Source organism: Actinocatenispora comari, from assembly GCF_017312725.1.
GTDB lineage: Bacteria > Actinomycetota > Actinomycetes > Mycobacteriales > Micromonosporaceae > Actinocatenispora > Actinocatenispora comari.
In genome coordinates this window covers 1-110,926 of the sequence record NZ_BOPO01000055.1, presented here as the reverse complement: position 1 = coordinate 110,926, position 110,926 = coordinate 1, and the positions used below count along the sequence as shown (strand labels likewise).

The following is a 110,926-nucleotide window of genomic DNA, read 5'->3' as shown; positions in this document are numbered from 1 at the left end:
CGGAGTGGCTGCGGCCCGCCGTCGGCGGCCTGCTGCTGGGCGGCGTGCTGCTCGTCCTGCCGCAACTGTACGGAGTCGGCTATCCGGTGCTGTCCGGTGCGATCGACGGGCACTACGTGCTGTGGTTCCTGCTGATCCTCCTTGCCGGCAAGATGGTGGCGACCAGCCTGACCATCGCCGTCGGCGGCTCCGGCGGGGTGTTCGCGCCGTCGCTGTTTCTCGGCGCGATGCTGGGCACCGCGTTCGGTCAGCTGGCGCACGCCGGGCTGCCGGGCATCGTCGGCTCGGCCGGCGCGTACGGGATCGTCGGGATGGGGGCGGTGTTCGCCGCCACGGCCCGGGCACCGATCACCGCGGTGCTGATCATCTTCGAGCTGACCGGCGACTACTCGATCATCCTGCCGCTGATGACCGCGGTGGTGTTGGCCACGGCGCTGTCGAAGAAGCTGTCCCGGGACACGATCTACACGCTCAAGCTGCGGCGCCGGGGCATCGATCTGTTGCGGGGCAAGCCGGCCAGCCCGCTGGAGTCGATGCCGGTGTCCACCGCGATGCGGGCCATGCCACCACCGATCGGGGTGGACGCGACGCTGGACGCCGTGCTGGCACGGCTGACCGACACCCACGATGCGGTGGTGCCGGTGGTCGACGACGCGGGCCGCTACCGCGGCGTGTTGACCTCCCGGGACGCCGAGCGTGCCGCCACCGACAACGCCCTCGACGACAGCGCCGGCCGGCTCGCCGCGCTCCCGCCCGCACTGGCCGGTACGCAGAACCTCAGCAGCGCACTGGATCTGCTCAACGAGGCCGACGAGGACGGCCTGCCGGTACTGTCCGACGACGGTACCCGGATCGTCGGCTGGCTGACCCACCGCGACGTGCTCACCGCGTACCGGCAGACGGTGCGCGGCACCGCCGAACGCGCCCGCCCCGACCGCCCCGCGATCGGCGGATTCCGCGTGGTGACACTGGAGTTGACCGGCCCCGGCCCGTTGGTGGACTCCCGCATCGACCAGGTCGACTGGCCCCCGAACACGCGGGTGATGGCGTTGCGTCGCGACGGCCACGGCATGCCGGTCACCGCCGACACGACGCTGGCCCGGGGCGACCGACTCACCGTCCTGGTACCGCCCGAACATGCCGACAGCCTGACCGACCTGGCCACGGACCGCGCTTCGGCGTGACAGCGGCGTCCGCGGCGCACCGACCGACCCTGACCTCGTGGCGCGTCCCCACCGGCCATGACGGTTCGTCTCGGCACCGTCGTCCTCAGCGAGGTAGTTGGTACCCGCGGCGGACAAGGTTGTCGAACAGCCGTTGCGGCAGCAGGGTCCTCGCGCGCGGCACCCAGAAACTCCCGCTGCCGACGCCGTACCGGCCGCGTGGCCTGCTGGCCGAGGCGACCGAGACGATCCGTTCGGCGGCGGCGCGGGGGTCCCCGCCGCGCCGCATCGACTCGTGCAGGGTTCGGCGAGCGTTCTCGCGCGGCCCGTCGAAGTCACCGATCGTGGCCGGGGCGGGAGTGGAGGCCCGCAGGACGTCGGTGGTGAACGCGGCCGGCTCCACCAGGCTGACCGCGATGCCCAGGTGCCAGACCTCGTGCCGCAGCGCCTCGGAGTAGCGCGCCAGAGCCGCCTTGGACGCGGCGTAGAAACCCTCGCCCGGTTCGCCGATCCAGCCGGCGAGTGAGCCGATGTTGACGATGCGGCCGCGGCGACGTGCCCGCATACCCGGCAGTACCGCATGGGTGACGCGCACGGTGCCGAAGAAGTTGGTGTCCAACACCGCCTGCGCCGCAGCGAGATCGGTCTCCTCGGCGAAGCCTTCGCACATCACTCCGGCGTTGTTGACCAGCACGTCGATCCGCCCGCACCGGTCGACGACCGCGCCGACGCAGGCACGTACCGACTCCGCCGACCGCACGTCGAGCACCAGCATCTCCACGCCGTCCTCGTCCGGCCGGGATCGGCGTGAGGTACCGAACACGCGGGCGCCACGCCGCGCGAACAGCCGGGCCGTCGCCGCACCGATCCCTCCGGAGGCGCCAGTCACCAGCACGGTCGGAGCAGCGGGAACGGCCGACATCGCAGATCCTCTCGACGGCGCCTCGACCATATCGCCCTATCGCGTGCGACCACGGCACGTCGACGCTCGCCTTGCCCCACGGTCCGCTTCGGCCGCCACCTCACCCGTTTGCGCACCGTGGCGCGGGCGCGCTACTGTCAGGGCAGTCGTACAGGGCGATCGTACAGGTCGATCGCCCGGACGGGAGGGGCGATGGATGCGGCAGCGCGGGGGCGGGACGTACGGCAGCGATTGTTGGCCGCGGCGGTCGAGCTGATCCCGGAGCGGGGCTGGACCGCGGTGAGCACCCGGGTGCTGGCCGAGCGGGCCGGGGTCACACCCAGCGTGGTGCACTACCACTTCCCGTCGGTCGCGGCGCTGCTCGACGAGGCGGTGGTCGGGTTCATGCGGGGCGTGGTCGGCGGCATCGACGAGGTGCTCGCGGCTGCCGAGACCCCGGCCGCGGCGGTCGATGCGCTGGTCGGCTCGGTGACCCGCTACACCGGATCGGACCCGATGTCGCTGCTGGCGGTGGAGGCGTGCCTGGCCGCCACCCGCGACGAGCGACTCCGCGACCAGATCGCCGGCGTACTCGCCGAGTCCCGGCACCGGGTCGGTCGATGGCTCGCCGACCATGAGGTACCCGAGCCGGAGACGACCGCCGCGATGCTGCTCGCCGCGGTCGACGGGCTGCTGCTGCACCGCAGCCTGGCCGCCGGTCCGGACCCGGCCGCCACCGCGACCGTGCTGCGCCGGCTGCTCGGCGCCGATCCCAGCACGTCCGATGCCGTCGGGGAGGAAACTCGATGAAGGTCGTCGTCTGCGGTGCCGGCATCGCCGGCCTCGCACTGGCCAACCGGCTCGCCGCGCACGGCGCCGAGGTCGTCGTGCTGGAGCGCTCCGCCGCGCCCCGCCAGCAGGGCTACATGGTCGACTTCTTCGGCCCCGGCTACGACGCGCTGGAGGCGATGGGGCTGGTGCCCGCCGCCCGGCAGGTCGCCTACGAATTGGACGAGGCGGTGCTGCTCGACGAGGCCGGCAACCGGCGCGCGGCGCTGAACCCGAAGCAGTTCGCGAACGGCCCGCACCTGGACTTCATGCGCCCCGACCTGGAACGCGTGCTGCACGACAGCCTGCCGCCGGAGGTGTCGGTGCGCTACGGCGCCGGCCTGGTCGAGGTCGCCCACGACGAGGACGGGGTCACGGTCGCCTGCGCCGACGGCAGTACGGTCCACGCCGACCTGCTGGTCGGCGCCGATGGCATCCACTCGACGGTGCGCCGGCTGGTGTTCGGGCCGGAGGCCGGCTTCCTGCGCTATCTCGGGTACCAGACCGCGGCGTTCGTGTTCGACGCGCCCGACATCCATCGCGCCACCGCCGGCCGGTTCTGCCTGACCGACACGATCGGCCGGCAGATGGGCTTCTACGGCCTGCGCGACGGCCGCGTCGCCTCCTACGCGGTGCACCGCTCCCCCGATCCGACCCTGCCGGCGGACCCGCGCGCGGCGGTCCGCGAGATCTACCGGGGCCTGGGATGGGTGGTGCCCCAGGCGTTGCAGGCGTGCCCGCCGTCGGAACAGCTGTACTACGACCAGGTGGCCCAGATCGTCGTACCACGCTGGAGTCGCGGCCGGGTCGTGCTGGTCGGCGATGCCTGCTACGCCGTGTCCCTGCTCGCCGGGCTCGGCTCCTCGCTGGCCGTCGCCGGGGCGTACGTGCTCGCCGAGCAGCTGCACCGCACCGCGTCGATCCCCGACGCACTGGCCGGTTACGAACGGATCTGGCGTCCCCTGGCGGAGGAGAAGCAACAGACCGGTCGCAACGGCGCGCGCTGGTTCCTGCCCGAGACCCCGATGCAGCTGCGGCTGCGCCGCACCGCGCTGCGGTTCATGCGACTGCCGGTGGTCAACCGTTACGTCGCGGCCATCGTCGGCGGCAAGTCCACCGCGGTCATCAAGAACCTCACCGACGACACCGCCTCCGCCGCGCCGACGACGCGCTGACACCTCCGTGGGGTCGGTACCGGACCGAGCTCAGGTGCGTCGGCGGTAGGCGACGACCGCCGCCGGGGCGAAGACGGCGACCAGCCCGATCGACCACAGCAGCGACTCGACGACGGGTACCGCGGTGTCGCCACCGACGAGCAGGCCGCGGGACGCCGCCATGGTGTGCTCGATCGGGTTGACCCGTGCCCACGCCTGCAACCAGCCGGGCAGCGTGTCGACGGGCGCCACCATGTCGGTACCGAAGGCGAGAGGGAAGATGCTCAACGACACGATCGTCTGCACCAGCGTCGTTTCCCTGATGACCATCGCCAGCAGCACCCACACCCAGCTGAGCGCCATGCCGAAGGCGATGGTGACCCCGGCCGCGGCCAGCGCCGCCAGCGGGCTCGTCTGGACCCGGAAACCCATCAGGAACCCCACCACGAAGACCGTGGCAACGGCCACCAGGTAGCGCACCACATCCGCCAGCACGGAGCCGATCAGCGGGGCCGATCGCCCGATGGGCAGGCTCCGGAAGCGGTCGAAGATCCCCTTCTTGATGTCGATGGACAGGTTGACGCCGGTGGCGATCATCCCCGCCATGATCGCCGACAGCACCAGGATCGCCGGCAGCGTGCGCTGCAGGTACGCGTGCGTGGAGCCGCCGACGGCACCACCGAACATGTACACGAACACCACCAGGAACAGCACCGGCGCGAGCACCGCGTCACCGATGCTGACGGGGTTTCGCCTGATCTTGGCGAGGTTGCGCCGAGCCAGTGCCAGGCTGTGCCACAGCAGTGCGCCCCGCCGGGCGGGGATCGGCGGCGCACCCGCCCGTACGGGCGCCGTCGTCGTTGTCGTCACCGTGTCGCTCACGCCGCATCCTCCTTGCTGGTACCGGATTCGTCCGGCCGTTGCGCGCCGTGGCCGGTGAGCGCGAAGAACACCTCGTCCAGGCTCGGTAGCCGCAGCGCGAGTTCGGCCACGCCGATGCCGGCGGCCCGCAGCCGCCGCACCGTCTCGTCGAGTGCCCCGTCGCCGTCCACCTGGACCGTGGCCACGTCACGGCGTGGTGTCTCGGCCCGATGGCCGGCGACCGTTCCGAGGACGGTGATCACGTCCGCCAGGCGCGTCGGGTCGGCCGGGCGGACCTCGATGGTGTGCCCGCCGACCAGGGCCTTCAACTGCGCCGCGGTACCGTGCGCGATCACCCGCCCCTGGTCGATGACGACGATGTCGTCGGCCAACGCGTCGGCCTCCTCCAGGTACTGGGTGGTGAGCAGGACCGCACCGCCGTCCCGGGTCATCGCCCGGATCATGCGCCACACGTCGCCGCGTTTACCCGGATCCAGGCCGGTGGTCGGCTCGTCCAGATACACCACGGCGGGGTTGCCGATCATGCTGGCGGCCAGGTCGAGGCGGCGCCGCATCCCGCCGGAGAACGTCGCCACCTTCCTGCCCGCGACCTCGCCGAGACCGAACCGGGCCAGCAGCTGCCGGGCCCGGGGCCGGGCCTCCCGCCGACGCAGGTTGAGCAGCTGACCGATGAGTACGAGGTTCTCCAGTGCGGTGAGATCCTCGTCCACCGACGCGTACTGCCCGGTCAGTCCGATCAGTTCCCGCACCCGTGGCGCGTCGCGCACCACGTCGTGTCCCGCGACCGTCGCGCGCCCCTCGTCGGGCGCCAGCAGCGTCGCCAGAATGCGTACGGCCGTGGTCTTGCCCGCGCCGTTGGGGCCCAGCACGCCCAGCACCGAGCCCGGCGCGGCGGCCAGGTCGATCCCGGCGAGTGCCGTCGTCCGGCCGAACCGCTTCACCAGGCCCTCGGCCTCGAACACGTTGCCCATGACCATCCCTTCACCGATCCGTTTTCGCGGATCGGAACCAGCCGCGGTGGACACGTCCAGAGCAGCACCACCGGGCGCGCCGTGTCGATTACCTGCGAGGTAGTTGTCCGGCCTCGATCGAGGCGGCAACCTGGACCCATGACAGTCACGCCGCAGCCGGTCGGTCAGCTGGTTCGCCGATGGCGCGAGCACCGGCGCAGGTCGCAACTGGACGTCTCGACGGCGGCCGGGCTGTCGGCCCGGCATCTGAGCTTCATCGAGACCGGGCGAGCCACTCCCAGCCGCGACATGATCGAACGGCTCTGCGACGAGTTCGACGTACCACTGCGGGAACGCAACAGCTTCTACCTTGCCGCCGGATACGCACCGCCCTACGCCGAACGACCGCTTGCCGACCTCGGCATCGCCCGTACCGCGATCGAGGCCGTGCTGCGCGGCCACGAGCCGAACCCGGCCATGGCGATCAACGTTCGCTGGGATCTGCTGGCCGCCAACCGACCGATGCAGCGACTGCTCGAACGACTGGACCTCGCCCCACAGCACCCGGTCAACGTGCTGCGCGCGATGCTGCATCCCGACGGAATGGCCAAGCAGGTACGCAACTATGCGCAGTGGCGCGCCGACACGCTCCGGCGGGTGCGCCGCCAACTGGATCGCACCGGCGCCGAAGGCCTGGCCGAACTGCTCGACGAGCTCCGGTCCTACCCGCCGCCGCCGACGCCGCAACAGACCGAGCCCACCACGATCGCGCGCAACGACCTCGTCACCCCGGTCGTGCTGGCAACCGAGCACGGTGACCTGTCGCTGCACCACGCGCTGACCGTGTTCGGCGCCGCGCGCGACGTCACCCTCGACGAGATCGCGATCGAGACGTTCTTCCCCGCCGACGAGCAGAGCGCCGCGCTGCTGGCCGCATGGTGACGCAGCCGCGCATCGTCACTGCCGGCCCGGAACGCCGAACGCTACGCCGCCGGGCCGAAGCGATCGGCGAAGGCGGCCCGGTTGGCGGAGTCGGCGGACCGGTCCCAGACCGCGAAGACCACCCGCTCGAACGCGGCCGCGAAAGCACCGTCACCGGCCAACTGGGTGTGGAACGCGTCGGCGACCTCGTGCGGATCGTTGCGGAACACGCCACAGCCCCAGGCACCGAGCACCAGGGTGCGTGCGCCGTGGTGCGCGGCCACCGCCAGTACCCGGGCCGCGCGTCGCCGCAGGATCTGCGGGATCTCGTGCCGGGCAGCGGGATCGCGGCGCAGCAGCTCTCCGGCGTTGGGCGCCGGCGAGGTCAGGAACGACACCGGGTACGGCCGCGCCAGCAGCCGGCCGTCGGCACCGCGGACCACCGGGACGTCCGGCGACCAGATGACCCGGTCGCTGTAGCGCAGGTCGGTCGAGGCACGGTGCGCGGCGTAGTAGTCCGGCGCGGTCAGCAGGCAGGCGTACAGCAGCGCATGCCGGCACAGATCCTCCTCCTGCGCCTTGGCGCCGCCGAGGTAGCCGCCACCGGGGTTGCGGGCCGAGGCGAAGTTCAGCACGGCGATCCCGGTCGCGCCGTCCCGGTGCAGCCGGCCGGCGGCCTGCAGGCTACCCTCCCCGGTCACCTCGAACGCCGCCCGACGATCGGTCACCGGTCGTGGCCGTGCGATCGTCTCGTCGGGCGGATGGCTGACCGTACCGGCCATCGCCGCCGCCAGCGCCGGACCCACCTGCACCGTCGTACCGGCGTCGGTCGTGTACCGGCCGTCGGCGACGATCTGCTCGTTCGCCGCCGCGACGGCATGCAGTCTCCCACTCACGCCCACGCATGCTAGGCGACCAGAGCCAAGCCGCCCAACGGTTTCCGCTGTCGGCGCCGGCCGGTTTCGTCTGGGGGTCAGGCGGCGGCCGGCACGACGGCGAGGCCCGCGGCGGCGGCGTGCGGGTAGGCGTCGTCGACGTGCACCACCCGGTGACCGGCCGCCTCGAGCAGGCCGGCCGCGACGGCCGCGCGGTATCCGGAGCCGCAGTGCACCCAGATCGCGCCGGAGGGCAGCTCCGCCAACCGATCCGCGAGCTCCGGCAACGGTATGTGTACCGCGCCGTCGATGTGCTCGGCGCGCCACTCGTTGCCCAGCCGTACGTCGAGAACGACGTCGGGCGCGGGCAACCCGTCGGGTACCCGGCCGGCGCGGGCGGCGGCGAGATCGGCGAAGGTGGCCACCGGCAGCGCAGCGAGCCGCTCGACGTCGCCGCCGGCCCACTGCTCGGGCGTACCGGTGGCCGCGGCGGCCGGGCGGTCGACCCCGATGCGGGCCAGTTCGCGTTGCGCGGCGGCCACCTGCTCGCTCGACTCGCCGAGCAGGGTGAGCGGCCGGCCCGCGGGCAGCAGCCAGCCCAGCCAGGTCGCCATCGGTCCGTCGAGGCCGAAGCTGAGCGTGCCGGTCAGGTACCGCCGCAGGAACGCCGTCCGGGAGCGCAGGTCGACGACCCACTCGCCGTCGTCGATCCGGCGGCGCAGCTCGTCGGGATCGGCGCGACGGACCGGGGTCAGATCGATCGGCTCGGCGCCGGTGGCGTTGCGCACCCCCATGTGCGCGTAGTACGCGGGGTAGGCGTCGAGCCCGGCCAAGGTGGTGGCGACGAACTCGTCGGGCTCCAGCCGCAGCGCCGGGTTGGCGGTGCGTTCCTGGCCGATGGTCGAGGCGGTCGCGTCGGACTGGCTGGCGGAGCAGAAGCTGCCGAAGCCGTGCGTGGGCCACAGCTGCGCGCCGTCGGGCAGCAGGTCGGCCAGGCGGCGGGCGGAGTCGTACTGCTGGCGGGCGAGTGCCTCGGCATGCCGTTCACCGAGCAGGTCGGTGCGACCGGTGGTGCCGAACAGCAGCGAGCCACCGGTGAACACGCCGACCGGGCCGGCGGGCCCGGACACGACGTACGACAGGTGGTGGAAGGTGTGGCCCGGTGTGGCCACCGCGGACAGCCGCAGCCGGGGCGAGAGCGTGACCTCGTCGCCGTCGGCGACCGGCCTGCGGGCGAAGCCGACCTCGTCGGCGCCGGCCACCAGGTAGACCGCACCGGTGAGACGGGCCAGAGCCAGGCCACCGGACACGTAGTCGTTGTGCAGGTGGGTCTCGGCGACGTGGGTGATCCGCACGCCGAGCCGGCCGGCGAGCGTCAGGATCCGGTCGATGTCGCGCTGTGGGTCCACCACCAGCGCCACCTGCCCGTCGTGCGCGAGGTAGCTCCGGTCGCCCAGCGAGGAGGTCTCCACCACCTCGACGGCGATGCCGGCCGATCGGTCCACGGACGTCTCCTGCACCATTCCGACTCCTTCCAGATACCCCCGGGGGTATAGCCGAGGCACAGTGCGGCCGGGGCCACACCGGGTCGACCACCTTCGATCGGGACACAGCACGGTCAGGACAGCGCGAGGAACAACTTCTCCAGCTGCTCTTCACTCATCGGTGCCTCCTCGCCGCCGTCTCGCGCGACCTGGCACTGCCGCATCCCGGTGGCGACGATCTTGAACCCGGCCCGCCCCACGGCCCGGGACACCGCCGCCAGCTGGGTCAGCACGCGCTCGCAGTCGTCGCCGTTCTCGATCATGGCGATCACCCCGCCGAGCTGACCGTGCGCCCGCTTCAACCGTGTCACAGCCTCCGCCATCGCGCCGGCGTCCATCTCCATCTCGCCACCTCCGCTCCCGAACATACCCCCGGGGGTATCGGTGCGTCGCGTGAAGCGCCTCACCGACGACCTCCCGCGTACCGCCGCGTTCGCGTCACGGCAGGCCGACCCGGAGCCGGCCCGTCACCCGCGGTCCGCGCGCGTCAGCGCCCGCGCAGCCGAGCCCACAGCCCCCGCGGCGCCGGTTCGGCGGGCGTCTCGTCGTCATGGCCGGCGCACCGCTGATCCTGCGGCACCGCCTGCATCACCTGGTCGACGTGCTGGCCACAGCCGGCCCACGTCGTCTTGCCACACCGGCGACACTTCACCGCTCGACACATCCGACAACCTCCACCGGTCGGTCGTTCCTGATACCCCCTGGGGTATCCACTGCCACGCTCCACTCTATACCCCCAGGGGTATCACCCGCGCGTTTCTCCCGGCGGCGCCGCCGGCTTCGCTAGAGTCAGGGACGGTGTGCCGGGAAGTCTGGTCGGCGATGGTTGTCCGCTGCCCGGAAGAAGGTGCCCATGCACGCCGTCGAGCTGGCCGTCGAGCTCCCGCTGCTGCCGCGCTCCAGCAGCATCTCCGACACGTTCCGGCTGATCGCCGAGCACGACCTGCTGGCCGTGGTGATCATCGGCGACGACGGACGGGTGGAGGCGATCGCCTCCCCGGTCGACATCACCCGCCTGGTACTGCCCGGGTACGCGCTGGCGGACCTGTCGCTGGCCGGGCTGCTGGACGACTCCAGCCTCGAGGAGCTGTTCACCGAGGCCGACGCCCGCACCGTCGGGGCCGCGATCGACGCCGGCGACCTGGGCGTGCGTGGCGTCGTCGAGATCGACGCGGACGCCACCGTGCTGGAGACCGCCTGCCACATGGTCGCCAACAAGGCGCAGCTGGTGCGCCTGAGCGGGGACGGTACCCCGCGGTTCGTGTTCCTGTCGGCGGTGCTCGACGCGCTGCTCGCCGCCCGCGACGGCCGGGCGGGCCGGCCGTGAGTTGGCAGCTCGTCGCGGCCATCGCGGTGTTCGCGGCCGCCTACGTGCTGATCGCCACCGAGAAGCTGCCCCGGGCGACCGTCACCCTCACCGGCGCCGCGGTGATGGTGCTGATCGGCGCCACCGGCGGCGACGACGTGTTCTTCTCCGCCGACACCGGCATCGACTGGAACGTGCTGTTCCTGTTGCTGGGCATGATGATGGTGGTCGGCATCGCCCGGCAGTCCGGCATGTTCGAGTACCTCGCCGTCTGGTCGGCGAAGCTCGCCCGCGGACGCCCGTTCGCCATCCTGGCGATGTTCGCGGTCATCACCGCCGTCGCCTCGGCGTTCCTGGACAACGTCACCACGGTGCTGCTGATCGCCCCGGTCACCTTGCTGGTGTGCCAGCGCCTGGCGGTGACGCCGGTGCCGTACCTGATCACCGAGGTACTGGCGAGCAACATCGGCGGCACCGCCACGCTGATCGGCGACCCGCCCAACCTGATCGTGGGCAGCCGCGCCGGCCTCGGGTTCACCGACTTTCTGGTCGCGCTCGGCCCGATCATCGCGATCCTGCTGGTGGTACTGATCGGGCTGGCATGGCTGATGTTTCGCCGTCAGCTGCACTACGACCCGCAGCGCGCCACCCAGGTGATGGCGTTGCGGCAACGGGAAACCATTCGCGACGGGCGACTGCTGGTCGTCTCCCTGTCGGTGCTGGGCGCGATCCTGGTCGGCTTTCTCACCAGCCGGCTCACCGGTCTGCAGCCCGCGATGGTCGCGCTGATCGGCGCCGGGCTGCTGGTACTGATCACCCGGATGGAACCGGCCAAGATCTTCGCCGACGTGGAGTGGGAGACCCTGCTGTTCTTCGCCGGGCTGTTCGTGATGGTCGGAGCGCTGGTCAACCTCGGCGTGATCAAGGCGCTCGGCGCCGCGGCGGCCGGCGCGATCGACGGGCACTGGGCCCTCGGCGCGGTGGGACTGCTGATCGGCTCCGCCATCCTGTCCGGCGTGATCGACAACATCCCCTACGTCGCCACGCTCGCGCCGCTCACGCAGGACCTGGTCGATGCCGGCGGCTCGGCCGCGCAGCCGCTGTGGTGGGCGCTGACGCTCGGCGCCGACCTTGGCGGCAACGCCACCGCGATCGGCGCCAGTGCCAACGTCGTCCTGCTCGGGGTGGCCCGGCGCAACGGACACCCGATCAGCTTCTGGCAGTTCACCAGGTACGGCCTGATCACCACGGCGGTCACGATCGCTCTCAGCACCGCCTACCTGCTGCTTCGCTACTACGTCTGACGGCCCCGTCGATCCCGGGCGCTCGCCGACGAAGCGTCGCGAACGCCGCGGGCGAGCAGCGGTTACCGCGGACCGGAGTCGGCGCGGCGCGCCGCCCGCACGACCGCCAGGGCCGGGCGCCGGTTCTCCCCCTCCGGACACTGGGCCGCGGCTGGTGCGCCGACTGGACCGGTACGGACCGAGCCCGACGGTCGGCGCCGGCAGCCACCGACCGTCGGCGGACAGGGCTCGCCGGATGCCAGAGCCGGAACCACCGGCAGCGTCCCGCGGCCTCACGGACGGACGCTGATGATCGTCTTTCCCCGGTGGCGGTCGGTCGAGTTGAACGTGGACACCGCGTCGTCGAGGGTCGCCACGGTACCGATGTTCGTGCGCAGGCGCCCGTCCTGCACCCGCCGGACGATCTCGCCGAGTTGCGCGCGGTCGGCCTCGACCACGAAGTCGATGGCCAGGCCGTTGGCCGGCTGCGCCTCCACCGGCCCGACGACCGACACCAGCGTTCCACCCGGCCGTACCAGCCGCGCGGACCGCTTCTGCACGTCCCCGCCGATGACGTCGAACACCAGGTCGACCCCGCCGACCTCCTCCAGGGCGCCGCCGTCGAGGTCGACGAACTCCTGCGCCCCGAACTCGAGCACCTTCTGCCGGTCCGCGGCACGTCCGGTACCGATGACGTAGGCGCCGAACTCCCGGGCCAGCTGGGTCACCATGGTGCCGACCGCGCCGGCCGCGCCGTGCGCGAGGACCCGCTGCCCGGCCCGCAGCCGGCCATGGTCGAACAGTCCCTGCCAGGCGGTCAGCCCCGAGATCGGCAGGCTCGCGGCCGCCGCGAAGTCGACGTCACCGGGCAGCCCGGCGAGGTTGCGTGCCTCCATCGCCACGTACTGCGCCAGTGTGCCGTCGCGGTGCCAGTCCGCGAGGCCGAACACCCGCTGCCCCACCGACAACCCCGTCGTGCCGTACCCCAGGGAGGTGACCACGCCGGCCAGCTCGTGCCCGGGCACCGACGGGGTGCGGTCCCGACCGGCACGGTCGACCCAGGTCGACGGCCACTCCAGCTCGGTCGGGACGAACCCCGACGCGTGCACCTGCACGACCACGTCGTTGATCGCCGCTGCCGGCTCGGGCCGCTCGGCCAGCGTCATCCCGGCCGTACCCGCGGCCTCGTCGGTCACCACGATCGCCTTCATTCGGCACTCCCCACACCAGGGCCTCGCCGCGCGACGAGGCCGCCTCACCTCTGCCCCGCGACACCGCGGCTCCACCTCGCCACCTTGGACCATGAAGTCCAACCTCGATGACGACTCGCCGCGAATGTCGCTAGCTCCTTATCTTACTGGACTCTATAGTCCACTCTTGTCGCCGCCGAGTCCACTCGTCGACGTCGGCGGGCGAGCCGTCCACGATCTCGGCTGGGCGCGTCGCATCGACCAGCCCGGGCGCCGCGGGCGGCGACCGGATCGGTCCCGGTACGCATCGAGTCTCGCGCGAGCGGCACGGCGGCACCGCACGATCGGCTCAACCCGCCGACACGCTCTCCAGGTACGCGAGTGCCATGTCGAGCGAGGTGGCCATCGGCGTCACGTCGTGGGCGGTCTGGGCCAACAGGTACCCGCCCTGCAACGCACCCATCAGCCCGGTCGCGAGCCGCTCGACCGATGCGTCCGGAGGGAGCTCACCGGCGTCCCGCAGCCGGCGCAGCACGTCGGTCAGCAGCTCCTGCCACTCGGTGAACAGGTTCGCCAGCGCCTTGCGCGCCAGGTCGTCCTGGTCGGCGACCGCGGAGGCCAGCGCGCCGAGCGCGCACCCGTACGCGCCGTGCCGGAGCGCGTTGTTGCGCACCAACGCGTCCCGCCAGCGGCGCAGGCCACGCAGCGTCGAGACCCGGCCGAGGGCGTCGCGTTCCCGGTCGAGGACGCGCTCTCCGACGAGGTCGACGACGGCCCGCACGAGGGCGTCCTTGCCCTCGAAGTGGTGGTACAGCTGCGACTTGCTGACCCCGCTGGCCGCCAGCACGTCGTCGAGCGTGGTACCTCCGACGCCCTGGACGTACATCAGATCGGCTGCCGCGGCGACGATCCTGGCCCGCGTCCTCGCGCCGCGCGCCGTCAGGCGCCGGCCGTCCTGCGAGTCGCTGATCGTCACGTCCCCATGGTACTGACCGGCCCCCGCGCCCCGCTCGCGCGAATCGGCGCCGGCTCGCGGACGAGGTGGCCCGGGTCAGCGGGTACGGGACGGGGCCTGTGCGGGCCGATCGTCGGCGGCCGGCGTCTCGGGTTCCCAGCGCAGCAGGTCGCCCGGCTGGCAGTCGAACACCTCGCAGAGCGCGGCGAGCGTGGAGAACCGCACCGCCTTGGCCCGGCCGTTCTTGAGTACGGCCAGGTTGGCGGGCGTGATCCCGACGCGGTCGGCGAGCTCGCCCACGGACATCTTCCGCTTGGCCAGCAGCACGTCGATGTCGACGACGATCGGCATCAGATCACCTCGTCCAGCTCGGCCCGGAGCTGGCTCGCCTCCGCGTCTCGGTCGACGGCCTGGGCCAGCAGCATCCGCAGCAGCAGCACCAGCAGGGCGACGCCGAGGATGGCCAGCCCGATGCCGCCCATGATGACGGTGACGCCCGGGTCGGCGCGTTGACCGGGCGCGTTGAGGATGGTGACGGCGAACCACACGAGCGCGGCCGCCACGATCGCACCGATGACGATGTTCACGTACCGGAAGGCGGCGGGCGAGAACACCGTGCCGCGGCGCACCATCGCGACCAGCCGCCAGATGCAGACCAGTACGACCTGGACCGTCACCAGGCCGAGGATCGTGATCAGCCGCAGCGGGGTGAGCGGCAGCGATCCGCGCTCCGGGTCGGTGAACAACGCCCACACCATCAGCGCCTGCACGAGCACCGTGCCGGTGAACACCACCGCGAGCACGGCGCGAAGCGCGCCTACCGTCAGTCTGCCCACGATCGCCCCTCCCATCGAATCACGATGGAAATCTATCGAATATCGATAGCCGACGCAAGGCTGTGGCCGACCGTCGCCGCGGTTGACGCGGCGGCGTCCCGCGGTCAATATGACAGTCGATTCATTTTTCGGCCGAGGAGCGGACGTGACCGATCTCGGTGCCCAGCTGCGCCGGCGCGCGGGCCTCGGCGGCACCGCCGTGGTCTGCGGCGACCAGGCCGTGGGGTACCGGGAGCTGGACGCGCGGGCCGACGCCTGGGCCGCCGTCCTGGGCGAGCGGCTCCGGCCCGGGCAGCGCGTCGCGACCCTGTGCCGGGCCGGGATCGAGCAGATCGCCCTGCTGTACGGCTGCGCCCGCGCCGGCCTGCTGCTCGTGCCGCTGCCGTACCGGCTGCGTCCCGGCGAGCTCGCGGTGCTGCTCGACGACGCGGCGCCGGCGCTGCTGCTCACCGACCCGGCGCACCGGGAGGCGGCCGTGGCCGCCGTCGCGCTGGCCGCCCAGCGGATCCCCGTCGAGCCGCTGGCCACCCCGCCCGCGGCGGATCGCGTCGACGCCGCGGGCGATCCGGACGCGCCGGTGCTGCTGTGCTACACGTCCGGAAGCAGTGGCCGGCCGCGCGGGGTACCGCTGAGCAGCCGGATGTGCATCGCCACCGACGACGCGCTGGACGGTGTGGCCCGGTTGACCGCCGACGACGTCGTGCTGCAACTGCTGCCGCAGTACCACGTGGGCGGCTGGACGGTGCTGCCGCTGCTGGCGGTGGCCCGCGGCGCCACCCTGGTGCTGGAACCCGACTTCGACCCGGCCCGGGCCCTGCGGCTGATCGCCGCGCACCGGGTGAGCGTCACCATGGCGGTGCCGGCCATGTACCGGACGATGCTCGCCGCCGCGGCGGGCGCCGAGCTGTCCTCGCTGCGGCTGGCCATCTGCGGCGGCGGCGCCCTGCCCGGCGAACTGGCACGGTCCTGGTGGGAGCTGGGCGTACCGCTGTGCCAGGGCTACGGGTTGACCGAGGCCGGCCCGAACGTGCTGTGCGTGCCGCCGGCCGAGGTGCACTCCTCGGCGGGGTTCGCCGGCGTGCCCTATCCCGGCGTCGAGGTCGCGCTGGCCGGGGTGCCGGCCGGCCCGGGCCGCGGCGAGTTGCTGGTGCGTGGTGCCGGCACCTTCGCCGGCTACTGGCGGGGGCCGCGGCACCGCGGCTGGCTGCACACCGGCGACCTGGCCGAGCGCGACGAGCGCGGCTGGTACCGCATCGTCGGGCGGCTCGACGACCGGTACGTCTCCGGCGGCGAGAACGTGCACCCGGCCGAGGTGGAACGGGCGCTGCTGGCGCATCCCGCCGTCACCGACGCGGCGGTGGTCGGCGTGCCGGACAGGCGGTGGGGCGCGGTGGGTGTCGCCTTCGTGGTGGCGAGGAGCGCGCTGGAACCCGAGTCGGTACGCGACTGGTGCCGGCACCGGGTCGCCGGCTTCAAGGTACCGGCCCGGGTGCTGGTGGTGCCCGAGCTGCCGCGTACCGGAATCGGGAAGGTGCGCCGCGATGCGTTGCGGGACAGGGCGATGCGGGGGCAGCGATGACCGAGACCACGGCCGACCAGAGCCGGCGGCTGGGTGCCAAGGGCGCCCGCACCCGGCAACGCATCCTCGACGCGGCCGAGGCCGTCTTCGTCGAGTACGGGTACCACGACGCGTCGATCGTCAAGATCACCGAAACCGCGGGCGTGGCGCAGGGCACCTTCTACATCTACTTCCCGGGCAAGCACGAGCTGTTCGCCGAGCTGGTCGACGACCTCAACCGCCGGGTACGGCGGGCGATGGCGCAGGCGTCCGACGCGCACCGCACCCGGCTGGCGGCCGAGCGGGCCGGCTTCGCCGCGTACTTCGGTTTCGTCGGCGAGCATCCCGGCCTCTACCGGATCATGCGGCAGGCCGAGTTCGTCGCCCCGGAGCAACTGCGCCGCCACTACGACCGGATCGTGTCCGGGTACTCCTCGCGGCTGGCCGCGGCGATGGACACCGGCGAGATCCCGCGCGGCGACCCGGAACTGATGGCCTGGTCGCTGATGGGACTCGGCGAGATGGTCGGCATGCGCTGGGTGCTGTGGCAGCAGCACGAGGCGGTGCCGGACACGGTGCTCGCCGGTACCGGCGAGATCATCGCCCGGATCCTGGGCGTGCCGGAGCCGCCGGTACCGGACTGACCGGCTCGGCGGGGTCGCAGCGGCAGGAGACGAAGGGAGTGCAGAAGTGGGACACGAGACGAGCCTTGCCGGACGCACCGCGGTGGTGACCGGTGCCGCCTCCGGGATCGGCGCGGCATGCGCCCGGCGACTCGCCGACGACGGCGCGTCGCTGGTGTTGCTCGACCGGGACGAGCGGGTGATCGAGGCGGCGGACCAGCTCGGCGGGCGCGGCCTGGTGGTCGATCTGACCGACACCGCCGCACTGTCCACCATGGAGCTCGACGCCGACATCCTGGTCAACAACGCCGGCGTCCAGCACGTGTCGCCGATCGAGCAGTTCCCCCCGGAACGCTTCCACCAGATCCTCACGCTGATGGTCGAGGCGCCGTTCCTGCTGCTGCGGGCGGTACTGCCGGGCATGTACCAGCGCGGTTGGGGCCGGGTGGTGCACATCTCGTCGGTGCACGGGATGCGCGCATCGGCGTACAAGAGCGCCTACGTCGCGGCCAAGCACGCCACCGAGGGCCTGTCCAAGACGGTGGCGCTGGAGGGTGGGCCGCGCGGCGTCACCTCGAACACGGTGTGCCCCGCCTACGTGCGCACCCCGTTGGTGGAGGGGCAGATCGCCGCGCAGGCGGCCACCCACCAGATCCCGGAGGCGGAGGTGGTGGAGCGCATCATGCTCACCGAGCCGGCGATCAAGCGGCTGATCGAGCCGGCGGAGGTCGCCGCGGCGGTCAGCTACCTGTGCTCGCCGGACGCCTCGTTCGTCAACGGCAGCTCGCTGGTGCTCGACGGCGGCTGGAGCGCGCGATGAGGGTACCGGTGGCCGGCGGCGAGCTGACGGTGGGCGTCTGGGGCGACGGGCCGCGCACCGTCCTCGCGCTGCACGGCATCACGGCCAACCACCTGGCCTGGCAGCCGGTCGCCGACCGGTTGCCGCCCGGGGTACGGCTGGTCGCACCGGATCTGCGCGGCCGGGGCGACTCGCCGTTGCCCGGCCCGTACGGGATGGCCGCGCACGCCGCCGACGCCGTCGCCGTGCTCGACGCGCTGGAGGCAGCCACCGCCACGGTCGTCGGTCACTCGATGGGCGGGTTCGTGGCGCTGGTCCTCGCCGACCGCCACCCCGAACGGGTCGACCGGCTGCTGCTGGTCGACGGCGGCCCGCCGCTGCCGATGCCGCCCGGTGACACCGCCGACGAGCGCGTCGCCGCGGTGATCGGACCGGCCGCGGCCCGGCTGGCGATGACCTTCGCCGACGTGACCGAGCATCGTGACTTCTGGCGCCGGCACCCGGCGTTCACCGAATGGAACACCGACATCGAGTCGTACCTGGACTACGACCTGACCGGGCAGCCACCGCGGCTGCACAGCAAGGTCTCGGCCGAGGCGGTGCGCGCCGACTCGATCGACACCTTCGCCGGGCCGGCACTCGCCGACGCCTGGCGCCGGCTGCGACACCGACCCCTGCTGCTGCGCGCCGAGTACGGGATGCTCGGCGCGTTGCCGGCGCTCTACCCGGATCCGGCCGCGCTGGCCGACCGGCTCACCGTGCGCACCGTCGACGGTACGAACCACTACACGATCCTGCTCGGCGAGCGCGGCGCCGCCGCGGTGGCCGACTCGCTGCGGAGCTGACGGCCCGTCGGCTCCCCGAACCGGGAGGTGCAATGCGTCGCTTGTGGACAGTCGTGGTCGCCGCGCTGATCGGCGCGCTGCTGGTACCGACCGCGGCGCACGCCGCCGCGATCCCGTCCTACCTGACCATGGAGCAGCGCTACCCCAGCGTCGCGAACGGGTGGGACTCCGTGGAGCGCTACCTGGACAGCACGCCCGGTTTCACCCAGGAGGACTACCCGCCCGACGGCCGCGGCGACCAGGACGGGCAGCGCGTCACGTTCTTCGGTGGGGTCAAGCAACCGTTCTCCGGCCGGTTCCTGCTCTACTCCGCCCCCGGCGCCACCACCAACCCGAAGCCGGTACCGGTACTGCTGGTGCACGGCGCCAACGACAACCCGGACCGCGCCTGGGCCAACCCCGGGGAGTCGGGCGGGTTCGGCTGCGGCGCGGTGAGCTGCCCCGGCACCGGCATGATGCAGTACCTGTCGAACGCCGGGTACCGGGTGTTCGCCATCGGGTTCGCGCACAAGGAGGGCGACAACCTGATGCAGGCGCAGGAGGTCGGTGACGCGATCGCGATCATCAAGGCCAGGCTCGGTGTGTCCACAGTGGACCTCGTCGGCTGGAGCAAGGGCGAGCTGGCGGCCCGGATGTACGTCTCGTCGGTGCGGCCGAGCTGGGGCCGGCCGTACGCGGGCGACGTGCGCAAGCTGATCACCCTCGGCGGCCCGAACGCCGGGTACGACTACCCGTTCGCGCACGGCTGGTCGCACGACCTGTCGATCTGGCCGGAGTGCGGGGGCAGCATCAACTCGCCGGCCCCGCACACCTACATGACCTGTTACGGCGTCTACGCCTACCATCCGGAGTTCTCGTTCGTGCCGACCGGCGGCTACGACTGCTATCCGGGCCAGCGGCAGATGCTGGCCCGCTTCGACCAGACCTACGGCGTCGACCAGACCCAGCAGGACTGGTACACCACCTACTACGGCGGGCAGGGCTTCTACACCAAGGGACCGGGTATCCAGGCGGCGATCGACGCCGGCTCGCTGATCTCCCGCATCCAACAGGCCGGCGTACCCGCCTCGGTGTCCACCTACCTGCTCGCGGGTGGATCGCCCAGCGTCGTGGGCATCTTCAACGAGGACCGCGGACCCAGCGACGGCGTGGTGTTCGAGAGCAGCGCACTGGCCACCGCGGGCATCGCCACGGTGGCGGGCACGGCGCTGGTCGCCGGCGCCAACCACCTCGAACTCGGCTGGTACCCGGCGGTCGAGGCCCAGGTGGCCACCTGGCTCGCAGAGGGGAACTGAACCGATGACCACGCTACTGCCCGGCATCGTCGCCGAGCGCATCGAGACCGAACGCCTGCACGTCAACGTCCTGAGCGTCGAGTCGCGTACCGACGGGGCCCCGGTGCTGTTCGTGCACGGCAACGTGTCGTCCAGCCTGTTCTGGCAGGACACGATGCTCGCGCTGCCGGCCGGGCTGCGACCGCTGGCGATGGATCTGCGCGGGTTCGGCGACACCGATCCCGCGCCGGTCGACGCCACCCGCGGCCTGTCGGACTACGCCGACGACCTCGCCGCGCTGGTCGACGCGCTCGATCTGGCGCCGGTGCACCTGGTCGGCTGGAGCATGGGCGGCGGGGTGGTCCTGCGCCACCTGCTCGACGCGCCGGACCGCATCGCGTCGCTGACCCTGGTCGACCCCGTCTCCCCGTACGGGTTCGGCGGCACCCGCGGCACCAACGGGGAGTTGCTCGACCCGGGCGGGGCGGGCGCCGGCGGCGGGGCGGCGAACCCGGAGTTCGTCCGGCGCCTCGCCGAGGGCGACACCGGTTCGGGCTCGCCGCTGTCGCCCCGCGAGGTGCTGCTCGCCCAGTACGTCAAGCCGCCGTTCGTACCGCCGCACCTGGACATGCTCGTCGAGTCGATGCTGTCCACCCGCACCGGCGACGACCACTACCCCGGCGATTCCGCCCCGACCGACACCTGGCCCGGGATCCGGCCGGGCCAGCGCGGCGTGCTGAACACCATGGCGCCCAACCACTTCCGCATCGACGACCTGTCGTCGGTGCAGCCGAAGCCGCCGATCCTGTGGCTGCACGGCGCCGACGACGTGATCGTCTCGGACACCTCGCTGCACGATCTCGCCCATCTCGGCCAGCTCGGCGCGGTCCCCGGCTGGCCCGGCGCGGACGTCGCCCCGGCGCAGCCGATGGTGGCGCAGACCCGCGCCGTGCTCGACACGTACGGCAACTACCGGGAGGTCGTGATCCCCGACGCCGGGCACGGTCCGCACCTCGACCAGCCCGACGCCTTCCGTGCCGCCCTGCTCCCCCACCTGGGCGTTCCCTCCTGATCGGCTCGGCCGGGTGCCCGCCCCCTCGGGCACCCGGCCACGGCCCGATCCCGGCTGCCCGCGGCGCAGTCGAACGGACCCGGGCGGGCGTTCTGAGATAGAAATTTTTCTCAGGGTATTGAGGCTCGCGCCACTTTGTGAGAATAATTTCGAGCATGTCGGAGGCTGACGTGCTCGTCGAACTGCGCCGGGTCGCGCCCGAACTGCCCGCCGCGCTGCGGCGAGTCAGCGACGAGATCCTCGCCGACCCGGCCGGCAGCGCCCGTGGCACCATCGTCGACCTGGCCGAGCGCTGCGGTACCTCGGCGTCGGCGGTGACGCGGCTCGCCCGGCGCCTGGGCTTCGCCGGCTTCCCGGCGCTGCGGGTCGCGGTCGCCGCGTCCGCGTCGGTCGGCGGCGCCTGGGACGAACGGGTCCGCCGCGAGTTCACCAGCGACACCACGCTCGCCGAGGTGGCCGAGGGGCTGGCGGTCGCGCAGTCCCGGTCGGTACGGGAAACCGTGGCCGCGCTCGACCTGACCGCGCTGGACGCGGCGGCGACCGCGATCGCACGCGCCGGCCGGGTCGACGTGTTCGGCGTGGCCGGCAGCGCCATCATGGCCGCCGAACTGCGGATGCGACTGCACGGCATCGGCGTACCGGCGTGCGTGAGCGCCGACGTGCACGAGGGGCTCACCGCGGCCGCGTTGCAGTCGGCCGGCGACGTCACCGTCGGCGTGTCCCACCGGGGCAACACCCGGGAGACGCTCGATGTGCTGCGCCGGGCCCGCACTGGCGGCGCCAGCACCGTCGCGATCACCGGGTACCCACAGGCGCCGATCGGCGCGATCAGCGACCACGTCCTGACCACCGTGTCGCAACAGACCACGTTCCGGGACGGCCCGCTGGCCGCCCGGCACTCCGAACTGACCGTCGTCGAGCTGCTGTACGTCGCGGTCGCGCAACGGACCTACGACCGGTCCGTGCACGCCATGCACGCCACCGCCGAGGCGGTCCGAACGCACCTGGAGGGCGCATGACATCACCGAGAGCCGGGCTGCGCCGCCGCGCCGTCCTGGCCGGGGGCGTGGCCGCGGCCGGGCTGGCCGCGACGGCGCGGTCCGAGGTGGCCCACGCGGCCCCGCCTCCCGCCGTACCGGCCGGCGGCCCGGCGGTCAGCCCCGCCGATCTGCCGCTGACCGGCGGCAGCCAGTTCCCGATCGGCGTGTTCTGGCCGCCACCGCCGACCTTCACCACGCCGGAGCGCTACGCCGAGATCGCCGACGCCGGCTTCACCTTCCTGCTCAACGGCAACTACCTCTGGGACGCCACCGGCATCACCTACGCGCTGCGGCTCGCCGAGCAGGCCGGGCTCAAGATGCTGGTGACCGGCGACCCGCTCGAGGTCGTCACCGCCGGCAACTTCTGGATCGCCGGCGATCCGAGCGGCAACCGGCCACAGCTGTCGGTCGACGACGCGACCGTGGTGCTGCGCGCGGTGCTCAACACCTACCGGAAGTACCCGGCCTTCGCCGGCCTGGACCTGGTGGACGACCCGGCCGCGAACCGGTTCACCACCCTCGCCGCGCTGGTCGGGATCGTGCGTCGGCTCGCGCCGACCGTACTGCCCTACATCAACTTCCGCCGGCTCGGCCAACCGTGGGGTGCGTGGGGCACCCCCGGCATGGACGCGGCGACCTACACCACCTACGTGCAGCAGGCCGTCGACACGATCGGCCCCTCGGTGCTCAGCTACGACCGGTACCCGTTGAACGCCAACGGCACCGACGATCCGCTGTACTTCCAGAACTGGGCGATCGTGCGCGAGGCCGGGCTCAGGGCCAACCTGCCGACCTGGATCTACCTGCAGTCGGTGCAGTACGCCGGGCACCGGTTGCCGACCGCCGCGGAACTGGCCTGGCAGGCCAACGTCTCGCTCGCCTACGGCGCCAAGGGCGTCCAGTACTTCACCTACTGGACGCCGGATCCCAGTCGTGGCAGCGGTTTCGTCCCGGCGCAGGCGCTGATCACCGTGGCCGGACAACGCACCGACCTGTACGACGCGGCGAAGGCGTTCAACACCGGCTGGTTGCAGCCGGCCGGCAGCCAACTCAAGCCGCTGGTGTCGGAGTCGGTGGTGCACGCCAACGACACGCCGCTGCCGGCCGGTGCCACCGCCTTCACCCCCGACGACCTGCTGCGCCGGGCCAGCGGGGATGCCGTGGTGCTGGGCCGGTTCCGTCCCACCGACCCCGCGGACCGCACCCGGTGGCTGCTGGTCGCGAACCGGTCGCCGCGCGCCGCGGCCACGGCCCGGCTGGACCTGCACGCCGAGCGCGTCGCGCGGGTCGGCGCGTTCGACCCGGGCACGGGATCGTATGTGCCGCAGCCGAACCCGGCGATCGTCAACGTCACGCTGCGGCCCGGCGCCGCGGCTCTCTACCGGCTCGATCCACGCTGAGCGCGCAGTCCGGGGCCGCCGGGCCGCGCTGGTACCGGAACCTTGCGGTGTCGCCCCGACACCGCAAGGTTTCTCACCCCGCCCGCCCGGCGCACTCGCTCCGGCTCGGCCACCCCGCGGGCTCAGCGCGGCGGCGTGCCGCCCGGCGACTCGGCTGGCGTACCGACGATCGAGCGGTGCAGCGCGACCGGGTCGGCGATGCCGGGCAGCGCGGCCGCGGCGAGCCAGGCGGCGCCGGCCGCGCCACTTCCGGCGGTCAACACCCGCGGCGCCGGCTGGTGCGGCTGCGGCGACCAGGTGGCAAGGCGCCGGCGCAACTCGGCGCCGACCGGGGTGGCCGGGCCGATCACGCTGCCGGACAGCACCAGCGGGCCGCCCCCGTACGCCGCCGTGGCCAGCGTGAACAGGTGCCGGCCGGCGCGCGCCACGATGTCTCGCGCGACCGGGTCGCCGGCCTCGGCGGCGGTACTGACCAGCGACGCCAGCCGGGCGAGCCGGAGCGGGTGGGCGTGGTCGATCGCGGTGACGGTGCGTTCGGTCTCGCTGCCCGGGTTCGCCGGGTCGAGCGGCAGCTCGGCGGCGACCAGGTCGGTGAGGATGCCGGGATCCTGCAGGCCGTCGGTGACCAGCAGCCGGGCCCGGACCGCCTCGCGGCCGAGCCAGAACCCGGCACCCTCGTCGCCGAGCAGCCAGCCGTACCCGGCGAACGCGCGGGCGAGCCGGTGACCGGTGATGCGGCCGGCCGAGGTACCGGTGCCGGCGATCAGCAGCGTGCCGTCGGGCTCCGCGGTGCCCGCGGCGTAGGCGACCTCGACGTCGCTGACGACCTGCATCGGGCAGCGCAGGCCCAGCTCGTGCCAGGCGCGGCGGAACGTGTCGCCGACGGCGGGGACGGTGAGCACGTTGCCGCCGGCGACGCCGAGCACGCCCAGGCCCACCGCGGCGGGGTCGTGGTCGCCCAGCGCCGCGCGCACCGCCTCGCGCAACGCACCGGCCGCGTGCTCGGGTGCGTGCGCGAACGGGTTGCCGGGGCCGGCCGCCCCGGTGCCGAGCACGGCACCCGTCTCGGCGGCGAGCACCGCGCGGGTCGCGGTGCCGCCCATGTCCAGGCCGAGGGCCAGCCGCATCGGTGCTCCCGGGTCGAGCGGGTACGACAATCGTGCATGATACGTGTGGTGACTGACGAGAGTTGATCGAAGTACGGCACATTCGCGCCCTGGTCGTCACCGATGCGCGTTGTGTGCCGAGACGGCCGACCGGTACGGCGTCGCCGGCGCGGTGCCGGCGGCGCGAGCGAGAGTAAGGGTGAGGACCGAATGACGGTGGATGGTGCGGCCTACGCGGCTGCCGCCCGCACGGTGCTGGACCGGGTGATCGCCAGCCAGGCCGACGGCGTGGCGCAGGCGGCGGACCTGATCGCGGCGAGCCTGCGCGACGGCGGGGTGATCCAGGCGTTCGGCAGCGGACACTCCGAGGCGCTGGCGATGGAGATCGCCGGCCGGGCCGGCGGGCTGGTGCCGACCAACAAGCTGGCGCTGCGCGACGTGGTCGTGTTCGGTGGCGAACCGCCGGCGCTGTTGTCCGACCCGCTGCTGGAGCGCGACCCGACCATCGCCCACCGGGTCCTGGAACTGGCGAACATCCAGCCCAGCGACGTGTTCGTGATCGCCTCCAGCTCAGGCATCAACGGTTCCACGGTGGAACTCGCCCGTACCGTCAAGCAGCGCGGGCACCAGCTGATCGCGATCACCTCGCTGGACCACACGGCGAAGGCCGAGCCGCGGCACCCGTCCGGGCAGCGGCTGTCGGACGTGGCCGACGTGGTGCTCGACAACGGCGCCCCGTTCGGCGACGCGGTACTGCCGCTGCCCGGTGGCGGCGCGGTCGGGGCCGTGTCCTCGCTGACCGCGGCGATGCTGGCCCAGCTGATCACCACCGAGGTGGTGCGCCGCCTGCTCGACGCCGGCGAGACGCCGCCGATCTACCTGTCTGCGAACGTGCCCGGCGGCGACGAGCACAACCGGGCGCTGGAGGAGCGCTACGCCGGCCGGATCCGCCGCACCGCCTGAGCGACACGTCCACGGCCTCTGCCGGACACTGAACGGTATGAAGAAGATCCTGCTGATCATCCTGTGCTTCTTCCTGCCGTTCCTCGCGGTGCTGTTCCACGAGGGCCTCACCAGGCGGGTGCTGTGGGCGATCCTGTTCCAGCTCATCGGCCACATCCCGGGCGTCATCTACGGCATCTACGTCGTCACCTCGGAGCCGCGTGGCCGGCGCTGACCGGTATCCGGGCGCACCGCCCGGTCACCGACCTGCCGTACCTCGACGTCTGGCGTGATGATCACAGTGCGGCACGGTAATAGACTCCGGAGTCCTCGGCGCGGATGAGGAGTGCAGCGGTGCGGACGGACCCCACGGTGGACGTTGCCGGCGAGTTGCGGGCCATGACGCGGCAGGTCGAGGCGGTCGACGGCATCGAACGGATCCTCGACCGGCTCGGCCGGCGGCTGGACAGCATCGCGGTACTGGTCGCGCCGTCCGGGACGACCGTGCCGGGTGACCGGCCGGTCCCGGCGGCGCTCGCCGCCGACCTGCGCGCGGTGCGTACCGGCAGGGCCGGGGCGATCGCCGCCGACCTCGACGGCCGCCCGGTCTGCCTGGTCGCGCTCACCGGCCCGGCACCGCGCCCGGCCCTGGTCGTTCGCCGCGACACCGGGCGCGACTTCTCGCCGGACGAGCGGGCGCTGCTGGCCGATGCGAGCGTCCCGCTCGGCCTCGCCTGGCGGGAACGGCAGCTACGGGCCCGAGCGGCCCAGCTCGATCGGGTCGAGGCACGCAACCGCGAGGTCGTGCTGCACCAGCTGCAGGCCGGCCACATCGCGGACGCGCGCCACGCCGCGGCCGTGCTGGGGCCGGACCTGCCGGACCGGGTGCGCATCCACATCGTGGAGTCCGCGGACCCGCGGGTGACCGAGACGCTGAGTTGGTGCCGGGAGACCGCGCAGCGCTGGGCCTGGGTGGTGCGCTGTCCGGTCCACCGCCGCCACGTCGTGGTCATCGCGCATGCCGACGCCGACGCGCTGACCAACTCGTTGCGAGCCCGAGCCGTCGAGGAGGCCGCGTTCCACCTGGGCAGCAGCGAGGAGTTGGCGCTTCGCGACTGCGTCACCGGTTACACCCACGCGTTTCACGCGCTCTCGGTCGCCCGGCACCGACCCGAACGCCACGCCACCTTCCGCGGACACGGCGAACTGTCCGCCCTGCTCGCCGAGCTGGGCTCTGGCTGGGCGGCCCGCACGCTCGCCCCGCTGCTGTCGTACCGCTCCGCGCGGCCGCAGGATCCCGACGCCGGCGAGCTGGTGCACACCCTGGCCTCCTGGCTGACCTTTCACGGTCTCGCCACCCGCCAGTTGAAGGTGCATCGCAACACGCTGGCCGCCCGGCTACGGCTGATCGGATCGCTGCTGGACGCCGAGCTGGCCGAGGTGGCGACCCAGGCGCGGTTGCAGCTCGCGCTGCAGGTGGTCGGCACGCCGGGTGGTTCCGGCGCACCGCTGGAGCAGCTGCTGACCCGCCCCGAGGTACGTGATTGGGCGGCGCAGCAACGCGCACCGCTGCGTGGCGCCGATCCCCGGCTGGTCGACACCCTGCGCGCCTGGCTGGACAACCGGGCGCAGATCGGTGCGACCGCAACGGCTCTCGGCGTCTCGCCCTCCGGGGTACGCAAGCGGCTGGGCCGGGTCGAGCAGCTCGTCCAACGCTCGCTGCTCGACTCGCCGTCCGCCCGGTACGACCTGTGCCTGGCATTCGGCCTCACCGACCGGTGATGCGGCGACGGTTCACCGCAGACCGTGGTACTGCCCGGAGAACACCGGCGGCTTCGGCGGCTCGGCGTGCATCCGGGCCACCCGCTTCCTGATCACCGCGACGTAGCGGATCGTGAACACCATCGGTACGACGAAGTGGCCGACCTGGACGCCGATGACCAGCCCGCGGCCGGCACCGGCGGCGGCGCAGGCCGCGAGCAGCACGGCGCCGGCGGTGAAGCAGATCGCCCACACCGCCGTGATGATGACGTTGGTACGGACGAACAGCGGCTGACGCCAGACCTCCGGCGGCTCCTTCAGCTTCGCGATGCCCAGGGTGAACGGGTTGCGGATGAGCAGCGAGAACCAGGCGATGAGCCCCACCCACAGCGCCGACACCGCCGGCAGGTACGGATGCAGGGCGGTGCCGGGGTCGGCGAGCGCGAGGGTCGTCCCGGCGGCGAAGAACATCATCGATCCGATCTCGATGATCATCGCCGCGGCCGGCCGGCGTCGTGCCACCGCCGCGACGAAGATCGCCACCGAGATCGCCAGTGCGGCGAGCATCGACCACTGCCACCACACCGCGGGGATCACCGCGTAGAGGATCCAGGGTGAAAAGGCGATGGCGTACAACACGGGGACTCCCGGAGTGAAGAGCTTGTCGGACCTTGCAGCTGGATCCTGCTGCCGGCCGCCCGCCGGGACCAGTGCCGTCTCGCCCAGCGACGTCCACGTCCGCTGCGTGAACGGGCACGAGCACACCGGCGGCCGGGCGGGGACGATCGGGTACGGAACGGGTCGCGAACGGTGGGCGCGGCGCGGCCGGGACGCGCATAGTGGGGTGATGGGATCGGCGTTCCCGGTGCCGGAGTCTCCCGCCGCGCTCGCGGCGGCGCTGGCACGTACCGGTTACCTGGCCGACGACGGGCTCGCCACCGCCGGCTACCTGGCGATCCGGCTGGGCCGGCCGGTGTTCCTGGAGGGCGACGCCGGCGTCGGCAAGACCTCGTTCGCCACCGCGCTGGCCGAGGCGACCGGCGCGACCCCCATCCGGCTGCAGTGCTACGAGGGGCTGTCGGCCGCGCAGGCGCTGTACGACTGGGACTTCCCCCGCCAGCTGCTGCACCTGCAGGCGGTCCGGGCGGCCGGCCAGGACGCCGATCCGACGGCGCTGGAAGCCGAACTGTACGACCGGCGGTTCCTGCTGGCCCGCCCGCTGCTGGCGGCGCTGACCACCAGCCCGTGCGTGCTGCTGGTCGACGAGATCGACCGCGCCGACGACGAGTTCGAGGCGTACCTGCTGGAGGTGCTCGCCGACGCCGCGGTCACGGTGCCCGAACTCGGCCGCATCGTCGCCGAGCACCCGCCGGTCACGGTGCTGACCTCCAACCGCACCCGCGAGGTGCACGACGCGCTCAAGCGACGCTGCCTGTACCACTGGCTCGACCACCCCGACCTCGACCGGGAGATCGCGATCGTCCGGTCCCGGCTGCCCGAGGTCAGCGCCCGGCTGGCCGAGCAGGTGGCCGCCGCGACCGCCCGGATGCGCACGCTGGAGCTGCTCAAGCCGCCCGGCGTGGCGGAGGCGATCGACTGGGCCGCCGCCCTCGACACGCTCGGCGCGACCGAGCTGACCGCGGAGCTGGCGTCGGCGACGCTCGGCGCGGTGCTCAAGTACCGCGAGGACACCGAACGGGTGCGGGCCGCCGCGATCCTCGACCCCGGGACCGATCCGTGACCGGCGCGGACGGGACGGCGGTGCTGGTCGGGTTCGCGCGGGCGGCGCGGGAGGCGGGGGTGCCGGCCGAGGCGCAGCGCACCCAGGCCATGCTGGCCGCCGCCGACGCGCTCGGCCCGGCCGACCCGGCCGCGCTGTACTGGGCGGGGCGGCTGACCCTGTGCGCCGAGCCGGACGACCTGCCCCGCTACGACGCCGCGTTCGCCCGCTACTTCGGCGCCGCGGCGGCACCGCGGCGGGCCCGCACCCGCACCGGCCCGCCCCGCCGACCGTCCGTGGGCTTCGGCGCCGACGAGGCGGGCACCGACGCCGAGCCCACCGCCACCCTGACCGTACGGGTCTCGGCCAGCGCGGCGGAGACCCTGCGGCACCGCGACGTGGCCGCACTGACCGACACCGAACGCGCCGAGGTACGCCGGCTGATCGCGCTGCTGGCACCGGCGACCGCGCCGCGCCCGTCCCGCCGGTACCGGCCGGCGCCGCGGGGCGAGCTGGACCCGGCCGGCACGGTACGCGAGATGCTCCGTGCCGGCGGCGAACCGGTGCGGCTGGCCCGCCGTACCCGCCGGGTGCGCTCGCGCCGGCTGGTGCTGCTGATCGACGTGTCCGGTTCGATGGCCCCGTACTCCGACGCCCTGCTGCGGTTCGCGCACGCCGCGGTGCGCCGCCGGCCGACCCGGACCGAGGTGTTCACCGTCGGCACCCGGCTGACCCGCGTCACCCCGGCGCTGCGGGCCCGCGATCCGGACGTGGCGCTCACCCACGCGGGCCGGGCGATCCCGGACTGGCGCGGCGGTACCCGGCTGGGCGAGACGCTGCGCGCCTTCCTCGACCGGTGGGGCCAGCGCGGTACCGCCCGGCAGGCGGTCGTGGTGCTCGCCAGCGACGGCTGGGAGCGCGGCGACCCGGCGCTGCTCGGCGAGCAGCTGGCTCGGCTGTCCCGGCTGGCCTACCGGGTGGTGTGGGTCAACCCGCACGCCGGCCGGGTCGGGTACCAGCCGCTGACCGGCGGGATGGTCGCGGCGCTGCCGCACCTGGACGCGTTCGTGGCCGGGCACAGCCTGGCCGCGCTGACCGAGCTGGTCGGGGTGATCGGCGATGGATGACGTGCTCGCCGCGCTGCACGCGCGGTGGGCGGCTGGTGAGCCGGCCGGACTGGCCACCGTGGTCGCGACCTGGCACAGCGCGCCGCGCCAGCCCGGTGCGGCGATGCTCGTCGCCGCGGACGGTACGGTCACCGGCTCGGTGTCGGGTGGCTGCGTGGAGGGCGACCTGTACGAGGTGGCCGGCGAGGTCCGCGACACCGGCCGCGCGGTGCTGCGCCGGTACGGCGTCTCCGACGACGACGCGTTCGCCGTCGGCCTGACCTGCGGCGGCATTCTCGACATCTACGTCGAACGGGTCGATCGGCCCGCGTTCCCGGCACTGTCGGAGGTGACCGCCGCGATCGCCGACGGCCGGCCGGTCGCGGTCGCCACCGTCGTCGCGGACCGCTGCGCCGGTGCCGCCCTGCCGGACGACAGCCCCGGCGCGGCCACCGCGGTGGCCGCCGGCCTGGTCGGCCGCCGCCTGATCGTCTGGCCCGACCCCACCCCGGCGTCCGGCGAGCCGGCCGGCGGCAGCGCCCCGGTGGCGGACACCACGGCGGCCGTGGCCGGGGCCGGCTCCGTACGGGCGGATGCCGGGGGGCGGCTCGGCACGCTCGGGTCGGCGCGGCTGGACGACGCGGTGACCGACGACGCCCGGGGGCTGCTGGCCGCCGGGCACACCGGGACGCTGACCTACGGCCACGACGGGCAGCGACGCGGCGACGATCTGACCGTGTTCGTCGCGAGCCACGCGCCCCGACCCCGGATGATCGTTTTCGGCGCGATCGACTTCGCGGCGGCCGTGGCGCGTGCCGGTTCCTTCCTCGGCTACCGCGTGACGGTCTGCGACGCGCGCCCGGTGTTCGCCACCCGCGCCCGGTTCCCGCAGGCGGACGAGGTCGTGGTGGAGTGGCCGCACCGCTACCTCGCGGCCGAGGCGGCGGCCGGCCGGCTGGACGCCCGCACGGTGGTGTGCGTGCTGACCCACGACCCGAAGTTCGACGTCCCGGTACTCACCGAGGCGTTACGGCTGCCGCTGGCCTACGTCGGGGCGATGGGGTCCCGGCGCACCCACGACGACCGGCTCGCCCGGCTGCGCGAGGCGGGCCTGACCGACGTCGAGCTGGCCCGGCTCGCCTCCCCGATCGGCCTGGACATCGGCGCCCGTACGCCGGAGGAGACCGCGGTCAGCGTCGCCGCGGAGATCGTCTCCCGCCGCTGGCACGGCACCGGTTCCCCCCTCTCCGCCACCACCGGCCGCATCCACCACTGACGAAGCCGGGTCACTCGGTTGCGATGACTCGCCCACTGACCCGGCTGGCATCCCCAGGCGCGAACGATGCAGGCCAAACGGCTGGCCTGAATGGCCGGCCCTTGGCCTGCACCCAACTGAAAGAAGCTGTTAGTCAAGCGTCACAAGCTCGCCGTCTGGGAACTCGGCAATGACCTTCACACGCCCACCGAGCGCCCGAATGTATGCCTCAACGGTGCCGAGTTCGGTCCGGCTGAGTTCGCCGTTCTCCACTGCAGACACGCGCCGCTGCGTGACGCGCATCGACTCTGCGATGTCTTCCTGCCGAAGGCCGTGCGCTTTGCGAAGCTCGGACAGACGATACGCGAGTTGCTCAGCACGATACTGCTCAAAGTGCTGGGCGACCCGCTGCGGGTCGATCTGGCCAGTATCAACAGCCTGCTTACGGATATCACGCCAATTACGTGCCATCGCTCATCACCTCTCCTCGTCGTATCCGCCGACTTCCCATTTCGCGAACCTCTGTTCTGCAATGGGGATGTTTTCGTCGTACCACTTCTGCCACTGCCCCGCCTTGTCACCTGCGACGAGCAGGATCGCTTGTCGCCTGGTGTCGAAACAGAACAGGATCCGGATGGATCCGGGTCGCAGTTCTTTCAGGTTCGGTAGCGTGGATCCCGTTATCGTGTCCGCAGTCGGTCTCCCTAACATCGGGCCATGTTCTGCCAGTTGATCGATGGCGCCTGCGACACGTTCAGCGTCATCTTTGGGCAACTTGACGAACCAGTCGTCAACTTCGTCCACGAGGATCACTCCCACACCACGTGGCAAGTGTAGAACGTGTACGTTCTGCGGGCATCCTCCTGAAGGAGGAGGCCGCCGGCGGCGTCGGAGGTTCACGATGCGGTCTCCCCATGCCCACGGTTTGCGGATGGCCTACGGCCCAGCCAGCCCGGTGATCCCGCGCCGGCACCGCTGGGGAGCACTCGAAGCCACCACCAGGGGTACTCGCCTGGGTAACGCTGGCCGTCGCTCAGCGGCTGGCTGTTCGGTTCACCAGTCACTGGTCACTGGCGCGGGCAAGAGGACCGGGCGTCTGCCGCCAATGCGCAGCACGCTGCGTCAGCCGCTCGTTCGTCGGAACATGCATTCTGGTCGCGCCGCTCAGGCAGCAGCCGCCCTACTCCATGCCACAAGGAACATCCCGTGGTGTGCGACCGCTGTTCGGGCCGACCTTGCGCGATCGGGCGCTACGCGATCAACTGGATACGTACCGTCTGGAGGTAACCCCGACCGGCGCGGTGCGGGGTGCGATGAGGTCCGGTCAGGGCCTCGAGGCCGGCCGGCTCCGGCGGACGGCGACCGGAGCTGACCCGAAGTCGGGAGGGCCGATGACCCGGATCAGCGTGAGCGTCGACGGTACCGAAGCCGTCGACGAGATCGAACCGAGAACGCTGCTGGTGCAGTACCTGCGAGAGCAGCGAGGCCGCACCGGTACCCCGGTCGGCTGCGACACGAGCAACTGCGGCGCGTGCACCGTGCTGGTCGACGGCCGGGCGGTCAAGAGCTGCGCGCTGCTCGCGGTGCAGGCCGACGGCGCCGAGGTGACCACCATCCAGGGGCTCGCCAACGGCGAGCTGCACCCGATGCAGAAGGCGTTCCACGAGCACCACGCCCTGCAGTGCGGCTACTGCACGCCCGGCATGATCATGGCCGCCGTCGACCTGGTCGGCGAGGTCGCCGACCCGAGCGAGCAGCAGGTGCGCGAGGGGCTGGAAGGCAACCTCTGCCGGTGCACCGGGTACCAGAACATCGTGGCGGCGGTGCGGGACGCGGCGGCCGAGATGCGGGGTGCGTCATGAGCGAGCGGCAGCGAGCGAATCACGGGTACGGCCCGGCCGTGCCTCACGGCCGGCTGGGGCGAAGCGGAGGCCGGGCATGAGCACGACACAGGAGCAGGAGGTCGGCGCCGCCCGACGGCGCAAGGAGGACGCGCACCTGATCACCGGCCAGACGACCTGGACCGACAACATCCAGCTGCCCGGTACCGTGCACGCGGCGCTGCTGCGCAGCCCGATGGCGCACGCCCGGATCCGGGTCGACGTCTCGGCGGCCCGGGACGAGCCCGGCGTCGTCGCCGCCTACAGCGGCGCGGACCTGGCCGACGAGCTGGCCGGCCTGCCGTCCGCATGGCAGGTCACCCCGGACTGGGTGGCGCCCGAGCACAAGCCGCTGGCCGTCGACGAGGCCCGCTACGCGGGGGACGCGATCGCGGTGGTGGTCGCCGACACTCGGGCGCACGCGGTCGACGCGCTCGACGCCATCGAGGTCGACTACGAGCCGCTGCCGGTGGTACTCGACATGGAGCAGGCGATGGCCGACGGCTCGCCGCTGGTGCACACCGACGCCGGTACCAACGTGTGCTTCCGCTACGCCGACACGTTCGGCGACCTCGACGCGGCGTTCGCCGACGCCCCGGTACGCATCCGCCGCCGGTTCGTGCAGCAGCGGCTGGTGGCGTGCGCGATGGAGCCGCGGTCGGTGCTGGTGGCGCCGGTGCCGGCGGCCGGCGAGTACACCGTCTGGTCGTCGACGCAGATCCCGCACTTCGTCCGGCTGTTCCTGGCGATGCTCAGTGGGGTACCGGAGTCGCGGATCCGGGTGATCGCACCGGACGTCGGCGGCGGGTTCGGCTCGAAGCTGGACATCTACGCCGAGGAGCTGCTGGCGTTCACGCTGGCGAAGAAGCTGGGCCGGCCGGTGAAGTGGACCGAGACGCGCAGCGAGGCGTTCCAGGCGACCGTGCACGGCCGCGACCAGATCCAGGACCTGGAGCTCGCCGCCGACGCCGACGGCCGCATCCGCGGCCTGCGGGTCGACCTGCTCGCCGACATGGGTGCGTACCTGCAGCTGCTGACGCCGGCGATCCCGCTGCTGGGCCGGGCGATGTTCCCGGGCATCTACAAGATGGACGCGTACCGGTTCGGCTGCGTCGGCGTGTTCACCGACAAGACGCCGACCGACGCGTACCGGGGTGCCGGGCGGCCGGAGGCCACGTTCGCGATCGAGCGGATGCTCGACGAGCTGGCCGCCGAGCTGCATGTCGACCCGCTGGAGATGCGGCGGCGCAACTGGATCGGGCACGAGGAGTTCCCGTACACCCAGATCGCCGGGCTGACCTACGACTCGGGCAACTACGAGGCGGCGACGGCGCGGGCCACCGAGCTGTTCGACTACGACGGGCTGCGCGCCGAGCAGGCCCGCCGGCGCGAGGAGCACGACCCGGTGCAGCTGGGCATCGGGGTGTCCACCTACACCGAGATGTGCGGGCTCGCCCCGTCGCGCTGGCTCGGCGAGCGCGGCTACGCCGGCGGCGGCTGGGAGGCGGCCACGGTACGGGTGCTGCCGACCGGCAAGGTGGAGGCGGTGATCGGCACCAGCCCGCACGGGCAGGGCCACGTCACCACGTTCAGCCAGCTGGTCGCCGACACCCTGGGCGTACCGTTCGACGACGTCGAGGTGATCCACGGCGACACGGCGGCCGCGCCGGCCGGGCTCGACACGTACGGGTCGCGGTCGCTCGCGGTGGGCGGGGTCGCGGTGTGGCGGGCCGCGCAACGGGTGCTGGGCAAGGCGAAGACGCTCGCCGCGCACCTGCTGGAGGTGTCCGAGGACGACCTGGAGTTCTCCGGCGGCAACTTCGCGGTCCGCGGCACGCCCGGCGCGGCGAAGTCGATCCAGGAGGTCGCGTTCGCCGCGTTCGCCGCGCACTCGATGCCGGACGGGATGGAGCCGACCCTGTCGGCCGACTTCGTGCTGGAGCCGGACGACTTCTCCTTCCCGCACGGTACGCACCTGTGCGCGGTCGAGGTGGACACCGAGACCGGCCGGGTCGAGATCCGCAGCTACGTGGCGGTCGACGACGTCGGCAAGGTGGTCAACCCGATGATCGTCGAGGGCCAGGTGCACGGCGGGCTGGCGCAGGGCATCGCGCAGGCGCTGCACGAGGTCGCCCGGTACGACGCGGACGGCAACCTGACCACCGGCACGATGGTCGACTACACCCCGCCGACCGCGGCCGACCTGCCCTCGTTCGTGCTCGACCGCACCGAGACGCCGTCGACGACGAACCCGTTGGGGGTCAAGGGGGTCGGCGAGGCCGGCACGATCGCCTCCACCCCGGCGGTGGTCAACGCGGTGGTGGATGCGTTGCGGCCGTTCGGGGTGGTGGACGTACCGATGCCGTGCACGCCGGAGAACGTCTGGCGGGCGCTGCACGAGGCGCAGGGAGGTGCGGCATGATCCCGGTCGCGTTCGAGTACACCCGACCGTCCACAGTGGAGGACGCGGTGGCGGTGCTGGCCGCCGACCCGGACGCCAAGGTGCTCGCCGGCGGGCAGAGCCTGCTGCCGGTGCTGCGGCTGCGCCTGGCCGCGCCCAGCACCCTGGTCGACCTGCGCGACGTCGAGTCGCTGCACGGCGTCCGGGTCGCCGACGGCGAACTGGTCATCGGCGCGATGACCACGCACGCCGAGATCCTGCACGACCGGCGGGTCGCGGAGCACGCCCCGCTGATCGCCGCGGCCACCGCGACCGTCGGCGACCGGCAGGTGCGTCACCTGGGTACGTTCGGCGGTTCGCTGTCGCACGCCGACCCGGCCGGTGACCTGCCCGCGGTGGCGCTGGCGCTGTCGGCGACCATGGTCGCGGTCGGGCCGGGCGGCCGGCGGGAGATCCCCGCCGCCGACTTCTTCGTCGACTACCTGACCACCGCGCTGGCGCCGGACGAGATCCTCGCCGAGGTCCGCGTCCCGGACACCGCCGGGTGGGGCTACCGGTACGAGAAGTTCAGCCGGATGGCGCAGGCGTGGGCGGTCGTCGCCGTCGCCGCGCTGGTGCGCCGGGCCGACGGCGGTGTCGCCGACACCCGGGTCGCGCTGACCAGCATGGCCAGCCGGCCGGTGCGGGCGACCGCGGTCGAGCAGGCCCTCACCGGTACCGACGGGGACAGCGGCGCGATCACCGCCGCCGCCGGGCACGCCGACGAGGGCACCGAACCGCCGGACGACGTGAACGGCGCCGCCGACTACCGCGCCCACCTGGCCCGGGTGTTGACCCGCCGGGCCCTGACCGCCGCGGCCGGAGCGTGACGATGGAACTGACCAACACGTTCACCGTGCCGGCCCCGGTCGACGAGGCGTGGACCCGGCTGCTCGACCTGCCCGCGATCGCGCCGTGCCTGCCGGGCGCCACCCTGACCGGCGTCGACGGCGACGACTTCACCGGTACGGTCAAGGTCAAGCTGGGCCCGATCTCGTTGACGTACAAGGGGTCCGGGCACATCCGGGAGCGGGACGAGGCGGCGCACCGGGTGGTGGTGGAGGCATCCGGCCGGGAGACCCGGGGGCCGGGCACGGCCACCGCGACCATCACCGCCACGCTGGCGGCCGACGGCGACGGTACCCGCGTCGATGTGGCCACCGACCTGACCGTCACCGGCCGCCCGGCGCAGTTCGGCCGGGGCATGCTCGGCGACGTGAGCACCCGGCTGCTGGACCAGTTCGCGGACTGCCTCGGCAGGCAGTTGCGGCCGCCGGCGCCGCCGGAGGAGCCGGCGGCAACCGAGGCACCGGCCGGGACGCCGACCGCGGTCACCTCGCCGTCGCCCGAGACGACGACGGTGTCGGACGAGGCGACGCCGATCGACCTGCTCGAGGTCACCGGGGCGCAGGAACTGGTCCGCCGCGCCGCCGGCTACGCGCTGGCCTTCGCGGCCGGTGCGCTCGTCGCCACCGCCGTCTGCCGGCTGCGCCGCCGCGCCACCCGCTGACGCCGGTGCCGGCCCGGCCGCCCCGCGGCGACCGGGCCGGCACCGCGGAAGTCGGGCCGACCCGTACGCGTGCGCGCCGGCCGAACGCACCGACCGCGGCGGGGTTCCCGGGTTCCGCGGCTGGTGCCGACGGCGGACGGGCGCCTCGTCTGGTCAGGACAGGGCGACGAGGTCGCGGTAGCCGTCCTTCCAGAGGTCCTCCTCGGCGTCGGGGAGGAACAGCACCCGGTCGGGCCGCAACGCGTCGAGGGCACCCTCGTCGTGCGTGACCATCACGATCGCGCCGGGGTAGGAGCCGACGGCGGCCAGCACCTCGTCCCGGGAGGCGGGGTCGAGGTTGTTCGTCGGCTCGTCCAGCAACAGCACGTTGGCCCCGGAGTGGACCAGCCCCGCCAACGCCAGGCGGGTCTTCTCCCCGCCGGAGAGCACCCCGGCCGGCTTGTCCGCATCGTCGCCGGAGAACAGGAACGCGCCCAGTACCTGCCGGGCCTCGCCGTCGGTGAGGTGCGGCGCGGCGTCCGCAAGGTTCTGCCGGACGGTACGGGCCGGGTCGAGGGTGTCGTGCTCCTGCGCGAAGTAGCCCACGCGAAGCCCGTGCCCGGCGACCACCCGTCCGGAGTCCGGCCGGTCCACGCCGGCGAGGATGCGCAGCAGGGTGGTCTTGCCGGCGCCGTTGAGGCCCAGGACCACCATCCGGCTTCCCCGGTCCACCGCGAGATCGACGCCGTCGAGGACCCGGTGGCCGTCGTACGACCTGCTCAGCGAGACCGCGCCCAGCGGCATCCGGCCGCACGGCGCCGGTTCGGGCAGCCGGATCCGCGCGGTTCTCTCCCGGCGCCGCGCCGGCTCCAGCGCGGCGAGCATGCGGTCGGCGCGGCGGCTCATGCTGCGCGCCGTCACCGCGGTCGCCGACCGCGCCTTCATCCGGTCCGCCTGGGCGTGCAGGGACGCCGCCTTGCGCTCGGTGTTGGCCCGTTCCCGCTCGCGGCGCCGCGCGGCCGACTCCCGCTGGGCCAGGTACGTCGACCAGTCGGTGTTGTGGATGTCGATCGCCGCCCGGGTGGCGTCGAGGTGGAAGACCCGGTTCACGGTCTGAGCCAGCAGGCCGTCGTCGTGGCTGATGATCATCAGGCCGCCCTCGTGTGCCTGCAGGAACGTGCGCAACCAGCCGACCGAGTCGACGTCCAGGTGGTTGGTCGGCTCGTCCAGCAGCAGCACCCGGTCACGCCCGCCGAACAGGATCCGGGCCAGTTCCACCCGGCGCCGCTGGCCACCGGACAGGTGACCGAGCGGCCGGGCCAGCGTCGCCTCGGGCAGTCCGAGCCCGGCGGCGATGCGGGCCGCCTCCGACTCGGCGGCGTACCCGCCGCCGGCCTGGAAGGCCGTCTCCGCCCGCGCGTACGCGGACATCGCCCGCGCGAGCGCACCCGCATGGTCACCGGCCTCGGCCATCGCGGCCTCGGCCGCGCGCAGCCGGCGTACCGCCTGGTCCAGGCCCCGGGCCGACAGGATCCGATCCGTCACCGTGACGGTCGGATCGGCGGCGCGGGAATCCTGGGCGAGATGGCCGATCTGACCGGTACGGGTCAGCGACCCGGAAGCGGGCCGGACGCGCCCGGCCAGCGCGTTCAGCAGGGTGGTCTTGCCGGCTCCGTTCCGGCCGACCAGGCCGATGCGGTCGCCGGGCGAAACGGTGAAGGAGAGGTCGGACAGCAGCAGGCGGGCACCCACCCGCAGCTCGATATCGCGAACGGTGATCATGTTGATACGCCTCGAAAAGGAGAAAGGACACACTTCTAGCCCGGAAGTGGGTCCTCACCTAGGAAACACGAGGCGTAGCCATGCGCCGATCGTAGCCGCCGACTCCCGCACCGGCACTCGAGTTCCGGTCCGGCCCGCACCAGCCGCCCGATCCGGCCGGATCGGGCGACCTCGTCTCACGGTCGGGCGCGGCAGCGAGCGCGTGCCTCGCCACGTACCCGTCAGCGGGCGAACATGGTGGCCCAGGCGCGGATGCGGTGCTCGACCACCGTCCCGTCGCGGACGAACGGATCACCGGCGACGAACCGCCGGCGGCCCGCCGGCTGCGGCACACCGCCATCGTGCGCAGGTGTACGGTCTTGGCCCACGTCAACGGTTTCCCGGCGCCGGGAAACCGTAGCTGGTCCAGTTGTCCAGGACGCGTTGCTGGATCTCGGTGGGCCAGCCGTTCTCGAAGCTGCCCTTGACCGGTCGCTTCCCGACCGGGTACAGGTCGGCGAGCAGGCAGTTGTAGATCACCTTGCCGGCCATGAACGTGCGGGACTCCTCCGCGGTCAGATACACGGCGAGCTGGTCGCTGACCGCCGGCGGGTAGTGGAACTCCCCGCGCTCGACGTCCGGGTGCGACCGGGTGGCGAACGCCCACACCACCTGCGCGAGGTCGGTGATGTCGACGTCGTCCTCGACCAGCAGGATCTTCGGCGCGTTGACCGACGGCTTGCCGTGGAAGATGACCGCGGCGATGCGCTCGGCCAGCTCGTGCGAGCCCAGCCCGGTGGTCTCGTGCCAGTCCTGTCGCACCGCAAGGGTCAGCCAGTGCACCGCGGCCTCGAAGTTGTACCAGGCCGACGAGATCGGCAGGCCGGCCTCGCGCAGCAGGTACAGGATCTCGGCGGCGGAGGTGGTGCCGATGATGGTGTGGTCCTCCTCCACCGGCGGCCCGGCCGCGACGACCGGCTGGATCGCGCCGTCCCGGTAAGTGATCGCCGAGACGTGGAACACCGCCTTGGGGGACGCCTCGATGGCGTTGTAGCCGGGAAACTCGTTGAACGGGCCCTCCATCGCGGTCTCGTCCGGCAGCGCAACGTGGCCCTCGACCACGATCTCGGCGGTGGCCGGGACCAGCAGGTCGACCGTCTCGGCCGGTACGACCTCGATGCCCTCGCCGAACAGCGCGCCGAGGAAGTGCGACTCGTCCGCGCCTTCGGGCAGCGGCATCCCGCCGACCCACGGCAGGCCCGGCTCGACCCCGATGGCCAGCGCGATCGGCATCGGCTCGCCGCGCTCGATCCACTGCTGCCGGATGATGCCCAGGTGCTGCGGTGCCGGGATCAGGCACGCCAAGGTGTTGCGATCGGAGATCATCATCCGGTTGATCGACCAGTTGGTCCACGACCCGTCCGGCGTCCTGACGATGTTCATCCCGTAGGTCTGAATGTAGCGGCCGCCGTCGTTGCCGTGCACCAGCGGCGTCGGGAACGCGTACAGGTCGACGTCCGCGCCGAGCATGACGTTCTGCTTGCAGGCCGCCTGCTCCCTCGGTACCCGCACGGGCGGGATCCCCGGCCTGCCCCGCGCCGCGACCAGCGTCTCGACGATCTGCTGACCGGTGGCCGACGCCGGCAACCCGAGCGCCAGCGCGATCCGGGCGAACGGGAAGCCGGACGCCGACAGCGCGCCGGGAGCGCCGAGCAGCCGGAACCCGGTGTCGCCGTACCCGGTCAGGTTGGTGAACAGCGGCGCGGGCGCCTGCAGGTCGTAGCAGCGGCGCAGCACCGCTCCGGCCTCCAGGTTCCAGTCGACCTCCTGCTCGATCTGCTGCAGGTCACCGATCCTCGCCAGTTCGTCGACGAACTCGCGCAGGCTCTTGAGGTGCTTCATCAGCGGCGTTCCTCTCTCACTCGCCCCAGCGAGGCAGGTCGGGGACCTCGATCCCCAGCAGGTCCAAGGCTCGTCCGGCGGTGTGCTCGACCATCTCGTCGACGCTGCGCGGACGCAAGTAGAACGCGGGTACCGGTGGCATCACGATCGCGCCGGACTCGGTGACGGCGGTCATCGCGCGAAGATGCCCCAGCGTCAGCGGGGTCTCGCGCACCATCAGCACCAGCCGCCGGCGCTCCTTGAGCGTCACGTCCGCGGCCCGGGTCAGCAGGTTGTCTCCGTTGCCGTACGCGACCGCCGACAGGGTCCGGATCGAACACGGCGCCACGATCATCCCCGCGGTACGAAACGAGCCGGAGGCGATCGCCGCACCGATCTGCGCGGGCCGGTGGCTGACGTCGGCCATCGCGGCCAGGTCGGCGGCGGACAGCCCGGTCTCGTAAGCCCGGGTCTGCTGACCGGCGGGAGTGACCACCAGGTGGGTCTCCACTCCCGCCTTGCGGGCCAGCTCCAGCACGCGCAGCCCGTACCCGATGCCGGTCGCCCCGCTGATCCCGACGATCAGGCGACGCTTGCCCATCCACCGTCTCCCGCCCTGCCACCGGCGGGCGCCGCCGCCTGGCGGAAGTAGTCGTCGAGATGTCGTTGCCCGGCAGGCGGGGCGAGCACGTCGTGGGTGAGCACGGTGAGCGGGAACTCGGCGGTGCCGTGTACCCGCAACGGCGTCACCCGCCGCAGCACGGCCAGGCTCGCGGTCAGCAGCCACGCCGGGATGCGGGTGATGCGCGGATCCGTGCCCAGCGCGGCGAACGCCTCCCGGGCGATCCGTTCGTGGCTGAGCACGTCGGGGCCGCCGAGCTCGACCTCCGTGACGTCGGTGGTGAGCGCGTCGACGGCCGCCGCGGCGACATCGGCACCGTCGATGGGATTGATCCGGAAACCGCCGTTGCCGAAGACGTACACACGGCCCTTGCGGGCCATGCCGAGATAGGTGTCGAAGTCGGCGAAGAAACCGTTCGGGAACAGGATCGTGTGGGCGATCCCGGAGTCACGCAGCCGCTGTTCGAACGCGCGCTTGGCGCGGACCAGCGGCAACTTCTCCAGGGCGGGCGCGCGCACCACCGAGCAGTAGACGAACTTGCCCAGGCCGGCCCGTACGGCCTCGGCCAGCAGGTTCCGGTTGGCCCCGTAGTCGACGTCCCAGCAGGTCCGGCCGCCACCCTTGCCGACCAGCCCGACGGTACTGACGATCGCGTCGACGCCGTCGCAGCAGCCGGCGAGCGCGGCCGGATCGGTGGCGTCGGCGGTGAACACCTCGTCGACCGCGTTCCGGATCGGCGCCAGCTTCGCCGGATCGCGGGCCAGCGCCCGGACGTGGTGCCCGTGCCCCTTCAGCTCCCGGACGACGTGGGAGCCCAGATAGCCGGTCGAACCGGCGACGAAGACCTTCACCGCTGCCTCTCCTTCGGATAGTGGGACGGGTTCGGCAGGATGCTGCCGACGTCGCCGAAGCCGAACCGCAACAGCGGTGCGGCGGCGTCGCGCAGGACGAGCCGGGTGAGCACGCGCTGGGCGCGTCGGCCGGCGCGGGTGGCCGGCACGAGCCCACGGGTGAAGCGGCGGGCGCGCCGCTGCCGCTCCGCGACGTACGGCCGGACCCGCGCCTGGTAGGCGGCGAACGCGTCGGTGTGCGCGCCCGGGTGCGCGGCCAGCGCGGCGGCGAGCAGGTACCCGCCGGCCATGGCCACCGAGGCGCCCTGCGCGGAGCTGAGCGTCAGCGCGCCGCAGGCGTCGCCGATCAGCACCACCCGGCCGCGGTGCCAGGCCGGCAGCTCGATCTGGGTGAGCTCGTCCAGGAACAGCTCGGCCGGGGCGTGCGCGAGCAGCTCCGGGGTGTGCCAGCCGGCACCGCGGTAGGCCGCCCGCAGCCGGGCCACGCGCTCGGTGCGCGGGATGCTGCCGTGCCGCTGGGAGCGATAGAGAAACAGCGCCACCGAGGTGCCGACCGTGTCGGTCGGGTACAGCACCGTCTGGCGGCCGGGCTCGGTGTAGTGGGCGCGCACGTCGGTGCATCCGGCGACGTCCGGCACCGGGTAGCAGGCCATGCTGAAGCCCAGCCGGCGGGCCCAGCGCGGCTCGGGTCCGAAGGCGAGCGCGCGGGTGTGCGAGTGCACGCCGTCGGCGCCGACCACCACGTCGAAGCGCTCCCGCGTGCCGTCGGCGAAGGCGACCAGTACGTCGTCGTCGTTCTGCCGCAGCGTGCCGATGCTCTGCCGATGGCGGATCTCGACGGTGTCCTCGACGGTGGTGGCGAGCACCTCCTCGAGGGTGCTGTGCATCAGCCCGAGGTAGGGGCCGCGCAGCATCTTCTCCGCCAACGGCCGGTCCAGCCGGGCGGTGATCCGGTCAGCGGCGTCGACCAGGGCGACGGAGTCGACCCGCAACTGCCGGGCGGCGAGCCGGTCGAGGATGCCCATCCGGCCGGCGACGTCGTACCCGCTGCCGGACAGGTCGATGCCGTAGCCACCCTGCGGGCCGGGCGCGGCGCGCTCGACGACGACGGGCGTGTGGCCCGCCGCGCGCAGCCAGTAGGCGCAGGTCAGGCCGGCGACCCCGGCGCCGGAGACGAGCACCCTCACGGCCGGTCCCCGAGCAGGTCGCCGAGCGCGGTCAGCGCCTCGTCGACGGGCAGGGCGGTGTCCAGCAGGCGGTGCAGCAGCAGCCCGTCCACCAGCGCCACGATCACGGTGGCCGCGCCGGCGCGCCGCTCCGGCGACCAGGAGGGATGCAACTCGGCGAGCCGGGCACCGATCCGTTCCCGGGCCCGGCGCAGCTCCTGCCGCAGCACCTCGCCCAGCACCGGATCGCGCAGCGAGCCGGCCATGACCTCCACCGCGAGCCGCATCCGCTGGCCGTCGGCGGTCGTGGCCGGCACCAGCGCGCGGACCGTGTCCAGCGCCGCGGCCGGGTCCGGCGCCTCCACCAGCACGTCGACGACCGAACCGACGATCTCGTCACCGGCCCTGCGGGCGATGGCCTCGTGCAGGCCGGGCAGGCCGCCGAAGTGGTAGTGGATCAACCCGACGTTGGTGCCGGCCCGCTCGGCCACCGCTCGGGTGGTCACCGCGGGCCAACCGCCCTCGGCCAGCAGGGTGAAGCCCGCCTCGATCAACTGATCGCGGCGCCGGCGGCCGCGGCCCGAAGTTGGTCGATTGACTAAGTTGGTCACTCGACCAAGTTAGCGCACTCGATCCGGCCTGCCAAGCCGTCGCCCCGACCAGCCGGGCACGACCCCGACGCGTACCGCGAGGTTTAACCGAGCTTTTCCACTCGGCCATGGTGTGAGCAACATGACATTGTTAGTGTCGTTTGGTCATATTTTGTCTGGCTTACCGCTGCACGCCGCGGCAGCCCAGCGGGCTGCGCCGCAGCACGTGGTCGATCGAAGGAGGAACAAGCGATGGCGCTGTCCAAGCGGTGCGTGGGTGCGGCGGTACTGGCGGCCGGGCTGCTGTGCGCGGTGAGTCAGACCGCCACCGCCGCCCCTGCGACCGGCCCGGGCGAACCGGCTCCGCTCGCCACGTGTTCCCAGTCGTACCTGCCGTTGCCCGACCCGGCCTGCACCCCCGGCGCCAAGAACCCGGACGTCACGCAGTCGACGATCGACTCGACGATCTGCGTGTCGGGGTGGACCTCCACGATCCGGCCGCCGACCTCCTACACCAACCCGCTCAAGGAGCAGGGGATCGCCGACTACGGCTACTCCGACACGAGCATGTCCGACTACGAGGAGGACCACTTCCTGCCGCTGGAGCTCGGCGGAGATCCGCGCGCGCCGGAGAACCTGTGGCCCGAACCGCACGCCGGCGACGAGAACTCCTACTCCAAGGACAGCGTGGAGAACCGGCTGAAGAAGGCGGTGTGCGACGGCGAGGTCACGTTGAACGCCGCGCAGGACGCGATGCTGACCGACTGGACCACCGCGGAATCGGTACTGGGCCTCGGCTGAGCCGACGCCGCCGGCTCAGCCGCCGTCGCCGGTGCCCGCCCGGTCGAGGACGTCCTGGGTGAGCTGGGTGCGCTTGTCGAGGCCGAGCCGATGCAGCAGATCGGCCGCGTAGCCCTCCACGGTGCGTTCACTCAGGTGCAGCGCCTCGGCGACCTGCGCGTAGGTCAGGCCGCGAACCATCAGCCGGGCCACCTCCAGTTGCCGGCGGGTCAGCTTGCCGGTCGGGTGCTGCCGGGCCGGCCGGCGATCGTCGAGCGCGTAGTCGACCGCCTGGTGATGCCGACGGCGACCGTCGTCGAGCTGCCGCTCCAGCGTGCGCGGGTCGAGCACCGCACCGACGCGGGCCATGACGCGTTCGTGCAATTGCGCCAGTGGCCGGAGTCCGGCGATGCGCACGCCGATGAGCCGGCGCCGCTCCTCGGCCGCGGCGGCCAGCCACGCCGCCCGCTGCGCCTGGCGCTGGTCGGGCCGGTCGGGGTCGAGCGATTCGGTCACGATCGCCGCGGCCACCAGCAGCGACCAGGTCAGCCCCCACAGGTCGCCGATGCCGTCCTGCAGCAGCAGCGCCTGCCGGCACTGGTCGCGGGCGTCGGCCAGGTGGTGGTGGCCCAGCGCCGCCAGCGCGCGGACCCAGTGCGCCCAGGACACGTTCCACGGCGCCTGCGCGCCCTGCGCCACGCGCAGGTACTCCGCCGCCGCCGCCTCGGCGTCCGGCGCGGCGATGAAACCCTGCGCCATGGCCCACATCATCGTCGCCATCTGGTGATCGCCCCCGGTCTCGGGGGCGTCGAACGCGGTACGGGCGGCGTCGAGCAGCGGCACCGCGGCCGGGTCACCGTAGGCGAGGGCGAGCGCCCCGCCCTCGGCGAACAGCAGCGGCGGGGTGGGCTCCAGCTGCCACTGCTCGTGCAGCTTGTGGCTGGCGGCGATCAGCTCGAACGCGCGGTCGGGGAAGCCCTGGGTGACCGTGACCCACCCGTCGGTGGCCATCGTGGCGGCCAGCAGCACCGCTTCCTGCGGGCCGCCGACCGCGGGCTCGCCGGCCGGCGGCGGGCGGTGGAAGGCGCGGATGACCCGGTCGGCGATGTCGCGGACGTCGGACAGCCCACCGCACAGGAACGGGCTCCGGCTCCGGGTCAGGTCGCACACGATCGTGCAGGCACCCACCAGCTCACCGTCGGCGATGCGGTAGTCGACCGCGTTCGCGATGTGGTCGAGCTGGGCGTGCACGCCGTGCAGCACCTCGACCTCCGCCGGCCCCATCCAGTCGGCCACGGCCGCGGTCGTGAGCGAGGCGTAGTAGCTGCTGTGCGCGGCGCGGGCGGCGGGCAGCAGACCGGCGGCGGCGAGCTTCTCGGCGCCGTACTGGCGCTCGGTCTCCAGCAGGTAGAGCCGCGGGACCCGGTCGCGGCCGATTCCGGCGCTGAGGATCCGCTTGTCGCGCAGCCCCGCGACGGCCCGCGCGATCGCCGGGCGCGCCAGCCCGGTACCGGCGCACACCGCCACCAGCTCGTGCTGGGCGGCCGGGTTGCGGAACACCGAGATCCACTGCCAGACCTGCTGTTCGGCCGGGGTGCACAGGCTCCACGACCAGTCGTCGACGCGGCGCAGCGCGCTGTGTCGCCCGTCCGGTTCGGCCTCCGGCCGCAGGTCCACCACGGTGTGCCAGCGGTCGGCGGTCACCGCGTGGATCAGCACCGCCAGGCTGGTGGTGGCGAGCCAGGCGCTGGCCAACCGCAGCGCCAGCGGCAGCCGGTCCAGCGCCTCCACCAGCGTGGTGATCTGCTGGAGCTCGGCGCGCGCCTGCGGATCGGAGGCCGCCCCGGTACCGCCGGCGGCCAGTCGCGCTCCGCCCGCGCTGGCGTAGGCCAGGAACGCCTCGATCGCGTCGGTGGTCGACAGCGGCGCCAGGTCGACCACCTGTTCACCGGCCTCGTGCAGGTGCAGGGGTTGCCGGCTGGTGGCGAGGATCCGCAGCCCGGGCACCCCGGCCAGCAGCGCCGTGACCGCCTCGCGCACCGGCGCCGCGACGTGTTCGCAGTTGTCCAGCACCAGCAGGCTGCGGTGTTCGTCGAGGTAGTCGACGAGCACGTCGAGCCCGGACTGTTGGTTGAAGCTGCCGGTGGCCCGCCCGATGGCGGCGTAGATCTGCTGGACCGTGGTGGTGCCCAGCGGCGGCAACCCGGCCAGCTCCACCACGCAGGCGCCACCGGGCATCGAGGCCGCCACGGAGTTGGCGATGCGCACCGCCAGCCGGGTCTTCCCGACCCCGCCGGTCCCGGTGAGGGTGACCAGCGGGTTGCGGTCCAGCAGCGTCATGACACGCCGTTCCTCGGCGAGCCGCCCGACCAGCGGACCGTAGTCCAACGGCAACCGCGCGGAGCGGTCGTTCTCCGACACCGACAACCATCCGTTCCGTTACGCAACTCTCGGAATCACCATACGACGAAAGTGACGACTGTACGGGGACAAACCGGGTACCGGAAGGCGGAAAATACGGTACGCCGCGATACCGGAACCACGTACCTACCGGTACGGTGTTGCGACTCTCCCGTACATGTACGGATGCAGCCGGCGGAAGGCGCGGAGGAGACTCGAAACGCCCGAGCGATCGGGCGAGGTCGACTCGCAGACGTACCGGGGGTTGAGGTGTCGCACGCGGCCATCCGCGCCGCCGTGCAGCACAGCGGCCTCCCTGCGAGCGACCCGTACCGCTGGTCGCCAGCCGCTGCGCACCTCCGCGCGCCGGCTGGCGACCAACGATCTCGGGCAGTCCGCCCTCGGCCGTGGTGCTCTTCCCCGGCCTGCGCCGCGACGCCCCACTCCCCGCCGGCGACCAGCTCGGCACCCCGTCGCCGTCGTCGACCGGCCTTTGGGGCATACCGGCCTCGGCGATAGGTTCGTCCCCACCGTCCTTTGACTCGGGAAAGGGCCCCCCTCATGCCCAAGATCGCCATCGTCGGCGCCGGCCAGTGCGGGCTGACGCTCGCCGCCGGACTGCTGCGCACCGGCGACCACGAGGTCACCATCGTCTCCGCGCTGACCGCCGACCAGGTTCGCAGCCGGCGGCCCACCTCCACCCAGGTGATGTTCGAGCCCACCCTCGCCATCGAGCGCGACCGCGGCCTGGCTCTCTGGGACGACCAGACCCCCGCGATCGAGGCGCTGCACATGACGCTCGCGCCCACCCCGCAGACGCCCCGGCTGGACCTGGTCGGCCGGTTGCCGGCGCCGGCCCGGTCGGTCGACCAGCGGGTCAAGATGGCGCGACTGCTCGACGAGCTGGACCAGCACGTACGCACCCAGACCGTCACCGTCGACGACCTGGAGGGCTACCTGGACTCCGGGCGCTACGACCTGGTCGTGGTCGCGGCCGGCCGCGGTGAGCTCGCCGAGCTGTTCACCCGCATCCCGGAACGCTCCCCGTACACCACGCCGCAACGGAAACTGGCGGTCTGCTACGTGCGCGGCATGGCGCCCGACCCCGACGTCGACGTCGTCGACGGGCACTTCAACGTCGTACCGGGGGCCGGCGAGATCATCGTCATCCCCGCCCTGACCACCACCGGTACCTGCGACATCATCTTCGTCGAGGCCATCCCCGGTGGCCCGATGGACGTGTTCGACGCCGGCATGACCCCGCAGCAGCACCTCGCCGCGCTGCAGGACGTGCTGCGCACGAACGCGCCGTGGCTGGCCGAGCGCTGCACCGCGATCACCCCCACCGACCCGAACGCCAACCTCGTCGGCGCCTTCACCCCCACCGTGCGCAACCCGGTCGGGATCCTGCCGTCCGGTCGCGCCGTGCTCGGGCTGGCCGACGTGGTGCTGGCCAACGACCCGATCACCGCGCAGGGCTCCAACGCCGCCGCCCGCGCGGCCGCGTTCTGGGAGCAGGCCATCCGCGACCACGGCGACGGGCCGTTCGGCACCGACTGGATGCACGCCAACGCCGAACGGTTCTGGACCGAGATCGGCGAGACACCGACCCGCTGGACCAACGAGCTGATGCTGCCGCACCCGCCGGCGCCGCACGTCGCGCAGATCCTCGGCGCGGCAACCCAGTTCCCCGAGGTGGCCGACCGCATCGCCTACGGGTTCACCGACCCCGACGACCTCAACGACTGGTTCATGACCCCCGAGGCCGCGGAACGCTACCTCGGCGAGGTCGTCGCACGGCACCAGGCCGCCACCTCGTAGCCGGCGGCCCGATCGTGGCACCCGACGCCAGCCCGCAGCCCGGCGACCCGGTACCGACCGTCGGCATCCTCGGCGGTACCGGACGGCAGGGCCGCGGGCTGGCGTACCGGCTCGCCGTGGCCGGCCGTACCGTGCTGCTCGGCTCCCGCCGGGAAGAGCACGCCCGCGACCGGGCCGCGCGGCTGATGGCCATGCCCCGGGTCACCGGCACGATCCGCGGCACCAGCAACGCGCACGCCGCCTGCGCCGCGCTGGTGATCGCCGCGCTCCCCTACCCCGCGCATGCCGACACCCTGGGCGCGCTGCGCGACCAGCTGGCCGGCGCCACCCTGATCGACTGCACCAACCCGATCCGCCGTACCGCGGCCGGCATCGGCCTGATCAGCGTGCCGGCCGGCAGCGCGGCCGAGGAGGCCGCCGCGGTACTGCCCGGCACGCTGGTGGCCGCGGCGCTGCACCACGTCTCGTCCGCGAGCCTGATCAACCCGGCCAACGCCACGCTGACCGGAACCGTCCCGGTCTACAGCGACCACCCGGACGCGGTCGAGGCGGCGTGCACGCTGATCCGGCACCTCGGCGGGCTCCAGCCGTACCGGGCCGGGCCGCTGCGCGACGCCCGCGACGCCGAGAGCCGGGCCCCCGCACTGATCACCGCCGCGCTCGCGCCGGGACATCGCCAGGCACGCACCGACCCACCACGCGACCGGACGTCGTAGGCCGCACGACGGGTCGCCTGGCGCCACGCTCGGTGGAACCACGTTGCGGCAGTCGCGCACCGCGCCGGCGATGCCGCCGGTCAGTCGCGCATCGCGGTGTGGAACCGCTGCTGGTAGGTACGCGGTGGCACGCCGAGGTGTCGGACGAACGCGCGGCGGAGCGTCTCCGTACTGCCGAACCCGCTGCGCAGCGCGGTGTCGGTGACCGAGTGGCCGGAGTCGAGCAGGTCCCGGGCCGTGTCGAACCGGACCTGCTCGACGTAGCGGGCCGGGGTGGTGTCCAGCTCCTCCCGGAACAGCCGGGTCAGGTGGCGCGGGCTGAGGTGAGCCAGCACGGCGAGCCGGTCCAGCCGGTAGTCGCCCGCCGGGTCGGCGACGATGGTGTCGCGCAGCCGGCGCAGCGGCGAGGTACGCGGCAGCGCGGAGCGCAGCGACGGGGAGAACTGCGACTGTCCACCGGGCCGTTGCAGGAACACCACCAGGGACCGGGCGACGTCGCGGGCCATGCCCGGTCCGTGGTCGCGTTCCACCAGCGCGAGGGCGAGGTCGATCCCCGCGCTGACCCCGGCGGAGGAGAGCATCGGCCCGTCCTCGACGTAGATCGCATCCGGATCCACCTCGATCCCCGGGTACGCACGGGCGAGGGTCCGGGAGTGCTGCCAGTGCGTTGTGGCCCGCCGGCCGTCCAGCAGCCCGGCCGCGGCCAGGAGGAACGCACCGGTGCAGATCGAGGCGGTACGGGCGGCCCGTCCCGACAGCGTCCGTGCCGCGGCCACGAGAGCCGCACCGATCGGCCGGGTGGGCAGGTCGTCCCCGCCCGCCACCAGGACCGTGGACAGCGGCCCGCCGCCGGCCGCGGCCGCATCCACGCTGATCCGCATGCCGGTGGAGGACGTGACGTCGTTGCCGTCGGGCGAGTACAGGAGGTCGTAGTCGGCACCGAACCGGTTCGCCTCGCTGAACACCTCGCTGGGGCCCGCGACGTCGAGCAGCTTGACCCCGTCGAAGACCAGGATGCCGATCTCCACCGCGCCTCCCCGAGTCCGGATCCGTGCGATCCACGGCCGGTATCGCGGGGCGCGGACCCGGCCCGCCGGGCGAGGCTGGCCGTGCGGCCGAAAACCGCCGTCACCGTCGCCGAGCGTACCGACCGGTGCGCCGGGGCACGGTGCACCACGCGACGGCGTCCGGACGCCGGCCGTCGCCCGAGTACGGCGACGTCGCTCACCGAACAGGAGACAGCCATGCCCGACGAGCCGACCGCGGCCGGGATCGCGGTGCCCGACACGGCGCTCGCCCGCGACGCCACCGAGCTGGTCCGCGCGGCCACCGACGACCTGATCTACCACCACTCCCGGCGGGTCTACTGGTGGGGCGCCCTGCAGGGCCGCAACCGCGGGCTCAGCCACGATCCGGAGCTGCTGTACGTCGCGGCGATGTTCCACGATCTCGGGCTCGGCGCCGAACACCGGCACAGCGGCCGCCGGTTCGAGGTGGACGGCGCCGACGAGGCACGCCGCTTCCTGCGCCGGCACGCGGTACCGGAGGACAGCATCCGCCGGGTGTGGACCGCCATCGCGCTGCACACCACGCCCGGCATCCCCGAGTACATGGAGCCGGAGGTCGCCCTGGTCACCGCCGGCGTGGAGTACGACGTGCTCGGGATCGGCTACCACGACATCAGTGCCGCCGACCGGGCCGCGATCACCGCCCTGCACCCGCGCCCCGACTTCAAGCGGCGGATCCTCGCCGCCTTCACCGAGGGCATCGAGGCCAAGCCGGAGACCACGTTCGGCAACGTCAAGGCCGACGTGCTGGACCGGTTCGTACCCGGCTTCCGGCGCGGGAACTTCGTCGACGTCATCGAAGGCTCCGACTGGGCCGAGTAGCCGGTCGTGCGCCACGCTCAGCGAGCGTCCCCGGCGGGTCGGTCGGACGGTTCGTCGGTGATCCGGCCGATCGCGTCGGCCAGCTGTTCGCGGTGCTCGTCGAGGGCGTCGCGGGTGAGGCCGGCGCCGGCGGCCCGGGCGAGGCGGTCGGTCGCCACCCGCAGCACCGCACCGAGGGTGGCCGCGCGTACCTGCACGGCAAGGCTGTCGCGGTCCTCGCCGAGGCGCTCGGCCAGCACCTCGGCGAGGGTTGCTTCGGCGCGTTCCTGCAGCATCAGGTAGGTCGCCCGCAACGCCGGCTCGTACCGGGTCATCCGGACCACCTGCAGTACCGCGTCCACGTCGGACGCCGACGGCGCGCCGATCAGCGGGGTGTAGGTGGTACGCAGGTGCTCGGCCAGCGCGACGCCGCGCGGCCAGGCGCGAACGGCGGCCTGGAAGGCGTCGACCATGGTGGTCAGCAGCGGTTCGACGCAGCTGTCCTTGCTGCGGAACAGGCGCCACAGGGTGCGTTCGGAGATCCCGGCGGCCCGGGCGATCTGCTCGCCGGTGGTGGTGGCGACGCCGTGCTCGGCGAACAGGCGCACGGCGTGGCGCGAGACGTCCAGGCGCCGGCGTTGCCGTTGCCGGTCGCTGACCGGCGGCCGGCCCCGCCGCGGCGCCTCGCCTGCGCCGGTCACCCCGCTCACCTCCGTACCGGTCGGGTCGGCATCCCGCGATGAAAGCACGTGGCCGCCCGCGACACCGGCCGCACGGTTTGTTGTCGTACAGTGCCAATAAATAGTATGGTCGACTTGCCCGATATGACCGTCAGGAGCTGCCGATGAGCGTTGCCGCCGAACCCGTCCAGTTACCCCTTGCCCGGCCGAACGTGCTCGACCTCGCCCCCCTGTACGAGGTGTTGCGTCGCGAGGCGCCGATCGCCGCCGCCACCACCCCCGCCGGGGATCCGGCCTGGCTGGTCACCCGGTTCACCGAGGTCCGCGACCTGCTCGGCGACAAGCGGCTCGGACGCTCGCACCCGCACCCCGAGCAGGCGGCCCGGATCACCACCGCCGCCATCCAGAACGGCCCGTCGGGCAACTACGACACCGAGCAGGCCGACCACACCAGGATGCGGCGGCTGCTGACGCCCGCCTTCTCCGCCAAGCGGATGCGGCTGCTCGGCGACTACGTGCAGCGCCTCGTCGACGGGTACGTCGACCAGCTCGTCACCGACCACGCCGCCGCGCCCGACCGGGTGGTCGACCTGCGCGACGGCCTCGCCTTCCCGCTGCCGGTCTCGGTCATCTGCCGGCTGCTCGGCGCACCCGAGCAGGACCGCGAACGCTTCCACGGGCTGTCCGAACGGATGGCCAACTACGCCATCGGCGCCGACGCCGAGCGCGCCCGGGCCGAGTTCAGCGAGTACATGACCGGGCTGGTCGAGGCCAAGCGCGCCGAGCCCGGCGAGGACGTGATCTCCGATCTGGTCCGCGCGCAGAGCGCCGACGAGGCCTTCGACTACGCCGAGATGGTGCGGTTGTGCGTCGGGCTGCTGTTCGCCGGGCACGAGACCACCGTCAACCGAATCGGCCTCGGCACCCTGTTCCTGCTCACCCACCTCGACCAGTGGCAGGCGCTGACCGCCGACCCGGACGGGCGGGTCAACGCCACCGTAGAGGAGATCATGCGGCTCGGCGCACCCGGCGAGCTCGGCCTGCTGCGGTACGCGCACACCGACCTCGACGTCGCCGGCGTCACCATCCGGCGCGGCGACGCCGTGATCCTGTCGATCAACGCCGCCAACCGGGACGCCTCCGTCTACGCCGACGCGGAGACGTTCGACCCGGACCGCGCCGAGCGCAACCACCTCGGGTTCGGCCACGGCGCGCACTTCTGCATCGGCGCCAGCCTGGCCCGTACCGAGCTGCGCATCGTGTTCGCCACCCTGGCCCGCCGGCTGCCCGGGCTCCGGCTCGCCTGCACGCTCGACGAGCTGGAGGTCTCCCCCACCCTGACCGGCAGCCTCGCCGCGCTTCCGGTGACCTGGTGATCACCGGTACGGCCACGCCGCCTCACCCCACCCGCCGCATCGAGGAGAACGTCGTGAAAGTTTCCGTCGACCAGGACGCCTGCGTGTCATCCGGGCAGTGCGCGCTGACCGCCGACGACGTGTTCGACCAGCGGGACTCCGACGGAGTCGTGGAACTGCTGGACGCCAACCCGCCGCAGCAACGCCTGCGCGACGTGCAGTCCGCCGCCGCGGGCTGCCCCGCCATGGCCATCACCGTGCGGCCGTAACCGAGCTCGGCCGCCGGGCCCCTGCTCATGCGGAGCGGACCGGTTGCCTTGCCCTCCCTGCGATCGCCGACAGGCAAGGGGTGGCCCGGCCATGCGGCCGGGCCACCCCTTCGCTCGGGCGACAGAACGAAGGACAGCCCGAGGTGGAGAACGAACAGGGTGCCGGCGGCGGTCAGGACGGTGTTGACCTTCCTCAGCGGCATGATGCTCCGTCTTGGACGGCAGGGTTCACGGGCGGACGCGGCGCGGACGGCCGATGGCGTGCCAGCTGATGGATGCCGTGGACAGGATCGCCTTGGCCGGTGTCACGACCCGGCGCCGCCCGGGGTGAGGATTTCCATCAGATGCCCGTCGGGATCGCGGAAGTAGAGGCCGCGGCGACCTTCCGTCCGTTCGCTGTGATAGATCTGCCCCACCTCCTGGCAGGCGGGATCGCCGTAGTGGGTGACTCCACCGCGCCGGATACGGGACAGGGCGGCGTCGAACTCCTGCTCGCTGACCATGAACGCGTAATGATGTGGCTCGAAGTCGTCCAGCTGGTCGTAGTCCAGGCTGATCCCGTTGGCCAGCGTGACCGGCGTGAAGTGCGCCAGCGGCGGATCGACACTCAGGCCGAGGATCTCGGCCAAGAACTGCGCCGACGCTCGCGGGTCATGGGCAGGGGCGATGGTGTGATTCAGGTCCACGGACATGGGTTGTCTCCATCCATCGGGTCATTCGTGCGGGCCGGGCGGCCACGGTTGCCGGGTCAGGCGTCGAGCCGCTGGAAGATGTGCGGATACGACACGATGTCGGCCGGGAACTCGGCCGCAATGCGTTGGAACTGCGGGTTGCCGAGAGCGGCGGCGAGCGCCCGGGTCGATTCCCAGACCGCGACGTTCAGCAGCAGCCGGCTGCCCGCCGTTCCCTGATGCAGTTGCAGGGAGACGAATCCCGGCTGGCTCCGCATGAGCTCCGCCTGCCGCCGGAACAGGGCCAGGAACGATTCGGTCCGCTCCGTCGGTACGAGGAAGGTGTTGGCCAGCACGATGGGCCCGGTCTCCTCGGTGAGCTGGGCGAACATCGGCGTGTTCGGGTCCAGGCTGCGCAGCTCGGCCATCTTCGGTACGTCCTTTCGCGGTCGGGCGTCAAGGTTGCCAACGCATGTTGGCCAACGACTGTTGGCAACAGTAGAGCGACCATCCTCGGCTGTCAACACGTGATGGCCTACGCTTGTTTGCATGACCGGCAGCACCGAGCAGCAGCCCGCCCGCCGTTCCGACGCCACCCGCGCGACGATCCTCGACGCGGCCCGCGCGCGGTTCGCGGCGGACGGCTACGAGAAGGCGACCATCCGGGCCATCGCGCGCGACGCGGAAATCGACCCGTCGATGGTGATGCGGTACTACGGCAACAAGGCAGGTCTGTTCGCGGCGGCCGTCTCGATCGACCCCCGACTGCCCGCCCTGTCGTTCGACCAACGCGAGGAGATCGGCCGCACGCTGGTGCGCCACTTCCTCGCCCTGTGGGAGGAGAACGGCGAGCTCACCGCGCTGCTGCGGGTCGGCGCCACCGATCCGGAGGTCGCCGAGCGCACGCAGAGCGTGCTGCAGGACCAGTTGATCCCGCTGGCCCGCCGGGTCGGGCCCGAGCCGGAGCAGGCGCCGGTTCGGGCGGCGCTGTGCGCCTCGACCGTGCTCGGGCTCGCGCTGACGCGCTACGTACTGCGCTTCCCGGCGAGCGTGGCACTCGGCCGCGAGGAGATCGTGGAGTGGCTCGGCCCCACGATCCAGCGCTACCTCACCGCGCCCACGCCATGACGAACGAGCCGCGATGCCGGGCCCGCGTCGCGCCCTCTTGGCGGTCGCCCGACTCGTACTGACACCAGCCGGCCGCGACGCGATCCGCCGCGTCACCACCGACGGTGCGCGGCACGCGCGCCCGGTGCGGTACGTCACGGGGTCGGGAGGGTGACTCGGTGCGACGGAGTGTCGGCGGGGGGTCGTATCGTTCGGGGCGTTGTTGTACGGGGGCGGGTGGGGTCGTGGCCGGGAGAAGTGCCGAGCAGTTGCTGCACGAGTTCAGCAGCAACGCCGAGGCGGACGTGACGATGTCGTTGCTGCGCTCGGCCGACGCGCTGCTGCACCTGGCGTTGATGGCGGCGCATCTGGGTGACGGTCAGGTGGTGGACGGAGCGGCGCTGGCGACGGCGATCGACCGCGACCTGCCGCGGCTGGTCCGGTCGGCACCGTTGCCCGGCGACGGCCCCGGGCTGGCGTTCGCCGACGCCGACGCGCTGCTGACCCGGTGGACGAAGAAGGGCTGGGCGCACCGCACCGTCGATCCCGAGTCGCGCTCCGAGCGGTACCAGCTGACCGCCGGTGCGGCGCAGGCGGTGCGGCAGATGCGCAACCTGCGCCGGCACACCTCCACCGCGACCGAGTCGGCGCTGGCGATGGTGATGGCCGGCGTGCACCAGATCGCGACGGAGGCCGACCCCGACCTCGACTCGCGCCGGGCCGAGATCGACGAGCAGATCCGGGCGCTGCGCGCCAAGCGCGACGAGCTGGATCGCGGTGAGGTTCCCGCGGTGGCGCACGCCGAGCTGGTGGAACGGATCTCGACGCTGATGCATCTGGTCGAGCGGATCCCGGCCGACATCGCCCGGTACGGGGAACGCATGCAGGCCAACACGATGGCGCTGATCCGGCAGAGCCTGTCGGACGACGCGGAGGAGTTCGCCGAGTCGTTGCGGCGAATGTTCGAGGGCCACGACGTGATCGCCGAATCGCCCGAGGGGCAGGCGTTCCGGGCGTTCGCGACGCTGATCGGCACGCCCTCGCAGCGCTCCCGGCTGGAGACCGACATCGCCGACGTGCTGCTGCGCGTCGAGGGGCTGCCGGCGGAGGTGGCGGAGGCGCTCGACGGGTTCATCGACGCGATGTGGCAGCGGGTCCGCGAGGTCGAGCAGGCCCGCGCGATGGCGTTCCGGCGCATCAGCACGTTCGTGCGCGGCGGCGACATCGCGCACTACCGCAGCATGCGCACCCGGGTGGCGGAGGCACAGACCGCGGCGGCCGAGGCGTTCGCGGTGACCCACGGCGGCCGCGACATCGGCTTCGCCGTACCGATGAGCGGGGTCGACACCAGCTCGGTGGGGCGGCTGCGGCTGCGCGAGGGCCCGCCGGAGCGCCCCGACCCGCTGGTCGACGACGCCGGGTTCGCCATCGACCCGGCGAGCCTGATCGGCGCCGAGTCGATCGACTGGGCCGCGCTGCGGCGGGCGGTGAACGCGGCGATCGAGGCGCACCACGGCATCGCGACGCTGCCCGACGTGCTGGAGCTGCTGGCGCAGCCACGTACCGGCGACATCATCGGGCTGTGGTCGCTCGCGGCCCGGTTCGGCAAGGCCGACCTGCAGTCCCGGGTCACCGTGGTGGCGCACACCGCGCAGGGGTTGCGCCCGCTCACCCTGCCCTACCTGCTGTTCGGCGACCAGCTTCCCGACCCGGCCGAGCGCGGCGGCCCGCCCCGCCCGCGGCCCGGCCAGGGCAACCTGCTCACGGAGGTGCCGGCGCATGCCTGACGACCCCGAGGCCGTCGACCCGGCGCTGTTCGCCGAGACACCCGCGACGCCGCTGGACCCGACCGAGGTCTTCGACACCGAGCCGGCCGCCGCGCCGGTCGGCGCGCACCTGGAGCGCGACCACGAACCACGCTTCGACGGCGACACCAGCGCCCTGCCGCCCGAGGTGTGCTGGACGCTGCAGGAGCTGGTCGCCGCACCGCACCTGACCGACAAGGCGAAGAAGCACTGGGCGATCGTGCTGCAGTACGAGCAGGTGCTACGCAGCCGGCTCTCGGAGCTGGGGCTGCTGCTGGAGGTCAACCGGGAACACCGGTACGCGTTCACCCGGCAGGCCGACGACCCGAGCCCGCACGGCCGTACCATCCTGCGCACCCGCACGCTGAGCCTCGCCGCCAGTGCCCTGGCGCTGCACCTCTACCAGCAGTACCTGACCGCGCCGGACGACCCGGTGGTCTCGACCACCGACCTGATCGACCACATGTTCGCCTACAAGCGGGCCACCGACACCGACGCGGCCGCGTTCGACAAGAAGATCCGCACCGCGATCAAGTCGCTGGACGACGCGTCGATCATCCAGCCGATCCGGGGCACCGACCGGTACCTGATCCTGCCGGTGATCACCGCGATCCTGACCGCCGACCGGGTCGAGGCGCTGACCGACACCTACACCGCGATCGCCCGCGGCGACATCGGCGACACCGCCGAGGAGGACGACGATGAGTGAGCGCGCTCGTACCATCCACCTCGGGCAGGTGCGGCTGACCCGGCTGCAGGTGATCAACTGGGCCACCTTCACCGGCTACAAGGACTTCCCGATCGACGAGCGGGGCGTGCTGTTCACCGGCCCGTCCGGTTCCGGGAAGTCGTCGCTGATGGACGCGCACTCGCTGGTGCTGCTGCCCACCCACGACCAGCGGTTCAACGCCTCGGCCGACCTGAGCGCCCGCGGCGCCAAGCAGGCCACCCGCAGCGTCGCCGACTACGTGCGCGGCGCCTGGTCGCAGACCAACGACGCCAACGCCCAGGCCCGCACCCGGTACCTGCGCGGCGGCAAGCCGACCTGGTCGGCGGTGGCGGCCACCTACGACGACGGGCTGGGCACCGTCACCACGGCGGTGGTGGTCAAGTGGTTCACCGGCGCCGAGACCGACAACGCGTCGCTCAAGTCGCTGTTCCACCTGTACGAGGGGGCGTTCGAGCTCACCGCGCTGACCGGCTGGGCCGAGCGCGGCTTCGACACCCGCTGGCTGCGCGCCACGTTCGCCTGCACGCACTGCGACGGGCCGGTCAAGTTCTCCCGCGAGCTGTCCCGCCGCATCGGGCTCGGCAACTCCAGCATGGCGCTGTCGTTGCTGGGCAAGGCGAAGGCGATGAAGAACGTCGGCGACCTGAACCTGTTCATCCGGGAGAACATGCTCGACGAGCCGGAGACGTTCGCCGCCGCCACCGACATGCTGGACACCTTCACCCCGCTCAACGACGCGTACGAGACGGCCCGGCGCGCGCACGCCCAGGAGAAGGCGCTGCACGAGCTGCCGGACGCCTGGCAGCGCTACCAGCACTCCGAGCAGCGTCAGACGATGGCCGACGAGCTGCTCGGCGCCACGCTCGACCACTACGTGCGGGCCGTCCAGCTGCGGGCCGCGCAGACCGCGCTGGACGAGATCGACGCGACGATCGAGCGACTCGACGCCGAGCTGTCGGCGGCGAACACCCAGGTCGAGGAGGCGTCCGAGCGCTATCAGTCGCTGGAGGCGCAGCTGCGCCGGGACGGCTCGATCCTCGGCGAGCTGCAGACCCAACTGCGCGCCGCGCAGAGCGAAACGCAGGCCCGGCGGCGCGCGTACCAGAGCTTCACCGGTCTGGTCGACCAGCTGGACCAGCCGGCACCGACCAACCGGCAGGAGTTCGACGAGTTCCACACCCGGCTCGGCAGCCTGGTGTCCACCGCGGCCCGCGAACGCACCCAGCTCGCCGGCCGGCGACACGCGGTGTTCGCCGCCGCAGCGGCCGCCCGGAACCGGCACAAGGACAAGGCCGCCGAGCTGGCGGGGCTGCGCTCGGCGCGCTCGCTGATCCCGCCCCGGCAGCGCGAACGCCGCGAGCTGATCGCCCACGGAGCCGGCATTCCCGTCGACGACCTGGCGTTCGCCGCGGAGCTGATCGACGTCGCCGACGGCGAGGAGCGCTGGCGGCCGGCGGCCGAGAAGGTCCTCCGCGGCTTCGGGCTGCGCCTGCTCGTGCCGGCGCGCCACCAGCAGGCGGTGATGCGGTTCGTGGACGAGCACGACATGCGCGGCGTCGTCGAGTACAGCATCGTCAGCCCCGTCACCGCCGCGGCGGCGCGGCCGGCGGCGGACACGCTGGCCGGCAAGCTGACCGTCGACACCGACCACCCCAGCGGCGGCTGGCTGTCGAACCAGCTCGCCAAGCGGTTCCAGCACGTGTGCGTCGAGTCCGCCCGCAAGCTGGAGCCGCACCCGATCGCGGTCACCCCGCACGGCACCGTCAAACAGCCCGGCAACGTCTTCCGCAAGGACGACCGGCCCGAGCTGACCAGCCGCTCCTCGTACATCCTGGGCGCCAACACCGCCGCCAAGATCGCCGCGCTGGAAGACGAGCTGGCCACCCTCGACGAGCGCAGCCGCGCCGCACAGGCCGACGCCGACCAGCTGGACGGGCGGTGGACGGCGCTGGAGCGCATCGGCCGGTGCGGAGCCCAACTGGCCGACCACACCGACTGGGAGCAGCTCGACCACTGGACCGCCGGGCGGCAGGCCGACGAGCTGGCCGACCGGCTGGCCGAGGTCCGCGCCAACAACGCCAACCTGCAGCTGCTGGAGAAGCGCCGCGACGAGGCCAAGCAGCAGTGGGAGGACCTGGTCGACCAGCGCGCCACCCTCAAGACCCAGCTGTCCGGGCACAACACCCGGCAGCAGGCGCTGGTCGACGTCCTCGACGCCGAGCAGGACCGGCCGCACGAGCTCGACGACGCCGCCCGCGACTACCTCGACGAGGCGCTCGCCGCGACCGAGGTCGAACTCGACCCGGAGAACGTCGGCCCGACCAGGACGGCGTTGCGCCGCGAGCTGCAGAACCGGCGGGAGGCGGCCAACGCCGAACGCCTGCACGCCCGTACCCGGGTCAAGAGCGCGATCGACCGGTTCTGCGAGCAGTGGCCCGACTCCGCCCCGGACACCAGCGGCGACGTCGACGCCTGCGGCGCGGACTTCGCCGCACTGCACGCCGACATCCGGCAACGCAAGCTGCCCCAGGCGATGGACCGCTTCCAGCAGATGATCAGCGAAGACATGGTGCCGTCGATCAGCGTGCTGCAACGCGCCATCGAGAACGCCACCGACGACATCCGGCGGCGCGTCGACATGGTCAACAACGGGCTGCGCCGGGTCGAGTTCAACACCGGCCGGTACCTGCAGATCGCCTACAAGGCCGCCCGCTCCGCCGACATGCGCGACTTCCGCACCATGGTCGACACGCTGCTCAGCCAGGCACCCGCCGCCCGCGGCAACGCGAGCAGGCTGCTCGGCCAGTTCCAGCGGGTGCAGAAGCTGATGGCGCAGTTCACCGCCGACACCGCCGAAGCCCGAGCCTGGCGGCGCAACGTCCTCGACGTGCGCACCAGCTACGGCTTCTACGGCCAGGAGGTCGACGAGGCCGGCGAGATCCACTACACGTACCGCAACACCTCGTCCAACTCCGGCGGCGAGCAGGAGAAACTCGTCGCGTTCTGCCTGGCCGCCGCGCTCAGCTACAACCTGGCCGACCCGGACGGCGACGGGCTGCCCACGTTCGCGCCGCTGATGCTCGACGAGGCGTTCAGCAAGTCAGACGAGGAGTTCTCCCGGCAGGCGCTCGCCGCGTTCGACGACTTCGGCTTCCAGCTGGTGATCGCCGCACCGATCCGGATGGCCGGCATCCTCGAACCGTTCATCGGCCAGGCCATCCTGGTCGACAAGCGGCTGCTGCCGCACGGCGCCCAGTCCGACGCCGCCACCGCCACCTTCGGCGAGTTGATCACCCGCGCCGAACATCCCGACGAGACCCGCGCCACCGCCTGAGACTGGTACCGGCTACCGCAGCGGCCCACTCGGCGAGCGCCTCAGCCGGTCGCCCAGTCCACCCGGGCGCCGGCGATGCCGGCCCTTGTAATGAGCAGGACGCCGAATACTGCGTTTGTCGCTCATGCCACTGCGGATACCCGCACCCGCGGGGTCGCGAAACATGGCGAGGGCCGGCTCGCTCACCCGAAGCCACGGCCGGCGAGCAGCAGGGGCCGGCGGTTGAGCGCTGACCGCGCGGTCACGGCTCAGTAGAACTGCGACAGGCAGAACTCGTTGCCTTCGGGGTCGGTCATCACCACGACCACGCCCTCGTCGTAGTCGTGGCGTTCGCCGGTGTACCCGCCGCCGAGCGAGACGACCTGCGCGATCCCCGCGTCGATGTCGTCGACCAGCACGTCGAGATGCAGTCGTACCTTGCCCTGCTTCGGTTCGGTGACGGGCTGGAAGACCAGCCGAGGCTGCGCGTCGTCGACGTGTCCCAGATAGATCCAGCCCGGCATGGACGGACCCTGCGGTCGGTCGAGCAGCACGCTCCAGAAACTCGCCACCCGCCGCACGTCGAGGCAGTCGACCGTGACACCGACCCACCGGTTCGCCATCTCTCGCTCTCCTCCTGTCGTCCGGCCCGATCGTGCCGGCGCCGCCGTCCGGGTCACCGGTTGTCGCCGGCGCCGCCGAGGACGCCGCGGCGTTGCCGGCTGGCGAGCTTGGCCAGGTTGCCCGCGGCGACCTCGTCCAGCGACAGGTCAAGGTGGTCGGCGAGCACCGCCAGGTACCAGAGCACGTCGCCGAGTTCCTTGGCGATGTCGGCCCGGTCGATCCGCGCCTCGTCGCTGTCGGCGTCGCGGACCCACTTCTTGAACTTCTCCGCGACCTCCCCCGACTCCCCGACCAGCCCGAGCACCAGGTGCAGCAGCTCGTTCTTCTTGTCGCGGGGAGCCGCGGTACGCAGGGCGCCACGCTGGTACTCGTCCAGGTCCATGACCGCCCAGTATGGTCGACCGCCGCTCCCGCCAGCCAGTCGGATTCGGCTCAGACGCGCTGCCCGTGTGGCACCTCGGCCGGCAACGTTCGATGGTTCGGGAGGCGACGGATGCCCGGTACCGCCAGTGCGACTCCGACGAGGACGAGCACCGTGCCGGCCAGCACGACGAGGAGCTGCCGGTGCCCCGACACCGCGAGCAGCAGGGCGAGAAACGGCACGAGCCCCTGAACGAAGAACACCAACCCGACCGTCCGACCGACCACCTCGGCGGGTGCGTGCAGTTCGAGCACCGTCTCCGACAGCATCGCGAACACCATGCCGGTGGTCGACGCGACGGTCAGCGCGGTCGCCGACAGCCACCAGGCCGCCGAACCAGCGACCGCGGCCAGCGCCGGCACCACCCCCAGGCACACGAGCAGTGCCAGCCGCGCGGGCCGGCGTACCGGCATCCGGGTGAGCAGGCAGGCGACCCCGATCACCGCCAGCGGGACGGCGATCTGGCGCGGCAGGTCGGGACCGGCGTCGACGTGGAACCCGGCCGGCAGGTTCATCACCGCGTCGGGCGCGGCCGCGATCGCCGCCAGCACCCCGAGCCCGGTGACCAGCCCCCACATCCACCACCGCGGGCGCGTGCGGACACCGGGCTCGCGACCGGCGGTACGGCCGGGCTCGCGACCGGCGGTACGGCCGGGCTCGCCATCGGCGGTACGGCCGGGCTCGCCATCGGCGGTACGGCCCGCCTCGCCGCCGGCGCTACGAAACGGCTCGCCGCCGGCGCTACGGCCCGGCTCGGCGATCCGCTCGCCGTGCCGCCGGCGCCAGTGGACGAGCAGCGCCAGCACCGCTGCCGCGGCGCTGAGCAGGATGGCCGGGACCAGCAGTGCCGACCAGCCGAACGGAACCGCGATCAGCAACGGCCCCGACGTTCCCACGACGAACTTGGCCGCGACGGTCGCCGCCAGCAGCAGCGCGTTGGCCCGCAGCAGTCGCCGGTCGGGCACCAGTTGCTGGATCAGGCCGCTCGTCGCCGGGAGGAACAGCCCGACCCCGCTGCCGATCACCGCTGCCGCGCCGACGGCCACCACCGGCCGTGCGCCCCACGCGACCACCGCCACCCAGGCGATCGTCGCGCCGGCCGCACCGACGACGGTCACGACGCTGCGCGACCAGCGGTCGGCGAGTTGCCCGCCGACGAGGGCCAGCACCGCCTGCATCAGCGCCATCAGCATGATGGCCCCGCTGCTGACGACCAGCTGGTGCGGTAACCGCCCGAGACTCAGGCCGAGGACGCCGACCGGTACCGAGCTGACCAGTGCGGTGCGCGAGGCGACCACCAACGTCGCGGTCTGCACACGCCCAGCCATCACGCCATTGTGGCGCAGGCGTACTCGGCGGCACAGCGGTCAGTCGAGGCGGAAGATCTCCGGCAGCAGGCCCGGCCCGTCGTCGTCGACGCGTTGTTCCAGCAGCTCTGCCATCCGGTCCTGCCAGCGGGTGTTGACCTCGGTCGCGGCCATCGCCGCCAGCGCCGCCGCCGGGTCGTCGGCCTCGAAGTAGCCGAACGCCTGCCGGCCGGACAGGTGGATCGAGTAGTTGCGGAATCCCGCCTCCCGCAGGGCATCCCGCATCTCCGGCCACACCTCCCGGTGCGCCGCCAGGTACTGCTCGACCTTGTCCGGCCTGATCGTCAACACGAACGCGGCCCGCGCCATCTCCACACCTCCGTGCACGACGTCTTCGTCGTTCACCGGTTCCGGTACTTGAGAAGCCCTTCGATGCCGAGCAGGAACGTCTCGCCGATCGGCTTCGGGTCGGTCAGGCAGCCGGCGGCCATGGCGCCGTCGCGCAGCATGACGAAGTGCCGGGCGGCCGGTTCCGGGTCGGTCTCGCCGGTGGCGGCGAGCAGTTCGGTGACCGTGTCCAGGAACCACTGCCGGTGTCGGAGGACCGCCTGGTGCACCGGATGCGCCGGATCGGGGTACTCGGCGGCCGCGTTGAGGAACGCGCAGCCGCGGAACCCCTGGCTCTGGAGGTCGTCGGCGATGTGCCGGCCGACGGCTCGTACGACGTCGTCGGGTGCGGCGTCCGCCGCCCGAGCGGCGGCGGTGCGCGCCCGGATCGCCTCGTCGGCGGCGGTCAGGTACGCGACGACGAGGTCGTCCTTGCTCGCGAAGTGCCGGTACAGCGTGGCGCGGGTGACCTGCGCGACGGCGATGACGCGGTCGACGCCGACGGCGTGGATGCCCTCGGCGTAGAACAGCTCGGTCGCCGTGCGCAGCAGCCGGTCCCGTGCCTCCGACATGTACCTGCCTCCTTCGCGGTCCGCCGCTCCGAGCCTAGCAGATAGAACGGTCGGTCTTGACAACGTCGCGGGGCGGACGCATGCTGAGACGAGACCGATCGTTCTATCTCGCAGATCGATCCCGCATCGAGGGGGAAACATGTCCACATCCGTCGACACCGGCGCCCAGATCGACGTCACCAGCGGCACCAGAGGGCTGCGAAACCTCTATTACGTCCGGTTCGCGTTCGCCATCGTCTGGGCCGGGCTGATCGTGCTCGTCGCCGCGACGCTCAACCCGGCGAGCATCGGCCTGCTGGTCGTCTACCCGCTGTTCGACGCCGCCGCCGCGGTGATCGACTTCCGTACCTCGGGGACCGACCGGCCACGAGCCCCGCTGTACGTCAACATGGCGCTGAGCTTCCTCACCTTCCTCGGCCTGGCCGCCGCGGCCACCTCCGGCGTGCCGAGCGTGCTCGCGGTGTGGGGCGCGTGGGCGATCACCGCGGGCATCGTGCAGCTGGTCGTCGCGATCCTGCGGTACCGGCTCGGCGGCCAGTGGGCGATGATCCTCAGCGGCGCGATCTCGGTCGTCGCCGGCGCGAGCTTCCTGCTGCAGTCCGGTGGCAAGAGCTCGTCGCTGACCAACATCGCCGGGTACGCCACCCTGGGCGGCATCTTCTTCCTGGTCTCGGCGATCCGGCTGCACCGCCGCGCAACCAAGGAGAAGTGACATGACTATCCCAACCCCGGACACCGTGTACGACGTCGTGGTCATCGGCGCCGGCCCGACCGGCGAGAACGTCGCCGACCGCGCGGTGCAGGGCGGGCTGACCGCCGCGATCGTCGAACACGAGCTGGTCGGCGGCGAGTGCTCCTACTGGGCCTGCATGCCCACCAAGGCGCTGCTGCGAGACGCCGCCGCGCTCCGCGCCGCGCGTGACCTGCCCGCCGCGGGCAGGGCGGTGCGGGGCGAGCTCGACCCCGCCGCGGTGCTGGGCCGGCGCGACCGGTTCGCCGCGGACTGGAACGACGCCGGGCAGGTCGACTGGCTCGAACAGGCCGGCATCACCCTGCTGCGCGGCCACGGCCGGATCGTGGACACCCGGACGGTGGCGGTCACCGGCGCCGACGGCGCCACCACCGTCGCGCGGGCCCGGCACGCGGTCGTCGTCGCCACCGGCAGCAGCGCCCGGATCCCGGCCGTTCCAGGGCTCGCCGGCGTGGCGCCGTGGACGAGCCGGGACGCCGCCAGCGCCCATCACGTCCCGCAGCGGCTGGCGATCATCGGCGGCGGCGTGGTCGGAACCGAGATGGCCACCGCGTTCGGTGCGCTCGGCGCGCAGGTGACGCTGCTGTCCCGGACCCGGCTGCTGCCCGGCATGGAACCGTTCGCCGGCGAGCGGGTGGCCGACGCGCTGCGTACCGCCGGTGCCTCGGTACTGGTGGACACCGAGGTCGCCGCGGCCCGGCGAGACGACACCGGTACGGTGCGGCTCACCCTCGCCGACGGACGGATCGTCGCCGCCGACGAGGTGCTCGTGGCCACCGGGCGCACCGCGAACACCAAGGACCTCGGGCTCGACCTGCTCGGCCTGGTTCCGGGCGACTGGCTCGCGGTCGACGACGCGCTCGCCGTGCTCGGCCGCGACGGTACGCCGGCCGGGCCGGGCTGGCTCTACGCCGCCGGCGACGTGAACCACCGCGCGCTGCTCACCCACCAGGGCAAGTACCAGGCCCGCGCGCTGGGCGACGCGATCGCCGCCCGGGCCCGGGGCGACCGGCCCGACCTGGGTGCCTGGGGACGCCACGCGTCGACCGCCGACGAGCGGGCGGTCAGCCAGGTCGTGTTCAGCGACCCGGAGGTCGCCTCCGTCGGGCTGACCGCCGCTGCCGCATCCGGTGCCGGCATCCCGGTGCGGGTCGTCGACCACGACCTCGGCAGCGTCGCCGGCGCCGCGCTGCACGCCGACGGGTACGGCGGGCAGGCCCGGATGGTGATCGACGCGCGGCGCAACGTCCTGCTCGGCTTCACCGTGGTCGGGCCGGACGTCGCCGAACTGCTGCACGCCGCCACGATCGCGATCGTCGGCGAGGTGCCGCTCGACCGGCTCTGGCACGCGGTGCCCGCCTATCCGACCATCAGCGAGATCTGGCTCCGGCTGCTCGAAGCCGACGGCCGCGACCACCACTGACCCCGGCATCGGGGTTCCGCACAGACACCTGCCAACGAAGGGAAGCACATCATGGTGGATTCCGTGTACACCGCAGTCGCCACCTCGACCGGGGACGGCCGCGCGAACGGGCGCGCCGCCAGCAGCGACGGGCTGCTCGACGTCGCCCTCGCCATCCCCCGCGCCATGGGCGGCCCGGGCGGCGCGACCAACCCCGAGCAGTTGTTCGCCGCCGGCTGGTCCGCCTGCTTCCACTCGGCGCTGAAGGCGGTCGCCGCGAGCCGGAAGATCACCGTCACCGACTCGGCCGTCGTCGCCGAGATCGGCATCCACCCCACCGAGCAGGGCGGGTACACCCTCTCCGCGGCGCTGCACGCCGAGCTCGGCGGCATCGACCAGCCGACCGCCGACGCGCTCGTCGCCGCCGCGCACGAGGTCTGCCCGTACTCCAACGCCACCCGGGGCAACATCCCCGTCACCGTCGACGCGACCGTCGCCTGACCCCGCCCGCGGCGCCCTGACCCCGCCGGTACGGTGCGGTCGGGGCGCGGCGGGTGGCGTCGGCATCGCTTGTCCGGCAACCGATCCCGATGGTTCAGTGGCTCGACGGCGCGGCCGGGACGGGATCGGTCTCGAGGATCGCGAACAGCAGCGAGTCGTGCCACCGGCCGTGCAGGTGGACGTCCTGGCGGCGCAGGCCTTCCCGGGTCATGCCGATCTTCTCCAGGACGCGCCGCGACGCGAGGTTGTCCGGCCGGGTGAGGGCCTCCACCCGGTGTAGCCGCAGGGTGTCGAACGCGAACCGCAGCAGCAGGCCCGCTGCCTCGGTGGCGATGCCCTTGCCCCAGTGGTCGGGGTGCAGCAGGTAACCCAGCTCGGCGCAGCTCGGGTCGCCGTCGCGGAGATGGATGCCACCGGTACCGGCGAGCTGCCCGTCGACGGTGAGCGCGAGGCTGTAGTCGCGGCGATCGTCGAGCCGCTGACCGTCCTCGACGTAGCCGCTGATCAGCTGCCGGTGTCCCGCCAGCGTCGTCCCCTCCGGGGACTCGATGTAGGTGAAGATCTCCGGGACGGACTGCCAGCCGACGACGACCTCGGCGTCGTCGACGGTGATCTCGCGCCAGCCGGCCCGGCGGCCGTTGAGCTCGACAGGAAACATGACGTCATCATGGCGCCGATACGACGCCAACCCCATGCCCCTGTCTCGATGACGACATCGACGGCGTCCGGTCGACCCTCAGGCCGGCTCCACCACCAGGTGCCGCAGGTGCGCGTCGCCGTGCCGCCAGCCCGGTACCGAGACGGCGACGTAGCGGGCGGTGCCGGACAGGTCGGCCCGGCGCTGGCCGGCGCGCAGCCGGGCAACCTCGCGGTACGACAGGCCGTCGGTGCTGGTCGACACGGTGGCGGCGAGCGGGCGGCCGGACGTCCAGGTCAATTCGATGGCGCCGAGCGGCTGGTCGCTGCCCAGGTCGACCACCATCCGGCCGGCGCGACCCGGCGTCCACGCCGTCGCGTCGCTGCCGTCCACCGCGGCGACCGGGTCGGTCATGCCGGCCGGCAGCGGGCTGGTCGGGAACGTCACCCGACCCAGCGCCAGGTCGGCGATCGGGTACGCCGGGACCGACCGGAAGACCACGTCGGTGCGGTGCGCGCCGACCACGACGACCCGGTCGGCGCCGTGGCGGCTGCGCACCCGTACCGGGCCGGACGGCCCGTGCAGCCGCAGCCGCTGCGCGTCGAGCACCTCGACGACGAGCCCTGCCGGCAGCCGGTGTCCGCCGACCGGTTCGACGCCGAACCACGGCGCGAGCACCGCACCGCTGGCGGCGGGCAGCTCCGCGCGGTAGGCGGCACCGTGCACGGTCGTGGTCTGCGTACCGGCGAAGAGCGGCACCGCGTTGCCCTGCAACGGAATCGTCACGGTCCCGGTCAGCCGGGATCCGGTCAGGTTGAACAGGCTGAGGTACCCCTCGGCGAGGCTCGCGGCCAGCCCGTCGGCGTCGGTGGACGGCGCCGGGGCGGCCGCCGCCGTGCGGGTGGCGGCGGCATCCAGCCCGGGGCGCCCCTCCACCAGCAGCGGCGCGGCCGGGCCGTCGGCGAGCGTGATCACGTTGCCCTGCACGGTGATCGGGTGCTCGCTGCCGCGCACGACCAGTCCGGCGCGCCCGTCGACGTTCAGCCAGCCACCGGTGCTGGACAGGTCGGGATGCGGGTAGCTCGCCACGTCGGTCCAGCTCGCGCCGTCGGCCGACACCTGGATGCGGTAAGCACGGCCGGCCGCCGCCTCCCAGTCGATCCGCACCCGGTCGAAGCCGACCGTGCTGCCGAGATCGACCGCGAGCCAGCTGTCGGCGCGCGGTCGATCGGCCTTGGACACCGCCCAGCGGGTCGCGTCGTCGCCGTCCGTGGCGTACCCGGCGGCATGCCCGGTGTCGGCCGACGACGCGCTCGTCGCCCTGCCCTGCGCCAGGTTCGCGCCGGCGCCGTCCCGCACCGCGAACTCGATGATCGAGTACCCGTACCGGGGATCCGGGGTGACGCCGAGCATCCGCACCCAGCGCGCGCTCGTCCGGTCGAACGTGACGGTGTCGACCCGCGCCGCGCCGGACGAGTCGTCGTTCGCCGGCACGGTCACGCCGCCCTCGGCGGCGGTGTAGGTACGGTCCCCGTCGAGACCGGGCACGCCCGGCATGGTGAGGTTGTGGACCTCCAGGTGCCCCTCGCCGGCGGCGACACCGCTGGACGCGTACACCACCGAACCGCCGGGCAGCGAGGCGAACCCGGCGCGGCCGGTGTCGAAGCCGAGCACCACCGCGCTGGCGTCGAACCCGTCCCGTACCCGGGTGTAGGCGGCGACGGTGCGGCTGCGCACCGCGGCGCCGGTGGCGGGCAGGAACATCGGCGTCGGTCCACTCAGGACGAACAGCCAGTCGTCGTGCCCCGGCTGCCAGGCGAACTTGGCGAAGCCCGGCTTGCTGACCGCGCCCGCCCACGCCGCCGGCGACTGGTGCGCGACCAGACCCGGCCCGGTACCGAAGTCGAGGACGCCGGCCGCGTCGGCGAACACCTCGGCCGCCGACAGTGGCGCCACCGGGCCGCGTTCCCGGGCCCGCCACTCGTGCAACAGGTAGCTGATCGCCACCTCGGCGCGTGCCTCCGGCTCGTACTTGGGCTCGCCGGAGAACTTCGTGATCCGGTACTGCGGCGGATAGTCCTGGTAGGCGTCGAGCCGCGCGGCCAGCGCCTGCTCGGCCCACGCCGCCCGCCGGTCGCCCAGCACCTGCGCCAGGAACGCGATCGGGATGACGTCCCGGCCGTACAGGTGTTCCCGGTCGGCGACCATCGGCATCAGCGGCTCACCCGCGTCGCTCATCACCGCGAGGATGCTGCGCCACAACCGGTCCCCGTTCGGCTGCTCGGCCAGTACCGCCGGCATCGGTTGACCGGCGGTGATGAAGTGGATGCCGTTGCGGCCGGAGGTGCGCCACAGCTCGCACTGGTAGTGCGGTCCGAACGAGCCGTGGTTCTCCACCAGGAACGTGTCGTACAGGTTGTGCGCGGTGTTGCTGGACACCCGCGCGCCGTCGACGATCGCCGGGTTGGCGTGGTCGGCCGCCGGGTGGCCGGTCTCGTTGCGGCTCCACCGGTCGTACCAGTCGCGCCAGCCCGCCGCACTGGCCGCGTCCGGCGCCCAGGCCAGCGCGGGCGCGATGGACTGCGCGTAGACGCCCATCTCCTCCAGCTTGGTGTCGCCGACCCAGCCGCCGGACAACCCGTGCGGTGTCCACGATCCGGACAGCGGATCGTCGCCGCTGCCCAGCGAGACGGTGTAGTCGGCCTGCCGCCGGGCGATCAGGTCGAGGTCGGTCCGGGTCCGCGCGTCGAGCTCGTCCCACAGCAGCCGCCCGGCCAGCTGGAAGTAGAGCTGGAAGGTGGTGTCGAAGAACAGCGTCTTGCCCCACTCGGTGCCGCCGAGCAGCCGGTTCGACGCGGCGAAGTGCGACAGCGTGGCGACCGTGTGTTGCCGCAACGTCGCGGCATCGACACCGGCGAGCTCCGCGTCGTAACCGTCACGAGTCAGCAACACCGCATTGCCGAGCACGACCGCGAACGAGAAGTCCTTCGCGAGGTAGTGGCCGGCGCTCTCGTCCCACTGCGTTTCGGCCCACCGAGTGTGCCGGAGCAGTACCCGATGGTAGGTGCGCGCGACCTCGTCGGCGGCGAGCCGTCGCCGCGCGTCGGCGGTCGTGGCCGCGGCGCGATCCGGTGCAACGTAAGGCAATGCGGCGGCGAGCGCGCCGGCGGCGCCCGCCGCCTGCAGGAGTCCGCGACGACTCAGGCCGGGCTGCACGGTCGACGACTCGCCTGGCAACGTTGTCATGACCGGATCCTCACACATCCGGTACGCGCGGTCGACCCCGTGACGCTGCGCTGCGCCACCCGTCGGTCACCGAACGACGATGCCGCGAGTCCCCGATCGCCGCCGTACGTGGGCCGCGGGGTTGCGGTCAACATCGATGATGTGAGGCCACACCCTGCGGATGTAGTCTTTCCCGACTGTGTGGGTATGGCTGACCCGCAGGCCAACACACGGCGTCGACCAGGACGCCGTGGCTGACGGAGGAGAACTGCCAGCGTGACTACGATCCCGCCGACCGGGCCCGGTGGCCCGGGCGACCCCTACGACGGAGGAACGTCGCAACCCCCGTACGGGCAGGGCCCCGGTGGCCCCGGCATGCCCCCGCCGCCACCCGGCATGGGCGGCCAGCCCGCCGACACCAGCGGTAACGCGCTGAACATCATCGCGCTGGTCGCCGGCATCGTGTCGATCGTCCTCTGCTGCTTCTACGCCGGCATCTGGGGCGGCGTGCCCGCGATCATTCTCGGCGTGCTCGGCCGCAAGAAGGCCGACAACGGGCAGGCGACCAACAAGACCCTGGGCACCGTCGGCCTGATTCTCGGGATCATCGGTGCGGCGTACTTCGTCGTGCAGATCATCCTGGCGGTGTCCGGCGTCGGCCTGGACCTGATGAAGCAGGTGCAGGACCAGACCTGAGCAACTGCCGGGCGGGGAGCCGACTCCCCGCCCGGCGCGCTCCGAAGACCGGGCACGAGGCCCGAACCAGCACGGTTCGCCGACACCCGCTTGCGCGCGGGTCCATCATGGACACCAGGCGCCGCGGACCGGATCCGCCGCCACGTTCCTCTCACGTACGACCGTCTGGTAGTGAGGAAGAGGGCTCATGGCCGAGCAGCGGACCATCGTCATCACCGGGGCCAGCGACGGGATCGGCGCCGCCGCGGCCCGACAACTCACCGAACGCGGCGACGACGTGGTGCTCGTCGGCCGCTCACCGGACAAGACCAAGCGGATCGCCGACGAGCTCGGCCGCCCGTACCACCTGGCGGACTTCGTCGAGTTCGACCAGGTGCGGGCGCTCGCGCGGGAGCTGCTCGACGCGTACCCGCGGATCGACGTGCTGGCCAACAACGCCGGCGGCATCTACGGCCAGCAGACCACGACCGACGGCTTCGACTACACCCTGCAGATCAACCATCTCTCACCGTTCCTGCTCACCAGCCTGCTGCTGGAGCGGCTGATCGCCTCGAAGGCCGCGGTCATCCAGACGTCAAGCGCGATGGCCAAGGGCGGCCGGATCGACGTCGACGAGCTCGGCACCCTGCGCAAGCGCAGCGCGACCGGCGCCTACAGCGACACCAAGCTGGCCAACATCCTGTTCAGCAACGAACTGCACCGCCGCTACCACGAGCAGGGCCTGTCGGCGGCGGCGTTTCATCCCGGTGCGGTGGCGAGCAACTTCGGTTCCAGCGGCTCGGCGCTGGTGCGCCTCACGTACCAGTTGCCGGTGATGAAGCTGTTCCTGGTCGACGCGGACAAGGGCGGCGCCCGGCTGAGCTTCCTCGCCGGCGGCACTCCCGGCGAGACCTGGCAGTCCGGCGGGTACTACGAGAAGAGCCGGCCGGCCGGCCCGGTCAACCGCCAGGCCGCCGACCCGGAACTCGCCCGCGCCCTGTGGGACCGCTCCGAACAGCTGGTCTCCGCCGGCTGATCCCGGCCCGTTCCGTCCCGACCGGATCAGCCGCGGAAACCTCCCCTGGTGTACCGGTTCGGGCCTCGCGTCCGGTCCGCGGGCCACCACGTTGCAACAGGTGTTGCGTCGATGCAACACCTGTTGCACGATTGCCCGGATGAGTACGGACGAGAGCCGGGCGTGGCTGCTGATCGGCTACCGGGCGCCGGCCCAGCCGTCCACCGCACGCGTGTCCACCTGGCGGCGACTGCACCGGCTGGGCGCCGTGTACGTCGGCGCCTCGACCTGCCTGCTCCCGGCCGGCGCGGCCGACGACGCCACGCTGGCCGCGCTCGCCGCGGGCGTGACCGAGGCCGGTGGCAGCTTCGACACGTACCCGATCGACGCGATGAGCGTGCCGGCGCACCGGGCGCTGCTGGCCCGGGCGAACGCGGACCGGGACGCCGAGTACGCCGAGGTCGTCGAGCGCGCGGAGGCGCTGATCGCCGAGCTGGCCACCGAATCGGCGCGGGGCAAGTTCACCTTCGCCGAGGTGGAGGAGAACGAGGCCGACCTGGCCAAGCTGCGCCGCTGGCTGGCCGCCGTGGGCACCCGCGACCGGTACGGTGCGGCCGGCCGCGCCGCGGCCGAGCAGGCGGTGACCCGGGCCGCACGGCGACTGCGGGAGTTCACCGAACGGTCGGCCGGCGCCGACCACGAACCGGCCGGCACCGATGTGGACTGACCTGCTGATCGCCGCGGCCGGCCTGGTCGGCGGGCTGATCCTGCTGTGGCTGATCCTGGTCGCGTTTCTCGCCCTGGCCCGGCCGACCGGCGGGCTGCTCGGCGAGATGGTGCGCGTCCTGCCCGACCTGCTGCGGCTGGTGACCCGGCTGGCCCGCGACAGGTCCCTGCCCCGCGGCGTGCGGATCCGGTTGTGGCTGCTGCTGGGCTACCTCGCCCTGCCGATCGACCTGATCCCCGACTTCATCCCCGTGCTGGGCTACGCCGACGACGCCATCATCGTGGCGGTCGTGCTGCGTTCCACCATCCGCCGAGCCGGACCCGACGCGATCGCCCGGCACTGGCCCGGCACCCCCGACGGCCTCGCCGCCATCCACCGGCTCACCCGCACCGGGCTCGCACGGCGGCAACCCTGAGCGGTCCGGTGCCGTGCGCGCACCACCGTTGCGGGTCACGGTCCGGACGGGGTGACCAGGCCGGTCTCGTAGGCGGTGATGACCAGCTGGGCCCGGTCGCGGGCGGCGAGCTTCGTGAGCAGGCGTCCGACGTGCGTCTTGACGGTGGCCAGGCTGACGGTCAGGTGCGCGGCGATGTCCGGATTGGACAGTCCGCGGGCGATCAGGGCGAGCACCTCGCGTTCACGGTCGGTCAGCCCGGACAGCCGCGGCGAGAACGGCCGGGACGGCCGCGGCTGCCCGACGTACTGGGCGATCAGCCGCCGGGTGACGGTCGGGGCGAGCAGCGACTCGCCGGCGGCGACGACCCGGATACCGGCGAGCAGGTCGGCCGCGGACGTGTCCTTGAGCAGGAAGCCGGACGCGCCGGCACGCAGCGCCGCGTACACGTACTCGTCGTGGTCGAACGTGGTCAGGATCAGCACCCGCACGTCGGTCTGCGCGCAGATCCGTTGGGTGGCCTCGATTCCGGTCATGCGCGGCATCCGGACGTCCATCAGCACCACGTCCGGTCGCTCGGCCAGTGCCAGCCGCACCGCCTCGTCGCCGGTACCGGCCTCGCCGACGACCGCGAGGCCGTCCACGGCGTCGAGCAGCACCCGGAAGCTGTCTCGCAGCAGCGTCTGGTCGTCGGCGATCAGTACTCGGATCGGTTCGCTCACGGTCGTCCATCCTCCCCGACCGCCGGGTACGGAATCCGCGCCGCCACCCGGAATCCGCCGGCCGGGTGGGCCGCGGCGACGAGGGTGCCGTCGTAGGCGGCGACCCGCTCCCGCATCCCGCGCAGCCCGTGCCCGGCACCGCGCACCGCGTCCCGTGGCGGAGCACCGCGCCGGCCCTCGTCACTGATCTCGACGGTGACCGCGGTCGCATCGGCGACCACGGCCAGCCGGCAGCGGGTCGGCCCGGCGTGCCGGACCACGTTGGTCAGCGCCTCCTGCACGATCCGGTACACGGTCAGGCGTACCCCGTCCGGCGGCAGTTCCGGTCGCCGCAGCGTCACGGTCAGCTCGACCCCCGCCTGCCGGGCGCGATCCGCCAGCTCGCGCAGCTCCTCCTCGGTACCGGCGGGGGCCACGGTGTCCGCACCCTCGCGCAGCAGGCCGAGAACCCGTCGCAGCTCGGTGAGCGCCTCCCTGCTGGCCGTCTCGATCACGGCCAGCGCGTCCTGACTCTCCTGCGGCCGTGCCAGCGCCACATGGCGCGCCACGCTGGCCTTCACCGCGATCAGGGACAGGTCGTGGCCGATCACGTCGTGCATGTCCCGAGCGATGCGCAGCCGGTCCTCGGCGACCGCGTGCTCGGCCAGTTCGGTGCCGGCCCGCTCGGCCCGGGCCCGCCGGTACCCGACGTAGCGGCCGAGCGCCCACGGCGCGCACACCATCGTCGCGATCAGCACCGCCGAGCCCGAGCCGTGCCCGATCACGAGGACCGCGGCGACCGCCGCGACCACGATCGTGACCGCCGCGGCCGGGCGCGAGACCCGTACGCCCACCAGGTACTGGGTCAGGGCCACCGCCGCGTACGGCGCCGGCGCGGCCACCGTCGGTATCGCGCCGCTGCGCACGGCGAACAGGGCGGCGGCGAGCGCCACCCCCGCGGCCGGCAGCGGCCAGCGTCGCCGGACGGCGACCGGGGCACCCACCAGCACCGCGAGCGGCAGCCACGCACCGCCACCGGCGCCCAGGTCGACCATCGCGAAGCCGCTCACCGCGACCACGAGCAGCGCGGCCGCGGCGTCGGCCACGAGCCACCGCCGGCCACCCGTATCGACGATCATCCGTGCACGCTAACCCGAGCCGGGCCGGCCGGCGTCGGACCACGGTCTGACAGACCCTGCCCGTACCTGCGGCGACACCGTCATCCCGGCTCGGCGGGCACGAGGTCGGGCACCGGTCCGATGCGCCGCGAGGGTGCCGGCACCGACGCTGTGGGCATGACCAACCCGACCCGACGCTGGTACCACCGGTCCGTACCCAGCGACACGACCGACTTCCGGTTCCCGGGGCCATGGCTGTCCGGGCTGTCCCTGGCGGTGGCGCCGATCCTGCTGCTCGCCGGCACCCTGCTGCGGCTGGGCACGCCGTTCTTCTTCCCGCACCAGCTCGCCGGGTACGACCGCCACCCCGCGCTGATGTCCGCCGCGTACGCCACGTTCCTGGCCGGCGTCATCACCCTGTGGCCGGCGGTGCTGGCCGTCGCGGCGCGGGTCGGCGCCACCCGACCGCGCTGGGCCGCCGGCGGCGCCGCGCTGGTGCTGCTGGGGCTGTTCGCGCGCAGCTTCCACTACGGTGTCGACACGTTCGCGTTCAGCCTGGTCGACTCCGCCGGGGTGGGCGCGGCGACGAGCGCGGTCGCGCAGTACTACACCCATCCCGAGTACGTGGTCGCCAGCCTCGACGCGGGCATCATGGCCGGCTGGGTGGTGTTGGCCGCCGGCTGCTACCTGTCCCGGACGATGGGCGCGGTGCGCAGCGTCGCGCTGGCCCTGATGGCCGGGCTGATGATCGGCGTCCTCAAGGGCAGTACCGTCGCCTCGGTGGTCGAGGTCGCGGGGCTGGCCGTCGCGTTCGTACCGCTCGGGGTCCGTACCCTCGCCACCGCGCCGCGGCCGCGGCTCGTGGTGGCCGTCGCGGTCGTGCCGCTCGCCGTGTTCGCGGTGGTGTTCGGCCAGCTCGGGTAATCGAACCGAGCCCACTCGGGATCGAACCGAGCCCGCTCGGCACCGGCCCCGAGCGGGCTCGACGGGTACGCGACGCCGCGGAGTCACCGACCGCTCGTGGCGTCGCCGCCCGTACGGCTCGGCCTGCGGGCGAGGCGGCAGAGCGCCGGTGGAGCCGTCTGCCGTACCGGCTCAGCCGGCGTGCGGCGCGGCGGAGTCGTCGACCACGGCGAGGGCGTCGATCTCGATCCGGGCACCGGGCAGGACCAGGCCGACGACCTGGACCAGCGAGCTGGTGGGCAGCGGGCCGTCGCCGAGGAACTCGTCCCGGGCGGTACGCACCGCCGGCAGGTCGGCGAGGTCGGTGAGGAAGAACGTGAGCCGCAGCAGCTCGGGTGGTCGGGCGCCGGCCGCGGCGAGCGCGGTACCCAGGTTCGCGAACACCTGCCGGGCCTGTGCCAGGGCGTCCTCGGCCCCCACCAGGACGCCCTGCGGGTCGACCGGCAGCTGCCCGGACACCGCGACCAGCCGTCCGGCGCCGCGCGCGGCGTGACTGTAGCCGTTGGCGGGCGGCGTCCCGTCCGGCCGCTCGAAGAACTCGATCATCGTCATCCCTTCGGCACCGGGGCAGGTCAGACCCGGACCACGTACTTGCCCTGGCCGCGGCCCTCGGCGAGCAGCTGGTGCACCGCCGGCGCCGCGGCCAGGCCGTCCACCTCGGTGACCGGCAGGCCGAGCCGCCCGGCCGCCAGCAGGTCGAGGCAGCGGCCGATCGCGTCGGCGACCCGGTCCGGCGCGGTGCGGGACAGGGCGGAGATGGAGAAGCCGCCGACCGACACGTTGCCGCCCATCAGCCGGGGGATGTTCGGCAGCGCGGCGGGAGCGCCGCCGGTGGCGTTGCCGAACAGCACGATGCGGCCGCCGGGCGCGGCGAGCGCGAGGTCGTGGTCGAGTTCACCGGCACCGAGCGCGTCGAGTACCACGTCGACGCCGCCGCCGGCCGCGGCCCGCACCCGGTCCGGATAGCCGGCGTCGCGGGCGAACGCGGCATCGTAGCCGGCGGCGAGCGCGGCCGATTCCTTGCCGGCTCGTCCGACGGTGCCGATCAGCCGGCCGCCGCCGAGCACCGGTACCAGTTGCGCCACCGCGCTGCCGACGCCGCCGCTGGCCGAGTGCACCAGCACCCGCTCGCCGCCGCGGAACCGGGCCGCCTCGGTCAGCAGCAGGTACCCGGTGGCCAGCACCGCCGGGGTGGCGGCGGCGAGCGGTGCCGGCACCCCGGCGGGTACCGGCACCGTCAGCTCGGCGCGGGCCCGCGCGATGCTGGCGAGCCCGCCGGCGGTCAGGAACGCCGCGACCCGGGTACCGGCGGCGAGCCCGGTGACGCCCTCCCCCACCGCGCGCACCGTGCCGGCCACCTCGTCGCCGGGGTACGCCGGGAAGCTGTCCGCGTACGGCTGGTCGCCGCGTCGCAGCATCACGTCGACGAAGTTGATCCCGGCGTACTCGACGTCGATGGTGACCTCGCCCGGCCCCGGTGCCGGGTCGGGCAGCTCCGCGACCTGGCTGGTGTCCGGTCCGTCGGACGGTGCACCGATCACCAACGCGCGCATGGCCCCACCCTTCGATGTCCGTCGAAAGCAGACGCCACCCTACTACATAGTTCGACAATCGTCGAAAGAATCAGGGGACGAGGAGGACCGGGATCGGGGACAGCCGGGCGACGCGCTCCCCCGTGTTTCCCAGCAGCCCGGCGAGCAACCCGCCCTGGTGCCCGCCCACCACGATCAGATCGGCGTTGCTCGACGCGGCCACCTCCGACACGGTCACGGCGACCTCGGCCCGCATGGCCTCGACCACGTCGCCGTACGCGTCGACGCCGGCGCCGATCAGCTCCCCGACGGCCCGGTCCACCAGCTCGTGCGCCACCCCCTGCTCCTCCCGTACCAGGGTGGGTGCCGACGGGGTCATCCCCAGCGTGGACGGTTCGACGCAGTCGACCGCCCGCACGTGCAGGACCCGGACCCGCGCACCGGTGGTCGTGGCCAGCCCGGAGGCGTGCGCCAGCACCCGCGACGAGTCGTCCGCCCCGCTGAGCGCCACCACGATGTTTCGGTACATCACCAACCACTCCTCTCCTGCCGGCCGGCCCGGCCAGTCGGGTACAGCTACCGACCTCGACGCCTCGACGCGCCGGCCGGTGTCACTCGACGACGAACGTCGCGCTGGTACGCCGGCCGTACCGGGTCGATTCGGTGGACCACGTGTCGGCGAACGCGTCCAGGGTGATCTCGGTCAGCGCGCCGAGCTGCCCACCGCGATCGCGATGTGCCAGTACGGTGAGCCCGAGCTGGTGCGGCCGGCGCTCGACGAGCACCCGCACCTCGACCGCGCCCGCCTCGGCCGCGCCGTTGACCAGTTCACTGGCCGACAGGGCCGCCGGGGTACGCACCCATCGCGGCAGTTGCCAGTCGTGGCCGCAGGACTCGACGAGCGAACGCGCGTCGCGGGCCAGCCGCGGGCCCGGCACGAGCGTGGCGCTGCGCCGCAGTACCCGGGGCGGTTCGTCCAGCGCGGCAACGGCGTCGCGCATCGAGTCGGCGACCGGTACCCGTTCGGCCAGCACGGTTTCCTCGCACCACCGGGCCTGCTCGTCGTCGAGCCCGTACAGGCACAGCCGGCTGACCGGCCAGCCGCCGGCCCGTTCGTACGCGTGGCACAGCAGCGCCAGCGCCGCCGGGCTGGACGTGTGCAGCCGGCTGCAGTCGACCACCACCCGCGGATGGGCCATCAGGACGGCGCTGACAACCCGACGCACCTGCCGGTCGTCCGCTTCGTCGATCGATCCGGTGAGCCGAACCAGGTCGAAGCCGACGCCGTCGATCACCTCACAGCGCAACCCGTCGGTGTCCTGTGTGGACGATCCCGGCGACGCGGGCCGCGCCCCCGGTCCCGACGAGGTTTCGTCCGCAGCCAACGGTTGTCACCACCTTCGCCTCGGGTGCGGGCCGGCCGTGTCGGAGAACTCCCGGCACGTCACCCCTCCTTACCCGCGCAGGCCCCGGCGCAACCGTGCCCACCATCGCAGGCAGCCCGTGCCCGTACCCCCAGGGGGTACGGGCACGGGTGGCGGCGCGATCACCCAGCGGCGTTCACGCTGGCGGATCGAGCGTGGCGGCGAGCCAGGACAGCCAGGTCTCGGCGCGCTCCGGCGGCTGCGGCGCACCGTAGCGGTGCTCGCTGACCGCCACCGGGAGCCCGAGCGGAGTCCGGTCATGGAACCGGACGAGCGTGTCGGCGGTGCGCAGCCCGACGAAGTTCGCGCTGCGGTAGTCCACCGTACCGTCGACCTTCGACCCGTCCGGCAGCTCGATCGTCACCGGCGCACCGAGCGTCGGCGCACCGAGCGCGCGCAGCAGCCGCTCCCAGCCACCGGCGCCGGGCCCCGCCGCCTCCACGTAGGACGCCGGCTTCCCGCGGAAGTGCCGCAGGTAGGCAGCGAGCGTGTCCAGGTACATGTCCCAGCCGCTGCCGGTCATCCCCTCGTACTCGTCGCCCCAGTCGTCACCGAGGAATCCACTGTGGACGAACCGGAGCAGGCAGCTGCCGCCGTCCCGCGCCTCGATCAGGTACTCGAAGGCCTGCGTGCTGCCGTCCTCGGCCGCCGGTGTGCGGACCAGCAACCGGCGTGGCGGGTCGGCCTCGACGCCGGCCGCGTCCGGGTCGATCTCCATCGGCATGAACCAGGCTGTCAGGCCGTCCGTCGTCGAGATGGCCCGCCACACCTCCTCCGGCGTGGCCGGCAGCTCGATCTGTTTGCGCAGCGCGAATTCACGCCCCATCTCGCCCCTCCTCGGTGTGTCGCATGCTCGGGTGCAACGCCACCACGATCCGGTGCCGCCGGCCCCGCGTCGCGCTCTCGTCGTGGTACTTGGCCACCAGCCCGGCGACCGCGTCGGACAGCTCGGTGGCGAACCTCGCGCGATCCGCCGCGCTCGCGAACCGGACCTCCCCGTCGATGGTGAAGGTGGCGACCCGCCGGCCGGCCCGGGTGCCCGCGGTGAGGAGCGCGCCGACGTCCTGGACCAGCCGCGCGGCCACCGCGAGCAGCCACTGGGCGGACAGCCGATCGGGCGAGCGGGCCGGATCCGGCGCCACCGGCCCGGCCGCGGCCGGCGAGATCACGTACGCCTGGGCGCTGGCCCGCAGCACCCGCTCGGTCATGTTGCCCTTGCGGCGCTCCTCGACCAGCTCGACCAGGCCGTGCCGTTCCAGCCCGCGCAGGTGGTAGTTGACCTTCTGTCTGCTCAGCCCCAGCCGCGCCGCCAGCGTCGACGCGGAGGCCGGGCTCGCCAGCTCGTGCAGCAGGCGGGCGCGCACCGGGTCCAGCGTCGCCGCGGCGGCGGCGGGCTCGTCGATCACCCCGACATCCAACATGCCCACCACCGTGTCACCGACAACTTCTCTTGTCAAGGAGAGCATTGTTGTCGGTGGCGGCAGCACGGTCGGCGCCGACGCGGCTCCGGCGGTCAGCGCCGCCGCAGCGCACGCCGGTACGGATCGATGGCGGTCAGCGGCTCACGCCGACGGTTCGGCGCCGGGCTCGGCGTCGCGGTAGAAGCTCTCCCCGGCGTGCTCGGCGTCGGTGTAGACCTTGGTCGTGCCGTCCGGATAGGCGGCGAACGGCAGAATCATTCCGTCCGGGCACGGATGCAGGAACATCAGCGTCGGTCCGATCACCACGAACGAACGGGCCCGCGGGGTCGCGTGCTCGGTGCCGTGCTCGGAGCGCCAACCCCGCACCTGGTCCGCCGCACCGGGTTGCGCCGCGGCGCTGTGGACCTTCCCGATCAGGTCGTCGATCGCGAGCCGGTCCAGGATCTCGATCTGTAGGTTCGGTGGCTGCTGCACGTCGCGCTCCCGCCTTGCAACGGATGAACTGTCCGGTCCCGTTCCGCGCCAGGGCAACGGCAGCAGCTGTCGGGCTTCGGCCGATCGCCCGAACTCGACTATAGGCAGCCGGCCGGCGCGCCCCGACCGGTTCGGCGAAGCCGCGCGACCCGGCCGCCGTGGCGCCCGCCGAGATCGTCGCCCGCCCGACCAGGTCGGCGAAGAGGTGCGATCCGGCCGCCGAGGTCCGCGCCGGCTCCGCCGGCAGCCGTACCCGCCGACGGCTGGCGGAGCCGTGCCCGCGGCAGCTCCGTCGCCGGCCCCGGTGCGCGGTACCACCCGGCCGCGCCGGAGCGGCCCGTCGAGGATATCGGTAACGTCCATTCATACCGGGCTCTTGTGCCATTGACGACGTTAGCGTTAACGTCGCTGCGATCACCGACGAAAGGGGCAGGACGATGCACGGTGCTCGACGCGGCAGGCGGATCCGATGGCTGCTGGCGGCGCTGGCCGCACTCCCCGCGATCACGCTGGCCGGCCCGGCAGCGGCCGCGGCCCACTCCGACCGGGCACAGTGGGCGGACCGGGCCGAGGCCAGCTACCGGGCCCTGCAGAACCACCTCCACCTGGGCGACACCGGCCACCGGCTGTACGCGGAGAGCACGCCCGCGGCGCCCGGCGGCAACCCGTACTCGTACGTGTGGGAGTTCCGTGAGGCCACCCAGGCGACGCTGGAGCTGCGCGCGCTTCCCGGCAACCACCGGCGCTACGCCGACGACGTCGCGGACCGGTTCGCCGCGATCGGCCAGTACGCCGGCACCGACCCGGCGCATCCCGGGTACGACTCGTACCTGCCGGCACCGCTGGGCGGCGACGGCGACCTGTTCTACGACGACAACGCCGTGGTCGGGCTGTCGTTCGTCGACGCGTACCGCGGGGGCGGCGGCGCCGACGCGCTCGCCGGCGCGAAGCAGGCGTTCCGCACCGACCTGCGCGGCTGGGACACCGACACCAGCAAGGCCTGCCCGGGCGGCATGCACTGGGTCGAGGCGAGCTGGAACACCATCCGCGCGGCCAACGTGACCGGCTTGTTCGCCGAGCTGGCCGCGAACCTGTACGCGATCACCCGGGACGACATCTACCTCCAGTGGGCGACCCGTGCCTACCGGTGGAACCGGGACTGCCTGATGAGCTCGCCCGGCCTGTACCGCAACGACCTCGCCGACGACGGCAGCTACGACGACACGCTGTGGACCTACAACTCCGGCGCGATGATCGGCACCGCGAACGCGCTGTACCGGGCGACCGGCGACCGGCACTGGCGGTCCCTGGCACTGAGCGACGCGCGCGGCGCGATGGCGTACTGGACCACCGGCGACCGGCTCTACCAGCAGCCCGCGGTGTTCAACGCGTTCCTGTTCCGCGACCTGCTCCCGCTGCTGCCCGGCTACCGGTCCACTCTGGACAGTTACGCCACCCGGCTGTGGCAGGACAACCGGGATCCGGCCACCGGGCTGTTCCGGTTCCAGGCGTCCAACGGCGGCGCACCGGATCCGGCGCAGCCGGTCGGCACCCTCAACCAGTCCGCCGCGGTCCAGCTGTTCGCGCTGCTCGGTCGCGCCTGACGCACCGGCACGACGGGCCGGGCGCAACGGGGCGGGCGGCCCGGCGCGGCCGGATCAGCGCAGGCGGTAGAGGATCTCGCCGGCGTCGTGGACCACGAGCGTGCCGGGGTCGGCGGACCAGGCGGCCGGGTCGATGCCGGCCGGGTCGCGGTGGTTCAGGCCGAGCGAGCGGGTGGTGGCCTCGTCGATGCCGGTGGCCAGCGTGACGGTGATCCGGCACCGCTCGCCCTGCACCGGGTCGTAGCTGCCGGCGCCGCGCAGGTGCGTGGAGTGCGCCAGCACGCCCCACGGATGGTGCCGGTAGCGGTCCCACTGGGCGGTGAAGAACTCCCGGCAGTGGTAGCCGATCGCGCGGATCTCGGCGTCGTGGGTGTGGCTGACGGTGCGCACGTGCGGCGCGTACAGCACCACCTCGCCGCCGTCGGCGACCACCGGCTCCACCTTGTACATGCCCTTCGCGGCGGTCCACAGCTCGTCGTAGCGGGTCGAGATCAGCGACAGCACCCGTGGCACCGGCGCGCCCAGGTACCGCACGTGTGCCTGCGCGGCGACCTCGGCGGCGCTGGCCCAGGCGTCCTCGGTACTCCCGTAGGCGACCGAGTGCAGCGCGTCGCTGCCGGACTCGACCACCACGCACAGCGCCCGGCGGCGCGCCGGTACCAGCGCGGCGGCAGCGTCGATGACCGCGCGCACCGGCGTGGTCCCCCGGGTACCGATGATCTCGGCGCTGCCGATCAGCGCGCCGAGCCAGTGCGACAGGTCGATCACCTCCGGCCCGGCGATACCGGGGAACAGGTACTTGTTGCCGCCGGAGAAGCCGACCACCTCGTGCGGGAACACCGGCCCGACCACCAGCAGCGTGTCGTGCTCGACCGCGGCACGGTTCACGGTGACGTCGACGCCGGTCCGCAGCCGGCCGCCGGACAGCCGCGCGACGGTGGCGGCGGAGAGCCGACCCACGGTGGTCAGCTGCGCGGGATCCCACCACTCGTGGTTGCGCACCGCCATCCCCGGGTACCGGTCGGCGATACCGCCGGGCTTCGCCCCCACCAGCGCGGCCAGGTCCGGCTCGGCCAGGCCGGCGTGGGTACCGAGGGCGACCAGCACGGTGAGCCGGGCGACCCGGCCGGCCAGCGCGCCGTGCACCGCGTCGAGCAGCAGCGGCAGCGGGCAGCTGCGGGTGGCGTCGGGAACCAGCACGCACACCGAGCGGCCGGTGTGGTCGTCGGCGCCGAGCGCCTCGCGGACGAACGCGTCGACCCGTTCCGGCGCCAGCGTCTGTGCCGGCCCACCGATCGCCTCGGCCGTCATCGCACCTCCGGTCGTCCCGGCACCACGGTACCCAGGCCCGGGCCGCGCACCGCCCGGCCGGTGCGGCCGCTCACCGCGGTACCGCCGCGTGGCGACCGACGCGGCCGCTCACCGCGGTACCGCCGCGTGGCGACCGACCCGGCCGCTCACCGCGGTACCGCCGCGTGGCGACCGACCCGGCCGCGTTTCCGGGGCGCTAGGCGGCGGCCGGTGGGCGCCACATCGCCCACAGGGTCGGGCCGCCGTCGGGCACCACGATCTCGCGGGTGACCTCGAACCCGAACGAGCGGTAGTAGGGCACGTTCGCCTCGTTGCTCGACTCCAGGTACGCCGGCATCGCCTCGGCGTCGCACACCGCGAGCCGGGAGCGCAGCAGCCGGCCGCCGATGCCCTGCCGCTGCGCGGTCGGCTCGGTGCCCAGGTACGCCAGGTACCAGTGCGGTTCGTCGGGGTGCACGGCGTCGATCGCGCTGATCACCGCCTGCCCGGCCTCGACCCGACCCTGCATGGCGCGCAGCAGCGACGGCACCGCCCAGACCGTCCGCCACCACGGCGTGCGCCACCGGCCGGGCGGATCCCAGGTCGCCACGCCGAGCGGTCCGCCGGCGCCGGCGACCAGCTCGGTGGCGTGGTGGTGCAGGTGGAACCAGCGGATCATGGTGCCGAACATCCGCGGCAGGCCGGCCCGCAGCGTCGCCGCGTCGCCGAACATCCACCGCATCACCGGGTCCTCGTCGAACGCCCGGGCAAGGGTGGCCGCCGCGGCGTCCACCTCGCCTCGCCGTACCTGCCGCACGACGTGCTGCTCGGTCACCATGCCGGCCATCCTGCCAACCGACCGCCAGCGGCCTGCTCGGCGGTAAACAGTTAAGCAACCACTTGACTTTCTGCCGGCCGGCCGCAATAGTTAAGCATGTGCCTAACCAATCCGGTGCCGATCCGATCGGCCGCGTCTTCCAGGCCCTCGCCGACCCGACCCGCCGCGCCATCGTCGAACGGCTGGTACGGGGCCCGGCGACGGTCACGGCGCTGGCCGAGCCGCTGGCGATGTCGCTGCCCGCGGTGATCCAGCACCTGCAGGTGCTGGAGCGGGCGGGCGTGATCGTGACCGAGAAGGCCGGCCGGGTGCGCAGCTGCCGGCTCGAACCGACCGCACTGCGCACCGCCGAACGGTGGCTCGGCGACCAACGCACCCACGGGGAACGGCAACTCGACCGACTCGACGAGTACCTGAAGGAATGATGATCATGGACGTGACGCACTCGACGTTCACCCTCGAACGGCACTTCCCGGCGCCCGTCGCGCGGGTGTTCGCCGCCTGGGCGACGCCGGCAGCCCGGAAGCGCTGGATGGCCCAGGGCGCCGAACACTCCCAGGACTTCACGGTCGGCGGTCTGGAGACCGTCCAGGGCCACGACGGCGACGGGCGCCCGCTGACCTACACGGCCCGCTACGCCGACATCGCCCCCGACGAACGCATTCTCACCACCTCGACCATGCACACCGGCGACCAGCTGTCCACGGTGTCGGTCACCAGCGTCGAGTTCCACCCCGACGGCGCCGGCACCCGGGTGGTCCTGACCGAGCACGGCATGTACCTGCCCGGCCAGGAGCAGCCGCAGTGGCGCGAGCAGGGCACCGCGCAGCAACTCGACACCCTGGCGGCGGAGCTCGCCGCCGACGAGCCGAAGGAGAACTGATCATGGCGCACGTGGAGCACGTACTGGCCGTCGTCGCGGTGCGCGACATCGGCACCGCCCGGGCCTGGTACTCCAGGCTGTTCGGCCGCGAACCGGACAACGACCCGATGCCGAACCTGATCGAGTGGCAGGTCGTCCCGGGCGGCTGGGTGCAGGTCACCGAGGACGCCCGGCGCGCCGGGTACGGCCTGCTCAACCTCGCCGTGTCCGACCTCGACGAGGGCGTCCGCGAGCTGCGCGAGCTGGGCCTGGACCCGGGCGAGATCATCGAGGCCAACAAGGGCGTCCGGCTCTGCCCGCTGCCCGACCCCGATGGCAACTCGATCCAGCTGGTCGGCAACTTCCGCGAGGTGTACTGACCGCGCACCCGGGCGTGGACCCGGGGGAAACACGGGTACCCGCGACCCGATCCCGGGACACACTGGTACCGACCGCTCGGGCGTCGAGGTGAGGGGTGTGGAGAATGGTCACCCGTGGGTTTCACGGCCGCAGAAGCGCCGAGGCCGACCCCAGCCGGGTACCGCCGGGCCAGTACGTGACGCGTGACTTCCCGGTGCTGTCGGCCGGGCCGACGCCACGGCGGCTCGCGGCGGACTGGACGTTCACGATTCGCGGCGCGGTGGACGAACCGGTCGTCTGGAGCTTCTACGAGCTGCGGGCGCTGCCCGCCACGAGCATCACCACCGACATCCACTGCGTGACCAAGTGGTCGAAGCTGGACACGCACTGGCGCGGCGTCTCGCTCGACACGCTGCTGGCCGACATCGACACCAGCGCCGACTACGCGCTCGCGTTCTCCGACGGCGGGTACACCACGAACCTGCCGCTGGCCGACCTGACCGGCGGCCAGGCGATGATCGCCTACGAGTACGAGGGCGAGCCGCTCACCGCCGAGCACGGCGGCCCAGCCCGGTTGCTCGTCCCGCACCTGTACTTCTGGAAGAGCGCCAAGTGGGTGCGCGGCATCGAGCTGCGCGACGACGACCACCCCGGGTTCTGGGAGAACTACGGGTACCACAACTACGGAGACCCATGGAAAGAACAGCGCTACGCCGGCGACTGAGCTGGCAGCTCGCCACCGTGCGCGAGGTCGTCGTCGAGACCGACCGCACGCACAGCATCGGCCTCGACGTGCCCGACTGGCCCGGCCACCTGGCCGGCCAGCACGTCGACGTGCGGCTCACCGCCGACGACGGGTACCAGGCGCAGCGCAGCTACTCGATCGCCTCGGCGCCGAGCGACGGGCACCTGGTCCTCACCGTCGAGCGGCTCGACGACGGGGAGGTCTCGCCGTACCTGGTCGACGAGCTGCGGGTCGGTGACCCGATCGAGCTGCGCGGCCCGGTCGGCGGGTACTTCGTCTGGCGGGCCACCGATCCCGGTCCGGCGCTGCTGGTCGCCGGCGGCTCCGGCATCGTGCCGTTTCGCGCCGTGCTGCGCGAACACGGCGCCGCGATGAGCGCCGCGCCGCTGCGGCTGCTGTACTCGGCACGCTCGTACGACGAGGTCATCTACCGCGACGAGCTGCTGCGACTGGCCGCCCGGGACGGCATCGACGTGAGCATCACGCTGACCCGCGCGCAGCCGCCCGGCTGGCACGGGTACACCGGCCGGGTCGACACCGCGCTGCTGCGCCAGGTCAGCTGGCCGCCGCAGGAGCAACCGGCGGTGTACGTCTGCGGCCCGACCGGGTTCGTCGAGGCGACGGCGAACGCGCTGGTCGGGCTCGGCCACGACCCGGGCCGGATCCGCACCGAACGTTTCGGGGGAACGTCATGACCGACCGACTGGACGGCAACGCGATCGCCGGCACCCTGCAGGCGGTGTTCGGCACCGAGATGACCACCGCGACCGGCGTCTGCGGGCACTGCGGCGACCGCAACCGGCTCGGCGCGCTCGCGGTGTACCTGGCCGGACCGGGCACCGTCGCGCGCTGCCCGGGCTGCGACACCGTACTGCTGGTGCTGGTCGAGGTTCGCGGCGTCACCTGCGTCGACGCCCTCGGCTTCGCCGACCTGAACCCCGCCGCCTGACCCGCCCACCGGGGTCGCCAGCCCTGGGGCCGGACCGGTGGTCGGCACGGGTTCGAACCCGCCACCCGACCGCGAGCATGGAGGCCTCGGACCGATCGCGGACAGCGGGGAAGAGGAACGGACATGACCGAGGCGGCGGCAGGTGGGGCGAACGGGCCCGCGCAGGACAGCTACGACGTGATCGTGCTGGGCGCCGGCCCGGTCGGGCAGGTGTTGACCGAACGCGCCCGGGCGGCCGGGCTGAGCGTCGCGGTGGTGGAGCGCGAGCTGGTCGGCGGCGAGTGCTCGTACTGGGGGTGCGTGCCGAGCAAGGCGCTGCTGCGCCCGGTCCTCGCGGTCGCCGACGCGCAGCGGGTCGACGGCGCCCGGGAGGCGGTGACCGGCCGGGTGGCGCCGGCCGGCGTGTTCGCCCGCCGGGACCGCTACGTCACCGATTGGGACGACAGCGGGCAGGCCGACTGGGTCACCGACGGCCAGGGCGCCGTCCTGGTGCGCGGACACGGCCGGCTCGACGGGCCACGCCGGGTCTCGGTGGCCACCCCCGACGACCGGATCGTCCGGCTGGCCGCCCGGCACGCGGTGGTGCTCGCGACCGGCAGCTCCCCCGCGCTGCCCGACCTGCCCGGCATCGCCGAAGCCCGCCCGTGGACCAACCGGCAGGGCACCGACAGCGGTACCGTGCCGGGCCGGCTCGCGGTCGTCGGCGGCGGCCCGGTCGGCGTCGAGATGGCCACCGCCTGGAACGGGCTGGGCGCCACGGTCACGCTGGTGGTCCGCGAGTCCGGGCTGCTGCCCCGGATGGAACCGTTCGTCGGCGAACTGGTCGGGCAGGGCTTCAAGGAGTCCGGCGTCGAGGTGCGGCTCGGCGTCACGGTCACCGAGCTGAGCCGCCCCGGCGGTACCGGGCCGGTCCGGCTGGTACTCGACGACGGCAGCGAGCTCGAGGCCGACGAGGTGCTGCTGGCCACCGGCCGCAAGCCCAACACCGGCGACCTCGGGCTGCACACGGTCGGCCTGACCGCCGGCTCGTGGCCGGACGTGGACGACAGCTGCCGGGTGCGCGGCGTCGACGGCGACTGGCTCTACGCGGTGGGCGACCTCAACCATCGCGCGCTGCTGACCCACCAGGGCAAGTACCAGTCGCGCATCGCCGGCGCCGCGATCGCGGCCCGGGCCGCCGGAGCGCCGCTCGACGACGCACCGTGGGGTGCGCACGCGGCGACCGCCGACACCGCCGCCGTACCGCAGGCCGTGTTCACCGACCCGGAGGTCGGCGCGGTGGGGCTGTCGGCGGCGCAGGCGCAACGGGCCGGGTACCGGGTCCGCGCCGTGGACGTCGACCTGGGCCGCCAGGTGGTCGGCGCGCTGCTGTACGCCGACGGGTACCAGGGGCGGGCCCGGATGGTGGTCGACCTGGACACCGAGACGCTGCTGGGCGTCACGTTCGTCGGCCCGGGTGTCGCGGAGCTGCTGCACTCGGCGACGATCGCGGTCGCCGGTCAGGTGCCGATCGACCGGCTGTGGCACGCGGTGCCGTGCTTCCCCACCATCAGCGAGGTCTGGTTGCGGTTGCTGGAGGCCTACCGCGGCTGACGGCCGCGGGGCCGCCCCGCAACGAGAGGGAACGAAGGCGTGCGCGGCCGGCACGGCCGGGTGTCGATCAGACGTGCTCGACGGTGAAGCCGAGCCGGCCGAGCACCGTGACCGCACCGGCCCGGCCGCCCTCGAAGTCGCCGGAGGCCAGCCGTTCCCCGGTCGCGAACTCGTAGGCGACCCCGAGCATCGCCTTCGGCGGGTACGACCGGCCACGGTGCACCAGGGTGTAGGTGGTGGTCGGTGCGAACCCGTGCGCGGCGAAGAACCGCCGCGGCCCGAGCGTGTCGTACTCCGTCATCGCCCGCCGCACGTCGGCCGGGGTCACCCGGTCCCACGCGATCGATCGTGTCATCGTTGCCTCCCGAAAGGTCGGCGGCCGGTCAGGCCGCCGCGGAGTGCCGGAGGCGGCGGGACAGGAAGTCGCGGATCAGCTCCGCCGCCGGCCGGTCGCCGGCCTCGCGGTGGAACGACCGGTGGCCGTCGATGATCGCGTACCGATGATGGACGGCTGGCATCGCTCTCACCCCCGCTGGCTCGACCGCGGCGCCGGGACCGGCGCACCCCCACAGCCTGCGGCCGTCGCGGTACGGGTCGCGCCCGTACCGGCCACCGGTCGGCGCCCGGGCCGGGCCGGTACGCCGGGCCCGTGCGGTCAGCGGCGCAGCTGCCGCCGGGAGGTGACGCCCAGCTTCGCGAACGTCTTGCTCAGGTGCCATTCCACCGTGCGCGGGCTGATGAACAGCCGGGCCGCGATCTCCACATTGGACAGTCCGGCCCGGACCAGGCGGACGATCTGCACCTCCTGTGGCGTCAGGTCGGCGGCGTTCCCGCCGCTGCGCCTGCGTACCGTTTCGCCCGTACTGCCGAGCTCCCGTGCCGCGCGCGCCGCGAACGCCGTCATGCCCATGTCCCCGAACATCTCGTACGCACCGCGCAACTGCCGGCGCGCATCGGCGCGCCGGTTCTGCCGCCGCAGCCACTCCCCGTAGTGCAGCCGGGTGCGGGCCAGCTCACCGCGGATCGGCGTACCCGCCAACCGATCCACCGCGCTGCGGTAGTGCGGCTCGGGGTCCGTGGCGAGCAGCGCCTGACAGCGCGCCTCCAGCCCGAGCGCCCAGTCGGTACCGGCCGCCTGCGTCATCGTCCGCAACCGCGCCACCGCGTCGGCGGCCAGCTCGTTCCGACCGAGCCGGGCCGCCGCGGTGATCAGCTCGACCAGCGAGCACCAGGTCACCACGCCCAGGTCGGCGTCCGACTCCGCCGCCGGCAGTACCGCGGCCAGCGCCTCGTCGTGCCGGCACAGGCTGTTGTAGAGCACCGCCAGCGCCCACCCGCCGGCCGCCACACCGAGCCCCTCGCCGCGTTGGGTCGCCTCCTTGGTCGTGGCCGCCACCAGCTCCGCGGTGGCGTCCTCCGCGCCCCGCCAGGCCACGAGCAGCTGGGTCGCGTACGACGGCTCGTCCAGGCCGGTGCTGGCCCGCACCGCGTCGAACTCGTGCACCAGCCCGTCCGCGGCGGCCAGCTCGCCGGTGAACACCTGCACCACGATGCGCTGCGCCAGCGCGAGCGGCAGCGCGGTCAGCGTGCCCGACCGGCGCGCCCGCGCCACGAACGCGTCGGTGATCGTGTCGGCCGCCGCGTACTGCCACCCGTCCATCGCGCAGGTGGCGGCGAACCACAGCCACCGCAGCCCCGCCTCGTCCCCCGGCCCGGCCGCCAGCTGCGACAACGCCTCCCGCAGCAGCGGCGTACCGGCCGGGAAGCCGTCCCGGTAACGCACCGCGAGGCCGGTCAGCAGCAGGTCGCAGGCGTCGGCCGGGTCCGGTGCGGCCCGGGCCGCCAGCGCCTCTGCCGCGAGCTCGCGCAGCGTCGGTCCCGGCCCGCCGTCGCCGACGAACCAGCCCGCCTGCATCGCCTCCAGGTAGGTCTCCCGCGCCAGCCGCGGGTCCAGCGGCTGCAACCGGTTCGCCGCCCGCAGCAGCAGCCCCGGCGCCGCCACTCCGCGGTCGAGGGTGAAGCTGATCCGGGCCCGCAGCAGGTACGCGTGTGCCCGCGCCACCTCGTCCAGCGGGCCGGCCTCCGCGCGGGCCAGCAGCCGTACCGACCGCTCCGGCAGCCCTGCCTGGTACTCGGCCTCGGCGGCGGCGAGCAGCCGCTGCGCGCGCCGGGCCGGGTCCGGGGTCAGCTCCGACGCGCGTGCTAGGAACGCCGCCGCGGCCGCCGGGCCGCCCCGGGCCTGCGCCCGCGCCGCGCACCGCACCAGTTCCGCGGCGACCTCCTCGTCCTCACCGACGGTGGCCTGCGCGCGGTGCCACGCACGCCGATCCGGGTCGGTGGCCGAGTCGGTGACCTGCGCCAGCGCCTGCTGGACGCGGCGACGATCCGCCGCACCGGCGGCCCGGTACACCGCCGAGCGCAGCAGCGGATGGCGGAACGTCACCCGGGCACCGAACGTCACGAACTCCTCGGTCGCCGCCCGGGACGCGGGGTCGGTGTCCACGTCGACGCCCAGCCGGTCCAGCGCCCGCCACACCAGTACCGGATCGCCCACCGGCTCGGCCGCGGCGGTCAACAGGATCTGGCGTGCAGTCGGCGACAGGACCGCGATCTGGCGCCGGAAGCTCTCCTCGATCCGGCTCGGCAGCGGTACCGAGTCGAGCAGTCCGAACCCGCCGGCCAGCTCCGCCGGGGTGAACCCGCGGGGCAGTTCCAGCAGAGCCAGCGGGTTGCCCTGGCTCTCGGCGATGATGCGGTCCAGCACACCGCCGTCGACCGGGCCCGCGTGCGCCGACGCCAGCAGGGCCCGGGCCGCCGCCTCGGGCAGCCCGGTCACCAGCAGCTCGGGCAGCCCGGCCAGTTCCGGCGCCTCGGTACGGTCGCCGCCGTCGCGGACCGCGAACACCAGCGCCACCGACTCGGCCTGCAACCGCCGCGCGGCGAACCCGAGCACCTGAGCCGAGGACCGGTCCAGCCACTGCGCGTCGTCGATCACGCACAGCAACGGCCGTTCCCGGGCGGTCTCGGCAAACAGGCTCAACGCCGCCATACCCACCAGGAACGGATCCGGCGGGCGGCCGGTGTCCAACCCGAACGCGATGGTCAACGCGACGCGCTGCGGCTCCGGAATCCGGCGCAGGCCGTCCAGCAGCGGCACGCACACCTGGTGCAGACCGGCGAACGCGAAGCCGCTCTCGGCCTCGACACCGGCGGCCGGCACGATCCGGTGATCGCCGGCCCTGCCCCGCAGGTACCGGAGCAGCTCGGTCTTGCCGATGCCGGCCTCGCCGCGCAACACCAGGGCACGGCTCTCCCCCGCCCGCACGTCGTCGAGCAGTCGGTCGAGCGCCTGCGCCTCGGTACGTCGGTCGACCAGCACGCGACCCCTCCGCACCGGGTCCGTCCGCGTCGAGACCGCCGCGCCGGCGGTGCGGACGTTGATCGGGTAGCCACCGCGAAACATGTCGCCGTACACAAGCTACGCCCGCACCCGCCTGTACCGAACCCGCTTCACCGTGTTCCTCGGTCGGCGCGGCACCTCAGGCGTGCGCGTCCAGGTACTCGACGAGGCCGACCACGTCGGCCGGTACCAGCCGACCGATCGCGCCACTGGAGTACACCGACACGACGACCCGGCCGTCGCGGTCCAGGACGAACCCGGTCGACTGCAGGTAGACCGGGTCGGGGTTGACGAACGCACCGGTCGCGGCCGCCACCTCGGCGGCGTCGGCGCCGTACCCGACCGGGAACTCCAGCCCGTGCTTGGCGACCAGCTCCGCGGTCGTCGCCTCGTCGTCGACCGACAGCGCCACCACCCGGGCATCGACCGCCGCCAGCCTGTCCTTCGCCCGCTGGAACGACGCGAGCTGCGCGTTGCAGTACGGGCACCAGGAGCCGCGGTAGACCAGCACCACACCGTAGTGGCCGGCCACCTCGTCGGGCAGGGTGAGGCTGCGGCCGGCGGGCAGGTGCACGGTCAGGTCGGGGAACGTGTCACCAGGGTTCAGCAGGGCCATCGGGATCCTTCGCAACGAGCGGGACAGGGCGGTGGCCGGCGCCGAACGACGTGCAGGGCGTCCGGCGTTTCCTGCCGACCGACGCCGGCCACACTGGTGAGTGGCGGCACCGGCCCCCTTTCTTACCGCCGGGCGGTACGGTTCTTTCCCGGCTCCGCCCTTCCTTCCGGGCGGCACCCTTCTTCCGGGCGGCACCGTTCTCCCGGACGGCGCCGTTCTTCCGGGCGGCACCGTTCTCCCGGACGGTAGGCGTTCTCCCGGACGCAGGCGTTCTTCCGGGCGGCCACGATCGCCCGGTGGGGCCAGCGCCGGGGGGAGCCTCCTTACCGACCGGAAACGGCCGCCGGCCGCTCGACCCCGCCGCCGCCGGGGCGTGCCTATATTCGGTGCGTGGCATCCGCATCGACGTCCAAGCCGCCCGGGCCGGTGGCCGACGAGCAGACCCGGGAGTGGCTCGCCGACCTGCGGGGCGCGTCGTACGTCTCCGCCCAGGCGCGGCTGCACGCCCTGCTGCTCCGGGCGGCGCGGGCCGAGACCGGTCGCCGCGCCGGGCGGCTCCGACTGGCCGGCCCGGAGCTGGACGACATCGCCCACCAGGCCGCCGACGACGCGCTGGTGTCGATCTTGCGCAAGCTGCCCGAGTTTCGCGGCGAGAGCCGGTTCACCACCTGGGTGTACAAGTTCGTGGTGTTCGAGGTCGGGGCGAAGGTCTCCCGGCACTTCTGGGCCCGTGCCGCACAGCCGCTGGAGACCGAGCAGTGGGAGCGGCTGCCGGACCGGTTCGGCTTCTCCCCGGAACAGGCGGCCCAGTCGGCCGACCTGCTGGCCGCCGTCCGGGAGGCCGTCTCGACGGTACTGACCAGCCGGCAGCGCGACGCGTTCGTGGCGATCGTGGCCGACGGCATGCCACTGGACGCCTACGTGGCCGAGATCGGGTCGAACCGCAACGCGGTCTACAAGGCGGTCTTCGACGCGCGACGCAAGATCCGGGCCCACCTGGTCGCCCACGGCCACCTCGGTGAGGATGAAGCACGATGACGAAGCCCGACCCGACGACCGACGGACGCCAGGCGCTGCTGGCCTTCCTGACCACGCACGACGACGACGCCGGCTGCGGACGCACCCGCGAGGTGCTCGACGTGTACGCCGAGGAGATCCTCGCCGGTCTGGACCCCGCCGACCGGTGGCCTGGCGTCGCGGTACACCTGCGGGTCTGCGGCCCGTGCGCGGACGACCTGGCCGGCCTGCTCGCCCTGGCCTGACCGTCGCCTGGGTACGACGACGGGCCGCCCCGTTTCACCGGACGGCCCGTCGACCGCGGGCGATCAGCCCTGCCGGGCCTTCCAGCGGCGGTTGCGCTTGTTCAGCACGAAGATGCGGCCCCGCCGGCGCACCACGAAGGAGCCGTCCTTCGCCCGAAGCGCCCGAACCGAGTTGCGTACCTTCACGTTCGACACCCCCTCCGCCGCACGCAACGCCGCACCCGGCAGCGGAATTCCCGCTTCACCCGGCGTCGGCGACGTCCCGGATCCGCCCGGTGTCGGTACCGCCGAGCCCGGAGACGAGGACCCGCGCCGAGTGTGCCGGCGAGATCAGCTCGCCGGACCGGTACGACTCGGCGAACCGCTCGACCAGGCCACCACCGACCGATTCCGGGTCCTGCTCCCGGATCCAGCCCTGCATGGCGGTGTCGACCCGGCCCGGCCGGTACACGTTGACCGTGACTCCGGTACCCGCCAGTTCCGCGGCCAGGTTGAGGCTGTGCGCTTCCAATGCGCTCTTGGCCGCCACGTAGGTGTTGCCGCGCAGCATCGCCGCCGGCCGCGCGACGACGCCGGTGGACACGTTCACGATCCGGCCCCAGCCGGCCGCGCGCATCGACGCCAGGAACGCCGCCGCGAGCAGCATCGGTGCGATCGCGTTCACCCGGTACGAGCGGTCGACGTCGGCCGCGGTCAGCTGCTCGGTCGGGCCGATCGGGCCGACGACGCCGGCGTTGTTGATCAGTACGCCCACCGGCCCGAGGTCGCGTTCGATGCGGGCGCCCAGGTCGGCCACCGCGGGCAGCTCGGCCAGATCGGTCGGGTACGCGGCGGCCGACGCGCCGGCGGCCGTCAGCTCGTCGCGCACCGCGGTCAGCTCGCCGGCGCTGCGGGCCACCAGGGCCAGCCGGGCGCCGGACCGGGCCAGCTCCAGTGTGACGGCGCGCCCGATCCCGCGGCCCGCGCCGGTGACGACCGCGAGCCGGCCGGACAGCGGGCCGGTGTGTTCGGAAGTGTGCATGACCGTTCGTGTCGGTCGCCGGCTCCGGTCTTACCGGACTGCCCTCCCCGCACGCGGCCGGCCCGCGGAACCGGGCCGGCCGCGAGCGGCGGGGTCGGCCGCCCGCGCGGTCGATCCCGCCGGTGCGGTCGAGCCCGCCGTCCGCCGCCGATGCGGTCGAGCCCGCCGTCGGCTACCGATGCGGTCCACCCCGCCATCGGCCGCCGTATGCGGTCGAGCCCGCCGTCGGTGGCCGGCAGGGTCGACCCGGTACCGCGGTCAGGAGGCGACGATGCCCTCGCCACCGACCGCACCGGGTACGGTCACCGAGCCGATCCGGGTGAGCGCGCCGGTGGGGCCGACCCGGAACTCGTCGACCGTGCCCGTCCCCCCGGTCTGCACGTAGAGGAACCGGCCGTCGGAGCTGGCACTCGCGTCCACGGTGCCCGGGTCGGTGGGCACCGTCCCGGTCGCGGTGAGCCCGCCCCGCCCCGACCGGTACTGCGAGACCGTCGCGCTGCCCGCGTTCGACACGTACACCGAGCGCCCCGACCGGGTGATCCAGCAGGTCGCCTGCTGCCCGGTCGCGGTCCGCGACGCCAGCCGCAGCGAACCGGTGCGGCCGACGGTGAACGTGGCGACCGCGTTCGGGCCGGCCTCCGCCACCAGCAGCCGACCGGCGGGGTCGAACGTGACGGCGAACGGGACGTTGCCCGCGTCCGGTGTGGTCACGGCGCGACCCAACCCCAGTGGTGACACCGGAAACACCACGATCTGGTTGCCGTTGGCCTTGGTGGTCACCACCAGCTTCGTCCCGTCCGGAGTGAACGCGACCTGCCCCGGGGTGCTGGTGAACTCCGGCGTCTGGTCCGCGTCGAGGCCGAGGCCACGGTGCCAGCCCGGGACCCGTACCAGCCGGTCGCCGAGCCGCAGGAAGCCCTGCACCGAGCCACCGTCGCGCGCGTTCAGCACGTACACCATCGAGCCGTGCACGGCGACGCTGACCGGGAACGCCCCGCCGGAGCCGAGCACCTGGCTACGGTGCAACCGGTCGCCGCGCACACCGAAGACGCTGACGGTGTTGCTGCCGGCGTTGACCGCGAACAGCGTGTTGCCCGACCTGGCCAGCGCGCCCTGCGAGGCCAGGTGATCGATCTGCGAGCCACCGAGCACTCCCCCGCGCCCGCCGGTGGCGTACGTGCCGGCCCGGTGCAGCGTGCCGTCGGCGGCCCGGTCGTACGCCACCACGCTGTTCGCGTCCGGGTTGTCGGTCTGCACGAACACCGAGCCGCCGCGCTGCCCGTGCGCCTGTGCCGTGCCGGCGGTACCCAGTGCGGCGGCCGCGGCGGCCAAGGCCGCCCCCGCCACCAGAGTCTTCCTGGCCTTCACGATGTCTCCTCACCCGGTTCCGGTAGGTCGTTGGTTGGTGGCCGCCGACCGGGCCGTACTTACCGAATCCGGGAAAGTGTGTGGATCCGCACGCTGGTGCGGGACTCACAGATCGAGGACCAGATCGCCGTCCGGGGCCGCGCAGCACAGCAGCGCGGTACCCTGCTCCGGCGGTTCGAGCGGCGCCGGCCGGTAGCGCACCCCGCCGGACAGCAGCGCCGTCTGGCAGGTGTGGCACACCCCGGTACGGCACGACCAGCGGGTCGGCACGTCGCACGCCTCGGCGAACTCCAGCACGGTACGGAAGTCGTCCCGCCACTGCACGCTCAACCCGCTGCGCGCGAACGTGATCTGCGGCGCGGTACCGGCGGCGCCCGCCGGCGGATGGGGCGGCACGCCCGCGCTTCCCGTGATGCCGGGATTGATCGGCGCCAGCGCACCGAACAGCTCGGTGTGGATGTCCGCGTCGGCGACACCCAGCTCGGCCAGTGCCGCCCGCATGGCGGTCATGAACCCCTCCGGGCCGCACAGGTAGACGACGGTACCAGCGGGCAGGTCGAGGGCGGCCAGCGCCGCCCGGTCGATCCGCCCGGCCACCGCCGGCGCGGCCGGCGGCACGGCCGGATCCGTTGCGGTGTAATAGATTCGCTCGTGCCCGTGGGGCAGCTTGGCCAGCAGCTGGTGCGCCTCGGCCGCGAACGCGTGGTCGGCCGCCGTGCGCGCGGTGTGCAGCCACCAGATCTGCCGCTCGTCGCCGGCGGCGGCCAGCGCGTGCAGCATCGCCAGTACCGGGGTGGCACCGACGCCGGCGGACAGCAGCACCACCGACGCGGCCGGCCCGGCGAGGACGAACTCGCCCCGCGGCGCGGCCACGTCCAGGGTGTCGCCCACCCGCAGCCGGCTGTGCAGGTACCCGCTCACCGCGCCGTGCGGCTCGCGCTTGACGCTGATCCGGTAGTCGCGCTCGGACGCCGCGGACAGCGAGTAGTTGCGCACCGGTGCCGGGTCGCCCGCGCCCGGCACCCGCACCGTCAGGTACTGGCCGGGGCGCGGTAGCGGCAGCGGGCCGGCGCCGTCGGTGGCGCGCAGGTGGATGGAGGTGATGGTGGCGCTCTCCGGCACGATCCGGGCGATGCGCATCGGCCGGAAGCCGGGCCAGCCGGCGGGTTCGACGCCGATCGGCGGGGCGGCGGCCGGCGCCTCCAGCAGATCGCGGAACGACTGCCGCCAGCCGGGGCTCAGCGCGGGGATGTCGAGCGCGGCGCGCAGCGCCTCCGGGTCCCGGTCGGGCAGGTACAGCAGGGCGTCGGCGGCGGCGACGGTCAGCTCGTGCGGGCCGGTCCGGGTCCGCACGATCTCGTCGCCGGCCTGCACGTACCCCTCGGTGAGCACCCGCAGGTAGAACCCGGGCCGGTGGTGGGACACCAGCAGCGACGGCATCTCCGGTACGCCCAGCCGCAGGCCGACCCGGAAGCAGGTCACCCGCGGCTGGGTGACCTCGAACTCGGCCGACCCGATCCGGTACCGGTCGCCGATGTGCACCTGGTCGTCGGGCAGCCCATCGACGGTGAAGTTCTCCCCGAAGCGGCCGGGGTCCAGATCGTCGCGGTGAAGCTCGCGGCGCCAGTGGTCGTAGGACTGGCGCTGGTAGACCAGCACGGCGCGGATCTCTCCGCCGTGCCCGGCGAGATCGCCCTGGCCGTCGCCGTCCACGTTGAGCCGGCGGACCAGCCGGGGCCCCTCGACCGGGTGCTTGACGATGCCGGTGTGCACGGTGCGGCCCTGCCAGGCCACGTCGCGCGGCAGCCCGACGTTGACCGACAACAGCGTGGCCATCTCGCCCTCCTAGTTCGCCGCGGTCGACCGGCTGCGCTGGTAGTGCCGGCGGGCCTTCATCCGGTTGCCGCAGACCGCCATCGCACACCAGCGGGCCCGGTTCGGCTTGCTGTGGTCGAGCAGGAACAGCCGGCAGTCGGGGTTCGCGCACGGTCGCAGCCGGTCGGGATGCTCGACCCGCACCTGGTCCCAGGCAAGCACGGCGCGGGCCGCCGCGTGCCCGCCCGCGGGCAGTTCGGCGGTCCAGGCGACGCCGTCGCCGGCGATCGAGGGTCGATAGCTCGCACCGGTGAGGAAGCCGGCGAGCGTGCTCGCCGGTGCCGTGCCGCGCACCACCTGCTGCAGCGCGTCGCGTGCGGCGACCAGGTGGCGGCGCTCCGCCGCCGAGTCGGGCAGACCGTGCCGGGCCAGCCAGCCACCCGCGGCGGCCGGGTCGGCCAGCTCGTCGCGCACCGCGCCGTCGAGCACCGGGGTGGTGTTCAGCAGGTCCAGCAGCAGCGTCTCCGCGCCTGTCTCCGTCATCACCTCGACCTAACCCCTCCCAATTGCTTGACAGGTTACAGCGTAGCGTGCTCCACTCTAACCAGCAATAGCTATTTAACTGGTTAGCTGGTCGCGGATCGGCCGGGCGACGTCCCGGCGACCCGGCCACGGCGCGGACGGCTTGGGGGACGATCGATGCGAACGGCGACGCGGGGCCGCACCGCAGACGCGACACCGGGTACGACGGCGACCGAGGTACGCAGAACGGACACGGTCGGGATGCCGACGGCCGAGACCACGGCCGAAATGCCCTCAGCCGGGATGCCGATGGCCGAGCTGTCCACGGCCGCGACGCCGATGGCCGGGACCCCGATGGCCGGGATGCCGATGGCCCGGATGCCGGCGGTGGGGAGGGCAGCGGCCGGGACGCCCGCGGCCGGGATGGCGCGGACCGGTACGGCGATGGCGGGAACGGCGATGAGCGGAATGTCGATGGTGGCCGGCCGGCCCGGGCGGCTCGCCCGGCTGCGCGCCGGTGAGACGACCGGCGCCGCCGTGCTGGTGGCCGCGATCGTCGCCGCGCTGGTCTGGGCCAACGCCGCACCCGACAGCTACCAGGCGCTGTGGCACTGGCCGTTGACCGTCCGGATCGGCCCCGCCGTCGCCGCGCTCGACCTGCGGGGCTGGGTCGACAGCGGCCTGATGACGCTCTTCTTCCTGGTCGTCGGGTTGGAGGCGCGGCGCGAGATCGACCTGGGCGAGCTGCGCGACCACCGCCGGCTGATCGTGCCGCTGGCCGCCGGCCTCGCCGGGATGGCGCTGCCGGCGCTGATCTACCTCGCGATCACCGCCGCCGGGCCGGGCGCCGCCGGCTGGGGCGCCGCGATGTCCACCGACACCGCTCTCGCCCTGGGCGTGTTGACCGTGGTCGGGCGCGAGTTGCCGGCCCGGATCCGGACGTTCGTGCTGACCGTGTTCGTGGTCGACGACATCGTGGCGCTGGCGGTCATCGCGATCGCCTACAGCGGCCACGTCCGCCCCGCCGCCCTCGCCGTCGCGGCGGTCGCCTACCTCGGCGTGCTCGCCTGCCGGTACCTCGGCGACCGGCACCGGATGCCGGTGTTCGTGCTGCTCGGCGTGACCGTCTGGGGTGCGTTGCTGGCCAGCGGCGTGGACCCGGTCGTCGCCGGGCTCGCGATCGGGCTCGCCACCCCGGCGCACCTGCCCCGGCGAAGCGACCTGCAGCAGGCGACCCGGGCGGTACGGCTGTTCCGCGAGCAGCCCACCCCGCAGCTGGCGCGCACCGCCACGATGGGGTTGACCGCCACGCTGTCGGCGAACGACCGGCTGCAACACACCTTCCGTACCGCCACCGGGCTGCTCGTCGTGCCGCTGTTCGCGCTGGCCAACGCCGGCGTCCCGATCGACGCCGGGTCGCTGCGGCACGCGCTGACGGCACCGGTCACCATCGGTATCGTCGCCGCGTACCTGCTCGGCAAGCCGGTCGCCGTGCTCGGTACCTCCTGGCTGATCGCGCGGCGCAGCCACGGCGCGCTGCGGCCACCGGTCGGCTGGGCCGCGGTACTGGGCAGCGGCACCATCGCCGGCATCGGGTTCACCGTGTCGCTGCTGGTCGCCGGGCTCGCGTTCACCGGGCAGCAGCTGGCCGACGCGACCCTCGGCATCCTGCTCGCCGCCGCCGGCGCCAGCCTGAGCAGCCTGCTGGTGTACCGGCTCACCGCCGCGCTGCCGGAGGCGACCCGCACCCGGGCGCTGCTGGGCGGGCAGCAGGCGCCGCGCGATCTCGACACCCCGGTCGACACCGGCCGCGACCACGTCCGCGGGCCGGTCGACGCGGTCGTCACCGTCGTCGAGTACGGCGACTTCGAGTGCCCGTGGACCGAGATGGCCGCGCCCACCGCCCGGCAGCTGCTCGCCGAGCACACCGACATCCGGTACGTGTGGCGCCACCTGCCGCTGCCCGACGTGCACCCGCATGCCCAGCTCGCCGCCGAGGCGGCCGAGGCCGCCGGGGAGCAGGGCGCGTTCTGGGCCATGCACGACGCGCTGCTGGCCCACCAGACCCGGCTCGAACCCGGCGACCTGCTCGGCTACGCCGGCGACCTCGGGCTCGACGTCGACCGGTTCCACCGCGCGCTGCGGCAGCGCCGGTTCGCCGCCCGGGTCGAGCGCGACGTCGCCTCGGCCGACCGCAGCGGCGTCGCCGGTACGCCGACGTTCTTCATCAACGACCGCCGGCACGACGGGCCGCAGGATCCGGCCGCGCTGGCGGCGGCCATCGACGCCGCCCGGCGCAGCGCCACCGCGCTGCCCGCCGCGCCGGCGCACGCCCGCGGACGGCACGAGCTGGCCGCGGCCTGATCGCCCGGTACACCAACGAAACAGGGAGACATCATGGGACTGGCATGGCAACAGGCACCGCTGTCGGCACACCCGGTCGGGCGGTTCCTGGTCGCTCAACCGCTGCCCGAACCGCTGCTGTTCGCCGAGCCACTGCGCCGCCGGATGCGGGTCCGGTTCGGCGGCGAGTGGATCGCCGACAGCGAGGACGTGGTGCTGCTGCACGAGCCGGGCCGCTACCCGGTGGCGTTCTTCCCGCTGACCGACGTCGCCGACGGGGTGCTCACCCGCGAGGAGCGCAGCACCGAGCACCGGGTGCTCGGCACCACCGGCTGGTACACCGCGAAGGCCGGCACCGCCGAGACCAGACGCGCCGGGTACGGGTTCGTCGACCCGCCGGCGCACGCCGCGGTGCTGCGGGACCGGGTCGCGTTCGCCTGGCGGGCGATGGACGGTTTCTACGAGGAGGACGACCGCATCGTCGGCCACGCCGCCGATCCGTACCACCGGATCGACGTCCGGCACACCTCGCGGCACCTGGTGGTGCGCGACGGCGACCGGGTCGTCGCCGACACCACGCACCCGCTCGCGCTGTACGAGTCGGGCTTCGCACCGCGCTGGTACGTGCCGCGCGACGACGTCGACGAGTCGGCGCTGACCCCGGTCGACGGGCAGACCTTCTGCCCGTACAAGGGATTGGCGAGCTACTACGACATCGGCGAGCGGCGCCGGGCCGGCTGGTCGTACGTCGACGCGTGGCCCGAGGTCGGCGCGGTGGCCGGGTTCGTCTCGTTCGAAACCGACCTGGTCGAGGTCACGCTGGACGGCACCCGGCTCGAACTGGAGCCGGGTCAGGCCGTCGTCCCGCACGGCATCGACCGCGGCCTCGACGTCGACGAACTGCGCCGCACGCAGTGAGCGCCGGCGCCCGGCGCGGCGGCGAATCCGAGCACCACCGAACGAAGAGAGGCGGACGCACCGTGGACTACGCGATCGAGGCCGTGACGCTGCCGGTCGGCGACGTGGACCGGGCGGTGGCGTTCTACACCGACCGGGTCGGCTTCCGGCTCGACGTGGACTACCGGCCGAACGACCGGTTCCGCGTCGTGCAGCTCACCCCGCCCGGCTCGGCCTGCTCGATCCAGTTCGGCGTCGGGCTCACCGACGCGCTGCCGGGATCGACCCGGACCAGCTACCTCGTGGTCACCGACGTCGAGGCGGCGCGGGACGAGCTCGCGGCCCGCGGCGTACCGCTAGGTCCGTTGCGGCACAAGCGATCCGTGCCAGACTGGCAGGGCGACCACGAGCCCGGTGTGGACCCGGAGCGGCGCGACTACGCCAGTTTCGTCGACTTCGCCGACCCGGACGGCAACACCTGGACGATCCAGGAGCGCGGCCACCGGCCGTGAGGGGCGCCGCCGTTCCGGGTCGGTGCCGTCACGGGCGGGCCGTACGGGCGCCGAGCAGGGCGAGGGCGATGATGCCGGCGCCGAGCGCGGCGACGATCCACCACACCGCGTGCGCCGCGCCGGTGAACCCGGTACCGCCGGCGGCCAGCGCCGGCCCGACGAGCGCGCCGGACACCGCGACGCCCAGCGTGGTACCGGTCTGCCGGCCGGTGGAGGCGAGCGCGCCGGCCAGGCCGGCCATCGAACGCGGCATCCCGGCGATCGCGGTGTTGCTGATCGGCGGGTTCACCGTGCCCAGGAACACGCCGAACAGCAGGTACACCGCCAGTACCGCGAGCAGCGGCGTGCCGGGTCGCAGCCACAGGGACGCGACCCCGCCCAGCGCCAGCGCGCTGCCGGCGACCAGCAGCGGCGGTACCGGGCCGGAGCGGGCGACGACGCGGCCGGTCAGCGGCGAGATCACCAGTACCGGCGCCCCGACCGGCAGCAGGCACAACCCCGCGGCGACCGGCGACATCCCGCGCACGTCCTGCAGGTACTGGGTGGTCACGAACAGGAAGGCACCGAACCCGCAGAGCGCGAACACCGCGAGCACGATCGCGGAGCTGAACTGCACGCGGCGAAACAGCCGCAGGTCCAGCAGCGGGTCGGCCCGGCGCGGCTCGTACCGGACGATGCCGGCCACCGCGAGCGCCGCGACCACCAGCAGCCCGACGATCAGCGGCGAGCCCCAGCCCCGGGACCCCGACTCGATGATCGCGGTGACCACGCTGCCCAGCAGTACCACCATCAGCAGCTGACCGACCGGGTCGAACCGGCGCGCCCGCGGCGCCCGCGACTCCGGCAGGTAGCGTGCGGCGGCGAGAAGCGCGACGGCCACCACCGGGACGTTGAGCCAGAACACCGCGCGCCAGCCGAACGCGTCCACCAGGCCGCCGCCGAGGATCGGCCCCAGCGCGAGCCCCAGCCCGGACACCGAACCGAACACGCCGATGGCTCGGGCCCGCTCCGCCGCACCGGTGAACGTGTTCGCCACGATCGCCATCGCCACCGGGTTGAGCATGGTGCCGCCGACCGCCTGCACCGCCCGCGCCGCGACCAGCCAACCGGTCCCGGGCGCCAGCCCGCACAGCAGCGACCCGACCCCGAACACGGCCAGGCCGAGCTGGAACACCCGCCGCCGACCCACCCGGTCCGCGGTCGACCCGGCCAGCACCAGGAACCCGGCCAGGACCAGCGTGTACGCGTCGACGGTCCACTGCAGCCCGGCCTCGGTGGCGTGCAGATCGTGGCGGATCGCCGGAAGTGCGACGTTGACGACGGAGATGTCCATCACCACCACGACCATGCTGAGGCAGCAGATCGCGAGCACCAGGTACCGGCGGCGCCGGCTCAGCGTCGCCGGCCGGGCGGGGGACAACACGGGTGAACTCATGCCACCGACGCTAGGATTTAGAGCGTGCTCGAAGTCAAGCCGCAGTCGAAGTCCGGTTCGACACGCTCACCATCGACGACCCGGGACGACCGTTCGGACCACCCGGCTCGGCGCGAGGAGGCGTCGGAACACCCGCCCCGGCGCAAGAGGCCGCGCGAGCCGCTGCCGGCCGAGGGCGTGACGATCGCCGAGGCCGCTCGCCGCACCGGGGTGAGCGTGCACACGCTCCGCTACTACGAGCGGGCCGGGCTGGTCATCAGCGCGGTCGACCGCACCAGCGGCGGCCGTCGCCGGTACCGGGAACTCGACCTCAAGTGGGTCGTCATCTGCACCAAGCTGCGCGCCACCGGGATGCCGATCCGGGGCATCCGCCGGTACGCGGAGCTGGTCGCCGCCGGCCCCGGCAACGAGGCCGAGCGGCTCGCCCTGCTGGAGGCGCACCGCGCCGACGTGCGCGCCCGGCTCGCCGAGATCCAGGAGAACCTGACGCTCATCGACCACAAGATCGACGTCTACCGCGGCAGCCTCGCCGCCGGCGACGCCGACCAGCTCTGGGCCCCGACCGCCCGCTGAGCGTCGACCGGGCCGACCCGTACCGCCGGATCCGGGTGGCCGCCGCAACCACGACCGCCGATTCAGGGAGACCCCGTGCCCGATGCCGCAACCCACGACCAGGCCACACCCGAGGTGGTCGCCCGGATCCGCGAGAGTTTCGGCCGGCAGGGGCTGATGCGGCTGCTCGGCGCCGAACTCGTGCAGGTCGCGGCCGGTCGGGTGGGCATCAGCCTGGCGCGCCGCCCGGAGGTCAGCCAGCAGCACGGGTACGTGCACGCCGGGGCGACCAGCGCGATCGCCGACAGCGCCGGCGGGTACGCGGCGCTGACCATGCTGCCGGACACCGCGGAGGTGCTGACCGTCGAGTACAAGCTGAACCTGCTCGCCCCGGCCGCCGGTGACCGGCTGGAAGCCACCGGCGTCGTCGTCCGGTCCGGGCGGACGTTGAGCGTCTGCCAGCTGGAGGTGCACGCGGTGACCGCGGCCGCGCGCAAGCTGGTCGCCGTCGGCCAGCAGACCGTCATCGGTGTCCCCCGCGAGTCCTGAGACGCCCGGCAACCGCGCGGCGAGGCCGGCGCATCCCGACGCGGGACGGCGCCGCGGTCACGTGATCGTCGACACCGAGCCGGGCCGCCGCGCGGCGCCGCGGTCACGTGATCGTCGACACCGAGCCGGGCCGCCGCGCGGCGCCGCGGGTGAGGATGGCGGGACGAACCACGGCGGAGGGGGCCTGCTGATGAGCGCACGCACGACCGACGGGAGCGCCGGGGACGCCGACTACGGCGCGATCGGGGTGGCGTACGCGCGGTACCGCCGGCCTGAGCCGCGCATCACCGCCCTGATCGAGCAGGCGCTGGCCGGCGCCCGCACCGTGGTCAACGTCGGCGCCGGCGCCGGCTCGTACGAGTCGCCGCGCTTCGCGGTCACCCCGGTCGAGCCGTCCGCGTCGATGCGCGCGCAGCGTCCCGCGCACCTGCCCGAGGCGGTCGACGGGGTGGCCGAGCAGCTGCCGTTCGGCGACGACGCGTTCGACGCCGCGATGACCACCTTCAGCGTGCACCAGTGGCCCGATCCGGCCGCCGGGCTGCGCGAGATGCGCCGGGTCGCCCGCGGGCCGGTCGTCGTGCTGACCTGCGACCCGGACCGGGTCCGCGACTTCTGGCTGTACGAGTACGCGCCGGCGGTGCTCGACACCGAGGCCCGGCGCTACCCGGCGATCGACGACCTCGTCGGCATCCTGGGCGGCCGGGCCGACGTGCGGACGGTACCGATCCCGGCGGACTGCGTCGACGGCTTCAACGAGGCGTACTACGCGCGCCCGGAGATGCTGCTCGACCCCGCCGCCCGGCAGTCCTGTTCGGCCTGGAGCTTCGTCGAGCCCGCGCTGGCCGAGCAGTACACCGACCGGCTGCGCGCCGCGCTGGACTCCGGCGCCTGGGACCAGCGGCACGGCCGGCTCCGGCACCAGAGCGAGCTGCTCGGGTCCCTGGTGCTGATCCGCGCCCTGCCCTGACCCACGACCGCCGCCAGCACCGATCGGAGACGCCCGTGCCGAAACCTGCGGCCCGACAGCTCGATGCGCGGCTCGCCCGCGACGACGCGGTCGCGCAGGTGCTGGCGGCGCGCACCGACGACGAGCTGGTACGGCTGGTGCACGGCGCACGGCCGCTGGCGCACGGGATCGGCGGTACCTCGGCGCTGCTGGCGGTCGACGGCACGCCGGTGTTCGTCAAGCGGATCCCGCTCAGTGACCGGGAACGCCGCCCGGAGAACCTCGGATCCACGGCGAACCTGTTCGACCTGCCGCTGTGGTGCCAGTACGGCGTCGGCGGGCACCCGGGGTTCGGGGTGTGGCGGGAGGTGGCCGCGAACGCGATGACCACCGGCTGGGTGCGCGCGCGACGCACCGAGGCGTTCCCGTTGCTGTACCACTGGCGGATGCTGCCCGGCAGCCCACCGCTGACCGACGAACTCGCCGACGTCGACCGCGCCGTCGCGTACCTGCACGGTTCCCCAGCGGTGCGGCAACGGATCGAGGCGACCGCCGCGGCGTCGGCGAGCGTCGTGCTGTTCCTGGAGTACGTGCCGGACGGCCTGAACGACTGGCTGCTCGGCCGGCTCGCCGCGGGGCCGGCGGCGATCGCCGCGGCGGCCAGGATGGTGGAGCGGCGGCTGCGCGTCGATCTCGGCTTCCTCGACACCGCCGGGCTGCGGCACTTCGACGCGCACTTCGGCAACGTCCGCACCGACGGCGAGCGGCTCTACCTGGTGGATCTGGGCCTGGCGACCTCGGCCGGGTTCACGCTGTCCGCGGCCGAGGCGGCCTTCGTGGCGGCCCACCGCAACCACGACGTCGCCCACGCGCTGAGCCAGCTGATCAACTGGCTGGTCGGGCACGTGTGCGGGGTGCCGCTGCGCGCCGCCGACGGGACCCCCGCCCGCAACGACTACCTGCGCCGCTGCGCGGCCGGTACCCGGGTCGTCGACGCGCCGCCGGCGATCGCGGCGCTGATCGAGCGGAACGCGGCGGTCACGGTCGCGGTCAACGACTTCTACTGGGAACTGTTCGGCACCAGCCGCCGCACGCCGTACCCGGCGGCCCGGATCGACGCGGCCGTCGCGGCCCTCCCCCCGCTCGCCGAGCTGGTGGAGTCCACCGGATAGGCGGCCGGATCGGCCGGCCCGGTGGCACCGGCGGACTTCACCGCCGCGCCGCGCGGTTCAGACGGGTCGCGGCGCGCGGGCGAGCGGCCGCCGGAGGCGGCAATCTGGACATACATCACCTATCCGCGTATTGTACGGAAATCGTTTTCTCGCCGCCTGCCGAAGCGGCAGGTCGAACGGCACCGTGGAGGTCGCGATGACCGTACTGGCACCGCGCCGGCTCGCCGGCCTCGTCGTCGCCGTGGCGGCCTGCCTGGCGCTGGTCGGCAGCAGCACCACCGTGTCGGCCGCGCCGCACCGCGCCGGCGCGCCCCAGCACCCAGCGGCCGCCGCCACCCACCCGTCCGACGACCCCGCCGCCGCACCGGCGGCGACCGGGACCGAGCTGGGCACCGGTACCCAGCTGTACCCGCGGTTGATCCGGCTGGCGCACTCCGGCGACGCGAACGGGCAGCTGATCGCCTCCACCGTCTCGTTCGACCCGCAGGGGTACGGCGCGATCTGGCGCAGCACCGACGACGGCGCCAGCTTCGACCGGATCGGTCAGGTGCGCCATCCGGCCGCCGCGGGCGGCTTCTGCTGCACCAGCGTCTACGAACTGCCCAGCGCGGTCGGCACGATGCCGGCCGGCACGCTGCTGTGGTCCGGCTCGTTCGGCGCCGACGCCGGCGACAACCGGCGGATGTCCATCGACCTGTGGGCCAGCACCGACCACGGCGCCACCTGGTCGAAGGTCTCGACCGTACTGACCGCGCCGAACACCGGCGGCCTGTGGGAACCGGAGATGCACGTCGACGCCGAAGGGCAGCTGGCGCTCTACTACTCCGACGAGACCCAGCAGCCCACCCACAGCCAGGCGCTGATGGAGGTGTTCTCCGCCGACGGCATCACCTGGTCCACCCCCTATCCGGTGGTGTCGCTGGCCGACTCGGGCGCGCGGCCGGGCATGGCGGTGGTGCGCACGCTGCGCAACGGGACCCGGATCATGACCTACGAGATCTGCGGCTCCAGCTTCGCCTGCGACGTGTACTACCGGACCTCCGCCGACGGCGCCGACTGGGGCGACCCGGCCCAGCCCGGTACCCGCATCGTGGCCGACGACGGTACCCACTTCCGGCACACGCCCACCACCGCGATCGTCGACGACGGCTCCGCGACCGGGAAGATCGTGCTGGTCGGTCAGCTGTACGTGACCGCCGGCGGCGGGTCCGACGCCGGCAACGGCACCACCCTGCTGACCAACTCCGCCGGCGGCGCCGGGCCGTGGCACCGCATCGCGGCACCGGTGCAGGTGCCCACCGCGTACGACAACTACTGCCCGAACTACAGCTCCGCGCTCGCGCCGACCACCGACCAGACCCGGATCGTCGAGATCGCCACCGACTACGCCGGCACCACCTGCGAAGCCTTCCTCGCCACCGGCCCCCTGTGACGGTGTGGCGGCCGGGCCGATCGTGTGCAGATCCGGTGCAGGCCGCCGCCACCGCCGTCCGCACTGCCTACCGTGAGCCCGATGGACGTCTACGACGCGGTACGGACCCGGCAGTCGATCCGCCGCTTCACCGATCGGCCGGTGCCCCGAGCGGTGCTGCAACGAGTGCTCGGTGCTGCCGCGCAGGCGCCGTCGGGCAGCAACCTGCAACCGTGGTACAGCTGCGTGCTGTCCGGCGCGGCCCTGGCCGAGCTGACGAAACAGGTCGCCGCACGGGTGGCGGCCGGCGACCGAGGCGACGAGCCCGAGTTCCCCGTGTACCCCACCGAGATCACCCCACGCCAGCACGACCGCATGGCCGTACTGGGTGAGCGGCGGTACGGCGCGCTCGGGATCGACCGCGACGACGTACCGGCCCGGGCCCGCGCCCGGGCCCGGAACTGGGCCTGCTTCGGCGCCGGTACCGCACTGTTCTGCTACCTGGATCGCGCCGCCGCGCCGCCACAGTGGGCCGACGCCGGCATGTACCTGCAGACGGTGATGCTGCTGCTGCGGGCCGAGGGGCTGCACAGCTGCGCCCAGCTCGCCTGGGCGGAGTACCACCGCAGCGTCGCCGCGGTGGTCGCGCCGCCGCGCGAACGGCTGCTGTTCTGCGGACTGTCGATCGGCTCCGCCGACCCTGCCGTCACCCACCCGCGCATCCCCCGCGCACCGCTGGCGGAGACCGTCACCTTCCTGGAGTGACACCGGCACCGGCCCGAACGTTGCCCAGCCGCGGCACATCTAGTTGTTCTGGGTCATGACGTTGGTGACGCCTGCGTGCAGCCGTGAGGCTGGTGGGCGGTCTCCGATGGCGGTGTGTGCTCGATGGTAGTTGTAGTGAACGTTCCATACGTCGATGGCGGCGGCGCGTTCGGCTTCGCTGGACCACGCTCGGGTGTAGAGCAGTTCGTCGGCCAGGATGCGGTTGTAGCGTTCGACCTTGCCGTTGTGTCGGGGTGTGAACGGTCGGATGCGTTGGTGGCGGGCGCCGTGGCTGGCCACGATGCGGGTGAAGCGGTGCGCGCGGTAGTTGGCGCCGTTGTCGG

At 73.2% G+C, this 110,926-nt stretch carries 115 protein-coding genes (1 of these 115 cut by a window edge); 61 read left to right on the top strand and 54 right to left on the bottom strand.

The genetic code is table 11. The features are described from left to right. Positions 1–1,184, top strand: partial view of a chloride channel protein gene (locus NUM_RS16755; protein WP_207125796.1) — the 3' portion only. 859 nt of this gene lie to the left of the window's left edge; only the last 1,184 of its 2,043 coding nucleotides appear in the window; its start codon lies off the left edge, out of view; the stop codon is at positions 1,182–1,184. Between the two features lie 85 nt (positions 1,185–1,269). Here NUM_RS16755 and NUM_RS16750 read toward each other — a convergent pair whose 3' ends face one another. After that, positions 1,270–2,085: an SDR family NAD(P)-dependent oxidoreductase gene (locus tag NUM_RS16750; protein WP_207125795.1), complete on the bottom strand. Its 816-nt coding sequence runs from the start codon at positions 2,083–2,085 to the stop codon at positions 1,270–1,272. A 192-nt stretch (positions 2,086–2,277) separates the two neighbouring features. Here NUM_RS16750 and NUM_RS16745 point away from each other — a divergent pair, with 192 nt between their 5' ends. After that, positions 2,278–2,874, top strand: coding sequence for a TetR/AcrR family transcriptional regulator (locus NUM_RS16745; protein WP_207125794.1), 597 nt, complete (start codon positions 2,278–2,280; stop codon positions 2,872–2,874). Beyond that, positions 2,871–4,067, top strand: a complete 1,197-nt coding sequence (locus NUM_RS16740; RefSeq protein ID WP_207125793.1) for an FAD-dependent oxidoreductase — start codon at positions 2,871–2,873, stop codon at positions 4,065–4,067. The genes NUM_RS16745 and NUM_RS16740 overlap by 4 nt, the downstream gene beginning before the upstream one ends. A 30-nt stretch (positions 4,068–4,097) precedes the next feature. On the opposite strand, the gene NUM_RS16735 is transcribed toward NUM_RS16740, so the two are convergent. Together NUM_RS16735 and NUM_RS16730 are read right to left on the bottom strand one after the other, a co-directional pair. Next, complete coding sequence (locus NUM_RS16735) at positions 4,098–4,928, bottom strand: ABC transporter permease (RefSeq protein ID WP_225918633.1); 831 nt, start codon at positions 4,926–4,928, stop codon at positions 4,098–4,100. Continuing rightward, positions 4,925–5,899, bottom strand: coding sequence for an ATP-binding cassette domain-containing protein (locus NUM_RS16730; protein WP_207125792.1), 975 nt, complete (start codon positions 5,897–5,899; stop codon positions 4,925–4,927). Before NUM_RS16730 ends, NUM_RS16735 begins: the two co-directional genes overlap by 4 nt. Positions 5,900–6,037: 138 nt before the next feature. Between NUM_RS16730 and NUM_RS16725 the strand changes: the two genes are divergently transcribed. Further along, positions 6,038–6,820, top strand: a complete 783-nt coding sequence (locus NUM_RS16725; RefSeq protein ID WP_207125791.1) for a helix-turn-helix domain-containing protein — start codon at positions 6,038–6,040, stop codon at positions 6,818–6,820. Between the two features lie 41 nt (positions 6,821–6,861). On the opposite strand, the gene NUM_RS16720 is transcribed toward NUM_RS16725, so the two are convergent. The 3 genes from NUM_RS16720 to NUM_RS16710 form a co-directional block, all read right to left on the bottom strand. After that, complete coding sequence (locus NUM_RS16720) at positions 6,862–7,695, bottom strand: TIGR02452 family protein (protein ID WP_225918632.1); 834 nt, start codon at positions 7,693–7,695, stop codon at positions 6,862–6,864. Positions 7,696–7,772: 77 nt separating this feature from the next. Beyond that, a complete protein-coding gene (locus tag NUM_RS16715) occupies positions 7,773–9,197 on the bottom strand; it encodes an MBL fold metallo-hydrolase (protein ID WP_207125790.1) in 1,425 nt (474 codons plus the stop codon). A gap of 95 nt (positions 9,198–9,292) precedes the next feature. Beyond that, complete coding sequence (locus NUM_RS16710; RefSeq protein WP_207125789.1) at positions 9,293–9,562, bottom strand: metal-sensitive transcriptional regulator; 270 nt, start codon at positions 9,560–9,562, stop codon at positions 9,293–9,295. A 509-nt stretch (positions 9,563–10,071) separates the two neighbouring features. Here NUM_RS16710 and NUM_RS37220 point away from each other — a divergent pair. Together NUM_RS37220 and NUM_RS16705 are read left to right on the top strand one after the other, a co-directional pair. Further along, complete coding sequence (locus tag NUM_RS37220; protein ID WP_225918631.1) at positions 10,072–10,545, top strand: CBS domain-containing protein; 474 nt, start codon at positions 10,072–10,074, stop codon at positions 10,543–10,545. Continuing rightward, on the top strand, positions 10,542–11,828 hold the full coding sequence (locus NUM_RS16705; RefSeq protein ID WP_225918630.1) for an ArsB/NhaD family transporter: 1,287 nt from the start codon (positions 10,542–10,544) through the stop codon (positions 11,826–11,828). Before NUM_RS37220 ends, NUM_RS16705 begins: the two co-directional genes overlap by 4 nt. Before the next feature lie 272 nt (positions 11,829–12,100). On the opposite strand, the gene NUM_RS16700 is transcribed toward NUM_RS16705, so the two are convergent. The 4 genes from NUM_RS16700 to NUM_RS16685 form a co-directional block, all read right to left on the bottom strand. Then, entirely contained in the window at positions 12,101–13,018 is a 918-nt protein-coding gene (locus tag NUM_RS16700; protein WP_207125788.1) for an NADP-dependent oxidoreductase, read from the bottom strand. 328 nt (positions 13,019–13,346) lie between these two features. After that, positions 13,347–13,973, bottom strand: coding sequence for a TetR/AcrR family transcriptional regulator (locus tag NUM_RS16695; RefSeq protein WP_225918629.1), 627 nt, complete (start codon positions 13,971–13,973; stop codon positions 13,347–13,349). Positions 13,974–14,048: 75 nt separating this feature from the next. Continuing rightward, the gene (locus NUM_RS16690) at positions 14,049–14,303 is read right to left on the bottom strand and encodes a helix-turn-helix domain-containing protein (protein WP_207125787.1); all 255 of its coding nucleotides are present in this window, start codon (positions 14,301–14,303) and stop codon (positions 14,049–14,051) included. Then, positions 14,303–14,788, bottom strand: coding sequence for a DUF2975 domain-containing protein (locus tag NUM_RS16685; protein ID WP_207125786.1), 486 nt, complete (start codon positions 14,786–14,788; stop codon positions 14,303–14,305). Before NUM_RS16685 ends, NUM_RS16690 begins: the two co-directional genes overlap by 1 nt. Positions 14,789–14,933: 145 nt before the next feature. Between NUM_RS16685 and NUM_RS16680 the strand changes: the two genes are divergently transcribed. The 8 genes from NUM_RS16680 to NUM_RS16645 all read left to right on the top strand — a co-directional run bounded on the left by NUM_RS16680 (position 14,934) and on the right by NUM_RS16645 (position 23,399). Further along, positions 14,934–16,367, top strand: a complete 1,434-nt coding sequence (locus NUM_RS16680; RefSeq protein ID WP_207125785.1) for a class I adenylate-forming enzyme family protein — start codon at positions 14,934–14,936, stop codon at positions 16,365–16,367. Continuing rightward, the gene (locus NUM_RS16675; protein ID WP_207125784.1) at positions 16,364–16,990 is read left to right on the top strand and encodes a TetR/AcrR family transcriptional regulator; all 627 of its coding nucleotides are present in this window, start codon (positions 16,364–16,366) and stop codon (positions 16,988–16,990) included. The genes NUM_RS16680 and NUM_RS16675 overlap by 4 nt, the downstream gene beginning before the upstream one ends. A 46-nt stretch (positions 16,991–17,036) precedes the next feature. Next, entirely contained in the window at positions 17,037–17,789 is a 753-nt protein-coding gene (locus NUM_RS16670) for a 3-hydroxybutyrate dehydrogenase (RefSeq protein WP_207125783.1), read from the top strand. Further along, positions 17,786–18,613 carry an alpha/beta fold hydrolase gene (locus NUM_RS16665; RefSeq protein WP_207125782.1) on the top strand — a complete coding sequence of 276 codons (828 nt, stop codon included), beginning with the start codon at positions 17,786–17,788 and terminating at the stop codon, positions 18,611–18,613. The genes NUM_RS16670 and NUM_RS16665 overlap by 4 nt, the downstream gene beginning before the upstream one ends. Before the next feature lie 32 nt (positions 18,614–18,645). Next, positions 18,646–19,908, top strand: coding sequence for an esterase/lipase family protein (locus NUM_RS16660; protein WP_207125781.1), 1,263 nt, complete (start codon positions 18,646–18,648; stop codon positions 19,906–19,908). Between the two features lie 4 nt (positions 19,909–19,912). Then, positions 19,913–20,959: an alpha/beta fold hydrolase gene (locus NUM_RS16655; RefSeq protein ID WP_207125780.1), complete on the top strand. Its 1,047-nt coding sequence runs from the start codon at positions 19,913–19,915 to the stop codon at positions 20,957–20,959. Positions 20,960–21,114: 155 nt separating this feature from the next. Continuing rightward, positions 21,115–21,978, top strand: a complete 864-nt coding sequence (locus NUM_RS16650) for a MurR/RpiR family transcriptional regulator (protein ID WP_207125779.1) — start codon at positions 21,115–21,117, stop codon at positions 21,976–21,978. Then, positions 21,975–23,399: a hypothetical protein gene (locus NUM_RS16645; RefSeq protein WP_207125778.1), complete on the top strand. Its 1,425-nt coding sequence runs from the start codon at positions 21,975–21,977 to the stop codon at positions 23,397–23,399. Before NUM_RS16650 ends, NUM_RS16645 begins: the two co-directional genes overlap by 4 nt. Before the next feature lie 122 nt (positions 23,400–23,521). Here NUM_RS16645 and NUM_RS16640 read toward each other — a convergent pair whose 3' ends face one another. Then, entirely contained in the window at positions 23,522–24,556 is a 1,035-nt protein-coding gene (locus tag NUM_RS16640) for an N-acetylglucosamine kinase (RefSeq protein WP_207125777.1), read from the bottom strand. Positions 24,557–24,715: 159 nt separating this feature from the next. Here NUM_RS16640 and NUM_RS16635 point away from each other — a divergent pair, with 159 nt between their 5' ends. The 3 genes from NUM_RS16635 (at position 24,716) to NUM_RS16625 (ending at position 27,229) form a co-directional block, all read left to right on the top strand. Then, entirely contained in the window at positions 24,716–25,468 is a 753-nt protein-coding gene (locus NUM_RS16635; protein ID WP_207125776.1) for a sugar isomerase domain-containing protein, read from the top strand. 37 nt (positions 25,469–25,505) lie between these two features. Further along, on the top strand, positions 25,506–25,682 hold the full coding sequence (locus tag NUM_RS16630; RefSeq protein WP_207125775.1) for a YqaE/Pmp3 family membrane protein: 177 nt from the start codon (positions 25,506–25,508) through the stop codon (positions 25,680–25,682). Positions 25,683–25,801: 119 nt separating this feature from the next. After that, complete coding sequence (locus NUM_RS16625; RefSeq protein ID WP_207125774.1) at positions 25,802–27,229, top strand: helix-turn-helix domain-containing protein; 1,428 nt, start codon at positions 25,802–25,804, stop codon at positions 27,227–27,229. A 12-nt stretch (positions 27,230–27,241) separates the two neighbouring features. Here NUM_RS16625 and NUM_RS16620 read toward each other — a convergent pair whose 3' ends face one another. Beyond that, the gene (locus tag NUM_RS16620) at positions 27,242–27,847 is read right to left on the bottom strand and encodes a hypothetical protein (RefSeq protein ID WP_207125773.1); all 606 of its coding nucleotides are present in this window, start codon (positions 27,845–27,847) and stop codon (positions 27,242–27,244) included. A gap of 208 nt (positions 27,848–28,055) precedes the next feature. Between NUM_RS16620 and NUM_RS16615 the strand changes: the two genes are divergently transcribed. The 3 genes from NUM_RS16615 to NUM_RS16605 are packed head-to-tail and all read left to right on the top strand — an operon-like array spanning position 28,056 to position 31,310. Next, on the top strand, positions 28,056–28,949 hold the full coding sequence (locus tag NUM_RS16615) for an AAA family ATPase (RefSeq protein ID WP_207125772.1): 894 nt from the start codon (positions 28,056–28,058) through the stop codon (positions 28,947–28,949). Beyond that, a complete protein-coding gene (locus NUM_RS16610; protein WP_225918628.1) occupies positions 28,946–30,055 on the top strand; it encodes a vWA domain-containing protein in 1,110 nt (369 codons plus the stop codon). The genes NUM_RS16615 and NUM_RS16610 overlap by 4 nt, the downstream gene beginning before the upstream one ends. Then, positions 30,048–31,310, top strand: a complete 1,263-nt coding sequence (locus tag NUM_RS16605; protein WP_207125771.1) for an XdhC family protein — start codon at positions 30,048–30,050, stop codon at positions 31,308–31,310. The genes NUM_RS16610 and NUM_RS16605 overlap by 8 nt, the downstream gene beginning before the upstream one ends. A gap of 129 nt (positions 31,311–31,439) precedes the next feature. On the opposite strand, the gene NUM_RS16600 is transcribed toward NUM_RS16605, so the two are convergent. Both NUM_RS16600 and NUM_RS16595 read right to left on the bottom strand, forming a co-directional pair. Then, positions 31,440–31,760: a helix-turn-helix domain-containing protein gene (locus tag NUM_RS16600; protein ID WP_207125770.1), complete on the bottom strand. Its 321-nt coding sequence runs from the start codon at positions 31,758–31,760 to the stop codon at positions 31,440–31,442. 6 nt (positions 31,761–31,766) lie between these two features. Then, entirely contained in the window at positions 31,767–32,102 is a 336-nt protein-coding gene (locus NUM_RS16595; RefSeq protein WP_225918627.1) for a type II toxin-antitoxin system RelE/ParE family toxin, read from the bottom strand. Positions 32,103–32,680: 578 nt separating this feature from the next. Between NUM_RS16595 and NUM_RS16590 the strand changes: the two genes are divergently transcribed. The 4 genes from NUM_RS16590 (at position 32,681) to NUM_RS16575 (ending at position 37,119) form a co-directional block, all read left to right on the top strand. Further along, positions 32,681–33,151 carry a (2Fe-2S)-binding protein gene (locus NUM_RS16590; RefSeq protein WP_207125768.1) on the top strand — a complete coding sequence of 157 codons (471 nt, stop codon included), beginning with the start codon at positions 32,681–32,683 and terminating at the stop codon, positions 33,149–33,151. Between the two features lie 76 nt (positions 33,152–33,227). Further along, entirely contained in the window at positions 33,228–35,591 is a 2,364-nt protein-coding gene (locus NUM_RS16585; protein ID WP_207125767.1) for a xanthine dehydrogenase family protein molybdopterin-binding subunit, read from the top strand. After that, a complete protein-coding gene (locus NUM_RS16580) occupies positions 35,588–36,439 on the top strand; it encodes an FAD binding domain-containing protein (RefSeq protein ID WP_207125766.1) in 852 nt (283 codons plus the stop codon). The genes NUM_RS16585 and NUM_RS16580 overlap by 4 nt, the downstream gene beginning before the upstream one ends. 2 nt (positions 36,440–36,441) lie before the next feature. After that, complete coding sequence (locus tag NUM_RS16575; RefSeq protein ID WP_207125765.1) at positions 36,442–37,119, top strand: SRPBCC family protein; 678 nt, start codon at positions 36,442–36,444, stop codon at positions 37,117–37,119. A gap of 153 nt (positions 37,120–37,272) precedes the next feature. Here the strand turns inward: NUM_RS16575 and NUM_RS16570 are convergent, their stop codons facing one another. The 6 genes from NUM_RS16570 to NUM_RS16545 all read right to left on the bottom strand — a co-directional run bounded on the left by NUM_RS16570 (position 37,273) and on the right by NUM_RS16545 (position 43,990). Beyond that, positions 37,273–38,880, bottom strand: coding sequence for an ABC-F family ATP-binding cassette domain-containing protein (locus NUM_RS16570; RefSeq protein WP_207125764.1), 1,608 nt, complete (start codon positions 38,878–38,880; stop codon positions 37,273–37,275). Between the two features lie 369 nt (positions 38,881–39,249). Further along, entirely contained in the window at positions 39,250–40,761 is a 1,512-nt protein-coding gene (locus NUM_RS16565) for a UbiD family decarboxylase (protein ID WP_207125763.1), read from the bottom strand. Positions 40,762–40,777: 16 nt separating this feature from the next. After that, on the bottom strand, positions 40,778–41,341 hold the full coding sequence (locus tag NUM_RS16560; protein WP_207125762.1) for a UbiX family flavin prenyltransferase: 564 nt from the start codon (positions 41,339–41,341) through the stop codon (positions 40,778–40,780). Continuing rightward, entirely contained in the window at positions 41,323–42,213 is an 891-nt protein-coding gene (locus NUM_RS16555) for an SDR family oxidoreductase (protein ID WP_207125761.1), read from the bottom strand. The genes NUM_RS16560 and NUM_RS16555 overlap by 19 nt, the downstream gene beginning before the upstream one ends. Further along, a complete protein-coding gene (locus NUM_RS16550) occupies positions 42,210–43,400 on the bottom strand; it encodes an FAD-dependent monooxygenase (protein WP_207125760.1) in 1,191 nt (396 codons plus the stop codon). The genes NUM_RS16555 and NUM_RS16550 overlap by 4 nt, the downstream gene beginning before the upstream one ends. Beyond that, positions 43,397–43,990: a TetR/AcrR family transcriptional regulator gene (locus NUM_RS16545; RefSeq protein ID WP_207125759.1), complete on the bottom strand. Its 594-nt coding sequence runs from the start codon at positions 43,988–43,990 to the stop codon at positions 43,397–43,399. The genes NUM_RS16550 and NUM_RS16545 overlap by 4 nt, the downstream gene beginning before the upstream one ends. Positions 43,991–44,221: 231 nt before the next feature. Here NUM_RS16545 and NUM_RS16540 point away from each other — a divergent pair, with 231 nt between their 5' ends. Further along, on the top strand, positions 44,222–44,770 hold the full coding sequence (locus tag NUM_RS16540) for a hypothetical protein (RefSeq protein WP_207125758.1): 549 nt from the start codon (positions 44,222–44,224) through the stop codon (positions 44,768–44,770). A gap of 15 nt (positions 44,771–44,785) precedes the next feature. Here the strand turns inward: NUM_RS16540 and NUM_RS16535 are convergent, their stop codons facing one another. After that, a complete protein-coding gene (locus NUM_RS16535) occupies positions 44,786–47,170 on the bottom strand; it encodes an ATP-binding protein (protein ID WP_207125757.1) in 2,385 nt (794 codons plus the stop codon). Between the two features lie 540 nt (positions 47,171–47,710). Between NUM_RS16535 and NUM_RS16530 the strand changes: the two genes are divergently transcribed. Further along, positions 47,711–48,970 (top strand): styrene monooxygenase/indole monooxygenase family protein, encoded by a 1,260-nt coding sequence (locus tag NUM_RS16530; RefSeq protein ID WP_207125756.1) that lies wholly within the window; start codon positions 47,711–47,713, stop codon positions 48,968–48,970. A 14-nt stretch (positions 48,971–48,984) separates the two neighbouring features. Next, positions 48,985–49,686 carry an NAD(P)-binding domain-containing protein gene (locus tag NUM_RS16525; protein ID WP_207125755.1) on the top strand — a complete coding sequence of 234 codons (702 nt, stop codon included), beginning with the start codon at positions 48,985–48,987 and terminating at the stop codon, positions 49,684–49,686. 80 nt (positions 49,687–49,766) lie between these two features. Here NUM_RS16525 and NUM_RS16520 read toward each other — a convergent pair whose 3' ends face one another. Beyond that, a complete protein-coding gene (locus tag NUM_RS16520) occupies positions 49,767–50,714 on the bottom strand; it encodes a GlxA family transcriptional regulator (RefSeq protein WP_207125754.1) in 948 nt (315 codons plus the stop codon). Positions 50,715–50,930: 216 nt separating this feature from the next. On the opposite strand from NUM_RS16520, the gene NUM_RS16515 reads away from it, so the two are divergent. Continuing rightward, complete coding sequence (locus NUM_RS16515; protein ID WP_207125753.1) at positions 50,931–51,575, top strand: HD domain-containing protein; 645 nt, start codon at positions 50,931–50,933, stop codon at positions 51,573–51,575. A 17-nt stretch (positions 51,576–51,592) separates the two neighbouring features. Here the strand turns inward: NUM_RS16515 and NUM_RS16510 are convergent, their stop codons facing one another. Beyond that, positions 51,593–52,255, bottom strand: coding sequence for a TetR/AcrR family transcriptional regulator (locus NUM_RS16510; RefSeq protein ID WP_207125752.1), 663 nt, complete (start codon positions 52,253–52,255; stop codon positions 51,593–51,595). Positions 52,256–52,398: 143 nt separating this feature from the next. On the opposite strand from NUM_RS16510, the gene NUM_RS16505 reads away from it, so the two are divergent. Both NUM_RS16505 and NUM_RS16500 read left to right on the top strand, forming a co-directional pair. Further along, positions 52,399–53,610, top strand: a complete 1,212-nt coding sequence (locus NUM_RS16505; RefSeq protein ID WP_207125751.1) for a cytochrome P450 — start codon at positions 52,399–52,401, stop codon at positions 53,608–53,610. Positions 53,611–53,663: 53 nt separating this feature from the next. After that, entirely contained in the window at positions 53,664–53,858 is a 195-nt protein-coding gene (locus tag NUM_RS16500; protein ID WP_207125750.1) for a ferredoxin, read from the top strand. A 305-nt stretch (positions 53,859–54,163) separates the two neighbouring features. On the opposite strand, the gene NUM_RS16495 is transcribed toward NUM_RS16500, so the two are convergent. Together NUM_RS16495 and NUM_RS16490 are read right to left on the bottom strand one after the other, a co-directional pair. Beyond that, the gene (locus tag NUM_RS16495; protein WP_207125749.1) at positions 54,164–54,550 is read right to left on the bottom strand and encodes a VOC family protein; all 387 of its coding nucleotides are present in this window, start codon (positions 54,548–54,550) and stop codon (positions 54,164–54,166) included. Between the two features lie 56 nt (positions 54,551–54,606). Next, positions 54,607–54,957, bottom strand: coding sequence for an antibiotic biosynthesis monooxygenase family protein (locus tag NUM_RS16490; RefSeq protein WP_207125748.1), 351 nt, complete (start codon positions 54,955–54,957; stop codon positions 54,607–54,609). A 121-nt stretch (positions 54,958–55,078) separates the two neighbouring features. Here NUM_RS16490 and NUM_RS16485 point away from each other — a divergent pair, with 121 nt between their 5' ends. The 4 genes from NUM_RS16485 (at position 55,079) to NUM_RS16470 (ending at position 61,505) form a co-directional block, all read left to right on the top strand. After that, positions 55,079–55,657, top strand: a complete 579-nt coding sequence (locus NUM_RS16485; protein WP_207125747.1) for a TetR/AcrR family transcriptional regulator — start codon at positions 55,079–55,081, stop codon at positions 55,655–55,657. A gap of 224 nt (positions 55,658–55,881) precedes the next feature. Further along, positions 55,882–57,423 (top strand): DUF3375 family protein, encoded by a 1,542-nt coding sequence (locus NUM_RS16480; RefSeq protein ID WP_207125746.1) that lies wholly within the window; start codon positions 55,882–55,884, stop codon positions 57,421–57,423. Next, positions 57,416–58,150, top strand: a complete 735-nt coding sequence (locus NUM_RS16475) for a DUF4194 domain-containing protein (RefSeq protein ID WP_207125745.1) — start codon at positions 57,416–57,418, stop codon at positions 58,148–58,150. Before NUM_RS16480 ends, NUM_RS16475 begins: the two co-directional genes overlap by 8 nt. Further along, positions 58,143–61,505, top strand: a complete 3,363-nt coding sequence (locus tag NUM_RS16470) for an ATP-binding protein (RefSeq protein ID WP_207125744.1) — start codon at positions 58,143–58,145, stop codon at positions 61,503–61,505. The genes NUM_RS16475 and NUM_RS16470 overlap by 8 nt, the downstream gene beginning before the upstream one ends. A gap of 248 nt (positions 61,506–61,753) precedes the next feature. Here the strand turns inward: NUM_RS16470 and NUM_RS16465 are convergent, their stop codons facing one another. Genes NUM_RS16465 through NUM_RS16445 form a run of 5 tightly spaced genes read right to left on the bottom strand, consistent with a single transcriptional unit; the run spans position 61,754 to position 64,795 of the window. Then, on the bottom strand, positions 61,754–62,107 hold the full coding sequence (locus NUM_RS16465) for a VOC family protein (RefSeq protein WP_207125743.1): 354 nt from the start codon (positions 62,105–62,107) through the stop codon (positions 61,754–61,756). Positions 62,108–62,160: 53 nt separating this feature from the next. After that, on the bottom strand, positions 62,161–62,490 hold the full coding sequence (locus NUM_RS16460; RefSeq protein ID WP_207125742.1) for a nucleoside triphosphate pyrophosphohydrolase family protein: 330 nt from the start codon (positions 62,488–62,490) through the stop codon (positions 62,161–62,163). 50 nt (positions 62,491–62,540) lie between these two features. Next, positions 62,541–63,857 carry an MFS transporter gene (locus tag NUM_RS16455; RefSeq protein WP_207125741.1) on the bottom strand — a complete coding sequence of 439 codons (1,317 nt, stop codon included), beginning with the start codon at positions 63,855–63,857 and terminating at the stop codon, positions 62,541–62,543. Positions 63,858–63,896: 39 nt separating this feature from the next. Then, complete coding sequence (locus NUM_RS16450) at positions 63,897–64,241, bottom strand: L-rhamnose mutarotase (protein ID WP_207125740.1); 345 nt, start codon at positions 64,239–64,241, stop codon at positions 63,897–63,899. Beyond that, positions 64,238–64,795 carry a TetR/AcrR family transcriptional regulator gene (locus tag NUM_RS16445; protein WP_207125739.1) on the bottom strand — a complete coding sequence of 186 codons (558 nt, stop codon included), beginning with the start codon at positions 64,793–64,795 and terminating at the stop codon, positions 64,238–64,240. The genes NUM_RS16450 and NUM_RS16445 overlap by 4 nt, the downstream gene beginning before the upstream one ends. 139 nt (positions 64,796–64,934) lie before the next feature. Here NUM_RS16445 and NUM_RS16440 point away from each other — a divergent pair, with 139 nt between their 5' ends. Genes NUM_RS16440 through NUM_RS16430 form a run of 3 tightly spaced genes read left to right on the top strand, consistent with a single transcriptional unit; the run spans position 64,935 to position 67,449 of the window. Then, a complete protein-coding gene (locus tag NUM_RS16440; RefSeq protein WP_207125738.1) occupies positions 64,935–65,507 on the top strand; it encodes a hypothetical protein in 573 nt (190 codons plus the stop codon). Between the two features lies 1 nt (position 65,508). Beyond that, positions 65,509–66,969 carry a dihydrolipoyl dehydrogenase family protein gene (locus NUM_RS16435; protein WP_207125737.1) on the top strand — a complete coding sequence of 487 codons (1,461 nt, stop codon included), beginning with the start codon at positions 65,509–65,511 and terminating at the stop codon, positions 66,967–66,969. 51 nt (positions 66,970–67,020) lie between these two features. Continuing rightward, the gene (locus NUM_RS16430; protein WP_207125736.1) at positions 67,021–67,449 is read left to right on the top strand and encodes an organic hydroperoxide resistance protein; all 429 of its coding nucleotides are present in this window, start codon (positions 67,021–67,023) and stop codon (positions 67,447–67,449) included. A gap of 94 nt (positions 67,450–67,543) precedes the next feature. On the opposite strand, the gene NUM_RS16425 is transcribed toward NUM_RS16430, so the two are convergent. Continuing rightward, positions 67,544–68,107 (bottom strand): GNAT family N-acetyltransferase, encoded by a 564-nt coding sequence (locus NUM_RS16425; RefSeq protein ID WP_207125735.1) that lies wholly within the window; start codon positions 68,105–68,107, stop codon positions 67,544–67,546. Positions 68,108–68,185: 78 nt separating this feature from the next. Further along, positions 68,186–71,332 (bottom strand): discoidin domain-containing protein, encoded by a 3,147-nt coding sequence (locus tag NUM_RS16420; RefSeq protein ID WP_207125734.1) that lies wholly within the window; start codon positions 71,330–71,332, stop codon positions 68,186–68,188. A 255-nt stretch (positions 71,333–71,587) separates the two neighbouring features. Between NUM_RS16420 and NUM_RS16415 the strand changes: the two genes are divergently transcribed. The 4 genes from NUM_RS16415 to NUM_RS16400 all read left to right on the top strand — a co-directional run bounded on the left by NUM_RS16415 (position 71,588) and on the right by NUM_RS16400 (position 74,143). Beyond that, positions 71,588–72,007 (top strand): DUF4190 domain-containing protein, encoded by a 420-nt coding sequence (locus NUM_RS16415; RefSeq protein WP_207125733.1) that lies wholly within the window; start codon positions 71,588–71,590, stop codon positions 72,005–72,007. 187 nt (positions 72,008–72,194) lie between these two features. Continuing rightward, positions 72,195–73,022 (top strand): SDR family NAD(P)-dependent oxidoreductase, encoded by an 828-nt coding sequence (locus NUM_RS16410; RefSeq protein ID WP_207125732.1) that lies wholly within the window; start codon positions 72,195–72,197, stop codon positions 73,020–73,022. A gap of 139 nt (positions 73,023–73,161) precedes the next feature. Next, on the top strand, positions 73,162–73,728 hold the full coding sequence (locus tag NUM_RS16405) for a Chromate resistance protein ChrB (RefSeq protein ID WP_207125731.1): 567 nt from the start codon (positions 73,162–73,164) through the stop codon (positions 73,726–73,728). Beyond that, positions 73,718–74,143, top strand: a complete 426-nt coding sequence (locus tag NUM_RS16400) for a YkvA family protein (protein WP_207125730.1) — start codon at positions 73,718–73,720, stop codon at positions 74,141–74,143. Before NUM_RS16405 ends, NUM_RS16400 begins: the two co-directional genes overlap by 11 nt. A 35-nt stretch (positions 74,144–74,178) precedes the next feature. On the opposite strand, the gene NUM_RS16395 is transcribed toward NUM_RS16400, so the two are convergent. Then, positions 74,179–74,844: a response regulator gene (locus NUM_RS16395; protein WP_207125729.1), complete on the bottom strand. Its 666-nt coding sequence runs from the start codon at positions 74,842–74,844 to the stop codon at positions 74,179–74,181. Next, the gene (locus tag NUM_RS16390; RefSeq protein ID WP_207125728.1) at positions 74,841–75,962 is read right to left on the bottom strand and encodes a sensor histidine kinase; all 1,122 of its coding nucleotides are present in this window, start codon (positions 75,960–75,962) and stop codon (positions 74,841–74,843) included. Before NUM_RS16390 ends, NUM_RS16395 begins: the two co-directional genes overlap by 4 nt. Before the next feature lie 156 nt (positions 75,963–76,118). Between NUM_RS16390 and NUM_RS16385 the strand changes: the two genes are divergently transcribed. Continuing rightward, positions 76,119–76,865, top strand: a complete 747-nt coding sequence (locus NUM_RS16385; RefSeq protein ID WP_207125727.1) for a hypothetical protein — start codon at positions 76,119–76,121, stop codon at positions 76,863–76,865. Between the two features lie 171 nt (positions 76,866–77,036). Here the strand turns inward: NUM_RS16385 and NUM_RS16380 are convergent, their stop codons facing one another. The 7 genes from NUM_RS16380 to NUM_RS16350 all read right to left on the bottom strand — a co-directional run bounded on the left by NUM_RS16380 (position 77,037) and on the right by NUM_RS16350 (position 81,755). Further along, the gene (locus NUM_RS16380) at positions 77,037–77,456 is read right to left on the bottom strand and encodes a RidA family protein (RefSeq protein WP_225918626.1); all 420 of its coding nucleotides are present in this window, start codon (positions 77,454–77,456) and stop codon (positions 77,037–77,039) included. Between the two features lie 20 nt (positions 77,457–77,476). Continuing rightward, positions 77,477–78,457, bottom strand: coding sequence for a quinone oxidoreductase family protein (locus NUM_RS16375; RefSeq protein ID WP_207125726.1), 981 nt, complete (start codon positions 78,455–78,457; stop codon positions 77,477–77,479). Between the two features lie 70 nt (positions 78,458–78,527). Continuing rightward, positions 78,528–78,965, bottom strand: a complete 438-nt coding sequence (locus NUM_RS16370; protein ID WP_225918647.1) for a universal stress protein — start codon at positions 78,963–78,965, stop codon at positions 78,528–78,530. 82 nt (positions 78,966–79,047) lie between these two features. After that, complete coding sequence (locus NUM_RS16365; protein ID WP_207125724.1) at positions 79,048–79,821, bottom strand: STAS domain-containing protein; 774 nt, start codon at positions 79,819–79,821, stop codon at positions 79,048–79,050. A gap of 175 nt (positions 79,822–79,996) precedes the next feature. Continuing rightward, a complete protein-coding gene (locus NUM_RS16360; protein WP_207125723.1) occupies positions 79,997–80,686 on the bottom strand; it encodes an SRPBCC family protein in 690 nt (229 codons plus the stop codon). After that, complete coding sequence (locus NUM_RS16355) at positions 80,676–81,317, bottom strand: winged helix-turn-helix domain-containing protein (protein WP_225918625.1); 642 nt, start codon at positions 81,315–81,317, stop codon at positions 80,676–80,678. Before NUM_RS16355 ends, NUM_RS16360 begins: the two co-directional genes overlap by 11 nt. 105 nt (positions 81,318–81,422) lie before the next feature. Continuing rightward, positions 81,423–81,755: a hypothetical protein gene (locus NUM_RS16350; RefSeq protein WP_207125722.1), complete on the bottom strand. Its 333-nt coding sequence runs from the start codon at positions 81,753–81,755 to the stop codon at positions 81,423–81,425. Positions 81,756–82,192: 437 nt separating this feature from the next. Between NUM_RS16350 and NUM_RS16345 the strand changes: the two genes are divergently transcribed. Continuing rightward, the gene (locus tag NUM_RS16345; RefSeq protein ID WP_207125721.1) at positions 82,193–83,359 is read left to right on the top strand and encodes a glycoside hydrolase family 76 protein; all 1,167 of its coding nucleotides are present in this window, start codon (positions 82,193–82,195) and stop codon (positions 83,357–83,359) included. 54 nt (positions 83,360–83,413) lie between these two features. Here NUM_RS16345 and NUM_RS16340 read toward each other — a convergent pair whose 3' ends face one another. Both NUM_RS16340 and NUM_RS16335 read right to left on the bottom strand, forming a co-directional pair. Further along, positions 83,414–84,670 carry a lactate racemase domain-containing protein gene (locus NUM_RS16340; RefSeq protein ID WP_207125720.1) on the bottom strand — a complete coding sequence of 419 codons (1,257 nt, stop codon included), beginning with the start codon at positions 84,668–84,670 and terminating at the stop codon, positions 83,414–83,416. 196 nt (positions 84,671–84,866) lie between these two features. After that, a complete protein-coding gene (locus NUM_RS16335; protein ID WP_207125719.1) occupies positions 84,867–85,487 on the bottom strand; it encodes a GNAT family N-acetyltransferase in 621 nt (206 codons plus the stop codon). Between the two features lie 98 nt (positions 85,488–85,585). Here NUM_RS16335 and NUM_RS16330 point away from each other — a divergent pair, with 98 nt between their 5' ends. The 7 genes from NUM_RS16330 (at position 85,586) to NUM_RS16300 (ending at position 89,996) form a co-directional block, all read left to right on the top strand. Next, positions 85,586–85,912, top strand: coding sequence for an ArsR/SmtB family transcription factor (locus NUM_RS16330; RefSeq protein WP_225918624.1), 327 nt, complete (start codon positions 85,586–85,588; stop codon positions 85,910–85,912). Positions 85,913–85,917: 5 nt separating this feature from the next. Continuing rightward, positions 85,918–86,370 (top strand): SRPBCC family protein, encoded by a 453-nt coding sequence (locus tag NUM_RS16325; protein WP_207125718.1) that lies wholly within the window; start codon positions 85,918–85,920, stop codon positions 86,368–86,370. 2 nt (positions 86,371–86,372) lie between these two features. Next, a complete protein-coding gene (locus NUM_RS16320) occupies positions 86,373–86,729 on the top strand; it encodes a VOC family protein (protein WP_207125717.1) in 357 nt (118 codons plus the stop codon). A 104-nt stretch (positions 86,730–86,833) separates the two neighbouring features. Continuing rightward, complete coding sequence (locus NUM_RS16315) at positions 86,834–87,433, top strand: sulfite oxidase-like oxidoreductase (RefSeq protein ID WP_207125716.1); 600 nt, start codon at positions 86,834–86,836, stop codon at positions 87,431–87,433. Continuing rightward, positions 87,403–88,149 carry a ferredoxin reductase gene (locus NUM_RS16310; RefSeq protein WP_207125715.1) on the top strand — a complete coding sequence of 249 codons (747 nt, stop codon included), beginning with the start codon at positions 87,403–87,405 and terminating at the stop codon, positions 88,147–88,149. The genes NUM_RS16315 and NUM_RS16310 overlap by 31 nt, the downstream gene beginning before the upstream one ends. Then, positions 88,146–88,403 carry a DUF6510 family protein gene (locus tag NUM_RS16305; RefSeq protein ID WP_207125714.1) on the top strand — a complete coding sequence of 86 codons (258 nt, stop codon included), beginning with the start codon at positions 88,146–88,148 and terminating at the stop codon, positions 88,401–88,403. The genes NUM_RS16310 and NUM_RS16305 overlap by 4 nt, the downstream gene beginning before the upstream one ends. 123 nt (positions 88,404–88,526) lie before the next feature. After that, positions 88,527–89,996, top strand: coding sequence for a dihydrolipoyl dehydrogenase family protein (locus NUM_RS16300; protein ID WP_207125713.1), 1,470 nt, complete (start codon positions 88,527–88,529; stop codon positions 89,994–89,996). Positions 89,997–90,063: 67 nt separating this feature from the next. On the opposite strand, the gene NUM_RS16295 is transcribed toward NUM_RS16300, so the two are convergent. The 4 genes from NUM_RS16295 to NUM_RS16285 all read right to left on the bottom strand — a co-directional run bounded on the left by NUM_RS16295 (position 90,064) and on the right by NUM_RS16285 (position 94,012). Next, positions 90,064–90,351 carry a hypothetical protein gene (locus tag NUM_RS16295; protein ID WP_207125712.1) on the bottom strand — a complete coding sequence of 96 codons (288 nt, stop codon included), beginning with the start codon at positions 90,349–90,351 and terminating at the stop codon, positions 90,064–90,066. A 28-nt stretch (positions 90,352–90,379) separates the two neighbouring features. Continuing rightward, on the bottom strand, positions 90,380–90,514 hold the full coding sequence (locus NUM_RS37675) for a hypothetical protein (protein WP_263975129.1): 135 nt from the start codon (positions 90,512–90,514) through the stop codon (positions 90,380–90,382). A 137-nt stretch (positions 90,515–90,651) separates the two neighbouring features. Further along, positions 90,652–93,375: an AAA family ATPase gene (locus NUM_RS16290; protein ID WP_225918623.1), complete on the bottom strand. Its 2,724-nt coding sequence runs from the start codon at positions 93,373–93,375 to the stop codon at positions 90,652–90,654. Between the two features lie 160 nt (positions 93,376–93,535). Continuing rightward, positions 93,536–94,012: a peroxiredoxin family protein gene (locus tag NUM_RS16285; protein WP_207125710.1), complete on the bottom strand. Its 477-nt coding sequence runs from the start codon at positions 94,010–94,012 to the stop codon at positions 93,536–93,538. Between the two features lie 390 nt (positions 94,013–94,402). On the opposite strand from NUM_RS16285, the gene NUM_RS16280 reads away from it, so the two are divergent. Together NUM_RS16280 and NUM_RS16275 are read left to right on the top strand one after the other, a co-directional pair. Then, positions 94,403–95,050 carry an RNA polymerase sigma factor gene (locus tag NUM_RS16280; protein WP_225918622.1) on the top strand — a complete coding sequence of 216 codons (648 nt, stop codon included), beginning with the start codon at positions 94,403–94,405 and terminating at the stop codon, positions 95,048–95,050. After that, the gene (locus tag NUM_RS16275) at positions 95,047–95,274 is read left to right on the top strand and encodes a hypothetical protein (RefSeq protein WP_207125709.1); all 228 of its coding nucleotides are present in this window, start codon (positions 95,047–95,049) and stop codon (positions 95,272–95,274) included. Before NUM_RS16280 ends, NUM_RS16275 begins: the two co-directional genes overlap by 4 nt. Positions 95,275–95,337: 63 nt before the next feature. On the opposite strand, the gene NUM_RS16270 is transcribed toward NUM_RS16275, so the two are convergent. The 5 genes from NUM_RS16270 to NUM_RS16250 all read right to left on the bottom strand — a co-directional run bounded on the left by NUM_RS16270 (position 95,338) and on the right by NUM_RS16250 (position 100,021). After that, positions 95,338–95,460, bottom strand: a complete 123-nt coding sequence (locus tag NUM_RS16270) for a ribosomal protein bL36 (RefSeq protein WP_207125708.1) — start codon at positions 95,458–95,460, stop codon at positions 95,338–95,340. Positions 95,461–95,515: 55 nt separating this feature from the next. After that, positions 95,516–96,295 carry an SDR family NAD(P)-dependent oxidoreductase gene (locus tag NUM_RS16265; RefSeq protein ID WP_207125707.1) on the bottom strand — a complete coding sequence of 260 codons (780 nt, stop codon included), beginning with the start codon at positions 96,293–96,295 and terminating at the stop codon, positions 95,516–95,518. A 258-nt stretch (positions 96,296–96,553) separates the two neighbouring features. Next, a complete protein-coding gene (locus tag NUM_RS16260; RefSeq protein WP_207125706.1) occupies positions 96,554–97,663 on the bottom strand; it encodes a lactonase family protein in 1,110 nt (369 codons plus the stop codon). 105 nt (positions 97,664–97,768) lie between these two features. Then, entirely contained in the window at positions 97,769–99,499 is a 1,731-nt protein-coding gene (locus NUM_RS16255) for an MOSC and FAD-binding oxidoreductase domain-containing protein (RefSeq protein ID WP_207125705.1), read from the bottom strand. A gap of 9 nt (positions 99,500–99,508) precedes the next feature. After that, positions 99,509–100,021, bottom strand: a complete 513-nt coding sequence (locus NUM_RS16250; RefSeq protein ID WP_207125704.1) for a CGNR zinc finger domain-containing protein — start codon at positions 100,019–100,021, stop codon at positions 99,509–99,511. 267 nt (positions 100,022–100,288) lie between these two features. On the opposite strand from NUM_RS16250, the gene NUM_RS16245 reads away from it, so the two are divergent. The 3 genes from NUM_RS16245 to NUM_RS16235 all read left to right on the top strand — a co-directional run bounded on the left by NUM_RS16245 (position 100,289) and on the right by NUM_RS16235 (position 103,752). Beyond that, on the top strand, positions 100,289–102,364 hold the full coding sequence (locus tag NUM_RS16245) for a Na+/H+ antiporter NhaA (protein ID WP_225918621.1): 2,076 nt from the start codon (positions 100,289–100,291) through the stop codon (positions 102,362–102,364). A 33-nt stretch (positions 102,365–102,397) separates the two neighbouring features. Next, positions 102,398–103,261 carry a DUF427 domain-containing protein gene (locus tag NUM_RS16240; protein ID WP_207125703.1) on the top strand — a complete coding sequence of 288 codons (864 nt, stop codon included), beginning with the start codon at positions 102,398–102,400 and terminating at the stop codon, positions 103,259–103,261. Positions 103,262–103,323: 62 nt separating this feature from the next. After that, complete coding sequence (locus NUM_RS16235; RefSeq protein WP_207125702.1) at positions 103,324–103,752, top strand: VOC family protein; 429 nt, start codon at positions 103,324–103,326, stop codon at positions 103,750–103,752. Between the two features lie 28 nt (positions 103,753–103,780). Here NUM_RS16235 and NUM_RS16230 read toward each other — a convergent pair whose 3' ends face one another. Continuing rightward, positions 103,781–105,187, bottom strand: coding sequence for an MFS transporter (locus NUM_RS16230; protein WP_225918620.1), 1,407 nt, complete (start codon positions 105,185–105,187; stop codon positions 103,781–103,783). Positions 105,188–105,211: 24 nt separating this feature from the next. On the opposite strand from NUM_RS16230, the gene NUM_RS16225 reads away from it, so the two are divergent. The 6 genes from NUM_RS16225 to NUM_RS16200 all read left to right on the top strand — a co-directional run bounded on the left by NUM_RS16225 (position 105,212) and on the right by NUM_RS16200 (position 110,582). Then, a complete protein-coding gene (locus NUM_RS16225) occupies positions 105,212–105,760 on the top strand; it encodes a MerR family transcriptional regulator (protein WP_225918619.1) in 549 nt (182 codons plus the stop codon). Between the two features lie 75 nt (positions 105,761–105,835). After that, positions 105,836–106,288, top strand: coding sequence for a PaaI family thioesterase (locus tag NUM_RS16220; RefSeq protein WP_207125701.1), 453 nt, complete (start codon positions 105,836–105,838; stop codon positions 106,286–106,288). A 190-nt stretch (positions 106,289–106,478) separates the two neighbouring features. Further along, positions 106,479–107,255 carry a class I SAM-dependent methyltransferase gene (locus tag NUM_RS16215; protein WP_207125700.1) on the top strand — a complete coding sequence of 259 codons (777 nt, stop codon included), beginning with the start codon at positions 106,479–106,481 and terminating at the stop codon, positions 107,253–107,255. A 35-nt stretch (positions 107,256–107,290) separates the two neighbouring features. After that, the gene (locus tag NUM_RS16210) at positions 107,291–108,406 is read left to right on the top strand and encodes a serine/threonine protein phosphatase (protein WP_207125699.1); all 1,116 of its coding nucleotides are present in this window, start codon (positions 107,291–107,293) and stop codon (positions 108,404–108,406) included. Between the two features lie 196 nt (positions 108,407–108,602). Next, positions 108,603–109,838, top strand: coding sequence for a sialidase family protein (locus tag NUM_RS16205; RefSeq protein WP_207125698.1), 1,236 nt, complete (start codon positions 108,603–108,605; stop codon positions 109,836–109,838). Positions 109,839–109,919: 81 nt separating this feature from the next. Then, on the top strand, positions 109,920–110,582 hold the full coding sequence (locus NUM_RS16200; protein WP_207125697.1) for a nitroreductase: 663 nt from the start codon (positions 109,920–109,922) through the stop codon (positions 110,580–110,582). Positions 110,583–110,621: 39 nt separating this feature from the next. On the opposite strand, the gene NUM_RS16195 is transcribed toward NUM_RS16200, so the two are convergent. Beyond that, the coding region (locus NUM_RS16195; RefSeq protein ID WP_207125696.1) for an integrase core domain-containing protein at positions 110,622–110,926 on the bottom strand (305 nt) is incomplete at its 5' end.

What these genes read in the sequence shown, in the direction of transcription:
- NUM_RS16750 (WP_207125795.1), bottom strand. Translation starts at nt 2,085, where the DNA reads ATGTCGGCCGTTCCCGCTGCTCCGACCGTGCTGGTGACTGGCGCCTCC.
- NUM_RS16745 (WP_207125794.1), top strand. Translation starts at nt 2,278, where the DNA reads ATGGATGCGGCAGCGCGGGGGCGGGACGTACGGCAGCGATTGTTGGCC.
- NUM_RS16740 (WP_207125793.1), top strand. Translation starts at nt 2,871, where the DNA reads ATGAAGGTCGTCGTCTGCGGTGCCGGCATCGCCGGCCTCGCACTGGCC.
- NUM_RS16730 (WP_207125792.1), bottom strand. Translation starts at nt 5,899, where the DNA reads ATGGGCAACGTGTTCGAGGCCGAGGGCCTGGTGAAGCGGTTCGGCCGG.
- NUM_RS16725 (WP_207125791.1), top strand. Translation starts at nt 6,038, where the DNA reads ATGACAGTCACGCCGCAGCCGGTCGGTCAGCTGGTTCGCCGATGGCGC.
- NUM_RS16715 (WP_207125790.1), bottom strand. Translation starts at nt 9,197, where the DNA reads ATGGTGCAGGAGACGTCCGTGGACCGATCGGCCGGCATCGCCGTCGAG.
- NUM_RS16710 (WP_207125789.1), bottom strand. Translation starts at nt 9,562, where the DNA reads ATGGAGATGGACGCCGGCGCGATGGCGGAGGCTGTGACACGGTTGAAG.
- NUM_RS37220 (WP_225918631.1), top strand. Translation starts at nt 10,072, where the DNA reads ATGCACGCCGTCGAGCTGGCCGTCGAGCTCCCGCTGCTGCCGCGCTCC.
- NUM_RS16700 (WP_207125788.1), bottom strand. Translation starts at nt 13,018, where the DNA reads ATGAAGGCGATCGTGGTGACCGACGAGGCCGCGGGTACGGCCGGGATG.
- NUM_RS16690 (WP_207125787.1), bottom strand. Translation starts at nt 14,303, where the DNA reads ATGCCGATCGTCGTCGACATCGACGTGCTGCTGGCCAAGCGGAAGATG.
- NUM_RS16675 (WP_207125784.1), top strand. Translation starts at nt 16,364, where the DNA reads ATGACCGAGACCACGGCCGACCAGAGCCGGCGGCTGGGTGCCAAGGGC.
- NUM_RS16665 (WP_207125782.1), top strand. Translation starts at nt 17,786, where the DNA reads ATGAGGGTACCGGTGGCCGGCGGCGAGCTGACGGTGGGCGTCTGGGGC.
- NUM_RS16660 (WP_207125781.1), top strand. Translation starts at nt 18,646, where the DNA reads ATGCGTCGCTTGTGGACAGTCGTGGTCGCCGCGCTGATCGGCGCGCTG.
- NUM_RS16655 (WP_207125780.1), top strand. Translation starts at nt 19,913, where the DNA reads ATGACCACGCTACTGCCCGGCATCGTCGCCGAGCGCATCGAGACCGAA.
- NUM_RS16650 (WP_207125779.1), top strand. Translation starts at nt 21,115, where the DNA reads ATGTCGGAGGCTGACGTGCTCGTCGAACTGCGCCGGGTCGCGCCCGAA.
- NUM_RS16645 (WP_207125778.1), top strand. Translation starts at nt 21,975, where the DNA reads ATGACATCACCGAGAGCCGGGCTGCGCCGCCGCGCCGTCCTGGCCGGG.
- NUM_RS16635 (WP_207125776.1), top strand. Translation starts at nt 24,716, where the DNA reads ATGACGGTGGATGGTGCGGCCTACGCGGCTGCCGCCCGCACGGTGCTG.
- NUM_RS16630 (WP_207125775.1), top strand. Translation starts at nt 25,506, where the DNA reads ATGAAGAAGATCCTGCTGATCATCCTGTGCTTCTTCCTGCCGTTCCTC.
- NUM_RS16615 (WP_207125772.1), top strand. Translation starts at nt 28,056, where the DNA reads ATGGGATCGGCGTTCCCGGTGCCGGAGTCTCCCGCCGCGCTCGCGGCG.
- NUM_RS16605 (WP_207125771.1), top strand. Translation starts at nt 30,048, where the DNA reads ATGGATGACGTGCTCGCCGCGCTGCACGCGCGGTGGGCGGCTGGTGAG.
- NUM_RS16600 (WP_207125770.1), bottom strand. Translation starts at nt 31,760, where the DNA reads ATGGCACGTAATTGGCGTGATATCCGTAAGCAGGCTGTTGATACTGGC.
- NUM_RS16590 (WP_207125768.1), top strand. Translation starts at nt 32,681, where the DNA reads ATGACCCGGATCAGCGTGAGCGTCGACGGTACCGAAGCCGTCGACGAG.
- NUM_RS16585 (WP_207125767.1), top strand. Translation starts at nt 33,228, where the DNA reads ATGAGCACGACACAGGAGCAGGAGGTCGGCGCCGCCCGACGGCGCAAG.
- NUM_RS16580 (WP_207125766.1), top strand. Translation starts at nt 35,588, where the DNA reads ATGATCCCGGTCGCGTTCGAGTACACCCGACCGTCCACAGTGGAGGAC.
- NUM_RS16575 (WP_207125765.1), top strand. Translation starts at nt 36,442, where the DNA reads ATGGAACTGACCAACACGTTCACCGTGCCGGCCCCGGTCGACGAGGCG.
- NUM_RS16570 (WP_207125764.1), bottom strand. Translation starts at nt 38,880, where the DNA reads ATGATCACCGTTCGCGATATCGAGCTGCGGGTGGGTGCCCGCCTGCTG.
- NUM_RS16565 (WP_207125763.1), bottom strand. Translation starts at nt 40,761, where the DNA reads ATGAAGCACCTCAAGAGCCTGCGCGAGTTCGTCGACGAACTGGCGAGG.
- NUM_RS16560 (WP_207125762.1), bottom strand. Translation starts at nt 41,341, where the DNA reads ATGGGCAAGCGTCGCCTGATCGTCGGGATCAGCGGGGCGACCGGCATC.
- NUM_RS16540 (WP_207125758.1), top strand. Translation starts at nt 44,222, where the DNA reads ATGGCGCTGTCCAAGCGGTGCGTGGGTGCGGCGGTACTGGCGGCCGGG.
- NUM_RS16530 (WP_207125756.1), top strand. Translation starts at nt 47,711, where the DNA reads ATGCCCAAGATCGCCATCGTCGGCGCCGGCCAGTGCGGGCTGACGCTC.
- NUM_RS16515 (WP_207125753.1), top strand. Translation starts at nt 50,931, where the DNA reads ATGCCCGACGAGCCGACCGCGGCCGGGATCGCGGTGCCCGACACGGCG.
- NUM_RS16505 (WP_207125751.1), top strand. Translation starts at nt 52,399, where the DNA reads ATGAGCGTTGCCGCCGAACCCGTCCAGTTACCCCTTGCCCGGCCGAAC.
- NUM_RS16495 (WP_207125749.1), bottom strand. Translation starts at nt 54,550, where the DNA reads ATGTCCGTGGACCTGAATCACACCATCGCCCCTGCCCATGACCCGCGA.
- NUM_RS16490 (WP_207125748.1), bottom strand. Translation starts at nt 54,957, where the DNA reads ATGGCCGAGCTGCGCAGCCTGGACCCGAACACGCCGATGTTCGCCCAG.
- NUM_RS16485 (WP_207125747.1), top strand. Translation starts at nt 55,079, where the DNA reads ATGACCGGCAGCACCGAGCAGCAGCCCGCCCGCCGTTCCGACGCCACC.
- NUM_RS16475 (WP_207125745.1), top strand. Translation starts at nt 57,416, where the DNA reads ATGCCTGACGACCCCGAGGCCGTCGACCCGGCGCTGTTCGCCGAGACA.
- NUM_RS16470 (WP_207125744.1), top strand. Translation starts at nt 58,143, where the DNA reads ATGAGTGAGCGCGCTCGTACCATCCACCTCGGGCAGGTGCGGCTGACC.
- NUM_RS16465 (WP_207125743.1), bottom strand. Translation starts at nt 62,107, where the DNA reads ATGGCGAACCGGTGGGTCGGTGTCACGGTCGACTGCCTCGACGTGCGG.
- NUM_RS16460 (WP_207125742.1), bottom strand. Translation starts at nt 62,490, where the DNA reads ATGGACCTGGACGAGTACCAGCGTGGCGCCCTGCGTACCGCGGCTCCC.
- NUM_RS16455 (WP_207125741.1), bottom strand. Translation starts at nt 63,857, where the DNA reads ATGGCTGGGCGTGTGCAGACCGCGACGTTGGTGGTCGCCTCGCGCACC.
- NUM_RS16445 (WP_207125739.1), bottom strand. Translation starts at nt 64,795, where the DNA reads ATGTCGGAGGCACGGGACCGGCTGCTGCGCACGGCGACCGAGCTGTTC.
- NUM_RS16440 (WP_207125738.1), top strand. Translation starts at nt 64,935, where the DNA reads ATGTCCACATCCGTCGACACCGGCGCCCAGATCGACGTCACCAGCGGC.
- NUM_RS16435 (WP_207125737.1), top strand. Translation starts at nt 65,509, where the DNA reads ATGACTATCCCAACCCCGGACACCGTGTACGACGTCGTGGTCATCGGC.
- NUM_RS16430 (WP_207125736.1), top strand. Translation starts at nt 67,021, where the DNA reads ATGGTGGATTCCGTGTACACCGCAGTCGCCACCTCGACCGGGGACGGC.
- NUM_RS16425 (WP_207125735.1), bottom strand. Translation starts at nt 68,107, where the DNA reads ATGTTTCCTGTCGAGCTCAACGGCCGCCGGGCCGGCTGGCGCGAGATC.
- NUM_RS16420 (WP_207125734.1), bottom strand. Translation starts at nt 71,332, where the DNA reads ATGACAACGTTGCCAGGCGAGTCGTCGACCGTGCAGCCCGGCCTGAGT.
- NUM_RS16410 (WP_207125732.1), top strand. Translation starts at nt 72,195, where the DNA reads ATGGCCGAGCAGCGGACCATCGTCATCACCGGGGCCAGCGACGGGATC.
- NUM_RS16405 (WP_207125731.1), top strand. Translation starts at nt 73,162, where the DNA reads ATGAGTACGGACGAGAGCCGGGCGTGGCTGCTGATCGGCTACCGGGCG.
- NUM_RS16400 (WP_207125730.1), top strand. Translation starts at nt 73,718, where the DNA reads ATGTGGACTGACCTGCTGATCGCCGCGGCCGGCCTGGTCGGCGGGCTG.
- NUM_RS16390 (WP_207125728.1), bottom strand. Translation starts at nt 75,962, where the DNA reads ATGATCGTCGATACGGGTGGCCGGCGGTGGCTCGTGGCCGACGCCGCG.
- NUM_RS16385 (WP_207125727.1), top strand. Translation starts at nt 76,119, where the DNA reads ATGACCAACCCGACCCGACGCTGGTACCACCGGTCCGTACCCAGCGAC.
- NUM_RS16380 (WP_225918626.1), bottom strand. Translation starts at nt 77,456, where the DNA reads ATGACGATGATCGAGTTCTTCGAGCGGCCGGACGGGACGCCGCCCGCC.
- NUM_RS16375 (WP_207125726.1), bottom strand. Translation starts at nt 78,457, where the DNA reads ATGCGCGCGTTGGTGATCGGTGCACCGTCCGACGGACCGGACACCAGC.
- NUM_RS16370 (WP_225918647.1), bottom strand. Translation starts at nt 78,965, where the DNA reads ATGTACCGAAACATCGTGGTGGCGCTCAGCGGGGCGGACGACTCGTCG.
- NUM_RS16360 (WP_207125723.1), bottom strand. Translation starts at nt 80,686, where the DNA reads ATGGGGCGTGAATTCGCGCTGCGCAAACAGATCGAGCTGCCGGCCACG.
- NUM_RS16345 (WP_207125721.1), top strand. Translation starts at nt 82,193, where the DNA reads ATGCACGGTGCTCGACGCGGCAGGCGGATCCGATGGCTGCTGGCGGCG.
- NUM_RS16340 (WP_207125720.1), bottom strand. Translation starts at nt 84,670, where the DNA reads ATGACGGCCGAGGCGATCGGTGGGCCGGCACAGACGCTGGCGCCGGAA.
- NUM_RS16335 (WP_207125719.1), bottom strand. Translation starts at nt 85,487, where the DNA reads ATGGTGACCGAGCAGCACGTCGTGCGGCAGGTACGGCGAGGCGAGGTG.
- NUM_RS16325 (WP_207125718.1), top strand. Translation starts at nt 85,918, where the DNA reads ATGGACGTGACGCACTCGACGTTCACCCTCGAACGGCACTTCCCGGCG.
- NUM_RS16320 (WP_207125717.1), top strand. Translation starts at nt 86,373, where the DNA reads ATGGCGCACGTGGAGCACGTACTGGCCGTCGTCGCGGTGCGCGACATC.
- NUM_RS16315 (WP_207125716.1), top strand. Translation starts at nt 86,834, where the DNA reads ATGGTCACCCGTGGGTTTCACGGCCGCAGAAGCGCCGAGGCCGACCCC.
- NUM_RS16310 (WP_207125715.1), top strand. Translation starts at nt 87,403, where the DNA reads ATGGAAAGAACAGCGCTACGCCGGCGACTGAGCTGGCAGCTCGCCACC.
- NUM_RS16305 (WP_207125714.1), top strand. Translation starts at nt 88,146, where the DNA reads ATGACCGACCGACTGGACGGCAACGCGATCGCCGGCACCCTGCAGGCG.
- NUM_RS16300 (WP_207125713.1), top strand. Translation starts at nt 88,527, where the DNA reads ATGACCGAGGCGGCGGCAGGTGGGGCGAACGGGCCCGCGCAGGACAGC.
- NUM_RS16295 (WP_207125712.1), bottom strand. Translation starts at nt 90,351, where the DNA reads ATGACACGATCGATCGCGTGGGACCGGGTGACCCCGGCCGACGTGCGG.
- NUM_RS37675 (WP_263975129.1), bottom strand. Translation starts at nt 90,514, where the DNA reads ATGCCAGCCGTCCATCATCGGTACGCGATCATCGACGGCCACCGGTCG.
- NUM_RS16285 (WP_207125710.1), bottom strand. Translation starts at nt 94,012, where the DNA reads ATGGCCCTGCTGAACCCTGGTGACACGTTCCCCGACCTGACCGTGCAC.
- NUM_RS16275 (WP_207125709.1), top strand. Translation starts at nt 95,047, where the DNA reads ATGACGAAGCCCGACCCGACGACCGACGGACGCCAGGCGCTGCTGGCC.
- NUM_RS16265 (WP_207125707.1), bottom strand. Translation starts at nt 96,295, where the DNA reads ATGCACACTTCCGAACACACCGGCCCGCTGTCCGGCCGGCTCGCGGTC.
- NUM_RS16255 (WP_207125705.1), bottom strand. Translation starts at nt 99,499, where the DNA reads ATGGCCACGCTGTTGTCGGTCAACGTCGGGCTGCCGCGCGACGTGGCC.
- NUM_RS16250 (WP_207125704.1), bottom strand. Translation starts at nt 100,021, where the DNA reads ATGACGGAGACAGGCGCGGAGACGCTGCTGCTGGACCTGCTGAACACC.
- NUM_RS16245 (WP_225918621.1), top strand. Translation starts at nt 100,289, where the DNA reads ATGCCCTCAGCCGGGATGCCGATGGCCGAGCTGTCCACGGCCGCGACG.
- NUM_RS16240 (WP_207125703.1), top strand. Translation starts at nt 102,398, where the DNA reads ATGGGACTGGCATGGCAACAGGCACCGCTGTCGGCACACCCGGTCGGG.
- NUM_RS16230 (WP_225918620.1), bottom strand. Translation starts at nt 105,187, where the DNA reads ATGAGTTCACCCGTGTTGTCCCCCGCCCGGCCGGCGACGCTGAGCCGG.
- NUM_RS16215 (WP_207125700.1), top strand. Translation starts at nt 106,479, where the DNA reads ATGAGCGCACGCACGACCGACGGGAGCGCCGGGGACGCCGACTACGGC.
- NUM_RS16205 (WP_207125698.1), top strand. Translation starts at nt 108,603, where the DNA reads ATGACCGTACTGGCACCGCGCCGGCTCGCCGGCCTCGTCGTCGCCGTG.
- NUM_RS16200 (WP_207125697.1), top strand. Translation starts at nt 109,920, where the DNA reads ATGGACGTCTACGACGCGGTACGGACCCGGCAGTCGATCCGCCGCTTC.